Origin of the sequence: Marinobacter gudaonensis (genome assembly GCF_900115175.1) — a bacterium.
In the GTDB taxonomy this organism is placed as follows: Bacteria; Pseudomonadota; Gammaproteobacteria; order Pseudomonadales; family Oleiphilaceae; genus Marinobacter; species Marinobacter gudaonensis.
In genome coordinates this window covers 228,024-343,366 of record NZ_FOYV01000001.1, presented here as the reverse complement: position 1 = coordinate 343,366, position 115,343 = coordinate 228,024, and the positions used below count along the sequence as shown (strand labels likewise).

96 protein-coding genes, 3 tRNA genes and 1 riboswitch (2 of these 100 cut by a window edge) are annotated in these 115,343 nt (G+C 58.7%); of the genes, 44 read left to right on the top strand and 55 right to left on the bottom strand.

All coding sequences use genetic code 11. The features are described from left to right. Positions 1 to 68, top strand: partial view of a chemotaxis protein CheB gene (locus tag BM344_RS01575; protein ID WP_091985228.1) — the 3' end only. The gene continues 2,461 nt to the left of window position 1, outside the view; 68 of the gene's 2,529 nt are visible here — the last part of the coding sequence; its start codon lies beyond the left edge, outside the window; it ends in the stop codon at positions 66 to 68. 15 nt (positions 69 to 83) lie between these two features. Here BM344_RS01575 and BM344_RS01570 read toward each other — a convergent pair whose 3' ends face one another. Further along, complete coding sequence (locus BM344_RS01570) at positions 84 to 1,229, bottom strand: histone deacetylase family protein (RefSeq protein WP_091985227.1); 1,146 nt, start codon at positions 1,227 to 1,229, stop codon at positions 84 to 86. 631 nt (positions 1,230 to 1,860) lie between these two features. On the opposite strand from BM344_RS01570, the gene BM344_RS01565 reads away from it, so the two are divergent. Next, positions 1,861 to 2,619 (top strand): matrixin family metalloprotease, encoded by a 759-nt coding sequence (locus tag BM344_RS01565; protein WP_091985225.1) that lies wholly within the window; start codon positions 1,861 to 1,863, stop codon positions 2,617 to 2,619. Between the two features lie 6 nt (positions 2,620 to 2,625). On the opposite strand, the gene BM344_RS01560 is transcribed toward BM344_RS01565, so the two are convergent. Then, positions 2,626 to 3,285, bottom strand: coding sequence for a porin family protein (locus BM344_RS01560; protein WP_208603364.1), 660 nt, complete (start codon positions 3,283 to 3,285; stop codon positions 2,626 to 2,628). 78 nt (positions 3,286 to 3,363) lie between these two features. Next, entirely contained in the window at positions 3,364 to 4,653 is a 1,290-nt protein-coding gene (locus tag BM344_RS01555; RefSeq protein WP_091985222.1) for a cation:proton antiporter, read from the bottom strand. Between the two features lie 230 nt (positions 4,654 to 4,883). On the opposite strand from BM344_RS01555, the gene BM344_RS01550 reads away from it, so the two are divergent. Both BM344_RS01550 and BM344_RS01545 read left to right on the top strand, forming a co-directional pair. Then, the gene (locus BM344_RS01550) at positions 4,884 to 5,087 is read left to right on the top strand and encodes a CsbD family protein (RefSeq protein ID WP_091985220.1); all 204 of its coding nucleotides are present in this window, start codon (positions 4,884 to 4,886) and stop codon (positions 5,085 to 5,087) included. Positions 5,088 to 5,525: 438 nt separating this feature from the next. Next, positions 5,526 to 5,864: a hypothetical protein gene (locus tag BM344_RS01545; RefSeq protein WP_091985218.1), complete on the top strand. Its 339-nt coding sequence runs from the start codon at positions 5,526 to 5,528 to the stop codon at positions 5,862 to 5,864. Between the two features lie 192 nt (positions 5,865 to 6,056). On the opposite strand, the gene BM344_RS01540 is transcribed toward BM344_RS01545, so the two are convergent. Continuing rightward, positions 6,057 to 6,524 carry an MgtC/SapB family protein gene (locus BM344_RS01540; RefSeq protein WP_091985216.1) on the bottom strand — a complete coding sequence of 156 codons (468 nt, stop codon included), beginning with the start codon at positions 6,522 to 6,524 and terminating at the stop codon, positions 6,057 to 6,059. Between the two features lie 325 nt (positions 6,525 to 6,849). On the opposite strand from BM344_RS01540, the gene BM344_RS01535 reads away from it, so the two are divergent. Together BM344_RS01535 and BM344_RS01530 are read left to right on the top strand one after the other, a co-directional pair. Next, a complete protein-coding gene (locus tag BM344_RS01535; protein ID WP_208603363.1) occupies positions 6,850 to 9,201 on the top strand; it encodes a catalase in 2,352 nt (783 codons plus the stop codon). 3 nt (positions 9,202 to 9,204) lie between these two features. Next, the gene (locus tag BM344_RS01530; protein ID WP_091985214.1) at positions 9,205 to 10,083 is read left to right on the top strand and encodes an alpha/beta fold hydrolase; all 879 of its coding nucleotides are present in this window, start codon (positions 9,205 to 9,207) and stop codon (positions 10,081 to 10,083) included. A 23-nt stretch (positions 10,084 to 10,106) separates the two neighbouring features. Here BM344_RS01530 and BM344_RS01525 read toward each other — a convergent pair whose 3' ends face one another. Together BM344_RS01525 and BM344_RS01520 are read right to left on the bottom strand one after the other, a co-directional pair. Then, positions 10,107 to 11,186, bottom strand: a complete 1,080-nt coding sequence (locus BM344_RS01525; RefSeq protein WP_091985212.1) for an endonuclease/exonuclease/phosphatase family protein — start codon at positions 11,184 to 11,186, stop codon at positions 10,107 to 10,109. Positions 11,187 to 11,287: 101 nt separating this feature from the next. Then, positions 11,288 to 11,794, bottom strand: coding sequence for a PRC-barrel domain-containing protein (locus BM344_RS01520; RefSeq protein ID WP_091985209.1), 507 nt, complete (start codon positions 11,792 to 11,794; stop codon positions 11,288 to 11,290). A gap of 470 nt (positions 11,795 to 12,264) precedes the next feature. Between BM344_RS01520 and BM344_RS01515 the strand changes: the two genes are divergently transcribed. After that, a complete protein-coding gene (locus BM344_RS01515) occupies positions 12,265 to 12,588 on the top strand; it encodes a DUF883 family protein (RefSeq protein WP_208603362.1) in 324 nt (107 codons plus the stop codon). 2 nt (positions 12,589 to 12,590) lie between these two features. Further along, positions 12,591 to 13,079: a hypothetical protein gene (locus tag BM344_RS01510; protein ID WP_091985207.1), complete on the top strand. Its 489-nt coding sequence runs from the start codon at positions 12,591 to 12,593 to the stop codon at positions 13,077 to 13,079. A 15-nt stretch (positions 13,080 to 13,094) separates the two neighbouring features. Here the strand turns inward: BM344_RS01510 and BM344_RS01505 are convergent, their stop codons facing one another. The 4 genes from BM344_RS01505 to BM344_RS01495 all read right to left on the bottom strand — a co-directional run bounded on the left by BM344_RS01505 (position 13,095) and on the right by BM344_RS01495 (position 15,731). Next, positions 13,095 to 14,162, bottom strand: a complete 1,068-nt coding sequence (locus BM344_RS01505; protein ID WP_091985205.1) for an AI-2E family transporter — start codon at positions 14,160 to 14,162, stop codon at positions 13,095 to 13,097. A 107-nt stretch (positions 14,163 to 14,269) separates the two neighbouring features. Then, positions 14,270 to 14,431, bottom strand: coding sequence for a hypothetical protein (locus BM344_RS17530; protein WP_167363198.1), 162 nt, complete (start codon positions 14,429 to 14,431; stop codon positions 14,270 to 14,272). A 73-nt stretch (positions 14,432 to 14,504) separates the two neighbouring features. After that, the gene (locus tag BM344_RS01500; RefSeq protein WP_091985203.1) at positions 14,505 to 15,056 is read right to left on the bottom strand and encodes a PRC-barrel domain-containing protein; all 552 of its coding nucleotides are present in this window, start codon (positions 15,054 to 15,056) and stop codon (positions 14,505 to 14,507) included. A 306-nt stretch (positions 15,057 to 15,362) separates the two neighbouring features. Further along, positions 15,363 to 15,731, bottom strand: a complete 369-nt coding sequence (locus BM344_RS01495; RefSeq protein WP_091985200.1) for a hypothetical protein — start codon at positions 15,729 to 15,731, stop codon at positions 15,363 to 15,365. A gap of 595 nt (positions 15,732 to 16,326) precedes the next feature. Here BM344_RS01495 and BM344_RS01490 point away from each other — a divergent pair. After that, complete coding sequence (locus BM344_RS01490; protein WP_091985198.1) at positions 16,327 to 17,574, top strand: ABC transporter substrate-binding protein; 1,248 nt, start codon at positions 16,327 to 16,329, stop codon at positions 17,572 to 17,574. Between the two features lie 86 nt (positions 17,575 to 17,660). Here BM344_RS01490 and BM344_RS01485 read toward each other — a convergent pair whose 3' ends face one another. From BM344_RS01485 to BM344_RS01470, 4 genes are all read right to left on the bottom strand, one after another. Then, complete coding sequence (locus tag BM344_RS01485) at positions 17,661 to 18,071, bottom strand: ACT domain-containing protein (protein ID WP_091985196.1); 411 nt, start codon at positions 18,069 to 18,071, stop codon at positions 17,661 to 17,663. Positions 18,072 to 18,207: 136 nt separating this feature from the next. After that, positions 18,208 to 19,602, bottom strand: a complete 1,395-nt coding sequence (locus tag BM344_RS01480; RefSeq protein ID WP_091985193.1) for an efflux transporter outer membrane subunit — start codon at positions 19,600 to 19,602, stop codon at positions 18,208 to 18,210. Further along, positions 19,595 to 22,798: an efflux RND transporter permease subunit gene (locus tag BM344_RS01475; RefSeq protein WP_091985192.1), complete on the bottom strand. Its 3,204-nt coding sequence runs from the start codon at positions 22,796 to 22,798 to the stop codon at positions 19,595 to 19,597. Before BM344_RS01475 ends, BM344_RS01480 begins: the two co-directional genes overlap by 8 nt. Beyond that, positions 22,795 to 23,985, bottom strand: coding sequence for an efflux RND transporter periplasmic adaptor subunit (locus BM344_RS01470; protein WP_091985189.1), 1,191 nt, complete (start codon positions 23,983 to 23,985; stop codon positions 22,795 to 22,797). The genes BM344_RS01475 and BM344_RS01470 overlap by 4 nt, the downstream gene beginning before the upstream one ends. Before the next feature lie 320 nt (positions 23,986 to 24,305). On the opposite strand from BM344_RS01470, the gene BM344_RS01465 reads away from it, so the two are divergent. Next, positions 24,306 to 25,265, top strand: coding sequence for an AraC family transcriptional regulator (locus tag BM344_RS01465; RefSeq protein ID WP_091985187.1), 960 nt, complete (start codon positions 24,306 to 24,308; stop codon positions 25,263 to 25,265). Positions 25,266 to 25,285: 20 nt separating this feature from the next. Here BM344_RS01465 and BM344_RS01460 read toward each other — a convergent pair whose 3' ends face one another. After that, positions 25,286 to 26,740, bottom strand: a complete 1,455-nt coding sequence (locus BM344_RS01460) for a malate:quinone oxidoreductase (protein WP_091985185.1) — start codon at positions 26,738 to 26,740, stop codon at positions 25,286 to 25,288. Positions 26,741 to 27,071: 331 nt separating this feature from the next. Between BM344_RS01460 and BM344_RS01455 the strand changes: the two genes are divergently transcribed. The 6 genes from BM344_RS01455 (at position 27,072) to BM344_RS01430 (ending at position 35,903) form a co-directional block, all read left to right on the top strand. Then, positions 27,072 to 28,256 (top strand): thiamine pyrophosphate-dependent dehydrogenase E1 component subunit alpha, encoded by a 1,185-nt coding sequence (locus BM344_RS01455; RefSeq protein ID WP_091985182.1) that lies wholly within the window; start codon positions 27,072 to 27,074, stop codon positions 28,254 to 28,256. Position 28,257: 1 nt separating this feature from the next. Next, positions 28,258 to 29,235, top strand: coding sequence for an alpha-ketoacid dehydrogenase subunit beta (locus BM344_RS01450; protein ID WP_091985180.1), 978 nt, complete (start codon positions 28,258 to 28,260; stop codon positions 29,233 to 29,235). Positions 29,236 to 29,261: 26 nt separating this feature from the next. Further along, a complete protein-coding gene (locus BM344_RS01445) occupies positions 29,262 to 30,863 on the top strand; it encodes a dihydrolipoyllysine-residue acetyltransferase (protein WP_091985177.1) in 1,602 nt (533 codons plus the stop codon). 9 nt (positions 30,864 to 30,872) lie between these two features. Continuing rightward, positions 30,873 to 32,717 carry a protein kinase domain-containing protein gene (locus BM344_RS01440; RefSeq protein WP_091985175.1) on the top strand — a complete coding sequence of 615 codons (1,845 nt, stop codon included), beginning with the start codon at positions 30,873 to 30,875 and terminating at the stop codon, positions 32,715 to 32,717. Positions 32,718 to 32,860: 143 nt separating this feature from the next. Then, a complete protein-coding gene (locus BM344_RS01435; RefSeq protein ID WP_228143521.1) occupies positions 32,861 to 34,864 on the top strand; it encodes a methyl-accepting chemotaxis protein in 2,004 nt (667 codons plus the stop codon). A gap of 127 nt (positions 34,865 to 34,991) precedes the next feature. After that, complete coding sequence (locus tag BM344_RS01430; protein WP_091985173.1) at positions 34,992 to 35,903, top strand: peptidoglycan-binding domain-containing protein; 912 nt, start codon at positions 34,992 to 34,994, stop codon at positions 35,901 to 35,903. 11 nt (positions 35,904 to 35,914) lie between these two features. Here BM344_RS01430 and BM344_RS17475 read toward each other — a convergent pair whose 3' ends face one another. Together BM344_RS17475 and BM344_RS01425 are read right to left on the bottom strand one after the other, a co-directional pair. Next, positions 35,915 to 36,067 carry a DUF1127 domain-containing protein gene (locus BM344_RS17475; protein ID WP_139229615.1) on the bottom strand — a complete coding sequence of 51 codons (153 nt, stop codon included), beginning with the start codon at positions 36,065 to 36,067 and terminating at the stop codon, positions 35,915 to 35,917. A 168-nt stretch (positions 36,068 to 36,235) separates the two neighbouring features. Continuing rightward, on the bottom strand, positions 36,236 to 36,487 hold the full coding sequence (locus tag BM344_RS01425; RefSeq protein ID WP_091985170.1) for a YdcH family protein: 252 nt from the start codon (positions 36,485 to 36,487) through the stop codon (positions 36,236 to 36,238). A gap of 177 nt (positions 36,488 to 36,664) precedes the next feature. On the opposite strand from BM344_RS01425, the gene BM344_RS01420 reads away from it, so the two are divergent. After that, positions 36,665 to 37,633: a beta-ketoacyl-ACP synthase III gene (locus BM344_RS01420; protein WP_091985167.1), complete on the top strand. Its 969-nt coding sequence runs from the start codon at positions 36,665 to 36,667 to the stop codon at positions 37,631 to 37,633. Here the strand turns inward: BM344_RS01420 and BM344_RS01415 are convergent. The 3 genes from BM344_RS01415 to BM344_RS01405 all read right to left on the bottom strand — a co-directional run bounded on the left by BM344_RS01415 (position 37,630) and on the right by BM344_RS01405 (position 43,557). Continuing rightward, entirely contained in the window at positions 37,630 to 39,261 is a 1,632-nt protein-coding gene (locus BM344_RS01415) for a CHASE domain-containing protein (RefSeq protein WP_091985165.1), read from the bottom strand. The two genes, BM344_RS01420 and BM344_RS01415, sit on opposite strands and share 4 nt — an antisense overlap. A gap of 178 nt (positions 39,262 to 39,439) precedes the next feature. Beyond that, entirely contained in the window at positions 39,440 to 41,932 is a 2,493-nt protein-coding gene (locus tag BM344_RS01410) for a YbcC family protein (RefSeq protein ID WP_228143520.1), read from the bottom strand. After that, entirely contained in the window at positions 41,929 to 43,557 is a 1,629-nt protein-coding gene (locus BM344_RS01405; protein WP_091985163.1) for an NADH-quinone oxidoreductase subunit L, read from the bottom strand. The genes BM344_RS01410 and BM344_RS01405 overlap by 4 nt, the downstream gene beginning before the upstream one ends. Before the next feature lie 98 nt (positions 43,558 to 43,655). Here BM344_RS01405 and BM344_RS01400 point away from each other — a divergent pair, with 98 nt between their 5' ends. The 4 genes from BM344_RS01400 (at position 43,656) to BM344_RS01385 (ending at position 47,901) form a co-directional block, all read left to right on the top strand. Further along, positions 43,656 to 44,567, top strand: coding sequence for a LysR family transcriptional regulator (locus BM344_RS01400; protein WP_091985160.1), 912 nt, complete (start codon positions 43,656 to 43,658; stop codon positions 44,565 to 44,567). A 90-nt stretch (positions 44,568 to 44,657) separates the two neighbouring features. Then, complete coding sequence (locus BM344_RS01395) at positions 44,658 to 46,145, top strand: flavin-containing monooxygenase (RefSeq protein ID WP_091985158.1); 1,488 nt, start codon at positions 44,658 to 44,660, stop codon at positions 46,143 to 46,145. A gap of 79 nt (positions 46,146 to 46,224) precedes the next feature. Then, positions 46,225 to 46,902, top strand: coding sequence for a FadR/GntR family transcriptional regulator (locus BM344_RS01390; RefSeq protein ID WP_091985156.1), 678 nt, complete (start codon positions 46,225 to 46,227; stop codon positions 46,900 to 46,902). 3 nt (positions 46,903 to 46,905) lie between these two features. Then, positions 46,906 to 47,901, top strand: a complete 996-nt coding sequence (locus BM344_RS01385) for a bile acid:sodium symporter family protein (RefSeq protein WP_091985153.1) — start codon at positions 46,906 to 46,908, stop codon at positions 47,899 to 47,901. Positions 47,902 to 47,946: 45 nt separating this feature from the next. Here BM344_RS01385 and BM344_RS01380 read toward each other — a convergent pair whose 3' ends face one another. After that, positions 47,947 to 48,630 (bottom strand): molecular chaperone DnaJ, encoded by a 684-nt coding sequence (locus BM344_RS01380; RefSeq protein WP_091985151.1) that lies wholly within the window; start codon positions 48,628 to 48,630, stop codon positions 47,947 to 47,949. A 206-nt stretch (positions 48,631 to 48,836) separates the two neighbouring features. On the opposite strand from BM344_RS01380, the gene BM344_RS01375 reads away from it, so the two are divergent. The 3 genes from BM344_RS01375 to BM344_RS01365 are packed head-to-tail and all read left to right on the top strand — an operon-like array spanning position 48,837 to position 53,888. Continuing rightward, the gene (locus BM344_RS01375) at positions 48,837 to 50,936 is read left to right on the top strand and encodes a TonB-dependent receptor plug domain-containing protein (RefSeq protein ID WP_228143519.1); all 2,100 of its coding nucleotides are present in this window, start codon (positions 48,837 to 48,839) and stop codon (positions 50,934 to 50,936) included. Between the two features lie 50 nt (positions 50,937 to 50,986). Next, a complete protein-coding gene (locus tag BM344_RS01370) occupies positions 50,987 to 51,952 on the top strand; it encodes an ABC transporter substrate-binding protein (protein ID WP_228143518.1) in 966 nt (321 codons plus the stop codon). After that, the gene (locus tag BM344_RS01365) at positions 51,945 to 53,888 is read left to right on the top strand and encodes an ATP-binding protein (RefSeq protein WP_091985146.1); all 1,944 of its coding nucleotides are present in this window, start codon (positions 51,945 to 51,947) and stop codon (positions 53,886 to 53,888) included. Before BM344_RS01370 ends, BM344_RS01365 begins: the two co-directional genes overlap by 8 nt. A 42-nt stretch (positions 53,889 to 53,930) precedes the next feature. On the opposite strand, the gene gorA is transcribed toward BM344_RS01365, so the two are convergent. The 11 genes from gorA to gspE form a co-directional block, all read right to left on the bottom strand. Next, a complete protein-coding gene (gene gorA / locus BM344_RS01360) occupies positions 53,931 to 55,307 on the bottom strand; it encodes a glutathione-disulfide reductase (RefSeq protein WP_228143517.1) in 1,377 nt (458 codons plus the stop codon). 14 nt (positions 55,308 to 55,321) lie between these two features. Continuing rightward, positions 55,322 to 55,993, bottom strand: a complete 672-nt coding sequence (locus tag BM344_RS01355; protein WP_091985143.1) for a GNAT family N-acetyltransferase — start codon at positions 55,991 to 55,993, stop codon at positions 55,322 to 55,324. Positions 55,994 to 56,061: 68 nt separating this feature from the next. Next, positions 56,062 to 56,592 (bottom strand): type II secretion system protein GspM, encoded by a 531-nt coding sequence (gspM, locus tag BM344_RS01350; protein ID WP_091985141.1) that lies wholly within the window; start codon positions 56,590 to 56,592, stop codon positions 56,062 to 56,064. A gap of 4 nt (positions 56,593 to 56,596) precedes the next feature. Further along, complete coding sequence (gene gspL, locus BM344_RS01345; protein ID WP_091985138.1) at positions 56,597 to 57,901, bottom strand: type II secretion system protein GspL; 1,305 nt, start codon at positions 57,899 to 57,901, stop codon at positions 56,597 to 56,599. Between the two features lie 2 nt (positions 57,902 to 57,903). Next, positions 57,904 to 58,896 (bottom strand): type II secretion system minor pseudopilin GspK, encoded by a 993-nt coding sequence (gspK, locus tag BM344_RS01340; RefSeq protein ID WP_091985136.1) that lies wholly within the window; start codon positions 58,894 to 58,896, stop codon positions 57,904 to 57,906. Between the two features lie 3 nt (positions 58,897 to 58,899). Further along, positions 58,900 to 59,673 (bottom strand): type II secretion system minor pseudopilin GspJ, encoded by a 774-nt coding sequence (gene gspJ / locus BM344_RS01335; RefSeq protein WP_091985134.1) that lies wholly within the window; start codon positions 59,671 to 59,673, stop codon positions 58,900 to 58,902. Next, positions 59,673 to 60,047, bottom strand: coding sequence for a type II secretion system minor pseudopilin GspI (gene gspI / locus BM344_RS01330; RefSeq protein ID WP_091985131.1), 375 nt, complete (start codon positions 60,045 to 60,047; stop codon positions 59,673 to 59,675). Before gspI ends, gspJ begins: the two co-directional genes overlap by 1 nt. Then, positions 60,044 to 60,574: a type II secretion system minor pseudopilin GspH gene (gene gspH, locus BM344_RS01325; RefSeq protein ID WP_091990657.1), complete on the bottom strand. Its 531-nt coding sequence runs from the start codon at positions 60,572 to 60,574 to the stop codon at positions 60,044 to 60,046. The genes gspI and gspH overlap by 4 nt, the downstream gene beginning before the upstream one ends. A gap of 6 nt (positions 60,575 to 60,580) precedes the next feature. Then, positions 60,581 to 61,033 carry a type II secretion system major pseudopilin GspG gene (gene gspG / locus BM344_RS01320; RefSeq protein ID WP_091990654.1) on the bottom strand — a complete coding sequence of 151 codons (453 nt, stop codon included), beginning with the start codon at positions 61,031 to 61,033 and terminating at the stop codon, positions 60,581 to 60,583. 77 nt (positions 61,034 to 61,110) lie between these two features. Next, positions 61,111 to 62,322 carry a type II secretion system inner membrane protein GspF gene (gene gspF, locus BM344_RS01315; protein WP_091985129.1) on the bottom strand — a complete coding sequence of 404 codons (1,212 nt, stop codon included), beginning with the start codon at positions 62,320 to 62,322 and terminating at the stop codon, positions 61,111 to 61,113. A 3-nt stretch (positions 62,323 to 62,325) separates the two neighbouring features. Next, positions 62,326 to 63,834 (bottom strand): type II secretion system ATPase GspE, encoded by a 1,509-nt coding sequence (gene gspE, locus BM344_RS01310; protein WP_091985128.1) that lies wholly within the window; start codon positions 63,832 to 63,834, stop codon positions 62,326 to 62,328. A 166-nt stretch (positions 63,835 to 64,000) separates the two neighbouring features. Here gspE and BM344_RS01305 point away from each other — a divergent pair, with 166 nt between their 5' ends. The 5 genes from BM344_RS01305 to BM344_RS01285 all read left to right on the top strand — a co-directional run bounded on the left by BM344_RS01305 (position 64,001) and on the right by BM344_RS01285 (position 70,250). Continuing rightward, the gene (locus BM344_RS01305; protein ID WP_091985125.1) at positions 64,001 to 64,651 is read left to right on the top strand and encodes a type II secretion system protein N; all 651 of its coding nucleotides are present in this window, start codon (positions 64,001 to 64,003) and stop codon (positions 64,649 to 64,651) included. Between the two features lie 8 nt (positions 64,652 to 64,659). Continuing rightward, entirely contained in the window at positions 64,660 to 65,322 is a 663-nt protein-coding gene (locus tag BM344_RS01300) for a transglutaminase-like cysteine peptidase (RefSeq protein ID WP_091985123.1), read from the top strand. Positions 65,323 to 65,459: 137 nt separating this feature from the next. Next, complete coding sequence (locus tag BM344_RS01295; protein WP_091985121.1) at positions 65,460 to 67,094, top strand: FAD-binding oxidoreductase; 1,635 nt, start codon at positions 65,460 to 65,462, stop codon at positions 67,092 to 67,094. Then, positions 67,091 to 68,701: a glycerol-3-phosphate dehydrogenase/oxidase gene (locus BM344_RS01290; protein WP_228143515.1), complete on the top strand. Its 1,611-nt coding sequence runs from the start codon at positions 67,091 to 67,093 to the stop codon at positions 68,699 to 68,701. The genes BM344_RS01295 and BM344_RS01290 overlap by 4 nt, the downstream gene beginning before the upstream one ends. Then, positions 68,691 to 70,250, top strand: a complete 1,560-nt coding sequence (locus BM344_RS01285) for an FGGY-family carbohydrate kinase (RefSeq protein WP_091985119.1) — start codon at positions 68,691 to 68,693, stop codon at positions 70,248 to 70,250. The genes BM344_RS01290 and BM344_RS01285 overlap by 11 nt, the downstream gene beginning before the upstream one ends. A 49-nt stretch (positions 70,251 to 70,299) precedes the next feature. Here BM344_RS01285 and BM344_RS01280 read toward each other — a convergent pair whose 3' ends face one another. After that, positions 70,300 to 71,517: a D-amino acid dehydrogenase gene (locus BM344_RS01280; protein WP_091985116.1), complete on the bottom strand. Its 1,218-nt coding sequence runs from the start codon at positions 71,515 to 71,517 to the stop codon at positions 70,300 to 70,302. Between the two features lie 169 nt (positions 71,518 to 71,686). Beyond that, positions 71,687 to 71,806, bottom strand: a riboswitch (glycine riboswitch). Positions 71,807 to 71,910: 104 nt separating this feature from the next. Between BM344_RS01280 and BM344_RS01275 the strand changes: the two genes are divergently transcribed. From BM344_RS01275 to BM344_RS01265, 3 genes are all read left to right on the top strand, one after another. Continuing rightward, positions 71,911 to 73,392, top strand: coding sequence for a patatin-like phospholipase family protein (locus tag BM344_RS01275; protein ID WP_091990649.1), 1,482 nt, complete (start codon positions 71,911 to 71,913; stop codon positions 73,390 to 73,392). 101 nt (positions 73,393 to 73,493) lie between these two features. Continuing rightward, positions 73,494 to 73,901: a helix-turn-helix domain-containing protein gene (locus BM344_RS01270; RefSeq protein ID WP_091985114.1), complete on the top strand. Its 408-nt coding sequence runs from the start codon at positions 73,494 to 73,496 to the stop codon at positions 73,899 to 73,901. Then, on the top strand, positions 73,898 to 74,596 hold the full coding sequence (locus BM344_RS01265; RefSeq protein WP_091985111.1) for an RES family NAD+ phosphorylase: 699 nt from the start codon (positions 73,898 to 73,900) through the stop codon (positions 74,594 to 74,596). Before BM344_RS01270 ends, BM344_RS01265 begins: the two co-directional genes overlap by 4 nt. 13 nt (positions 74,597 to 74,609) lie before the next feature. On the opposite strand, the gene BM344_RS17640 is transcribed toward BM344_RS01265, so the two are convergent. The 13 genes from BM344_RS17640 to BM344_RS01205 form a co-directional block, all read right to left on the bottom strand. Then, on the bottom strand, positions 74,610 to 75,227 hold the full coding sequence (locus BM344_RS17640) for an HNH endonuclease domain-containing protein (RefSeq protein ID WP_228143514.1): 618 nt from the start codon (positions 75,225 to 75,227) through the stop codon (positions 74,610 to 74,612). Between the two features lie 17 nt (positions 75,228 to 75,244). After that, positions 75,245 to 76,288, bottom strand: a complete 1,044-nt coding sequence (locus tag BM344_RS17635) for a class I SAM-dependent methyltransferase (RefSeq protein WP_228143513.1) — start codon at positions 76,286 to 76,288, stop codon at positions 75,245 to 75,247. An 88-nt stretch (positions 76,289 to 76,376) separates the two neighbouring features. Then, positions 76,377 to 79,220, bottom strand: a complete 2,844-nt coding sequence (locus BM344_RS01255; RefSeq protein ID WP_091985110.1) for an ATP-binding protein — start codon at positions 79,218 to 79,220, stop codon at positions 76,377 to 76,379. A gap of 2 nt (positions 79,221 to 79,222) precedes the next feature. Further along, positions 79,223 to 81,640, bottom strand: a complete 2,418-nt coding sequence (locus tag BM344_RS01250) for a DUF2357 domain-containing protein (protein ID WP_091985107.1) — start codon at positions 81,638 to 81,640, stop codon at positions 79,223 to 79,225. A gap of 8 nt (positions 81,641 to 81,648) precedes the next feature. Next, the gene (locus BM344_RS01245; protein WP_091985105.1) at positions 81,649 to 84,135 is read right to left on the bottom strand and encodes an McrB family protein; all 2,487 of its coding nucleotides are present in this window, start codon (positions 84,133 to 84,135) and stop codon (positions 81,649 to 81,651) included. Positions 84,136 to 84,150: 15 nt separating this feature from the next. After that, a complete protein-coding gene (locus BM344_RS01240) occupies positions 84,151 to 87,054 on the bottom strand; it encodes a DUF1156 domain-containing protein (RefSeq protein ID WP_091985102.1) in 2,904 nt (967 codons plus the stop codon). Further along, positions 87,051 to 87,791: a retron system putative HNH endonuclease gene (locus BM344_RS01235; protein WP_091985099.1), complete on the bottom strand. Its 741-nt coding sequence runs from the start codon at positions 87,789 to 87,791 to the stop codon at positions 87,051 to 87,053. Before BM344_RS01235 ends, BM344_RS01240 begins: the two co-directional genes overlap by 4 nt. Next, on the bottom strand, positions 87,788 to 89,092 hold the full coding sequence (locus BM344_RS01230; protein ID WP_091985097.1) for an AAA family ATPase: 1,305 nt from the start codon (positions 89,090 to 89,092) through the stop codon (positions 87,788 to 87,790). The genes BM344_RS01235 and BM344_RS01230 overlap by 4 nt, the downstream gene beginning before the upstream one ends. Continuing rightward, positions 89,089 to 92,655, bottom strand: coding sequence for a helicase-related protein (locus tag BM344_RS01225; RefSeq protein ID WP_091985094.1), 3,567 nt, complete (start codon positions 92,653 to 92,655; stop codon positions 89,089 to 89,091). The genes BM344_RS01230 and BM344_RS01225 overlap by 4 nt, the downstream gene beginning before the upstream one ends. A 198-nt stretch (positions 92,656 to 92,853) precedes the next feature. Next, positions 92,854 to 95,724 (bottom strand): formate dehydrogenase subunit alpha, encoded by a 2,871-nt coding sequence (gene fdhF / locus BM344_RS01220; protein WP_091985092.1) that lies wholly within the window; start codon positions 95,722 to 95,724, stop codon positions 92,854 to 92,856. Positions 95,725 to 95,733: 9 nt separating this feature from the next. After that, positions 95,734 to 97,449, bottom strand: a complete 1,716-nt coding sequence (locus BM344_RS01215; RefSeq protein WP_091985089.1) for an NAD(P)H-dependent oxidoreductase subunit E — start codon at positions 97,447 to 97,449, stop codon at positions 95,734 to 95,736. Between the two features lie 180 nt (positions 97,450 to 97,629). Next, a tRNA-Cys gene (locus BM344_RS01210) sits at positions 97,630 to 97,703 on the bottom strand. Positions 97,704 to 97,763: 60 nt separating this feature from the next. Beyond that, a tRNA-Gly gene (locus BM344_RS01205) sits at positions 97,764 to 97,839 on the bottom strand. A 165-nt stretch (positions 97,840 to 98,004) separates the two neighbouring features. Between BM344_RS01205 and BM344_RS01200 the strand changes: the two genes are divergently transcribed. Genes BM344_RS01200 through BM344_RS01185 form a run of 4 tightly spaced genes read left to right on the top strand, consistent with a single transcriptional unit; the run spans position 98,005 to position 101,604 of the window. Continuing rightward, on the top strand, positions 98,005 to 99,180 hold the full coding sequence (locus BM344_RS01200) for an MlaE family ABC transporter permease (RefSeq protein WP_091985087.1): 1,176 nt from the start codon (positions 98,005 to 98,007) through the stop codon (positions 99,178 to 99,180). A 23-nt stretch (positions 99,181 to 99,203) separates the two neighbouring features. Beyond that, entirely contained in the window at positions 99,204 to 100,025 is an 822-nt protein-coding gene (locus BM344_RS01195; RefSeq protein WP_091985084.1) for an ABC transporter ATP-binding protein, read from the top strand. Positions 100,026 to 100,027: 2 nt separating this feature from the next. Further along, on the top strand, positions 100,028 to 100,966 hold the full coding sequence (locus BM344_RS01190) for an MlaD family protein (protein ID WP_091985082.1): 939 nt from the start codon (positions 100,028 to 100,030) through the stop codon (positions 100,964 to 100,966). Continuing rightward, entirely contained in the window at positions 100,963 to 101,604 is a 642-nt protein-coding gene (locus BM344_RS01185; RefSeq protein WP_091985079.1) for an ABC-type transport auxiliary lipoprotein family protein, read from the top strand. The genes BM344_RS01190 and BM344_RS01185 overlap by 4 nt, the downstream gene beginning before the upstream one ends. Here BM344_RS01185 and pgsA read toward each other — a convergent pair. From pgsA to BM344_RS01160, 5 genes are all read right to left on the bottom strand, one after another. Then, a complete protein-coding gene (pgsA, locus tag BM344_RS01180; protein WP_091985077.1) occupies positions 101,549 to 102,115 on the bottom strand; it encodes a CDP-diacylglycerol--glycerol-3-phosphate 3-phosphatidyltransferase in 567 nt (188 codons plus the stop codon). The genes BM344_RS01185 and pgsA overlap by 56 nt on opposite strands. 7 nt (positions 102,116 to 102,122) lie before the next feature. After that, the gene (uvrC, locus tag BM344_RS01175; RefSeq protein ID WP_091985074.1) at positions 102,123 to 103,985 is read right to left on the bottom strand and encodes an excinuclease ABC subunit UvrC; all 1,863 of its coding nucleotides are present in this window, start codon (positions 103,983 to 103,985) and stop codon (positions 102,123 to 102,125) included. Beyond that, the gene (gene uvrY / locus BM344_RS01170; protein WP_091985072.1) at positions 103,969 to 104,628 is read right to left on the bottom strand and encodes a UvrY/SirA/GacA family response regulator transcription factor; all 660 of its coding nucleotides are present in this window, start codon (positions 104,626 to 104,628) and stop codon (positions 103,969 to 103,971) included. The genes uvrC and uvrY overlap by 17 nt, the downstream gene beginning before the upstream one ends. 99 nt (positions 104,629 to 104,727) lie before the next feature. Next, positions 104,728 to 104,979: a YheU family protein gene (locus tag BM344_RS01165; protein ID WP_091985069.1), complete on the bottom strand. Its 252-nt coding sequence runs from the start codon at positions 104,977 to 104,979 to the stop codon at positions 104,728 to 104,730. Between the two features lie 96 nt (positions 104,980 to 105,075). Next, positions 105,076 to 106,686 carry a methyl-accepting chemotaxis protein gene (locus BM344_RS01160; protein WP_091985068.1) on the bottom strand — a complete coding sequence of 537 codons (1,611 nt, stop codon included), beginning with the start codon at positions 106,684 to 106,686 and terminating at the stop codon, positions 105,076 to 105,078. Positions 106,687 to 106,854: 168 nt separating this feature from the next. On the opposite strand from BM344_RS01160, the gene BM344_RS01155 reads away from it, so the two are divergent. Continuing rightward, positions 106,855 to 107,559: an AzlC family ABC transporter permease gene (locus tag BM344_RS01155; protein ID WP_091985066.1), complete on the top strand. Its 705-nt coding sequence runs from the start codon at positions 106,855 to 106,857 to the stop codon at positions 107,557 to 107,559. Next, a complete protein-coding gene (locus tag BM344_RS01150; RefSeq protein ID WP_091985063.1) occupies positions 107,552 to 107,881 on the top strand; it encodes a branched-chain amino acid transporter permease in 330 nt (109 codons plus the stop codon). Before BM344_RS01155 ends, BM344_RS01150 begins: the two co-directional genes overlap by 8 nt. A gap of 1 nt (position 107,882) precedes the next feature. Here BM344_RS01150 and BM344_RS01145 read toward each other — a convergent pair whose 3' ends face one another. Then, positions 107,883 to 108,290 carry a DUF1330 domain-containing protein gene (locus BM344_RS01145; RefSeq protein ID WP_091985060.1) on the bottom strand — a complete coding sequence of 136 codons (408 nt, stop codon included), beginning with the start codon at positions 108,288 to 108,290 and terminating at the stop codon, positions 107,883 to 107,885. Between the two features lie 160 nt (positions 108,291 to 108,450). On the opposite strand from BM344_RS01145, the gene BM344_RS01140 reads away from it, so the two are divergent. The 3 genes from BM344_RS01140 (at position 108,451) to BM344_RS01130 (ending at position 112,347) form a co-directional block, all read left to right on the top strand. Continuing rightward, entirely contained in the window at positions 108,451 to 108,912 is a 462-nt protein-coding gene (locus BM344_RS01140; RefSeq protein WP_091985058.1) for a (2Fe-2S)-binding protein, read from the top strand. Further along, positions 108,909 to 111,245 carry a xanthine dehydrogenase family protein molybdopterin-binding subunit gene (locus tag BM344_RS01135; protein WP_091985056.1) on the top strand — a complete coding sequence of 779 codons (2,337 nt, stop codon included), beginning with the start codon at positions 108,909 to 108,911 and terminating at the stop codon, positions 111,243 to 111,245. The genes BM344_RS01140 and BM344_RS01135 overlap by 4 nt, the downstream gene beginning before the upstream one ends. Positions 111,246 to 111,399: 154 nt before the next feature. Further along, positions 111,400 to 112,347: an AEC family transporter gene (locus BM344_RS01130; RefSeq protein ID WP_091985054.1), complete on the top strand. Its 948-nt coding sequence runs from the start codon at positions 111,400 to 111,402 to the stop codon at positions 112,345 to 112,347. Here BM344_RS01130 and BM344_RS01125 read toward each other — a convergent pair. Continuing rightward, positions 112,344 to 113,117: a fructosamine kinase family protein gene (locus BM344_RS01125; RefSeq protein ID WP_091985051.1), complete on the bottom strand. Its 774-nt coding sequence runs from the start codon at positions 113,115 to 113,117 to the stop codon at positions 112,344 to 112,346. The two genes, BM344_RS01130 and BM344_RS01125, sit on opposite strands and share 4 nt — an antisense overlap. A 130-nt stretch (positions 113,118 to 113,247) precedes the next feature. Between BM344_RS01125 and BM344_RS01120 the strand changes: the two genes are divergently transcribed. Further along, on the top strand, positions 113,248 to 113,523 hold the full coding sequence (locus BM344_RS01120) for an acylphosphatase (RefSeq protein WP_091985049.1): 276 nt from the start codon (positions 113,248 to 113,250) through the stop codon (positions 113,521 to 113,523). Here the strand turns inward: BM344_RS01120 and BM344_RS01115 are convergent. Next, a complete protein-coding gene (locus tag BM344_RS01115) occupies positions 113,520 to 114,113 on the bottom strand; it encodes a GNAT family N-acetyltransferase (protein ID WP_091985046.1) in 594 nt (197 codons plus the stop codon). The genes BM344_RS01120 and BM344_RS01115 overlap by 4 nt on opposite strands. A 28-nt stretch (positions 114,114 to 114,141) precedes the next feature. On the opposite strand from BM344_RS01115, the gene BM344_RS01110 reads away from it, so the two are divergent. Then, positions 114,142 to 114,744 (top strand): DUF938 domain-containing protein, encoded by a 603-nt coding sequence (locus BM344_RS01110; protein WP_091985044.1) that lies wholly within the window; start codon positions 114,142 to 114,144, stop codon positions 114,742 to 114,744. A gap of 82 nt (positions 114,745 to 114,826) precedes the next feature. Here the strand turns inward: BM344_RS01110 and BM344_RS01105 are convergent. Continuing rightward, positions 114,827 to 114,917, bottom strand: a tRNA-Ser gene (locus BM344_RS01105). A 216-nt stretch (positions 114,918 to 115,133) separates the two neighbouring features. Here BM344_RS01105 and BM344_RS01100 point away from each other — a divergent pair. Further along, on the top strand, positions 115,134 to 115,343 hold the 5' end (the start) of the coding sequence (locus tag BM344_RS01100; protein WP_091985041.1) for an isochorismatase family protein. Its footprint extends 321 nt past the window's final position; the window shows 210 of its 531 coding nt (coding positions 1-210); its start codon is at positions 115,134 to 115,136; its stop codon lies beyond the right edge, outside the window.

Sequence of the window (115,343 nt, the reverse complement as noted above, 5' to 3'; positions counted from 1 at the left end):
TAACAGAGGCGAAAGCGCTGGAATCGAGCTTGCGAGAAGACGCTGCGCTGTCGCCTCAATCGAAGTAGATTTCTCTGCCCCAATCAACCGCTTTTCGAGATTGACGCCACCTGATTCATGTTCGCATTCTCAGAGCGCACTTTGGCATTGCTCGACAGGCCTTGCCCTTTTTTATGGGTGCCCTGAAAGTCAACTGGCCGATTACCCGCAAGCACCCTCACAACTGCATGAGCACTATCTGCCAGGGCCTGGGCGTTGTAGCCACCCTCAAGCAAAAGCACCAGGCGGCCGTCGCATAGCTCATCTGCCAAGTCAATCATACGTTGAGTAAGCATCGCAAACCCCGATTCATTCATGGTGCAGGTCATGTCGAGGTAATGGCAATCAAAGCCTGAGGACACAAGCAGAATATCAGGCTGAAATTTCCTCGCCGCAGGTTCTACCACCTCATCGAACACCCGTAACAGTGCCGCATTGTCGATACCCAGAGGCATCGGAACGTTGATTTGAGAGCCAATTCCCGCCCCTTCCCCCCTTTCACTCTCCAAACCGCTGCCCGGATAGAAGGGCGCCGCACAGTGGCTATCAATTACCAGCACGGAAGGATCGGAATAGAAGATTTCCTGCGTGCCGTTACCGTGGTGCATATCCCAGTCCCAGATCATCACTCTCTGATAGCCAAGGCTTTCACGCGCGTGGGCAGCGGTTACGGCGAGGTTGTTATATAGACAAAAGCCCGAGGCATGGTCGGAATGGGCATGATGGCCTGGCGGCCGCAGCACACAGAATGCCCGACGGGCCTCGCCCGCCGTGATGGCCTCGACTGCACTGATTCCCGCGCCAGCAGCGAGGCAAGCCGCCTCCACACTGCCTGGCGATACCGCTGTGGTGTCTTTGGACAGCCAGCAGGAGTCACCCCTCAACGACTCGATATGACTGACATAGGTCTTGTCATGAACACGCTCAAGTTGAGACGTGGTGACCGCCGTCGGCAGCATCCAGCGCACCCCTTCAATGGGTTCCAGCATCAGCCGGTCAACGATCGCCGTCAGCCGTTCCGGGCGCTCCGGATGACTGTAGGTTTCGAGGTTGCTGCCGGGATATTGCAGGTTAATCATTGCCTTAACCGCCTCTGTCCAGGCGGGGTGGCTGGGATCCCAACCGTGTGGATTGTGGCCGAGCATCCGCGTGTCATAGTAGACCAATACTGTTGCTGCCATTGCTTTCATAGCTCTAGAGCCTCCCTCATGGACGCTTTCCGTTACGAACCGGAATTTTCGCAAACGCTTTGTTTGTGGGAGCCTATTCGATATGAGCTAAATCTTCGGTACGCCAATGCACATAGCAGTTGAATCATTCCAACCTTTCGTTGCAGGAATTCTCAACAGTCTTACCTGCCGCCAAACCGCTCGCCTTGGTGGTTTAGCGAACAGACCACTTGCTACTGCGAAGGTAGATTGGAACCTCATCCTGAATTCGGCGTAAGGCCGCCGTTCAGAACGCCCTCGGCAATGACGCTGGTGCGGAACTTGCCCCGATGAGGCTCAAGGAAATTCCGATGAAACAAGGTCAATCAATGTTTGTTTATGGAGGGGCAATACTGGCAATAGCGTTGAGCTCAGTGGGTGTTCTTGCCCAATGGTCCTCCGAAAAGGAAGTTGCCCCGGTGCCGGATAGGAACGCCGCCCCGAGTCATCAGAACCTGGAAGACCGGAGGCCCAGCCCTCCTACAAACTTCAGAGTGGAGTAATCAACCTGATCGACATAGCCATGCCTGCAGAGCTGAACAATCAGCTCTTCTAAACATTCGCTTACCAAATAACCACCGACATTTCCCGCCGTTGCCCTTAATCTCTTGTCATGAACCGTCTTTCGATACTGAGCGACCGCTTCTCGCGGCGCAGTCATCTCCTGACAGTCGCCGTCTGTGCGCTCCTGTCACTGCCCTTGCTTGCCTCAGAACAACAGGATGGCTACCGGCTGCTTGAGCTTGAAGGCTATCTGGTTAAATGGGGCGAGCAGCAATTAGGCACGGGTGCAAAGATCAGCTACGCCTTCGCGGATGAAACCCTCGAGTTTGATAACGCCCGCAATTGTGGCGTTCTGGCGCCTATGAGGGCGCTATCCAGCCAAAATCTGAGCTTTGAGATGTTGGTAAAGGAAACCGCCGCCGCGTTCCGGGTTTGGGAGCGTGCAGCTGACCTTTCGTTCCACCGGGTTGCCAATGCCCGAGACGCTGACATAATCCTTGGCGCCCAGGGCGAGCCGCATCGGCGAGCATTCGCCAACGTCACCTTCGCACCCAGGGAGAAAGACGGTGTGCGCGCCATCGACCAGTCGCTGGTCTGCCTGAACCCGGAACAGAAATGGAAAATCGGCTTTGATGGCGACATGGAGACCTACGATATTCGCTATACGCTGATTCATGAAATCGGCCACGCCATCGGCCTGGACCACCCCGGTCCCTCCGGACAGGTCATGGGTTTTCGCTACACCGAGAACTTCCCCGAGCTGCAGCCAGGCGATCTGCGCGGCATTCGACATCTCTATGGAATTCGGGCCAGCGACCGTCAACTAGTCACCGGCACCGACCCCGATCTTACCGAATCAGCACTGTAACCTTGTTCAGAAGTTATAACCCAGACCCACTGTATAGGCCCAGATGCCGTCATCCTGGAACGCGTCCGTGGCATCGTCGGTGTCGCTGAACAGGAACTGGTACTCGGCGCGCGCCAGGAAATAGGTCTTGGTCTGCACGTAGTATTTTAACCCGGCTTCAAGGCCGGCAAAGGCGCTATCCTTGACACCATCACCATAAATGCCGCCGAGACTCGCGCCGACAAAGGGGCGGGCCCGATCATCAAGGAACTGATAGTCGAGGTAGCCCCGAGTTGAACCGTTCCAGAAATCATCAGTGACGCCCTCGCCTTCAATATCGGCATAATTGACACTCTGGCGGACACCGGCCACTACGTTGTCCTGCAGATACCAGCCCAGATCACCGGTCACACCGAAGCTTCCGCTGTTAAAATCCCGGTCGTTGCTGCCTGTTCCGGACAGGGAGAATTCACGGTCGCCCTCGCGCGGGCCAAATTCATTGGATTGCGCGGATACCGCCAGGGGCATGGCACCTAGAAGGCAGAAAGTAATCGCCGCAGTCTTGATTCTGATCATGACAAGCTCCTTGCTCACATTGTTCAGATGGCATTTCCATAATGCGTCAATAGATGTCTGACGCGGGTCGTGGTACAGCGAATCATCGTGAGTAATGTTACGTCGGTTCATTGCTGGCCCACCTCCCCAGAATCAGGGTTGGACCATTGTGCTGTCTGTTCGAGAGCACACACAGCGTGTGAAAGAGGTTCATGGCCCCCACCATCGGGTCATCATCGGTTTCACAGTCAACCCGTGGACGACGATAGAAAGCACGACGACTACCAGCGTAATGTGGATAAGCTCGACAGCCATTTCTTCCGGCAGGCCGAAAACAACGGCGAACATCAGATAGTAGAGAGAACCGATTCCCCGCACCCCGAACCAGCCCACCAGCATCTGCAGTCGCCAAGATGCGCCAGAGCCAAGCAAACCCAGGAATACGCTGACCGGCCGAACCACCAGAAAAAGGAATAACCCCAGGCTTACAGCCCGGAGGCTCCAGGAGTCGGTAAATAACATGCCACCCAGCAAGACCACCAATACCAGCTCGGACAAACGCTCAAGGGGCTCCTTGAACCTCAACGAACCTTCCGATACCTCGCTGGGACCATGAGGTTTGATTTCGCGCGACTGATGGGAAGAGGCTGATGACGCACCCCGGCGCTGGTTAGATTTCTCATCCCGGGCCAGGCTTATTTCGGATTGCCGCAGGGAAATGGCGGTCACAAAAACACCCAGAAACCCCCAGGCATCGATCAGCAGGCATACGCCATAGGTCAGGCCAATTAGTCCAAGACCAAGAAAATCGTCCAGTAACGGGACCGTCCTTTCGAGGGATCGCTGCCATCGCACAAGCTGGGCCACCAACCGACCCGTCACGAGCCCGACCACAATGGCCGCCGCCGTTGACCACAAGACGTCCTTAAGAACCCATCCTTCGAGCAGTTCGTCACTAACCGGGGAACCGAGTAACAACAGCCCCAACATTACGAAAGGAAAGGCGCTGCCATCATTCATTCCCGCTTCACTCGTCAGAGTAAACCGCAAGGGATCCGTATCCCCCATGTGGCGGACCTGGACATGGGTTGCCAGTACAGGGTCGGTGGGCGCCAGTATGCCGCCTAACAAAATCGCCGCCCCCAAAGGAAGTCCAAGGAGGTAGTAACCAAAGGCTGCCGTCAGCACGACACTGATGGTCATGGAGATAAATGCCAGACGCAAAGGTACGCGCCATGCACTCCAACTGAACGGCACTGGCATCTTCGTACCGGCAATAAACAACGACAATAACACCGCAAGCTCCGCAAACACTTCCAACAAATGCGCCTGTTTCAGCGGGTTAAAATGAAATACACCGATAACCGAGGGGCCGAGAAGCACGCCCACACTGAGATAGACCATGGACGGTGTCAGATTCAGGCGCTGAAGCACCGGCGGGCGCGTCCCCATAAGAATCAGCAGAGTTCCGATCGCGACAAACCAGACGGCGTTGGTCAAATGACTACCTCAAGCTCATAAGGGTTCAAAAGGTTATTCCTACGACCAATTTGCCAGAGAAGCAGACCGGCCTCTGTACGCTATCCCACTTGAACACATCTGTGTTTGTTAACGCACAGACCGTGACCCGGTTTCAACGCACGATGAAACAACGGTGGCACAGGCTCTGTCTAAAAATGGGCCGCCGTTAAATGAACTCATTGTCTGGCCAGAGGGCCAAAGGAGCTGATATGAACAAGGACACCATCGAAGGCAACTGGAAAGAACTGAAGGGCAAAATGAAGGAGCAGTGGGGCAAGCTGACCGATGACCGCCTCGACGAGATTGCTGGCCGACGCGAACAGCTAGCCGGCGAGATTCAGCAAGCTTATGGCGTCACCAGAGACGAAGCGGACAAGCAAATCAAAGACTTCGAACAACTCTCCAAACGCTGATAGACCCGGACCCTAGGTTAACTTAGCTGCCTGCAGGCTTTTTTCGCAGGCAGCATTTCAATGAACAAACATACGTATCGGCATTTTTCTTCCCCTCTGTGTGCCAGCGTACAGACCCGACAACGCGGATACCTCAATCTAACCCCGATGTGGCAATGGATTAGCCTGAACAGGACGTTGCATCATTCGTCGCAGGGAACGCGGCGCAACTAACATTACGGGTTCTAGAAAAGGTCATCACTTATGAACAATATCGTTTATATCGTTGGTGCAGTCGTTATCGTTCTGGCAATTCTCTCCTTCCTGGGTTTTCGCTGAGCCGAGGCGGATTGAGAGGGGCACAAGTCAACGGTTAAAACCGGGACTCGCTTGGCCCCTGATAACAGGTCCGCACGGAGCATCTCAAAGGTGCACTGTGCGCTATCAGGGAGAGGGATCATGTTCTACGCAGGCTTTATGCTTTATGCGGGGATCGTGGTAACTGCTCTAATTGTAGGCTTTTTAACACTCAGGGCAGTTACCTCCAGAAACTGTTTCATGAAGGCGGCGCTGTATCATTATTTCCTGAATTCCAACGAAGCCAAAGGCGAAACTCACGCAAAAGATGTTTCATTGCCTTCGACAGCATATGATTTGGCAATCAGAAAGTTTCAGAAGATGAACGCCAGTCTTGACGACTACAATTTCTGCTTTGAAATTCTCAACCATCAGATGCGGATTTTTGGGAGTAGAAGGGCGATGCTTCAAGCTGCGCGACGCCGTCATTTCCCGAAGTAGTGTAGCAATCTGAAAGGTCCCATCCCTTCGACCACGGACTATTGCCAGCGCTGATGCTGTCAGCGTCGTAGTTGAGCCCTCAAATGGATATACGGATGTCGGTGGCGAGTTGACGGCCATCGTCACGGCGCCCTCATTTGACGGTTTACCACCCAGCTTAACCGTCGGTAATTTGGTTGTGCTTGTAGAGCTTCAGTCAGGTGTTTTTCTCTCGGGACCCTTCAACATTTTCGCGGATTTCACCAGCCTCAGCGTGAAGAAAGTAATCACACTGAGAACTAAAGCAATTTCTAGTCTGCCCGTGGCTACCGATATACCAATTGCGCCGGTTAGCCACAGACTCGCCGCGGTTGCCGTACCGGAAACGTAGCTTTCACCCTTTACAACATTCTTGAGAATGGCACCGCCGCCAATGAATCCGATGCCCGTGATGATGCCCTCCATAACCCGTGCTTCTGCACCCGAAGAGTCCAGAACCTGAAGTCCCACCAACATGTAGGCACAGGCGGCAACCGCAACCAGGGGAAAGGTACGCAGCCCCGCGGAGCGTTCATGCCTTTCGCGATCCCAGCCAATTGGCAGCGCCAGAATGTAGGCATAGAGCAGGTCCCGTATGTGGAAGACAACGATGTTCCAGTCCAAATCAGGTATCAGCTCCATGTATTTCTACTCCCGATGACTTATTTAACAACTGAGTCGGCTTCCTGAATCAGCTGGTGACGGTCTCTGGCAAGCATTCCGCTTGCGTTCGCCAATCCAAGCACCATGTTCAGCGGCGGGCCAGGCTTTCGACGGTTCCTGGTCGCCATACTGTCACCTCCATTCGTGGCAAAACGGCGTGTGTTTGATTCAGGTTCTCCCGGCGATGATCGCTTCGTCGGTGCGCTACCACACGAATGACAAGCGTTGGTTAGCGAACAGACACGGCCCCATCGGTTTCATGAGAATCAGTTGATGATCAGCTCTCACCTTTCGGAGAAGCAACATGACAAATGAAAAGAAAGCCGCACGCTCGTCCCGCGCAAAAGATCAGGTTAACGATGGTGTGCTAAGAACCAACGACATCGTCGCGAAGTTGGCGGGCGCAAGCGACGACTTCGCCGCCACAATACCCCATAACAGCACCAAGAATCTTGAGCACGGTCATGACAACGCCTTGGCGCCACCGATCGGAGAGTCCTCAAAACCGGGCTTTGACAAGGTAACGGCCAGTACCATCACGGAACAGCCAGGCACCGCTAAGACCGGTGGCCCAGCTCAGATTGGAATCAACGCCAACATCGCACCTCTCGATCAGTTTAAGGTTGACCCCAGTGGCCAGCGTCTGACGACCAATCAGGGCGTTCCGGTTGGCGACAACCAGAACACTCTTAAGGCGGGATTGCGCGGCCCATCGTTGCTGGAAGATTTCATTCTGCGGGAGAAGATCACCCATTTTGACCATGAGCGCATTCCCGAGCGGGTCGTTCATGCCCGGGGTTCCGCAGCGCACGGGTATTTCGAAGCCTACGACGCGCTGGACAAGTACACCTGTGCCGCACCCTTTTCCGAGAAAGGCAAGACAACGCCGGTCTTCGTGCGCTTCTCGACCGTTGCCGGTGAACGCGGTTCGAAAGACACCGCGCGGGACGCCCGCGGCTTTGCGGTGAAATTCTATACCGATGAAGGCAACTGGGATCTGGTGGGCAACAACATACCGGTGTTCTTCATCCAGGATGCGATGAAGTTTCCCGATCTGGTCCATGCGGTAAAACCGGAGCCCCATCATGGCATGCCACAGGCCGCTTCGGCCCATGACACCTTCTGGGATTTCGTGTCACTGATGCCCGAATCCACCCACATGCTGATGTGGGTCATGTCGGACCGGGGCATTCCCCGCAGCTACCGGATGATGCAGGGCTTTGGTGTTCACACGTTTCGCCTCGTCAATAACCTGGGCCAATCGGTATTCTGCAAATTCCACTGGAAACCACTGCAGGGAACCCACTCACTGGTCTGGGATGAAGCCGTAAAAATATCAGGTGCGGACCCGGACTATCATCGGCGGGACCTGTGGGAAGCCATCGAATCCGGCGAGTTTCCGGAGTGGGAACTGGGATTGCAGATCTTCACCGAGGATCAGGCCGACAGCTTCAGCTTCGATGTACTCGATTCCACCAAACTAATCCCGGAGGAACTGATCCCGCTTACGCCGGTCGGGCGAATGGTGCTCAACCGTAACCCGGACAATTTCTTCGCAGAAACAGAGCAGGTAGCCTTCTGCACGGCCCACGTGATCCCGGGTATCAATTTTTCCAACGACCCGCTACTCGCCGGTCGTATTCACTCCTATTCGGATACCCAGATTACGCGGCTCGGCGGTCCCAATTTCCACGAGATACCCATCAATGCCCCAGTGGCAGCCGTGCAGAACAACCAGCGTGATGGTTTACACCGACAGGCCGTGCACCGTGGCCGTGTTGCTTATGAGCCCAATTCGCTGGCCGGTGGATGCCCGTTTCAGGCCGGAACCGAAGGGTTTGTGTCTTTCCCCGATTCCAACGCCCAGGACAAGGTTCGCGGCAAGCCGGAAAAATTCGCCGAACACTACGCTCAGGCTACGCTTTTCTATAACAGCCAGACAGCGGTTGAGCAGGCCCATATTGTCGACGGATTCCGATTCGAGCTCAGTAAGGTGGCTGTGCCCGCCATCCGTGAACGCATGCTGTCCTCACTCGTGAACGTGTCGGGGGATCTGGCCGAAAGGGTCGCCGCCGGTCTGGGTATGCAAGTCCCCGAAGCCATGCCAAAAGCGATGGATAATCCTCAGGCTCCGGAGATCACTGAATCCCGGGCGCTTTCGCTAACCGCGCTGCCGGGGCTCTGCGGCGTCCGAACCCGGCAGATTGCCGTGCTGGTTGAAGAGGGCGTGATCCATGCCTCACTGGCGAGTCTTCACAGTGCCCTGGTCCATGCTGGCGCCGTGGTGCACTTTATTGGCCCGAGGGTTGGCAATTTCGCCACCGATTCAGGGGCCATGGTGGAAGCAGACAAATCCATGGAGAACGCCCCCGGCTTCCTGTTTGATGCACTGATACTGCCCGACGGCAATCCAGCGGTCCAGGCATTGGTGGATAACCCCGAAACCATGGAGTTCGTGAAAGACCACTTTCTGCATTGCAAAACAATACTTGCGCTTGGCGACGGCCACAGACTGTTGGAAATGGCGGGCATCGAGGCTGATGCCGAAAAGGACCCGGGTATTCTTCTGGCTCAGAGCGCTGACGCCAATGCCATCGCCCCCAGGTTCATCGATGCGGTTGCCGCCCATCGCCATTCATCTCGCGAAGCTGGTTAATCTATGAACAAGGTTCTTCAACCCACATCCATCTACCCCTCGGCACAGCATCGCTATGCGGATGTGGGTGGTGTTAATTTACACTGGCTTGATGTCGGGAATTCGGACGTCAACCCTCCACTCATTCTCCTCCATGGTCTTAATGACTGTTACAGCACTTGGGAGCAGATCAGCACAGACATGTCGAGGGACCGTCGTGTGCTCATTCCCGACCTGCCGGGGCATGGCTACTCTGGACGTCCGGACGCTAGCTATGAACTACAATGGCATGCCTCAATCATGGCGCAATGGCTCGACCTACTCGATATTCAGCAGGCAGACTTCGTTGGTCATTCATTTGGTGGTGGGGTGGCGCAGATGCTGGTTCGGGAGTGTCGCCACCGCATCCGCAAGCTGGCCCTTCTATCATCCGGAGGGCTTGGCCGTGAGGTGGCTATCGAACTGCGACTGGCGTCGATTCCCTGGCTTATCGAGAAGTTTGGGCAACCGTTCATGTCGAAGGGAACCCTCCTAGCGCTCTGGCACCTGGACAATTCCTTGCGCAGAGATCACATCGCTGAATTGAGCAGAATCAATTCACAGCGGGGTTCCGCTCGCGCCTTTGCCCGGACCGTCGCCGACGTGATCAACTGGCGAGGCCAGACCCGGAATTTTTTTCAACATGCCCATGAAATTCCGGATATGCCACCCGTAGGACTGTTCTGGGGAGACCTCGACAGGATTATTCCGGTCGAACACGCTCGCGCAATGGTTAAAGCGGTTGACGGCACCCTCCTAGAAATCTTCAAAGGTTGTGGCCATTTTCCGCACCACGAATGCCCTCAATCTGTCGCTCGGGCTTTGCAGAAATTTTTCAACACCACTGAATCGCTTGCTGTCTGACCCTGAGGAGCCTTCCAATGATTTTAATCATGGGTGGCGTAGAGCCATGCCTCTTGCCTCCCCTCTTCAATTTTTTCCTCAACCTGTCGACTCTCTGACGGACTTGTATCCGGTTCCTCCTGCTCGGCTTCTGCGCCGGCTTCCAGGTTCAGTTGGATATACACAGGAAAATGGTCTGACCCCCAGGCAGGGCCTCGCTCCATTCGAACGAGCTTGAAATGGTCGGAATGAAAAACGTGATCAAGCGGCCAGCGCAGAAGCAGATTCTTCGCGTTGAAGGTGTTATACATTCCTCGCCCGACACGAGGGTCGAGCAGACCGCTGGTTTTCTGGAACAGACTGGTGGTGCGGGACCAGGCCACATCGTTGAAGTCCCCGGCAACAATGGTGGGGTTACCCCGTTTTGCGACCTCCCGACCAACGATGAGCAGCTCGGCATCCCTGCCGGTTGTCTCGGTGGCATAAACGGGGTTGGGTGGGTCAGGATGAACGAAATGCAGACAGACAGGATCGCCCGATCGCAATATCACTCTCATATGCATTGACGGAATGCTGTCTTTCAGAAGAAACCGGATCTCGGTATCCGCCAGTTTCAGTCGACTGAACACCAGCATGCCATAAGTATTGTCCAGCGGGTTTTTCAGCGTGTAAGGATAGCTCTCTTCCAGCGACTGCAGGGCCTCTTGCCACCACCAATCTGTTTCTATGGTAAGAATCACATCAGGATCGTACATACGCACGACTTCAAGGAATGATTCTGCGTTTCGGTTCTCCATTAGTACGTTTGCCACAAGCAAGCTGAGGCTCTTCTTGTCTGAGCACGACTGTGCAGGACACACCTGCTTTCGCTTCAATCGTGTGTGGGGAAAGATTTTCACAACCTGATAGCCCATCGCCAGCAGTAACAGACCTAGCAAAGCGACGTCATAAAATTCTGAGAAGTCGAGAAAGAACAGACAGGCGCCTGTGAGTACGATACTTGCAACCAAGATCTGCACTCTCGGGAAGTCAAGAATGCGAATCCACCATTGATTGAGTCGTAGCAACGGTAATGCGGTCATCAGCACGACGGACAGCGCCAATATAATTAGGGCAGTTTTCATCAGCTAGAAGTTCATAACCGTGGCACCATTGCATTGGGCAAATGGCAGAGGCTTACGCCCCTGCCATTGCTTTTTTAACCACTACTCGGTGAAACCGGGATTTAGTTCTGCACTTTATACTCTGGCGCAGACTTCAGCTCTTCACGAGTCTGATTAATCCTCAGTTCCCGATCATCGGCAGTGCCTGATTTGGTGACCCGCTCCCAGCTAATGGCGACGTTTTTCTCGCCCATGCCGAGGAACCCACCGACGCCAACGACAATCGCGACTACCCTACCGTCCTGGTCAATAATCAGATCGCTGATCGCGCCTACTTCGTCGCCACCGGTGGTTTTAACATCGGCACCAATCAGATCTGTCGCCTGCATGCCCTGGGCAGGCACAGCGCTCATGTAGTTCTCACCTTTCATGCCTGAGTGGCCAGGCTCCTTTTGACCAAACTGAAGCTTGGTATCGGAAGACTTGCCGGACTCATAGTCCCGTTCGGTCGCCTGGCTTTCACCGCTGGCGCTCGAACTGGATGATTCCTGAGCTAGCAGAGCGCCAGAACCCAGAGTCAGGGCCGGTGCAACCATTGCGTAAAATGCTAAAGCATGTAACTTTTTCATAGGATTCTCCCTGGAATCGGATGTGCAAGTCGGACAACATGTCCTTGTTCGCTGCCTCATCAGGGCTTCCTTCCCCAGCGTCATTGCGGGGAAGGCAACTGAATACTGCTAGTGACTTCAAGTTCAGGATGAGCTTTTACAATACTCCGGAGGATCCAGTCAGTCGGTTCGGTGACGCACTAAGTAATATCCTCGGACGCCCCAGGCATGCCCTGGAAAAGACCTGTTAGCTTCTGCTAGAAAAGTCCTACCGAGCCTGCTTTCAAAGCAGCGCAACAATTCATCAACGCCCTGCTTCCTTACCAGTAAACGGGATACACATAGTTTCAGTGCGAAACTGCGAGGTTCTGCTACGCTCAATACAGCTCTACCGATGGGCTGACGATACGTTTTATATTCGGTACATGGACATCCTGGTCTTTAGAAGTGCCCAGTTTGTGGTAGATCTAATGGTTAAGGAGAGCGGCATAATGGAAGCTAAATCCACTCAGGATGAATACAAACAGGTCAGAGAGGACTTGAAGCAGCTTCGTGAGGATATGGCGAATCTGACGCGAACTTTTTCTGAGGGCCAGAAGAGCAATATCAGCAATCTGCGGGATGAGATCCGTAAGGAAAGTCGTGAAGCGTTTGATCAGGTCAGGCAGAAAGGCAATGACGCGCTGAATCGCGCGAAGGACGCCGGCGACAAAGCGGTGCATGATGTCGAGCACAAGATTGAGGAACGTCCGTTTCTCAGCGTCGTTATCATGTTTCTGGTGGGTGTTCTGGTGGGCAAGCTACTTGACCGCTGATCATGTTTGAGTCGGCTCAGGTCAGGGGCGCGGTTCGCAAGGCTGTCGCTGCTATGACGGCTTTTATGCTTGCGATGGTCTTGCTCATTGCCCTGTTGATTACAGGCCTCTACCTGTTGGTCCAGGCTGCCATTATGGGGCTTGCACCAATCATTGGAGAGGCCGCGTCCATGGCCGTGGTCGGATTCGCATGTGTGCTGCTCTTGGCCATCTTCTTCTGGCGAATGATGAATACGGGGTCTTCTCCAAAACGACGCGAAGGTAAAGGTGCTGGTGCGGCCTCGACGCTTGATGAGCTTCGTGAACTGATTCGGGAAAATCCGCTGGAATCGGCTTTTACGGCATTTGCCGTCGGGATCGCTCAGCAAAGTGACCCCCGCCTCAGAGAACTGCTTCTGCAAGGTGGCATGGAATTGATGAAGCGAACGGGATCTAACGAGGAACGCACATCATCGGATCGGAAACCACCGGGCGGCGCTGCTCAAGCCTGAACGGTGCTCACTCGGTTATTTGCCCAACAGTTCGCCCATCGCCCGCAGGTTCACAACATGATCACACAATGACTTGATGATCATCAGTAGAGGTGTGGCGATAATTAATCCCGCCGGGCCCCAAATCCAACCCCAGAACAGAAGGCTGATAAAAATCGCGACCGCATTGAGACTGGACATATAGCTGGTGAGCCAGGGCGTCAGCATATTGCCCTGTACGCTGGTGATGATTAGTGAAGTGCTGGCCACGATAATAGCCATTTGCAGTTCGCCGAACTGGAGGAAAGCAGCGCCGCCGCTAACCAAAAACACCAAAATCGGACCCACGTAGGGAATAGCGCTCGCCACTCCGGCGACCACACCCCACAGTGCCGCCTGCTCCACCCCCAGCGCCAGAAACGCCAACCAGGTTACTACCCCAACAAAGACAGCGCTGATCACCATGACGAACAGGAAGCGGCGAATCTGATGGTGAAGGTCGTCCAGAATTCTGGCGGCTTTACGCATACGCGCAAAAGACGGCCCGGAGATTTTTACCACCTTGCGCCTGTAAAGCGAACCCACGGACAGCAGAAAGTACACCATGAGCAACACAGAAAAGCACTGGGTGATCAGCACCAGAGCGGCAGGTGAGCTTTTGACCACGTACTCCTGGATGTCCATCGGCTTTTCAATCACGCGCACCGGTGTCACCCCGTCATCCGCGGACATTGGCTTTTGCCCATCCGGCTTGGCGGAAGCTTCAATTTCCTTTGCGGCGGTCTGCGCTTTTTCCATGATGCCCTCTTCCCTGGGAGCACGCGCCTCTTTGCGCTGGAATTCCTTGATGGCAACCGGGATTTTGTCCAGCATGGCCATGGTTTCTTGCTTCAGAGGAAAGCTTGCGGCGGCGAGCGCGCTGACGAATGCCATGAGTATCAGGGCAGCGCTCAGGGGTCTGGGAATTCGGATGCGATCGAACAGCGATACCACCGGGTCCAGGGAGTAGCTGATGAGCACCGCAATAACGAGCGGTAGCAGAACGGACTGTGCCCAATCGATAAAGAATATAGTGGCGATACTGGTCAGGATGACCAGCGCCATACTACGGATATTGACGGCCTCAATCAGAGCGGTCTTCGACGGAGTGTCGTCTTTCGGTTGCGGACCCGTCTCCAGTTTAAATGCTCCTATTCGACAAAATATCACCACTAGCCATCTGTTTTATCTTCGATGGCATCGCCCGCGTCTTCGATCGAATCATCAATTTCTTCGCCAGCTTCTTCTAAAGGCCCCTGCTCTTCGCAAGCGGACAGGGTGATTGTGAGACCGCTCACAAACAAGGCGGCCAACATGGTTTTGTAAAGGTTCATAGTACTTTTCCTTTTTCGATGAAGTTTCGGCAATCACGTCACCTTTGCCAGCGCCCTTATCGGGTGCGGGATGTTACTTCTGCTCTTTGTAATCAGGCGCAGACTTCAGTTCCTCTCGGGTCTGGTCAATACGCAGTTGCTGCTCATCAGCAGCGCCTGACCTGGTGACATTGTCCCAGCTGATGGCGACATTCTTTTCACCCATGCCTAGAAAACCCCCGACGCCGACAACGACAGCGACGATTTGACCGTCCTGGCCAATAAGTAGGTCGTTTACCGACCCCACGTTCTCATCACGGGCGGTTTTTACTTCAGTACCAATCAGTTTGCTCGCGCGTGTTCCATAAGGCGGGACGGAAGTCACATAGCCTCGGTTTTCCATTCCAGGCTGGTCGCCCGACTTTTGATGAGTTAGCCCGGCAGCCCCACCATTGTTGTATTTGGACTTGGTGACGGTCCTGTCTTGCCCAATCCCCTGCTTTTCGGGGGCAGCGTCGTACCCCATGCTCTGCTCTCCAAGATCTTGAACCTCGCTATTGCCCTGCGTGGCGAGTAAAGCACCTGAACCCAGAGTTATGGCCGGCGTGATCAGTGCATAAAATGCGAGTGAGTGTAACTTTTTCATAGGATTCTCCTGGAATCACATGTGCGTGTCAGATGGGATACCCTTGCCAGCAGCCTTATCAAGTAGTCCTTCTCAGGGAAGGAAACTGAGATACAACGGCATATCAAATTCAGTATCAGGGTCTAACTTACTCGAAGGGATGTGGTCGGTCGGTTCGCTAACGCGCTTAAGAAAAGCAAAGGTGTCGCAGCGCAAAGGAAATGGCTAGTGTTTAAAGGAACTGCTATCCGATATTCGTTAAAGCCATAAAACACGCATAAAAAAGGCCGCCTTAAGGCGGCCTCTCAACAACTGAACCCGGCCTGCTCAGGCAGAGGCAGTTGTAGTCTCTTTGGCAGCAGGCTTTTGCTCTTCCAAAGACTCTTTAACGGCGTCGGCAGCTTCAGCAACTTCGTCAGCGCCTTCAACAACTTCTTTCTCAAGCTTGGCAACCAGATCAGCAGCGAAGCTACCGAAACGGGTGTTCAGAGCGCGCAGTTGCTCGAACAGGCTCTCGCTGTAGTCGTAGTAACGGGTGCGAAGAGTTGTAACGCTGTACTCACGAACATCATTTTCAAATTTTTCAGCGTATTCGAACGGCTTGGAAGCCAGCTTTTTCTGCTGCTCTTCAGCTGCGTTGATACCCTTCTCTACGATTTCCTGAAGCTGTTCTTGATATGTCTTAAGCTTACCCATGATCTTTCCTTTAAGGTTTTAATGCATGTTTTCGAAATTGAAATCTGCATCGTTCGGCTCACTTTTTGTGGCCGCTGTTTCAATCGATATATGCACCATATGCTCAAGAATTAGAATGATCACACTAACTGCAAAAAGATTCTGAGCTTTTCAGGTTCACTGAACGAGCATCCGGTTCGTTACCAACGGAGAGGTCATTAGGCGTTCCCAAGGACGGCTTTAAAATGGCTGTGGACTTCCCATCGTGGGGCAGTAAAAAGTTCGCTTTTGTTTAGTTGCGTCCCTGCTGAGAAGGCTTGCTGCTTACCTCCAATCTATCCATTCCAAGGAAACTATTCCAAACTCCGAGTCGGACGCCAAATTTAGCACTTTGTGTGGAAACCGAAATGAGCGCCCTATTCTCGAATCTACATTAAGGTTGTTTAGCATTTTGTGTGGATGTTGGCAGGTAAGCCACTGATATACCGTGGCGGAAATTTAGTACTATGTGTGGTCGTCCACATAAAATTGGCTGATCCTCACGCTACCTCCTATTCTCTAATCATGGCTGGAAGCCTCAGCTGCACCCGATTACGTCCACGAATGGGCACTACACATGAATTTCAGGGATGCACTACTTTTCGTCTGTTTGTTTTTCGGCGCCGCGAGCCTTCTCTCTGCTCAGGAAATTCGTGTCAGTCTCCAACTCCAGCCAAACCAGCGCGATAAATTCGAAGAAATCTTCCAGCAATTTCAGTTCGAAACTGGGATCAAGGTCCTGTCTGTTGTCGAAACAGATCTTGGTTACAAACGAAAAGTGCCCGTCTGGTTAATCGAAGGGAAAAATACACCGGATGTCATGTTCTGGAGTGCGTCGCAACGCCTGTATCTATATGCAGAGAAAGGTTTGATTCTGCCCATCACCGAGCTTTGGAACACGGAAAATTACGACGAACAGTTCTTACACTTTAAGCCGGGCGTCACATTTAATGGACAAGTCTACGCGATTCCATTTGCCTACTATCACTGGGGCCTTTTCTTCAGGAAATCCATGATTGAAGAGTTCGGCGGTGCGCCTGAGGATTGGGAGTCCTTTATTGCGATACTAAGCAGAATGAAGGAAGCTGGCATTACTCCGATTGGGATCGGAACCCGCCAGAATTGGCCTGCCGCAGCCTGGTTTGATTACATCAATCTTCGTATGAATGGCCTGGATTTTCATCTGGAGCTGCTCAGTGGCAACGTTTCCTTTCACGATGGACGAGTACAGAAGGTCTTGATTGAGTGGAAAAGGTTAATCGATAACGATTTTTTCAATGAAGGCCATGAAAATTATGACTGGGACGGCGTGCTTCCGTTTTTTTATCGTAAAAAGATTGGCTTTATGTTGCTGGGCAACTTTGTGGCCAGCAGATGGCCAATCAAAGACCCACTCTTTCAAGACATCGGTTTTATGCCCTTTCCCAGCATCAATAAGAACATCCCCATCTACGAAGATGCACCAACCGATGTGTTTATGATCCCCAAAAGCACAACGAAAGTAGACGAAGCAAAAGCCTTTCTACGATTCATCGCACGTGCGGATGTTCCAACAATGCTTAATAAAGATCTGGGTTACCTTCCACCAAACAAGGAAAGTACTGTCGGCAAGGACCGGTTTGTAAGGGAGGGTGCCGAATTGATAAACGGAGCGGCGGGACTTGCTCAATACTTTGACCGGGATACGTCCCCTGCTTTCGATCACCTGGCAACCCCTTTACTGGCTGACTACCTCAGTACCGGAAACATAGAGGCCGTAACAGAAGGTCTGGAAGCTGCCAGAATCATGATCTTCGGTTTTGCACCAGCCGAAGCGAGCCGCTGAGGACGGACACATTACGCCCTCCTCTCACTCGTTTCTGCGGTCGCCTGCACCTCTGCGATACCTGGCGTGCAGCCTGGCCAGACGACTTAACCTTCCGGGTTTTCAGCCAGTTCCTTGAGCGCCCGCAGGGCCTCATCTGTGCGGTCATTCGGCACGAACATATGGTCGTGGTAAAAACCGGCGATCACATTGGTTGTAATGCCCCGCTCGGCCAGCAGGCTGGTGACTACGGAGGTGAGCCCGAGTGCCTCAAGGCTGGAGTGTCCTTCCAGGGTGATTCGGCGAAAAACCCGGTAATAATCCAAACCCTCATCCTTCGCCTGTTCAAGCGGAATCACCAGTGTGAGTCCCTCCAGTTCGGCAATGCTTACTATAGGCCTGAGATGTTCCAGTTCGCCGTACCGCGCTTTCGGTACGGTGCAGTACACATAAGACACCGGGTCCAGCTTCGGTGAAAGCTGACGGATCAGATTCTGGAGGAATTCGGTTCGCATCATGTTTACTGCCCTCTGGCCCCATGGCTTGGCTTCCCTTAAAAGGTAGCATGTTCAGCCTTTATAAGGAGAAATACGTTATTGAATGCGAATTCGGTTTAACAGGAGGCTGCCCCGGAGGGCAGCCTGTCGGCGGCGACTACCCCGGCTGGCCAGCCAGTGAGCGATAAACATCCACCATGGACAGAACTACCGCGGTGCGGCTGCGTACCACTTCATCACGAACGGCGGTAAACGACTGCTCGGCATCGAGCACTTCGAAGAAACCCACCAGGCCTTCCCGGTAACGCTCCCTGGCAAGCTCAACGGCCCGCTCAGCGTGGTCCATCGCCAGGGCCAACCGCTCTTCCCTTTGCTGGGCTCGTTGATACCGCACCAGCCGTGTCTCGGTTTCTTCCAGCGCTTCGAGTACGGTTTGCTGGTAGTTGGCCAACGCCTCCCGGCTTCCGGCACCCGCTGCCTCGATGCGGGCACGCACCCTGCCCTGGTTCAGGAAGGTCCAGTCGATGCCCAGCGCCACCCGTCGGGTTTCCGCAGGGCCTGTAAACAGGTCGCTGGCATCGGCAGCCACCGAGCCAAGCAGGCCACTCAGGGTAAACCTGGGGAACAGATCGGCGGTAGCGACACCAATGCGGGCGGTGGCTGCGGCCAGGCGGCGTTCCGCAGCGGCAACATCTGGGCGCCGTCGCAGGACCTCGCCGGGGCTGTCCACGGGTATTACTGGCAGAGCTTCCGGCAACCGCCCCGGCCCCGACAACAGATCCACGAGCGCGGTGGGCGGCTGGCCGGTGAGTACCGCCACTCGGTGCATGGCGGCCCCTATGCCGGCCTGTAAGGTAGCCAGTTCAGCGCGGGTCTGCTCCAACTGGGCACTGGCCCGGACCTGATCAAACTCGGTGCCCCGCCCCGCGCTCACCCTGGCAGTTACAATGTCGAGGGATTCTCGCTGCAACGCCACGCTCTGCAAAGCAACCTGATACTGCTGCTGAAGTCCCCGAAGTTCAAAGTAATTGCTGGCGAGCTGTCCGACCAACGCTACCTGAGCCGCCGCGAGGTCTTCGCCCGAGGCCTGTAATTCAGCACGCTGGGCTTCCGTGGCCCGCCTCAGGCGCCCGAACAGGTCCAGCTCCCAGGTGGCGGCAATACCGGCCTGGAAACGCTGGACTCGCTCAGGGCCACCACCCGGAGGCGTCTGTTCGATATCCGCAAGATACTGCTCGGAGGCCTCGGCATTCACTGAGAGCTCCGGCCATTGCTCCCATTCCGCACCGTACAACAGCGCCGCCGAACGCTGATATCGGGCCGCTGCGGCCTCCAGCGTGTGGTTCGCGGCCAGGGTCTGGTCAATCAGCCGTTCCAGTATAGGGTCTTCGAACCCTTGCCAGAAAAGCTGCTGGTCATGCTCTCCGGCAACCATCGCCTGGCCTTCGGAGTAGGCTTTTGGCTCCGGTGTGGCAGGGGCCTGGTAATCCGGACCTACGGCACAGCCGGTCAACACCAGCAGGGTAACGGCTATGGCAAGTATGTTAGGCATGGCTACCTCCTGGCAGAGATGCGTCGTCGGGCTCATCGTCGCAGATCAGTGTTGAGCTGTGGTGACTCTTCAGGCGGTAACTGCCGGAGAGCTTGCGCAGGGCCACATAGAACACCGGCGTCAGGAACAGCCCGAACAATGTTACGCCTACCATGCCGGCAAATACCGCTGTGCCCAGGGCCTGGCGAACCTCGGCGCCGGCACCGGTGGCCAGTACCAACGGCACCACCGCGGCTGTGAAGGTAATGGAGGTCATGATGATCGGCCGCAGGCGTAACCGGCAGGCCTCCAGCGCAGCCTCCACCACACCACGGCCTTGCAGCTCCAGCTCCCGGGCGAACTCGACAATCAATATGGCGTTCTTACAGGCCAGGCCAATCAGCACCACAAGCCCTACCTGAACAAAGATGTTGTTGTCGCCACCGCCAAACCACACGCCAATGAGGGCCGACAACATACACATGGGCACGATGAGGATGACAGCCAGGGGCAAGGTCCAGCTCTCATACAGCGCGGCCAGTACCAGGAACACGAGCAGTATTGCGAGCGGAAATACCACCAGAGCGGCATTGCTCTGGTTCGCCTGCTGGTAACTGAGGTCGGTCCACTCGAAATCCATGCCCGCTGGCAGAACCTGGCCTGCGAGCGCCCCCAGCGTGTCCATGGCCTGGGCGGACGACAATACCCGCGGGTCTGCCTCGCCGGCGATGTCCGCCGCCGGGTAGCCGTTGTATCTCAGCACAGGGTCCGGGCCGAAGCTCTGGCGAATCTCTACCATGGAGCCAATGGGCACCATTTCGCCCTCGGCATTGCGGGTCTTCAACCGGGCAATATCCTCCACGCTGTCGCGGTACGGGGCATCCGCCTGGGCAATGACCTGCCAGGTACGGCCGAAGCGGTTGAAGTCGTTCACGTACGTGGAGCCAAGGTAGGTTTGCAGAGTATCGAACAGCTCTGTGAGGGGAACACCCTGGGCCTTGGCCTTGAGCCTGTCGACTTCGGCATCCAGCTGCGGCACGTTGGCCTGGTAGCTGCTGATTGGGTAACCCATGCCCGGTGTCTGGGCGATGGCGCCCTGGAACTGGTTAACGGCATCCTGCAAAGCGCCATAGCCCAGGTTTGCCCGATCCTCTATGAACAACTGGTAGCCCGAGCCATTGCCCAGGCCGAGGATGGGGGGAGGCATGAACGAGAAGGCAAAGCCGTCCTTCAGCCCGCTGATCTTCTGGTTGATCTGGGCGTTGATCTCCCCGGCACTGAGGCTGCGCTCTTCAAAGGGCTTCAGGGGGAAGAACACCACACCGGTATTCGAGGTGTTGGTGAACTGCAGCGCGTTCAGCCCCGGAAAGGCGACCGCGTTGGCGACGCCTTCGGTCTCCATGGCGATATCGGTCACCTGCTGCAGCAACTGATCGGTGCGCTCAAGGGAGGCGCCTTCGGGCAGCTTCACGCCGGCGATCAGGTACAGCTTGTCCTGGATCGGGATGAAACCCGGCGGTACAACCTTGAACATCATCCCGGTGCCGGCCAGCAACAGCGCATACACCACGAATACCGAGCCCCGGCGGCGCAGGGAGCGGGATACGCCACCCTGGTATTTCTCGGCGCTGGCATTGAAGAACCGGTTGAACGGGTGGAATACCCAGCCAAACAGAGCATCAATCACCCGTTGCAGCCGGTCCTTGGGTGCTTCGTGGTGTTTGAGCAACATGGCCGCCAGTGCCGGAGACAGGGTCAGGGAGTTGATGGTGGAGATTACCGTGGATATGGCGATGGTAACCGCAAACTGGCGGTAAAACTGGCCCGTCACACCAGACAGAAACGCCATCGGGATGAACACGGCACACAACACCAGGCCAATGGCGATGATGGGGCCTGAAACTTCCTTCATGGCCTGATGGGCGGCCGCCAGGGGCGTTCTGCCCTCTTCAATGTTGCGCTCCACGTTCTCCACCACCACGATGGCATCATCCACTACGATGCCGATGGCCAGCACCAGGCCGAACAGCGTGAGGGTGTTGATGGAGTAGCCCAGCAGGTACAGCGCACCGAACGTGCCAATCACCGATACCGGCACCGCCAGAAGCGGAATGATCGAGGCCCGCCAGGTTTGCAGGAACAACGTGACTACCAGAACAACCAGCAACACTGCTTCCAACAGCGTGGCGACCACCGACTTGATGGAATCACTGACGAAAATGGTGGTGTCGTAGACGGCTTCGTACTTGACGTCATTCGGGAACCGGGTGGCCAGTTCATCCATGGTGGCGATCACTTCATCCCGGATCTCAAGCGCGTTCGCTTCCGGGGCCTGGAATATACCAATGGCAACGGCATCCTTGCCATCCAGCTGGGAGCGCAGGGTGTAATTACCCGCACCCATCTCAAGGCGGGCAACGTCATTGAGGCGCAGGAGCTCGCCGTTGTCGCCCCGCTTGAGCACGATGTTGCCAAACTCCTCCACGGTCTCCAGCCGGCCGCGGGCGTTGATCAGGGTCAGGAAATCACTGTCCGGCACGGGTTCCGCGCCAATCTGGCCGGCCGACACCTGCACGTTCTGCTCCCGCATCGCACGTACCACGTCGCCGGCAGTCAGCCCCCTGGCCGCGATTCGCTCCGGATCAAGCCAGGCGCGCATGGCGTAGTCGCCACCGCCGAAGATCTGCGCATCCCCTACTCCCTGAATCCGGGCCAGACGATCACGTACATGCAGGCGCGCATAGTTGCGCAAATACAGCGTGTCATAGGTGCCGCCCGGTGAGGTCAGGTGAACCACCATCAGGAAGGTCGGCGACTGCTTCTGGGTAGTCACACCCTGCCGCCTCACCTCCTCCGGCAACCGGGCCAGCGCCTGGCTCACGCGGTTCTGCACTCGTACGGTGGCGTCTTCGGCATTGGTGCCCGGTCGGAAGGTTACGGTCATCTGCAGTACGCCGTCCGAACCCGCTACCGATTTGAAGTACATCATGTCCTCAACACCGCTGATGGCTTCCTCCAGCGGCGTTGCTACCGTTTCCGCGATTTCTTTCGGGTTTGCACCGGGATACACGGTGCGCACAACCACCGAAGGCGGGACCACTTCCGGATACTCACTCACCGGGAGGTTGGGAATGGAGATCAGGCCAATGGCAAAAATGATGATCGAGAGGACCGCCGCGAATATGGGCCGGTCAACAAAGAAACGGGAGAAATTCATTCTGCCAGCTCCTGAGCCGACGCTACGGCGTTCTCAGTGGGTGCCGGTTCCTTCATGGCGATCAGCTGGGGCCGCACTTCCATACCCGCACCGAAAACCTTCTGCACGCCATTGATAATGACCCGTTCACCGGCGGACAGCCCGTCGTGAATTACCAACAGGTCGCCGACCTGGCGGCCAGTGTCCACGTGCTTTGGCGTCGCCCGATTGTTGGCATCCACCACATACACATAACGACGGTCCTGATCAGCCAACACCGCTTTGCGCTGAACCAGCAGTGCCTTGTCGATCCGGAGCACCGGCATTTCAACACGGGCAAACTGGCCCGGCCGGATCAGCCCGTCCGGATTGGCAAGCACAGCCCGGTGCTGCAAGGTACCGGTGCCCGGATTCACCTGGTTGTCGATGAAATCCAGCGTGCCCAGGTAAGGGTGATCGGTTTCGTTATCCAGGGCGATGCGCACGTTGGGCCGGCCACCATCGGCCAGAAGTTCCTGGCTGTTGATGCCCGCCTTCTCGTCAGCGTCAAAGTAGACGTGCAGCGGGTCGACAGACACCACTGTGGTAAGAAGGCTCTGGTCGGCGTTGGCAAGGTTGCCACGGGTAATCAGGGCACGTCCCGCCCGTCCGCTGACCGGCGCCGTCACCCGGGTGTATTGCAGGTCCAGCTCGGCGGTATCCAGTGCCGCACGGGCGGCCTGAACACGTGCCCGGGCGCTCATCAGGGCGGCATTACGCTGGTCGTATTCTTCCCGGGAAATGGCACGGCTCGCCAACAACGACTCTGCCCGACCGGCCTCGCTGCGGGCCAATTCAAGCTGACTTTCCGCCAGGGCGAGGTCGGCGCGAGCGGCCTCCAGTCGTGCCTGGTAGGGTCGCTGATCAATCTGGAACAGCAGATCACCGGCCTTTACCATCTCGCCCTCTTCAAAAGCCACCTCGGTGATATAGCCGCTCACCCGGGGCCGCAACTCGACCGTTTCCGGCGACGCCACCCGGCCAGTAAAGGACTCCCAAAGAGTAACTCCTTCTTGCACTACCTCCGCTACATCAACCTCCGGCGGTGGAGGCATGGCCGATGCCACGTCGCTTTTTACCTCGCAGCCACTCAACAGTAACGCCAGGATAACGGCCAGGCCTGCCAAGGGACCCTTGATTGGGTATTTTCTTGCAATCGGACTTTCCATGGTTCCTCGCTCCAGTATTCGGGATCGCCTTGTGGGCATTACCCGTTCCAAGTAATCGGTGGGATTGCTTGTCTAGTCGGTTGGGGGCCTCCGGATTCGACAGGGAGTATTCCCAACAGACCAGAAACGATAGAGAATCTGAGATCAAAGACGGTATCGGGTTACTGCGGAAAGCTTGCCTGATTCTGCGGAGCCCTTTGGGTCTCTCAGGTTTCGCTTGCCGAATTCTGCGAGGTCATTGCCTGATCCTGCAGAAAGGCCTGGTTCAGGCAGCCGGTGAGGATTCGCAGGGATATACTGCCGCAAAAGGAGAAGCTTTGATGACCGCCGTGATTCCAGAGATTTCCGGAAATCTCACACTCAACCTGCAGCAACAGCTGGCCCGGGTAGCCAGCAAATGGACACCAGAACAGGGGGTTCAGGGATCCGCCGTTGAGGGGCTGGAGCTGATTCGGTGCGATCATCCGTCCAGCTGCGGTTCCAGTGTCTACGAACCATCCCTGTGCTTTGTTATTCAGGGCACCAAGACCATCGAGCTTGGCGACCGCGAGATTACCTACCAACCTCTCACCTACCTGGCCAGCTCGGTGCACTTGCCGGTGCTGGGCAGAATTGTGGATGCCTCGACTGAGCACCCTTACCTGGCGGCCAAGCTCAAGGTCGACAGACAGGAGGTGGCGGAGCTGATTATCGAGCTGGGAGACAAGGCCCCTCCCCTGAATTCCAACGAATCCTGCCCGGAAGTTCAGTGTGGTCTTTGTGTTTCGTCGATGGACGAGCGGATGCAGGGGGCACTCTACCGGCTTCTGCAACTTCTGGACTCACCCGACGACATTCCCATCCTCGCGCCACTGGCCCGGCGGGAAATCATCTATCGGGCACTGGTGGGCGATATGGGCTCCAGGATGCGCAAATTCGCCGCTACCGACACCCAGGCACACCGGATATCCACGGTGATTACGGCGCTCAAGGATCACTACGCGGAGCCGCTCCGAATCAGCCAACTGGCGGAGGCCGCCAACATGAGCGAGTCCACCCTGTACCACAGCTTCAAGCAGGTCACGCGAATGTCGCCGCTGCAATTCCAGAAGAAGCTGCGCCTGCACGAGGCCCGCCGGCTTATGCTGACCGAAGGGCTCGAAGCCGCTACTGCCAGTTATCGCGTCGGTTACGAGAGCCCGTCACACTTCAGCCGCGAATACAGCCGGATGTTTGGCGCGCCGCCGAAAGCAGACGTTTCGCTACTGCGCGGCGAGAGGGAAACCGCGGATTCTGTTTAGCGGTTTCCTCTCAGCGCATTTTATTCAGGCGTAATTCCAAGCCTTGCATTCACCAGATCGCGGATTTCGCGGTAGCGGTCGGCGTCGTGGCTGAGGGTCTGCAGGTTGTCCTCTGGGAACATTTCCTTTTTCTTTTCCTGCGCTTCCGGCTTGCCGAACAGATCCGGCATCAACTGTTCCAGGCAGCGCAGCATTACCTCCGGCGACACCGAAGCCCCCGGAGAGGCCCCCAGCAAAGTACCGTAGGTCTTGTCTCTGCTGACCAGAATCTCGGTGCCCATCTGCAGGTCGCCGTCGCGGATAATCTGTACCCGCTGGCCTGCCTCGACCGGCTTCCAGTCGAACTTCTTGCTCATGCCGGGCGCAAAGCTTTCCAGCTCCTCGAACATGCTTTTCTCGCCCTTGAAGGTCTCCGACACCAGGTATTTCACGAGCGGGAAGTGCTCGATGGCGACGTTCAACAGGCTGGGGATGTCGTGCAGGCGCATGGACTTCAGGTAGTCCAGAAAACCTCTTCCACGCTCCAGAACGGGCTTGAAGGAAGCGAACGGCCCAAACAGCAGGTAATACTGGCCATCGGCCACCCGCAGGTCCAGATGGGGCACAGACATGGGCGGGGCCCCCACTTTGGCTTTGCCGTAGGTTTTCGCCCGGTACTGCTCTGCCTGCTCGGCGGTGATCGGCGCCTGCAGGAAACGGCCGCCCACCGGGAAGCCGGTAAAACGCCGCGCAAACGGCAGGTGGCTTTTCTTCAAGATGGGGAACGCACCACCACCTGCCCCAACGAAAAGAACGTCGGCTTTGTGCCGGACCGGTGAACCGCGACGCTCGGTCTCGATCAGCCAGCTACCCGACGGGCTCCGGTGCACTCGCTTCACGTGCGTGCCGTATTCGATCTTCACGCCCAGCGTTTTCACGGCGTATTCCGCCATCTGTTCGGTCAGTGCGCCGAAGTTCACGTCCGTGCCGGTTTCAATCACCGTGGCGGCCATTTTGTCCGAACGCGGACGCTCTTCCATGGTGAACGGGATCCAGCTCTTGATCTCGTCGAAATCCTCAGAGAAGCGCATCTGCTCGAAAAAGTGGTGGGCCGACATCTCCTTGTAACGCAGTTTGAGCTCCGGAATTGAGGGCTCAGACACGATAGTGCAGTGCTTGGTGCGATTGATGAAGGTTTTTGGTTCCTTGATCGCGCCCTTCTCCACCAGATAGGCCCAGAACTGTTTGGCCACGTTGAACTGGGCGTGGATCTTGAGAGCCTTCTCAACCGAGATAACCTCTTCATCCACCGGGGTGTAATTCAGTTCGCAGTTGGCCTCATGGCCAGTGCCCGCGTTATTGAATACCCACGAGTTGCCCGCCCCTGGGCCATCCAGCCGTTCAAGGATGGTCACATCCAGCTCGGGCGCCAGTTCCTTCGCCAGTACGGCAAAAGTGGTGCCCATAATCCCTGCGCCAATGATCGTTACGTTCATACAGAAAGTCTCACCCGTTCCAATGTGTTCCAATCCCGTTGCGGATGCTGAATTTATCACGCTTCCGACATCTGGCGGAAATTAACGGGATCTGTAGGCGGTTACGGTCGCAAGGCAATTCTGTATCAAAATCCATACTGCGGTTTCGGTATACCCCGATCTCGCCATTAACGAATCTGCGCGGCGGCCTACCCTAAAAGCGCAGTTTACGTTAAGGTAACCCTGTTCCGAAGCATCACACCAGATTCTTCAGGACTGTCTACACTGACATTTAACGACATGCCCACAAGGCGTGTTTTGTTCCTCAGGCCATTACCCCAGGAAGAGGATTATGACAACAACAAAGTCAAAAGTTGCGTACTCCCCGGTATTTACCGACGGTGCGGAATTCCGTATTCCCACGTTCAAACTGCTCAAGCAAGACGGCAAGCTCTATAAGGGGGCCAAGGCTCCTGATCTGGACAAAGACAAGGCCCTTCGAATCTACCGGGCCATGCTCACCACCCGGATCCTTGATGAGCGCATGCTGGCCGCCCAGCGCCAGGGCCGCTTGAGCTTCTACATGCAGTGCACCGGCGAGGAAGCCGCCGTGATCGGCAGCGCCGCAGCACTGGATGATGGCGACATGATCATGGCCCAGTACCGTGAACAGGGCGCCCTCGCCTATCGGGGCTTCACCATCGACGAGTTCATGAACCAGCTGTTCGGCAACGAGCAGGATTACGGCAAGGGCCGGCAGATGCCGGTGCACTACGGTTCGAAAAAGCTCAACTACATGACCATTTCCTCGCCACTGGCCACCCAGATTCCCCAGGCCACCGGCTACGCCTATGGCCAGAAAATGGCCGGCGACGGCCATTGCACCATCACCTATTTTGGTGAAGGCGCGGCTTCCGAGGGCGATTTCCACGCGGCTCTGAACATGGCGGCGGTGCATCGCGTACCGGTGATTTTCCTGTGCCGGAACAACGGATACGCCATTTCCACCCCTGCCGCCGAGCAGTTTGCCGCCGACGGCGTGGCACCCCGGGCCTACGGCTACAAGATGGACGTAATCCGGGTAGACGGCAACGACGTGCTGGCCATGTACGAAGCCACCCGTGCCGCCCGCGCCATGGCGGTCGAGCACAACCGCCCGGTCCTGATCGAGGCCATGAGTTATCGACTGGCCGCCCACTCCTCGTCCGACGACCCGTCCGGCTATCGCAGCAAGGACGAGGAGGCCGTGTGGCGTGAGAAAGACCCGATCCTGCGCATGCGCCTGTGGCTGGAAAGCAAGAAATGGTGGAGCGAGGATGAAGAAAAGCAGCTCCAGGAATCCATGCGCCGGGAGGTACTGGAAACCATGAAGCGAGCCCAGAAGCGACCGCCTCCCCCACTCGAATCGCTGGTGACCGATGTCTACGACGAGGTGCCAGCCTCACTCGCCGAACAGTTCGACAAGCTCAAGGCCCACATTCGTCGTTATCCGGACGAATACCCGAAGAGTGCCGAACACGCCAAGGGAGGAGCATGATATGAGCAAGATGAACATGCTCCAGGCCATCAACAACGCCCTGGATACGGCCATGGCGGCCGACGAGCGGGTGCTGTGTTTTGGTGAGGACGTCGGCGTATTCGGCGGCGTGTTCCGGGCCACCAGCAACCTCCAGCAGAAGTACGGCAAGGCCCGCTGCTTCAACACGCCCCTGGTGGAACAGGGCATCATCGGCTTTGCCAACGGCCTCGCGGCCCAGGGGTCGGTGCCGGTGGCGGAGATTCAGTTCGCCGACTACATCTTCCCGGCCTTCGACCAGATCGTGAACGAATCGGCGAAGTACCGGTACCGCTCTGGCAACCTGTTCAACGTGGGCGGCCTGACCATCCGGGCTCCTTACGGCGGCGGCATTGCCGGCGGTCTGTACCACTCGCAGTCACCGGAAGCCTATTTTGCCCACACCCCGGGCCTGAAAATTGTGGTGCCACGCAATCCGCACCAGGCCAAGGGCCTGCTGCTAGCGGCCATCCACGACCCCAACCCGGTGCTGTTCTTCGAGCCCAAGCGTCTCTACCGTGCCTCGGTCGGCGAAGTGCCTGATGAAGACTACCGCCTGCCCCTGAGCGAAGCGGAAATTACCAAGGAAGGCACCGATGTGACGGTGCTTGGCTGGGGTGCCCAGATGGAAGTGATCGACCAGGCCGTGGAGCGGGCGGAGAAAGAAGGCATTTCCTGCGAGGTGATCGACCTGCGGACCATTCTGCCCTGGGACGTGGAAACCGTGGCCAATTCTGTGTTCAAGACCGGGCGCCTGGTGGTGACCCACGAGGCACCCCTGACCGGCGGATTTGCCGGCGAAATCGCCGCCACTATCCAGGAGCGCTGTTTCCTGTATCTGGAATCCCCCATCGCGCGGGTAACCGGGATGGACACCCCCTTCCCGCTGGTGCTGGAAAAGGAGCACCTGCCCAATCACCTGAAGGTCTACGAGGCCATCAGGGCGAGCGTGGAATTCTAGGCTGATATCAGGACAGGAGAGCTGCAATGAGTGATTTTATACTGCCCGATATCGGCGAAGGTATCGTGGAATGTGAACTGGTCAAATGGCTGGTCAGCGAGGGCGACATCATCGAGGAAGACCAGCCTGTGGCAGAGGTAATGACCGATAAGGCCCTGGTGGAAATCCCCGCTCCCTACAAGGGCCGTGTCACCCGCCTCTACCACAAGGAAGGCGACATCGCGAAAGTGCACGCGCCGCTGTTCGAGTTGGTAGAGGAAGGCGAGCCTGCTGAATCCAACGAAGCGGCGAGCACAGAGCAACCGACAGACGTTGAGAGGGCCGAACCGGCTCCCAAACCCGCAAGCTCGGGCAATTCCAGCGATGACGCCACCGAAGACTTCATTTTGCCCGATATTGGCGAGGGCATTGTGGAGTGCGAAGTGGTGGAATGGCGCGTCGCCGAAGGTGACGACATTGAAGAAGACCAGCCCGTGGTCGACGTTATGACCGACAAGGCTATGGTAGAGATTACTGCCCCCAAGGCCGGCCGCATCACCAAGCTCTACCACGAGCAGCAGGCCATGGCCCGGGTTCACTCCCCTCTGTTTGCCTTCATTCCCCGCGAGCGCGAGGAGTCAGGCGAGGCGTCAGCGCCCCGGAAGGCCGAATCGCAGCCGCAACCGGATACTGCAACGCCACCGTCCAGAGCAGTCAATGGCACCCATCGCCAGCGGATTCCGGCCAGTCCGGCGGTTCGGCGCCTGGTGCGTGAGCATGAGCTGAACCTGGCAGACATTGCCGGGTCCGGTAAAGACGGCCGGGTACTGAAGGCGGATGTGCTGGCCCACCTGGAGCAACCCAAGTCGAAAGACTCAGGGAAAGCCACTGCCGACAAGGCGCAACCGGCGGCTACCGGGTCGCTTCGCCCGCAAGGCGAAGCAGAGGTGCGCGTCGAGCCCATCAAGGGCATGCAGGCGGCCATGGTACGGAGCATGACCCAATCGGCCAGCACCATTCCCCACTTTATCTACAGTGAGGACATCGACGTAACCGACCTGCTGGCCCTGCGGGAAAAGCTCAAACCCGACGCCGAAGCCCGGGGTTCAAGGCTCACACTGATGCCCTTTGTGATGAAGGCCATGGCGCTGGCCATCCAGGAATTCCCCGTGCTCAACAGCCGCATCAACGCGGATGTCTCGGAGATCCACTACCTGCCCCACTGCAACATCGGCATGGCCGTGGACGGCAAGGCAGGCCTGGTGGTGCCGAACGTGAAGAACGTGGAACAGCGGACCCTGCTGGGTATCGCCGACGAAGTCTCCCGGCTCACCGAGGCGGCACGGTCCGGTCGGGTCAGCCAGGAGGACCTGAAGGGCGGCACCATCACGATCTCCAACATCGGCGCGCTGGGCGGCACCTACGCGGCCCCCATCATTAACGCACCGGAGGTGGCGATTGTAGCCCTGGGCCGAACCCAGAAGCTGCCGCGGTTCGATGCCAATGGCCAGGTGGTGGAACGGGCGATCATGACGGTCAGCTGGGCCGGGGACCACCGCATCATCGATGGCGGCACCATTGCCCGCTTCTGCAACCGCTGGAAGGGCTACCTGGAAGCGCCGCAGACGATGCTGCTGCATATGGGCTAACGGTTGGTCATGGTGCAGCAGAAACCTCTTCAGCAGTTCTACATACCGGAAGAGCAGTCGATCTACCTGCTCAGCCATGACGATGCCAAAAAGCTCAAGGACTGGGTGGCGCTCTGCGCCGCCCAGCTCCGCCAGCTCGGCTACCGCGATATCGAACTGATTGGCAAGGGTGCCTACGGATTCGTATTCGCGGGTCGCCTGCCTACACCCAGCTCCCAGGGCCCGGAGCATGTGTTCAAGTTCACCCGGATCAACCTGCCCCAACACCTCCAGGACCGCCTGGAAGACGAAGCCTACATTCTTGAGCAGGTCCGACACCCCCGGGTTCCCCGGTTAATCTCCTACCAGCGTGCCAATAACCAGCCCATCCTGGTGATGGAGCGGGCTGCAGGTCTGAATCTGGAAGAAGTATCCCTGCAGGAAGGACGTCTCAAACCTCGGCTGATCATTCGTATTGCCGACCAGATTGCCGATATCCTGCGCTGCCTGCGGCGCGAGAACGGCCCGGCCGGGCGCCCGATCGTGCATGGCGATATCAAACCCTCCAACCTCGTATTTGATGACCGCACCGAAAACGTTGCCCTGATCGACTGGGGCTCCTCGGTGTTCGCCCAACTCGACGCTAACCAGCAGTTCATCACCGCGAACGTGATGGAGCTGATGTCCGACAACCTGCAGCAGACCAATGCCCGGCTCGGGGATGTGTATTTCATCGGCGAGGAGCAACTCAACGGCGGCCTGTCGTCTCCACGATTCGACGAACAGGGCGCCGCCGGCACCCTCTATGCCCTGGCCTCGGCCCAGTCATGCCGCTTTGGCCACCGGGCGATTCCCGCCACCTCCCTGGGCTTGCCCATGGAGTTCGCGCGCATGCTCGATGGCATGCTCTCGCCGGATCCCGAAACCCGTCGCAGGGCCGGAGACTACTACCTGCGGGAAATGCCGCGCATGGCTCGCACGGTCATGATCGATCTGCGGGAACCGCCAGTGCCGCCCCAGGTGCCGGTGTGGGTCCGCGCGTCTGACCAGGAGATCGACACCGTGGTCTACAGCTCCCGCAAATCCTTCCTGCGGGAGGAAGGCGCCCCGGAAACCCTGAGCGATGTGAACGACGTGCAGCTCGATCGTTACTACAAGAACTTCATGCAGGGCATGGGCGAAACCGAAAAGGCCTTTCTGGCCGCCGTCAGTCGCCTCGGCCGCTACCCGGTAGAAGGCGGGCTCGCGGTACGCTGGGAAACCGACGGCATCTACATAGACACCTCCCTGAACCTGCACGACCCGGCCCTGAAATCCGCCTTTGTTCAGGCGGTCAATAACATGGTGTATCTGGCCCAGGCGATTTACCGCAAGGGCATTTTCAAGAGCTGCCTGTTCAATGCCCGCAACACCCTGCACGTTGACCGGGACGACCCCAGCCAGCCCTTCCGCATAGAGCCGGATCTCAAGCTGCACTACGAAGTGAGCGCCGCTCCCGAGGTGGAAGATGAATCCCGCGTGCACTCCTACTTCGAGGACGGCCCGGACCCGGAGGAGTTCCTGGTACTGCCAGATACCATCATCCAGGCCCTGGAGGCCCTGAACGATATCCATCACACCGGCATGATCATCTTCGAGGCGCTGCCCCGGCACCTGAAGATCCACAGCCACTACCGGCTGCTGGACCCGGATCGGGAGGCGGAATTCAGCCAGCTGCTGGATGAGATCCTGTCCGCCGTGGAGCAGATCACCGGTCTGGGGGTGTCCGGGTATATGAAGATGCCCTACAAGGACACCCGTTTCTTCCCCCACATCGAGCGCCTGCCCGATAGGTACTATCCGCGCAACCCCAGAGCCGACGTGGCGCCCTCCTGAACACCTGGGAGAAAGACACTTTCTGTGGAAACAGTGCAATACTCAAAACAGCCGATGCGCCGGAATAAGAACTCGAACGTAAAGCTTCAGGTTTTGTTGGCGCTGCCGATATCCGTGAAAACAACTTCAGAAAGGATCACACTTTGGCCTCCTCTGCCTTCGCATCCATTGAGCGCAAACTGGGTGTTCCCGGAAAGCTGCTGATTGCCCCCGTTTTCATCCTGCTGCTGTTTGCCGCGGTCACGTTTTTCAGTGTCTATGAGTTCCAGGAACTGGACCGGCGAATGAATACCGTCGCCCGGGATCTGGCGCCCGATACCGCCATCGGCACGGAGTCCGTTATCAGCGTCTACCGGATGCGTCTGCGGGTGTTCGATTACTACTCGTCAGGCCACGAGGAGGCCCTCACCCACTTTGACGAACTGGAGCAGGAATTTAATGGCGTGATGACCCGGGCCCAGGAGCAGATCGCCGATCCGGCGGCTGCCGAGCTCGTCGATCGCATCGAATCGACCACACGGGAATACATCAATGCGTTTCGGAACGAGCTGGTTCCGGCCAAGCGTCAGGTGCTGGCGATTGTTCGCGACGAGCTCAACCAGCATGGTCCTAATGCCACTCAGGCGCTGCGCATGGCGCTTAACGGCGTGGCCAACCGCGAGCCGGAAAGCGACCTCCGTGCTGGCCTCGAGCAACTCCTCAACGACGCTTTGGTGATGCGTTTAACCGCCCAGCGGTACCTGGCGAGCGGCGAAAAGGACGCCCAGGATGCACTGGGCTGGGCGATCGAGGATCTCGCAGACGCCCTGGAACTGCTGGATACCGAGAACGGCCCCGAATTTGTCCAGGTCTATCTGGATACCGTGGTTGAAGAGCTGGCCAACTACCAGGCTGCAGTGCAAAGGATGCTCGAGCAGCAGAACATCGTGGTAACCGTGAAGCGGGACAAACTGGATGTGCTGGGCCCTGAAATTGCGAGTATGGCCCGGGAGCTGGAAGGCAGCATCTTCGCCGCCCTTGAAGTTGAAGCCGACGCCGCAGGCGAGGAAACAGACCTGGCCCTGAGGTTCACACTGATTGCGTTTGGTGTTTCCCTGGTGCTTGGGCTGGTGGTGGCAGTCCTGATGAGCCGGATGATGGGAGCCAGCGTGAAGCGGGCGAAAACTGAAATTCTTGGCTACCTGGATGACATCGCCAAGAACAATGGTGACCTCTCCACCCGCCTGACCCCCGGCCGGCCGGATGAGATCGGCGATTTCATTGGCGCGGTCAATGCCTTCCTGGAGACCCTGGAACAGACGATATCCCGGATTGTCAGCGCATCACGCCGTTTGACCTCCGAATCGGAGTCACTTTCCGGGATTACCGAGCGCACAACGGCCAACTCCGAGCAGCAGCGGGACCAGATCACCCAGGTGTCGGCGGCCATGCAGGAGATGGTATCCACCTCCGAGGAAATCGCCTCGAATACCAGTGACACGGACGAATCCGCTCGCCGGGCGGCCTCGCTCGCGGACACCGGCCAGGAAACCGTCAGCACCGCCATTCGCTCCGTCACCAATCTGGCACAACAGGTGGAGGAAGGCTCCAAACGTATTCAACAACTGGAGAATGAGTCCGCCGAAATTGGCAAGGTGCTGGCCGTTATTCAGGGCATTGCTGAGCAGACCAACCTGCTGGCCCTTAACGCTGCCATCGAAGCGGCCCGGGCGGGAGAAGCCGGGCGCGGGTTTGCCGTGGTGGCGGACGAAGTGCGTGGACTGGCCAGACGGGTGCAGGAGTCCACTGTTGACATCGAACGCATCGTATCCCAACTGCAGAGCGGGGCCGCGGGTGCCGTGGTGGATATGAGCCGCGCCAAGCAGATGGCGAGTGAGGCCAGCGAGGAAGCGGGCAAGTCGGGCAAGGCCCTGGCAGATATACTGTCGGCCGTTAACAACATTGTTGAAATGACCACCCAGATTGCCAGTGCCACCGAACAGCAGCGAGCCACCGCCGCTGAAATGACCCAGAACGTCGAGGTCAGCAGCAACGCCATTGAAGAGCTGGCTGGAGACATTGGCCAGGTCAACCAGTCCAGCCGCTCCCTGGCAGAGATGGCTGACGACCTCAACACATTAGTGAAGCGTTTCCGCGTGAAGGAGTAACGTGGGCAGTAATCGTTGCAGATGTTAACCACGTCATGGGCGGGTTCCCGAAATACTGATACGTTGGGCTGTCGGTTACAGAATGTAACCATCCAGGACAGCCTTGGACACGTTGGAGGGACCCACCATGACCCACACCCGCAAAATCTCACACACCCACTCAGGCCGCTGCACAGCTGCAATTCTGGCCACCACCCTGCTCTTCTGCCAGGCCCCGTTCAGTGTCGCTCAGGCCGGCCAGACCGAGCAGGTAATCTTCTCTGCAGAAAACGCACTCTATGGCGCCGGGTATGACATCGGGCGTGCCGACGGCTGGTTCGACAATGACCTGCGCGGCGCCGTGCGTGCCTATCAGAAGGCCAACGCGCTGACGGTCAGCGGTAAGCTCGACAACGCCACTCTCTCCGCCCTTGGTATCAAAGCTACCTCCGTGCAAACCGTCTCAGGCAACGCCTTGAGCAGCCGAGCCCAGTCCCTCAAAGCGCTTGAGTTGCCATCGCCGGCGACAATGCCGGTCGCTCGGCCTGAAGCGCGAAAGACGGTTGTAGAAAAAACGGTCGCCCGGAAGCCGGTCGTCGAAACGACCGTTGTTGAAGAGGCGGTCGTTGAGGAGACGGTTGTGGAGAAAGCGACGGTCGCCGACGTGGAAAAAGAAAAGATCAGTGAAAGCACGAATTCGGTTCAGGCAGCCGAAAATCTCTCTGCCAAAGTTTCGGAAAAACAGATAGCTAAAGCCGAAACCTCGACTCAATCTGAAGAGGAAGTTCGGAAGCCAGTTGCAGAACAATCAAATGAGGTAACACCGGCAACCGTGGCGTCCAGCGAAACGACCACGGCTGCACCGGTAGAGCAGCCCCAGGCGGCTGTCGAGCCCGCCCGAGGCGTCGAGCATTCGCAACCCGACCCGGCCAAACCGGAGGAAAAGGTGGCTGTGGCAGAACCTTCAGAAAAGCAGGCCCCTGCTGAGCCCCGCCGGGCAAGCTCCGGAGGCGGCTTTTTCACTGCCCTGTTCGATTTCTTCTTCGGTTGGCTGGTGTAAACCTTTCCGACTCAGAACTTCCAGAACGGGGTGCTCAGCTTCCGCTCAACAATCTCGGGCGAAAAACCCACATCATTCAACAGACGCGGATCCATGGTCGCTACCAGGTGGACGAAGCTACGCTTCATCCGCCAACCTTTGTAAAGAGAAGCGGCTCTTTTCATGTGAATACTCCTGATCAGTGTAAGACGTTCGGTCTCAAAAACGGGACCCTGTTTAATTAGCGTCCTATTTTATACTTGCCCAGGAGTGTTCTGAATACTTGGAAACCCCTATGAACAGGGGCTTCCAGCGCATTTCAGTGAAATTTTGATGACGGGTTTGTTACCCGTTCATGAAGACTTGCCGTTTGAAATCAGAGTCTGATACAGGTCGTCCTTGAGTTGGGCGCGTTTCTGTTTCAAGCGGTGCAGCTTGTCGTCGCCAATGGGCGCATCCCGCTTCTCCAGCCCCTCTATTTCGTGGTCCAGGTCTGTGTATTCCCGGAGCTTCTCGTTGAACCTGAGGTCGGTGGTCTTGAGTTCTTCGATGAGGCCTTTGTACTGGGGAAATTCTAGGTGAAGCTCGTGGCTGGAAATGCCCATTTTCCGTGTCTCCTTTTTGTCCGGAGTGTGTGCGCAAACATGATCATTCCGATCACTTTCAGCATAGTCGAGCCTGCCAGTTTCTGGGCTTCTTTGACAAATCGCTAATTACGCACGACGTTTCATGGGTATAGCATGGTCTTACGTTCATCCAGTTACCTCTCGGGACACTCGCGAATGACCTTTGCACGAATTACCGGCACCGGCTCCTATCTGCCAGACAACGTTGTGACCAATAAAGACCTCGAGAAGATGGTCGACACCACGGATCAGTGGATTCGCGAGCGTACCGGTATTGAACGCAGGCACATCGCCGTTGAGGGCCAGACCACCGTTGATCTGGCCGAGCAGGCGTCCAGAAACGCCATTGAGGCGGCTGGAATCGATCCCACCGACATCGACCTGATCGTGTTTGCCACGTCCACACCGGACAAGATTTTCCCGAGCTCCGCCTGCATTCTCCAGGCTCGCCTGGGGATTCACGGCTGTCCGGCGTTCGATATCCAGGCGGTATGCAGCGGCTTTGTCTACGCCCTGGCCACCGCAGAGAAGTTCATCAAAACCGGAAGCAGCAAAAAGGCGCTGGTGATTGGCGCCGAGGTGTTTTCCCGCATTATCAACTGGGAAGACCGGGGTACCTGTGTCCTGTTCGGCGACGGTGCCGGCGCGGTGATTCTGGAGGCCGATGAGGAAACCGGCATTCTTTCTACCCATATTCACGCCGATGGCCAATACGAGGAGCTTCTGCACGTTCCCTGTGGCATTGCCGACGGTTACGAACAGGTCAAGGCCGGTCGGGCGTTTGTCGAGATGAAGGGCAACGAGGTGTTCAAGGTAGCCGTCAATACGCTCGGCAAGATCGTCGACGAAACCCTCGCCGCCAACCAGATGAAGAAATCCGATATCGACTGGCTGGTGCCGCACCAGGCCAACCTGCGAATTATTTCAGCGACCGCACGCAAGCTGAACATGTCCATGGACCAGGTAGTGGTTACGGTGAACGAGCATGGCAATACCTCTGCTGCGTCCATCCCCCTGGCACTGGACGCTGCGGTACGGGACGGACGCATCAAACGCAACGAAGTGGTATTGCTGGAAGCCTTCGGCGGCGGCTTCACCTGGGGTTCCGCACTGCTGCGCTACTAACGCTTGGCGTAGACACCCGTGAACGGGCCGCACACCTGGTTTCGCCCGGACTCCTTGGCCCGATAGAGAGCGTCATCAGCCTCATCAACCAGCAACGCTGGGCCAGTGCTCGGTTGATCCCCTTGCTCTCCCGAAGCCTCTGGCTTCAGCGACCGCTGTTCAGGAGACAGCTGGCTTGCGGAGAACCCGCCAGGCGCCAGCATCGCCACCCCAACGCTGATGGTGACCGATTCAGCAACCGAGGAGAGCCGATGGGGAATCCCACGCGCCTCAACCGCTTGACGACAGGCCTCGGCGATCGTCTCCGGCTGGGGCGTATCGGGCAGGATAATTGCGAACTCCTCACCACCATATCGTGTAACCAGGTCGGCGGGACGCTTGACCACCTCCCGCAGAATTCCTCCGACATCGCGCAAGCAGGCGTCGCCAGCTGGGTGCCCATATTCGTCGTTGTACTCTTTGAAGAAATCGATGTCGACCATCACCAGCGACAGGGTTGTCTTTTCCCGCAGCGCCCGTCGATATTCCTTGTGAAGCACCGCATCAAACTGCCTGCGATTGGCCAATCCAGTCAGGGCATCGGTGAGCGAGATGCGCTCCAGTTCAGCCTTGGCAACGCGCAGTTGAGCGTTCTTTCTGGCACCGGACAGGAAGTAACCCACGAGCACCACGACCAGCACCGTACCCGACGCGCTTACAAACACCGGCAGTAGGCCGCGACGGGCCTCGATATAGGACCGGGAGGGGACAGCTTCAACCGACCACCGGCGACCCGCAATCGAGATGGACTCTACGGTGTAGCGGAGATCGGGCTGCCAGGACAGGTGCTCCGGATTACGGGAGCGGTACAGCATTAGTTTCTGACTGCCGGTGATGTCCAGCACTTCAAACAGCAGGTCTTCGGTGAGCTCCAGCCCCACGGCCTGCCCCACTAGCTCACCTACCCGGAAGACACCGTTGATAAACCCATAATGCCGACGGGTATCAACCCCGGCACCCTGGTCTGCGGAAAGTGAATAAAGCGGAGCGAATACCAGGAAGCCTCTCTGGTTCTCCGGTTCCTGAACCAGCCGGATTCCCGCCGTTGCAACCATTTCACCAGATTCCCGGGCTTCCATCAGCGCCTCCCTGCGAGAGGCTTCACTGGCCAGGTCAAATCCGAGCGCGGCGCGATTCTGCCCCAGTGGCTCTATGTACTGCACCGGCACATACCAGGCCCTGTCCGTCAGGCCAACCAAGCCGTCAGGGCTCGCCTCTGTCATCGCGAATTCGGCGAAGGCTTCTTCCTGTCGGCGGACAAATTCATCCAGTTCACTGCGTTTGACGAAAGGTGCCCAGGCAAAGGCCTGGATAGCTGGCGAACGCTCCAGGATTTCACGGGTCAGACGATTGAATCTCTCGGCCGTCATCTCTGGCATCACGGCCACCGCCGACTTGAGGGCAAAGAGAATTTCAAGATTCAGCAGAGCTTCTCGCTCAAGGCTGGCGGAAAGCTGATCAATTTCGGCCTTGAATTCCAGTTCGATGGCCCTGGTTTCTTCTTTGTACAGCAAGCGCCCCAATCCGAGGCTGAGTGTAACGCCAACAATCAGTGCGGCGATCGCATACAACAACGCCCTTTGTTTCATAAACTGCAACTTACACAAGACACACCCTGCTTCCGCTGACTAAGGATTCGGGCGACCACGGGTGCCGGACACCACGCTGATCCTTCCTTACTTCGTATACGTTCACGCAACACACCGGGATGTCAGCGTTTGTAACTGGCCCTGGCAAGCAGAAAGGGGGCGAGAGGATGGCGCACCGTCAGGCCACACGATGCCATGCGCCATTTTGGTAACGCTCGATGCCATGCTCCGCCATGCGATGGACGAATACCCAGGCGTTCTCAACCAGCGCTGCAACGTCTGGCTGCCGACCTACGGCAGCTTCAATGCGATCGGCGGGCGCATCAATAACCACGGTCAGGCGCAGGGGCTCGTGGCGCCAGCAAGTGCCGTCATGAACGGATTGCAGCGGCAACCCTATCCTGAGATCCGAACCATTACCTTCAACCACGCCCACATGGCCGCCAACAACGGAGTGCAGGAGCTTGTTCCCGGCACCGTAGACGTCCGGTACCGTTACCGACCCGAAATATTGCAGGTTGATCCAGTTGGCGACCAGAAGGGGGGCCGCCAGAAGGCTCTCGAGGCTCTGGCCGTCTTCGTCTGAGAGGGGATCGTAGTCATGCAGGAACACCCTCCCCGCCAGGTCACAACCGCGCGTGCGACTGCGCTTCGCAAAGATTATGGCAGCATTGCCTGCCAGGCCCCATTCCGGTCGAACCTCCGACCAGTCCCGCGTTCGCGTTTCCATGGCTTCGGTCAGACTGTCCGATTCCCCGTTTTCCTGGCCTTCGCCCAGCCTGAGGGATTCCGCGCGCTCATTGCGAGCCCGCGCACCGGCCTGCCTGAAGCCGTCCTCAAGGTCCGCCAGTTTTTGAAGGTGGGTATGAGGCACCTGGTCTCGATCAGCGAAGGTCACCCGGTCGGTCACGGTACAGTGCTCCGCAGCCACCGCCCAGGTGTGATCCGGAATGCGTATGCCCTGCTCCGACAGGCCAGCCCGGACCATCGGATCATTGAACAGCTTCGCCGCCAACCGCGCACTGACGCCGCCACTCTGGCCTCCACAGGCGCCGCATTCAAGTCCTGCCTGGTGGGGGTTGTTGTCGGTATGACTTCCGTGGCCCACGAAAACCAGCAAGGGTGCAAACCCATCCGTCAGTGACATGCCGCGTAGCATATTGGCGACCAGCGCCGTTTTTTCCGGGTCCATTAACGGGTCCCCGCCAAGTTCATGAACCAGCAGTGTTTCCTGGTCATCCGTCTTCGGTCTGGTACGGCCCCGTTTGAGCGTGTCCTTGATCAGCTTCCACGCCCAGGCGAGCCCGGTCGTCTCCACCAGCGTGAACGTCGAGAGACTGCTGTATTTGGCCTTGCGCACGGTTTCCCGGGTAATCTCACGCTGGTCTCTGGCACGGTTCTCCGCAAGATCCGCACGCAGATTTCCCCGGGTGTCAATCAGGCGATAAGGAGCCGGTAAAAGCCCGGGGAGCCGACGAACCGGCTCAAAAGGCCCATGCCTCTGGTGCGCAACCGGCATGCCAAAAAAGCCGGCAAACCCGAGGGTCTGTACTCGCGGCATCACCGCTTCAAGGTGTCGGCGCATCACTTCCGAACGCACATCGATACAGAACACGGCCTGCGCATCGGGAATAGCCGGCGGAGGCGCCGGTGCCCAGCTATTGTTGGGGCCGTTCTTCAGCGTACTGAACAGCGCCTTCTGATACCCAAACTCCAGTGCCCGCTGCCAAACCCACCGCGGGCGCCTGTCCTGCCGGTGCATGCCATGGCGGCTTCGCGACCGCTCCAGCTGGTTTTTCTGGACGACCGATGCAAACCGAAGAGCGGCGGCCTCCCACACCAGCATCACCGCCAGCAGCTCACCCAGTCGGTCGGAGTGACGCCCTTCAAGGGCGCCCCGCCAATCCAGTCCCCGGCACCAGGAGGCCCAGCCGTTTACCCGGAGTAACAGGCTGTGGCACAAAGCCAGAAGCTCGTCGTCAGACAGCCCGAGGGCTGCGGTCGCCTGGCTAACCGCTCGATCCCGGTTATCCGGAACCGCCCTGAAAAACGCTCTCACACCGGCCAGCCCCGTGGTGAAATCCAAGGCAAGGTCCTGCCGGACGGAATCAAGCCAGAACCCGAACAGCCCGGCGGACTCGCCAGAGACGTGCTCCTCGGCCGACCACCGGGCCTGACGTTGATCGAAGAAGGCCCCGCACACGCGGGCCACCTGATCACTGACAATCTGCACGAGCGGTTCTGCGGTGCCGTCACCCGCGAACGTATCCAGAATGCTGACCGTGACACTTGCCTGGGCATTCTCATGCTTGTGGGACTCTCGGGCTGAGGCGCGGTCCAGCCACTCGAGGTACCATGAGGGATCCCGACGCTCACCGCTTTCGGCAACACTGGCGGCCAGGTCCTCCGGCTGAATCCTGCCCTGCTGCCAGGCCTCCCGATAGAACGCCACCGGCATGAGAAGACTGAAACCGCCGCGCTCCTGAAAACTATCGTCCGCCTGTTCCGCTGGCAGGTCTCGCATTCCCCAGAAGGGGTTTACAGCGATCCACTGGTCCAGCGGCCACACCGGTGCAATCAGCTCGCAGGCTTCACGGAACGGGCGTTGCCAGGACTGGTCGCAGTTCGAATGCTCCGGTATCGAGTCCGCAACACCGCTCATGGCGCTCATGACTCTTCCTCAAGCCGGAACGGATGATGCGGCACCCGCTTGAACACCTGCGGCACCCGGAGCGCCTCGGCAGCGAGCAGATGCGTGAAACGGTCGAAAGGCAGCGCCAGATAGAGCCCGTGGCGAAAATGTACCGACAGCGCCTGAGTGACCCGGAGTTGCCCGCCAAACGCAATACACAGAGCGCACAGCGCCAACAGCAGCACCATGACAGCGCCTGTCACATAGCCCGCCAGAGGAATCGAGAAGCCGCTCTGTTCCGGCACCGCCGGTCCCAGCAACAGATGCAGCATTGCGTAGAGCGGCACCAGGGCCAGAGCCATGGCAGCCCCCGTGAATTTCACGCCGTTCGTAGCGCCGGCCGGTATGCCCATGGCTGAAGCGGCAACTGCCAACACCAGCAGCAGACCAAAAACCAGGTTGTACTCAACAATCCAGGGTGCCCACCAGAGGATAACGGCGGCCACCAAACCGGTGCCCACGCCAAAAGAAACGCGGTGCCCGGCTGGCAACTCGGGCAATTTCCTCGCAGAGGAAACCACCACGGTGCGCCCGGACGCCAGGAAGGAGTGGGCCTTGTACAGGGAATGCGCGAGCAGGTGCAGTAGCGCCAGCGTGTAGGCACCCATGCCGATCTCAAACAACATAAATCCCATCTGCGCGCAGGTAGACCACGCCAGCGCGTGTTTGACAGAAAACTGGGTCATCATCGTCAGCACCGCCACCACGGCAGTGAAACCGCCCACCACAAGCAGAATCATGTGGCCGGCGGTAAAACCGTCGAATACCGGGAACAGACGCAGCCACAGGAAGCCCCCCAGGTTGATCACGCCCGCGTGGAGCAACGCCGACACCGGGGTGGGCGCTTCCATCACCCGGATCAGCCAGCCGTGAAAGGGAATCTGCGCACATTTGAGGGCCGCCGCCAGGGCCAGCGCAACAGAGGCCACCGTCAACGCCGTGGAGCCACCGGCCCGGGCCGCTTCGCTCTGCACCATATTCTGCACCATATCCGGCAGAAGGAAGGTGTCGTACTGCAGGTAGAGGGCAATAACGCCGGTGATCACCAGCGCGTCCCCCACCCGACTGACAATGAACTTTTGTACCGCAGCCACGCGCGCTTCCGGGCGATCCGGATACAGGGTCAACAGGTGATGCAGCGCCAGGCTGACGCCAATCCAGGCACCGGCAAGGATCAGTAGATGATTGGTGAGCACCAGCACCAACACCGAACCGACCGTAACCAGGAACCAGGGCAGAAAACGCTCCCGTCCGGGATCCTGGCGGAGGTAGTTATCCGCGTAGCGCAAGATGACCCAACCAACGAAGGCCACCATGAGAGCCATCCACACGGCCACGCCGTCCGGGTAAACACCGAACCGTGCAGCCAGCGCGCCCAGCTCGGCACTGCCAAACAGCCACGAGTCCAACATGAGCATTGCCGCAACCGCCAGCGTCGACGCCATAGACGCCAGCATCAGCCAGCCGGCCAGCCGCCAATAGCGGTCAAGCTGTAGAGGGTTCTGCAGCCAACCGGTCAGTGCCGCCAGCACGAACAGGCTCACAGGAAAAAGCAGCCAGAGGGCGAGCGCTACCAGAGATGACAGTTCGGCGATCGGGTTCATGATGGTAAACCTCCTGAACCGCTACTTTGCCTGCGTTCTTCATATATAAAAAATGGTTTATAATTATCACTTCATTCTATTTTTTAGAACGGTTAGCCATGAAGCTGAACTACCATCACCTCTACTACTTCTGGAGTGTCGCGCGAACCGGGCACCTCACCCGCGCGGCCGATGCGCTCCATATCTCCCAATCGGCGCTGTCGGGCCAGATCAGAAAGCTTGAGGAAAGCCTCGGGCATGACCTGTTTATCCGTGAGGGACGACGCCTGAAGCTCTCGGAGGCCGGACGTCTTGCGTTTTCCTACGCCGAAGAGATCTTCCGACAGGGCGAAGAGCTGTCCGCCCTGTTTGATTCCGGGGTGCGACCAAATCGCGAGGTGCTCAGGATCGGCGCGGTGGCCACGCTGTCACGAAATTTCCAGGAAGGCTTTCTGCAACCCTTGCTGGACCGGGAAGATCTGGAACTCAGCCTTCAGAGCAGCCACATTGACGAGCTGCTCCGTCGACTGTCCGCACATCGTCTGGACCTGATCCTCTCCAATCAGGCCGTCCAGGGTAGCGAACAGAACCCATGGCGTTCCCGGCTTATTGCCAAGCAGCCGGTCAGCATCATCGGGCCCTCGGGCATACAGGTTGAAGGCGAGTTCGCCGACGTTGTGCGCGGCAGAAGCCTCATTGTGCCTGGCCCGGACAACAACATACGCCAGGCCTTCGACCAGCTCTGCGAGTATCACCGGCTGCGGCCAAATATCGCGGCGGAGGTGGACGACATGGCCATGATGCGACTTCTGACCCGGGACACCGGACACTTCGCCATCATGCCCCCCGTGGTCGTTCGGGACGAGCTGAGAAGCGGTGCCCTTGAGGACTATGGCGCCCTGCCCGGCGTGTTCGAGGAGTTCTACGCCATCAGCATACGCCGGCAGTTCCAGACAGCCGCACTGCGGGAGCTTCTGGCCCAGCCCGCCGAGAACTTCCTGAATCAGGACTCGGTTGATCTTTCTTACTAACGGCGCTGTCAGAAAAAGTCATCCATCAGTGTCTCCCGGCTCCGTATACTGGGCCCAATCCATGACAACAACAAAACCGGATACTCCAGGATGAGCCAACACAACCCTTCCCAGCCCGCCATCGTCATTATCGGTACCGGTTTCGGTGGCCTGGGCATGGCCATCACGCTCAAACAGGCCGGCTACAACAACCTGACGATCCTTGAGAAGGCTGAAGACGTGGGCGGTACCTGGCGCGATAACACCTATCCGGGCGCGGCCTGCGATGTGCAGTCGCATTTCTATTCCTTCTCCTTTGAGCCCAAGCACGACTGGTCCCGCAAGTTCGGGCTGCAGCAGGAAATCCTCGGGTACATGCACCGCTGCGTGGAGAGGTACCAGTTGGGCGATCACCTTCGGTTCAATGCCGAGGTCGCCTCCGCACGCTTCGACGATCAGAGCAATCTCTGGACCCTTACCCTGGCGAGCGGGGAGCAACTTCTCGCCGACGTGGTGATCACCGCAACGGGCCAGCTCAACCAGCCGGCATGGCCGAAGCTGGAAGGACTGGAACGCTTTCAGGGCCGGATGTTTCATTCCGCTCGCTGGGACCACGATTACGACCTGACGAACAAACGGGTAGCGGTAATTGGCACCGGGGCCAGTGCCATCCAGTTCGTGCCGGAAATTGCACCTGAGGTAAAGCAGCTCAACCTGTTCCAGCGTTCGGCGGCCTGGGTGCTACCCAAGCCCGACCGGCCGTTCAAAGCATGGGAACAGACGCTGTTTCGGAAAGTGCCAGCCTGGGACCGACTATATCGCTACCTGATCTACTGGAAGAACGAGAGTCGGGCCCTGGCGTTCACGCGGTTCAACGGGTTGCTGGAAGTGTTTGCCAATCAGGCCAGGCGGGAAGTCCGAAAACACGTGACCGACCCGGAGAAGCTGGCGCACATCATTCCCGACTACCAGATCGGCTGTAAGCGCATTTTGATATCCAATGACTGGTACCCGGCCATCAACCGGCCCAATGTGGATCTGGTGACGGACCCAATCAAAGCGATTGACGAGCAAGGTGTGCTGACCCGCAGCGGCAGGCACTACCCGGTGGATGCCATTATCTGTGGCACCGGGTTCCGGGCCTCAGAGTTTCTCTCACCCATTGAGGTCATCGGTCGGGGCGGCAAAACCCTCAACGAGGCCTGGCAAGCCGGAGCGTCGGCCTTCAAAGGCATGACCGTCAGCGGCTTTCCCAACCTGTTCATGCTCTATGGCCCGAACACCAACCTGGCCCACAACTCCATCGTCTACATGCTGGAATCCCAGTTTCGCTACATCCGCACGTGCATCAACGCATTGCAGAAGTACCCCGGCGCCGCCATGGATGTCCGCCAGGATCGTCAGGACCGATTCACCCGGGTAATCCAGCAAGGCCTGCAGCACTCGGTCTGGAGCTCCGGTTGCACCTCCTGGTACCTGGACGAAAACGGCCACAACAGCATCAACTGGCCCGGTTTTACCTTCACATACCGCCTTTCAACCCGGCGAGTGGATACCGCCGACTATCAGTTCATCAATCCATTGCACAACAACCACTGAGCCGGACACGGCCAGAGCTATTGCGGTTTCTTGCAATTCATAGGATGATTGGTTAATCCGATAGAGGGATGATAGGCCAATGTTGCAAAGAATTCGTAAGGGATCTCTGGTGGAGACCGCCATAGAGAGCCTGAGAGGCGCCATTGAAGACCGAGTCTGGTCAGTCGGCGACCGCCTGCCAGTTGAATCGGAGCTCTCGGAATCGTTGGGAGTGAGCCGCAACACCGTTCGCGAGGCGGTCCGGGTGTTGGTGCACGTGGGCATGCTGGAGACCCGCCAGGGTGATGGCACGTACGTGCGCGCAACGCGGGATGCCGGCGAAACCTTGCGGCGTATCGCCCGCACCCAGCTGGCCGACCAGTTGGAGGTACGCATCATGCTTGAAACCGAAGCGGCAAAGCTGGCGGCCTCGCGCCGCACCGACGAGGATCTGCGCAGGATGACCAATGCGCTCGATGCCCGCGCCAAGGCCGGCGCTGTACTGCCCTTGCGTATCCGACATGACGAAGCCTTCCACCACGCTCTGGTGGCGGCGTCTCATAATTCCGCACTGGTGGAGCTGTACGACTACTTCTCGCATGCGGTAAGCCTCACCATCGAGCAAACAGAAACCGACTCGGACCTGCCAGAACCCTCGCAAGAGGACCACGAGCTGTTGCTGGCCGCCGTTCGACGCCGCGATACGGGCAAGGCCGAACAGCTTGCCCGGCAGTTGCTCGCTCCCAGCCTCAGGGCCCTTCAGCGTCTGGAAACGTAATCCATGAAGTTCCGTATCGACACCTTTACCCTGCTTTTGCTCGGTGCCATTGTTCTGGCGACGTTCCTGCCTGCCACCGGACAGGCGGGTGATTTGCTGGCCAAAGCGGGTACCGTAGCCGTTGCCCTGCTCTTCTTCTTTCATGGCGCGGCACTTTCCCGGGATCAGATCATCGCCGGTGCGACCCACTGGCGCTTGCACATCCTCATTACCGCACTGACGTTCGTCTTCTTTCCCCTTGTCGCCCTGCCCATCAACGAGCTGAGCAACATCGCGCCGGCGTGGATGCCAAAGGATCTCGGGCTCGGCTTTTTGTACCTCGGTGTGCTGCCGTCGGCGGTGTCTTCCTCCATTGCCTATACCGCCATGGCGCGAGGCAACGTGCCGGCCGCCATCTGCAGCGCGGCTGCGTCCAACGTGTTCGGCATGATGCTGACCCCGTTTCTGCTCCTGCTCCTGGTCAGCACTTCCGGCGGCGGGGACTTTTCCATCGCAGAGGCACTGAAGGACATTGTGATGCAGCTGCTGCTCCCCTTTGCGGTCGGGCATGCCATGCGTCCCTGGCTCGGCGGATTCCTGTCCCGCAACGAACACCTCATGGCCCGCTACGATCAGTGCGTTATCTGGCTGATTGTTTACTCGGCGTTTTCCCACTCGGTGGAGAGCGGACTCTGGCAGAACCTGCCCGTGCAGGCCATTGTTCTGGCGATCCTGCTTTGCCTTGGCCTGCTGCTTCTGTTCATGGTGCTGGCGCGGTTTCTGGTACGACGCTTCGGCTTCAGCCTGGAGGATGAGGCGGCGGTGGTATTCTGCGGCTCCAAGAAAAGCCTGGCTTCAGGCCTGCCGATGGCCAAGGTGCTGTTCTCCGGCCACCCGGGCTTCGGCATGATCGTGCTTCCGATCATGTGCTACAACCAGATTCAGGTGATTGTGGGGGCGATTCTCGCGCAGAAATACCGGGAAAAGATCGAGCGGGCCAACGCGGAAAAGACCGGTTGACCGGCGTGCGGGTTGACGAGCTGGCGAGCTGAAGGAAGGGAGGCCTCAGCCGCCTCCCATACCGCCAAACAGCGAGGCCAGAATGACCAGGCCGACAATCCAGCCGATCACGGCCGGCCAGAAGTTCACCATCTGGGGCGGCTGTTCCGGCAACTCTTCGGACTCCTCACCCTCGGCGCCCTCCCCACCAAGGCGCCCGTCCAGCGGGTGCGGTGCCTGCTCCGGGCTGAACCAGCCAAACCACTCCCCAAGGAAGTGAGCAACGGGCGATGGGAAGGACCCGTTTTCAGCCATGGGCCTGAGCTGTGGCTCAAGCTGCCGACCGATTTCCGCGCGCAGTGCAGGCTCGTCCGCCGGTGGCTCGCACAGAATGGCCTTCCAGATGCCGGCGTCCTTGCTGCGGGTTGCATCATTAAGTAGCGCTTTGATCTGTATGACGACCTCTCGCACCACCTGCCCTTCATTGGCATCGAGCGGACGGTTTGAGGACTCTGCAGCCGGCTCTGGCGCGGCAGAAGACACTGGCGTGCCGGTTTCCGGCAGCTCCGGAGTTGCCTCGCTTCGGGTTTCCGGCGCGGGCTCGGGGGCTTCGCCAACCGCCTCGCGGAACGCCTGGTCCAGTCGCCGGGCCTCCTCGTCGGAGGCGAATTTGAGCTGCTGCTCGTACGCATCCTGGATTTTCCGGCGGTCGCCGGTAGGGTCAATTCCGAGGATCTCCCAACAATTCATACAACCTGAACTCCAAGCCTGACATTCATTACATTTTGGAGAGACAAAACGCCTGTAGTCCCTTACGATAGTCCCGAAAAGACAAAACACTCGATAAGACTTTCACCCGGCTACGGGTCCCCAGACAACTGAACTTGGCAAAGTATAAAACGTCCACCATGCATCATTCTAAAAAAATATTGTCGGTGCGTAGCCACGGTTCGAACATGACCGTTTTCGGCGCCGCGCTCGCTCTCACCCTTTTTCCACTCGCTGGGCATGGACAGCCTGACTCACCCGACCTGACCGCTGGTTTGCTGGCATTACACGGAGAGCAGACCGAAATTCCCGAAGTGCTCACAACCACACGTCTGCGCCAGTCCAAGCTTCGGGTCCCCGGTACCACCACCATCATCACCGGGGACATGATCCGCGAACTCGGAATCCGGAACCTTCAGGAAGCCCTCCGGCTGGTGCCCGGCATGGTCGTGGGCCACTGGGGTAGCACCAACCCGGTGGCAACGTACCACGGCACCTCCCAATACGAACAGCGTCGGCTTCAGGTCCAGATTGACGGTCGCACCGCGTACCGGATCAGCCTTGCGGATGTTGACTGGCTCTCGATGCCGGTAGCTATCGAAAACATCGAGCGCATCGAGGTAAGCCGTGGCCCCAATTCAGCGGCCTACGGGATCAACGCCTTCCTCGGCAGCATCAACATCATCACCCGCTCGCCCCAGGATACCGCGGGGGTCGAAGCGTTTGCATCCGCCGGGTCCCGGGGCTATCTGCGAACCTTTACCTCCGTTGGCGACGCAGACAACGATAAAAGCTGGCGACTTTCTTACGAGAAGCGCAAATCCAACGGTTTTGACAATCAGGTAGACGGTGGCGAAGAGATTCCGTTCCACGACGGCCACGATATTAACAACTTCAATTTCGACAGCGTGGTACGGGTAGACCGACAGCATTCCGTCGAGTTTCGCGCCGGCGCACTTGAAGGCGTGAACGAGGAGGATCTGGAAAAATCCGGCAAGCTCGGGGCGACCACCAACCCCGACATCCTGATGGACGACTACTATTTGCACGTCCGCTTCAACGGAGCAACCTCCGAGCGCCATTTCTACCATGTCCAGGCCAGCTACCAGAACCAGCGCCAGAGACAGCGTTGGTCGGTATCGATTCCCGCGGCCAATATAAATGCGCTGCTGCCACCGGAGTTCCCACCGTTCCCAGAGAACCAGGGTCCTTTCATAGCGGATCTGAATGAAGACATCGAAGAGACCCGTCAGGAAATCGAGATCCAGGACACCCTGATTTTCAGCGACCAGCTGAAACTCGTTTCCGGCGTGGGTTATCGAAAAGACACCTTCGATTCTGAAACTTTTTTCAATGGTGAAGGTAACAACTACCAGTCCCGGATTTTCGCCAATACCGAGTATTCGCCGTACCGATGGCTCACGTTTAACCTGGGCGGCAACTGGGAGCAGACCACGACCACCAACGAGGACTATTTCTCTCCACGGGCCGCTGCCAACTTCATCTTCAACAACAACCATGCGCTACGTTTCGTCTTCTCAAGAGCGGTGAGAACACCCGACGCCTTCGAGCAGGAACCGGACTGGTCCTACCGCCCGAGCAACGTTCGCCCGCCGTTCGAAGCCCTTGAAGGCCAACGCATACTGGTGGAAGACCTGCTGGATCCAACCACCTCCACCTACGGCCAGGAACTGGAGGAGGAGTGGATTACATCGAGGGAAATTAGCTACTTCGGACAGTTCCACCTTGATCGTGCACTGCTGTCGGTGGAGATTAGGTACTTCAACGACTACTTTCGGGACATGATAAGCGGCGTAATCAACGAAGAGGAATGGTACATCGCCAACAACGTGGCTTTGGAGCAGGAAGGCGCGGAGCTGGAAGCGTCCCTGGACTTTTCCGGCACCCGTCTGAGGGCCACGTATGCTTACCTCGAACAGGACGGTCGGTACACGGGTGACCCGAACGCTCTGCCAGAAAGAGCACAGCGGCGCGCTGTCGATCTTCTGGGTCGACTCTCTGCCAGAGATTCGGGCAGTTTTGCCTGGATACAGGATCTGCCCGCCGGGTTCATGGGCTCGACCGCTTTTTATTGGACCAACGAAGTTCGTAATACCCGATTTGAGCGCGCCGATTTCCGGCTCGCCCGTCGAGTAGACAGAACCGACTATAGTTATGTTCTGGCTTTTGTCATGCAGCATTACCTCAATCCCAAGCCATGGATCAGCCCGGACAACCGGATTGAGGATCACAACCAGTTCTTCGTTGAGGCTGGAATCCGTTTCTGAGTCTAACAGGGACAACGTGAACCCCGGACGGTATGGAACGTAGTTATAGCATGGAAGTGCGACAAACTGATCAGCGCTCGTTACGCCTCCTTCCGGTGGCGCACCGTGCACTAGCGTTTCTTTTTCTGGCGCTGCTGGTACCGATGGCAGCGGCCCAGGAACCGTCCGTACAGACGGTCTACTTCGCAGGCTCGGGCAACGCCGCCCTTGACCAGCACCTGGTCCAATTGCTGGAACAGGAGCTTCCTGCTGATACCACGCTAGAAAAAGTGTCTGACGACCACCTGCCGGCCATCACCTCCCGGCCCATTGTGACCGTCGGGCCCGCGGCCTTCACACGCGTGCGCCAGGCCAGCCGTTCGGCTCCCATACTGGCGACCCTGGTAGACAGGGAATTCATCAGCTCGTTTGCCGAGCGCGCTCCGGGCCAGATCTCAGCGGTTTATTATGATATTCCGCTGATTCGCCAGGCTCTGACCGGCAAGGCCATACTGCCCCAGGCGACCAAGATTGCCCTCTTGGCCACCGCCGATTCCGTGGAACTGTACGAACCACTGATCGATGAACTCCCTCGCTTCGGGCTGGAGGCCCGGGTATTTCTGGTAGAGCGTCCTGATCGCCTTATCCCCACACTGGTAAGGGCCCTGGGGTATGGTGACTTTCTACTGGCAGCGCCTGACAGTGCCATTTACAACCCGCGCACCATCAAACATATCCTGCTGACAGCCTATCGCCGCAATCAGATTGTCATCGGACCGTCGCAGGCTTATGTCAAGGCCGGCGCGTTGGCGTCAAGCTATGCACCATTTCCTGAAATGGCTCGCCTGACCGGCGACTACCTGGCCGAGTTCTTTGAGTCCGGCGCCTTTCCGGAACCCACTTATCCGGAGCAGTACCGGGTAGAGATCAACGAGCAGGTGGCCAGGTCCATGAACATTCCCTTGCCGGGCCGGGGCGAGATCGCCGAGCGGGTAAACGCCCAGTTGGCGAATGAGGGGGAGACGGCGGATGACTAGAAGGTCGGCTCAGCAACGCCCGCTTTCCCGTAAGCTCCTGCTGCTTGGCGCCCTGCCGGCGGTGGTTATGTTCATCGTGTTGATGGTGTTCTTCACCTCGGCCCGATTGGCCGACGCTCGCAAGGACCTGGCGGAAAGCGGTCAGCTCCTGGCTGACAGCCTGGCCCCGGCCCTGGAATACGCGGTCGTGTCCGGGAACACCGAAGCCCTGGAACAGATCCTGTCCCAGTCGTTGCGACGCAGCAAAACAGACTGGATTCGTGTAACCGATGTGATGGGTGAGCAGCTCGGTTTTGTTTCCAATGGCCCGGTAAACCTGGAGGCCAAACACCAGGATTATTATGTGTACGAGTCCGAAATCCTGCAGCAGCCGCTGGAGATGGGCTCGGGCCGCACTGCGGAATGGTTTGAGCCGGATTATGGCTTTGGTGGTGGCTCATTGAGGGTCGGCACCGTGGAGGTGGGCGTTGACGTCGATGTGCTGACCAACCGGCGCCATGACATTCTGTGGACCTCCATTGCGGTCGGGATCTCCCTGCTGATCTTCACCATACTGATCATCAATCATTACCTGGGAACGATCCTGGCACCCATCCGGGATCTCGCCGGCCGCATAGGCAAACTTACCAGCGGTGATTACCGGGAACGCCCCTTGAATACCCACCAGACCTCCCGGGAAGTGGTCGAGATCGAGAAGCAGCTTAACCAGTTGGCCAGCCACCTCGTCGACCTGAAAACAGCCAGGGATCAAACCGTGGCGGCCTCTGAACACGCGCGCGAAAAGGCCGAGGCGGCCAACCAGGCAAAGTCCGAGTTTCTGGCCACCATGAGCCACGAATTACGGACCCCGCTCAACGGCGTACTCGGGATGGTCGACCTGATCCAGGAAGAGCCCCTCACCCATCGCCAGCGCGACTATCTGAATACCGCCAGACAGTCCACGGAAGACCTGCTCACCGTAATCGGTGACATCCTGGACTATTCCCGGGTCGACAGCGGCACCCTGCAGCTCGAGAATCAGGAATTCGACCTGAAACAGTTGATCTCCAACTGCACCGCCACGTTCCGCTACATGTCCGAACAGCAGGGCCTGGCACTCAATCTCACGTTTTACGGAGACTGGCCGGACAACCCAAGGGTGATCGGGGACCCGGCGCGCCTCAGGCAGGTGCTGGCCTGCCTGATCGACAATGCCATCAAGTTTACCGGGGATGGGTTCATTAACATCCAGGCAGGCTCCTTCCCCCTTGAGGAAAACTGCGTAATCCTCAACTGCACGGTGAGCGACTCCGGCTCAGGCATACCCTCGGAGCGCCTGCCGGACATCTTCAACTCCTTCGAGCAACTGGATGGCGGCAACAGCCGACTGTACGGCGGCACCGGCCTCGGCCTGTCGCTGGTGCAGCGTCTGGTGGAACTGATGGGCGGCCACATTCAGGTGGAAACGGATCTGGGCAAAGGCTCCTCCTTCCGCTTTGAGCTGCCGTTCGAGCTTGCCAACCCGGGCGTCCGTTCCGCTCCCGCTTCACCGGTCGCACGGGAACCGGCCGACAAGGTCAGCCACGCTTTGGTGGTGGAAGACAACCCGGTCAACCAGCGGGTGGCGACGGCCATGCTCACGCGGCTGGGATTCCAGACGGACTCTGCCAATAACGGCAAGGAAGCACTGGAGAAAGTGACCAACAATCACACCGGTTACGACATTATCCTGATGGACTGTCAGATGCCGGTGATGGACGGGTACGAGGCCACCCGCTACATCCGTGAGTGGGAGAAGAGCAACGGCCAGACAGGAACACCCATCATCGCCCTGACCGCCGACGTCCTTCCCGGAACGGAGAGAACCTGTCTCGAGTGCGGCATGAATGACTACATCGCCAAACCGGTGCGCAAAGAGAATCTGCGGGAAACCCTGAGCCGCTGGATCCAGCTGTAGCAGAAGCCGGCGCCCAGAGGGACGGACGCCGGAGCCCGGGCCCTAACTCGCTACCGGTTCCCGCATGGTAACGAACTCTTCGGCGGAGGTGGGGTGAATGCCCAGGGTGGCGTCGAACTGGGCCTTGGTGGCCCCGGCCTTGATGGCCACGGCCAGCCCCTGGGTAATCTCTCCGGCATCCGGCCCCACCATATGGGCGCCCAGAACGCGGTCGGTCTGGTCATCCACCACCAGCTTCATCAGGCATCGCTCATCCCGGCCACTCAGCGTGTGCTTCATGGGCCTGAATTCCGAACGGTAGATCCGTAGTCTGTGGCCCGCCTCCCTCGCCTCTTCCTCGGTGAGGCCAACGGTGCCGATATTGGGCTGGCAGAAGACCGCCGTTGGTATGGCCGAGTAATCCATCTCACCCTGGCCGTCACCAAACAGCCGGCGGGAAAGCACCATGGCCTGGGCCAGTGCCACCGGAGTCAGTTGCGGCGTACCAATCACATCACCCAGAGCGGTAATGGAGGGAACGGCGGTCTGGAAGTGTTTGTCCACCACCACATGCCCCGAGCCGCTGAGCTGAACACCGAGATCGGTAAGCCCGAGGCCATCCACCAGCGCCCGACGCCCGGTGGCCGCCATCACCAGCCCCGTTTCAAGGGTTTCGCCGTTATTGAGATGTACCCGGTAATGGGCGTTTTCCGCTTCCACGGACTCAATCGTCACGCCAAATCTCAGGTTAATGCCTTTCTTGCGCATTTCCTGCTCGGTAAAGCGACGGATATCGCCGTCAAAACCTCTGAGGAACAGATCGCCCCGATACAGCAGTGTGGTTTCAACACCCAGCCCGGCCAGGATACCGGCAAACTCCACGGCGATATAACCGCCACCCCACACCACGGCATGCTTGGGCAGTTGCGGCAGATAGAACATCTCGTTGGAGGTCAGGATGCATTCCTTCCCGGGAACGTCCGGCACCACCGGCCAGCTGCCGGTCGCCACGGTGATGTGCTTCGCCTTGTAGGTATGGTCACCGACCACCACGGTGTTGGCATCCCTCAGGGTCGCGGTACCCTGGATGATGGTCACGCCGGCGTTCTCCAGAAGGCGGCCGTAGATGCCATTGAGCCGTTCGATCTCGGCGTTCTTGTTGGCGACCAGTTTGGGCCAGTCAAAGCGGACATCGCCCAGGGGAACCTGCCAGCCATAACCGGCGGCGTCCTCCAGGTCTTCATGCACGTGGGCGCCGTAGACGAACAGCTTTTTGGGTACGCATCCGACATTGACACAGGTACCGCCGAGATACCGGGATTCCACCACGGCCACTTTGGCGCCACGCTGGGCAGACATGCGGGCAAGCCGAACCCCGCCGGAGCCGGCTCCAATGACGATCAGATCAAATTCCTGCTGGTCAGACACAGCAACTCCCATTACCAAATGAAACGTCAGTTCTGGCCGGGCGCGGCCGATTTGCTTTCCGGTTGAACTTCACGGAACAGCACATGATCTTCAAAATCCCCAAGCTGGATCTTGCCCAGGCTTCGGAAACCCTCGGATTCGTAAAACGGCAGGTAGCGGCTGTTGCCGGTGTCCAGCACAAGACCACTGCCCCGGGGATTCTCCGAACAAAGGCGTTCGACGGTTTTCAGCAACAGCCGGCCATAGCCGCGATTCTGATACGCCGGATTCACGCCCATCAGGGGCAACTGGTGAGCCAGGGGTTGCGGCAACAGATCGCGAATCTTCTGGTGATAATCCAGGTAGCGGCGGGTGGCGGCAAACCCCGTGGTCAGCACCATCCGGATGCGCCAGCTGAACTGGTCAGCCAGGTTCATCCGCAGTTCCGGATCACCAATGAAGGCGACCGCAACCAGGGTGTCGTTCACCATCACTCCCACCGCGTCCTGCCGCAACTCGTAGTACAGGTCGATCAGTTCCCGGATCGTGGCCCTGACCCGCTGCTCATAGCCCGGCCGGCGATGGTCAAACAGGTACTGGAACGTCGGTTCATTCCGGTAGGCATGATAGAGAATGGACCGGGCCTCGTTAGCCGCGGTTTCATCCAGCCGAACAATGACAGGCTCAGGCTGATTCCTGTTGTCGCTACCGTTGGTCATGGCGTCCTACTCCTGTTGCAGTTCCGGAAACCGGCCCGGAGTTATTCTTGTTAAATCCGCGCACTGGATCAGATCGTCAGCGTTAAACGAACAGATACCCGCCCCGGTTCATTGGCCCGGTCCATGGCAGCCTGGTCTATAACCACGCCATGATCCGCGCTCAGCCTTTCCAGCCACGCGGCCACCTCGGCAAACGGCGCGTTTTCCAGCCAGACCCGAATGGCGTCTTCGCCACTGGGCTCAAACCGTTGCAGGGAAAGCCCCGCTTCGCCCGCCGAGCGCGTAACCAGCGCCATCAGGGCCCGGCCATCCGCCGGCTTGTCTACGGATGCCGCCTGCGTATCACTGCCAGCGCCACCCAGGCGCCGGATGGTCTGCTCGTTGGCTTGCATCCAGGCCAGCAGTTCCCCGGCGTTCTCCCGGGCGCTGACCGCTTGTTCCTGAAACTCGGCCGCCGGCTGCCATACCGCAAAATAGAGAATGGCCAGAAACACTGCCACCGCGAGCGCCCCGAGCGCCTGCTGGTCGCGTCTCGGCAACTGGTCATACTGGGCAATCAGTTTGCCAACGGCGGGCTGATCCTTGAGTCGAGAAAACATGGGTTCAACCTCCAGAAACCGTCAAACGGCCGCGGGCACCGCTGGCTTCGTTTACCACCGAGCCAATCTGCGCTTCCAGCCCCTGGCTTGCCAGGCCGTTGCGCAGGGCACTCAGCCGATCATAGCTGTCGGCCCGAACATCAACAATCAACTCGCCCCGGGACCGGCTGTAGTTGACCGAATTGAAGTTCACAGACCGGGTACCGGGCAGTTGGGCGTATTGCTGGCCGGTGTATTTCATGAGGGTGATAAAGCCCATGTCGGGCCCGCTGGTGCCAGCCACCCGAAGCTGACCTTCAATCACCCGCTGCACGTTCCCGGCATGGGTGCGACGATCGTTCGGAAAGGCATCCCGGTATATGGCCATGGCTTCCGCCCGTAGCTGGTCCGCCTGGTTCTGGTAGTAGATCCCCATACCCACATTGAGAGCGACCTGAACCCCGAACCACACGGCAGCAACGGCGATCAGGGGTTTCCAGGGGCGAAGCGGACTTGCCCGATCAGAATTGGCGGCAAACACCCCCTGGCACAGATTAATCGGCTCGCACAGGTGATGATGGTAGGCATGAGCCAGCAACTCCAGCGGCATGAGTTCGAGGGTTTCGGTACGAAGAGCGAGGCGGCCGGAGGCGCCCAATTCGGAAATGGCCGACTGCTGAACCTCCAGCTCCTCTTCGGTGCCGTACAGGGTAACGGGAATCTCGGCGACCACCTCCTCGGCCGACGGTGCTGCCAGGGTGTGGGCAAACATGCCCAGATTGGCCGACTGCATGCTGAGCCATTCGCCCCGGTCGCTGATCATCATCGCCGCCTCGCCATCCAGGCAGATGGACCAGCCGCCCTCGGTTCTGGGCAACAATGCCGCATCCGGGAAAATGGCGTCGAGGCGCACGTGGTCCCAGTCGCTGAACAGCTGCACCCACTGCGCCATCTGCTCCCGATCAATCGCCGCCACCCGATAACCGGCGTCTGTGTGTTTCCCGAGCGCCAGATGAACGGAATCGATGTCCTGGGCAATCTGCTCCTCCACCGCATAGGGCAGCGCCTGCCGGATAAACCGGCTCTGCCTGGCCGGAATGTCGGCCAGGCAATAAAGAGCTTCCTCACCCGGAATCAGGCCAATCAGCAGCACATTGTCGAGCGCGTTCTGCGCCAGCGTCTGCTCGATTCGATCGCGGCTGTCACCGCTGCCCCGGGCCTGGGAGTCACCACTGGCATCGTGCAATACCCAGTTGAACAGCTGGGCATCCGGATCCTGATCAACGTCCGCGAACGGTGGAATCGGGCGAACATAAAGGCGGTAAGACATGGTTATCCTTCTGAAACTGTATAGGGCTCTTTGGTGATCCTGTTCTTCTGCCCGGTGTCCCGATGCACTGTCCGCACTTCACCTTCCGGGGTCCGGAATACGGTGCTGACCATATTCACAACGCGGTTATCGTAGGTAATCCGCGAGACAACTTCAAAAAACCGTGTCTGCAGCCCAAGGCCAACCGACTTCAGCCCGAGCCCGGCAAACTCGGGAAGCGCCAGAAAGTCCTGCAGGTTTTCAAACCGCTCTTCCTCACGCCTCTCAAGGATAGCCGCGGCCTGCGCATCCGTCAGCTCCTCGTGCAGGGACCGGATCACCATGGCGGTGGCGGTGTTCACGTTGATACCGGCACCACTCACCGGCAGGGCCGCCACATGGGGCTGTAAGGCCTGGTAGATCTCCTCGGTCATGCCCTCAATCAGACGCAGCTCCGAAACACTGGTAAAAGGCTGGTTAGCCGCCCGGTAGCCCGGATCCGCCAGCAGGTACTGGCCATCTTCCGCACCGTAGGCCGTGACCGTCTGGTCGTCGGGGTCGATCCAGTCAATCAACGCATCCACCGACACCGCCGTGATGCCCAGCGCCCCGAACAACTGCACGAACCGCTGGCGCGCCACCGGATCCACCTGTCCGTTCGGGCCCACCAGGTCGTTCAGGTTCAGGCGCCCACCAAGATCGTCAATCTGGACTTCCGCCACACCATTGTCATCCAGCGGCAGTACCGCCGCGTTGGCCGCCCAGAACTCGTCCAGGCTGTCCACCATGGCGTTGTTTTCCTTGTCTTCCTCGAAGTCGCGGGTGAGGAGCTGCCGAGCAAACGCTTCCGCCCCCAAGGCAATGCTCAGGCCTTGTTGCTGTGCCAGGTAATGGCCAGCCTTGAATACCCGCAAGCTCTGCTGCTGGGTCATGCCCGAGGCCAGCATCACCACCAGGGCCATGGCCAGCAGCACCATGATCAGGGCAACGCCCCGCTGACGTCCGAAATCCGCCATAGGCTACTGGCCTCCCTGCGCCGGAGCTTCGGTGGGCTCGCCGCCCTGCTCCGCGGTGTTCGGTTCCTCGGTCTGCTCGGCCTCACTGGCCGCCTGATTGGCCTGGTTCACCGCGCCCTGGGCCACGGTCGGATCGAAATCGGGCAAGGCGAACGTTCGTACCAGGGTGCCGAACCGCTCATGCTCCAGGGTCAGTTCAATACCCAGAGGCAAAGGCGCGTCCGGCCGACTCCCCGGTGTCATGGACGCCATCACCTCGTCGGTGGGCCACTGATCCTGCCAGTTGCGATCGCTGTCCAGAAAGCGGATATCGACCCGATTCACCTTGTCCAGGAGCAGCACATCCCGGCCCTCCGGCTCCTGGGCCTGATCCACCTGGGACCAGTAATGGCGACGCAGTTCGCTGCCGGTATACTCCCAGCCCACCCGCTGTAGACCACTTCGACGAATACCCAGCGGATTACGCCAGCCCTGGCGAGTCAACAACAGAACGTATTCCTCCTGGCGGCTTGAAAACGCCGGCTGAAAGTCCCCGTAGAGGTCTCGAGCCGGGCGATTCACCACCTGGATAATATCCCGCTCCAGCAACAGCATGGCCCTCTGAAGGCCCGAGAACTGCTCGGCCAGGGCGTCCACCCGGTCGCGGGAAGTGACCACGCCGGTGATCACCTGCCACACACCAAGGCCAATCACCGCGGTAATGGTCACCGCAATCAACACTTCCAGAAGGGTAAAGCCCCGGGAGTTATACGGAAACGAGGCATCAACCTGGCGCATCACGGCACACCCACAAACGCGGAAAGCGTATGCAGCGGCACGGGCTCCTGGGACTCTTCCCGGTATTTGGCGACGCTCACCTCAATCCTGCGCATCTTGGCATCGGCGGTGGCCAGTATCGCCGTGGTGACCTGCCAACGGTAGGGACCAAACTCCGTATCCCGGGAATTTTCCGAGATACCCGGCAGCGTTTCCTGCAGCCGCAACTCGTTGATCCGGTTATCGGCCAGCCACCCCGCCAGGGTTTTATCCCGCACCCGTTCGTAACTGGCAATGTACTGGCTGCCCACCTGCGCCGCTGCGGTGGCAATCAGGCCGAACACCAGCAGCGCCACCAGCACCTCGATAAGGGTGAATCCCGCTTGCCGATTCACGCGTCGCCCCCGTCGTCTCCGGGTTTGCGCCACTCCATGGGCGACACACCATCCGAGGCCAGCACATGGGTGGTCTCAGCGCTCGAGCCCAGGGTGAACTCCAGTTCGAAGGGCGTGGTTTCGCCGCTGGAAAAAAACACCACGTCAGGACGCAGCCGGTCTTCGGCCGAGGCCAGCCTGGGTGCGTCGTTTTCGATGAATTCAGTCACCGTCACCCATTCCGGAAGGTCCCGGGCCCGGAACATGCGCTCGCCGGAGGCTTTCCAGTCGCCAGTCTGATCCTCGAACGCCACAAACTGATACTCGCCTTCTTCCAGCCTGAGGCCCAGCTCCTGGTTGTTCAACACCGCCTGCTCGGAAGCGGTCTGCATCAGCAGGAACAGCTCGCGGACCTCATTTTCGAGTTCCCGCTGCTGGGAACTTCCGGCCATGGTGAACACCGCAAGCGCCGCCAGCAGGCCGATCACGACCAGCACCACCAGGATTTCAATCAGGGTGAAGCCGGTTTGGCGGGCTCGGGCCAGCACCCTCACCTAGCCCTTGGTGTTCCAGACGCTGATATCAGCGGCATCGCCCTCGCCGCCTTCCTGTCCGTCCGAGCCGTAGGAATACAGGTCATAGGGGCCCTCAGTGCCCGGGCTCACGTACTGGTATTCATTGCCCCAGGGATCCTCCGGTACGCTCTTGAGGTAGCCGTCCGGGTTCCAGTTCTTCGGCTCCGGGCTGCCACTGGGTCTGGATACCAGAGCCTCCAGGCCCTGCTGGGTGGACGGGTAATGGCTGTTGTCCAGGCGGTAGAGATCAAGGGCGTTGGCAATGTTGCTCAGCTGGGTTTCGGCCACGGTTACCTTGGCCTGGTCGCTGCGGCCCATGATGTTCGGGGCCACGATGGCCACCAGCAAGCCCAGGATGACCATGACTACCATGATCTCGATGAGGGTAAAGCCGCCGCTACGGCTGCCTGGATTGGGGTTCTTCATCGTCATTGTTTCACTCGTCATTGGCATGGATTCCATTCGTTCTGGAGACCTCGTCTGACACGCCTGCCCTGAAGCAAAACCGGTCAGCCTACGAGGTTACTCATATTCAGTATTGGCAGCATGATCGCCAGCACAATAATCAATACCACAACACCCATGACCAGCAGCATCATAGGCTCGAACAGGCCCACGATCGCTGCAATCTTGGACTGCAGGGTGTTTTCCTGCATCCGGGCGGTGCGTTCCAGCATGCTGTCCAGTTCGCCACTGGCCTCACCGCTGGCAATCATGTGCAACATCATGGGCGGGAAATACCCGGTCTGGTCCAGGGACCGGTGCAGCGATCCGCCCTCACTCACCTTGCGCGCCGCATCCCGCAACTCCTGGCGCAGATAGTCATTGGACAGCACCTCGCCGGCAATGCGCATGGCCTCCACCAGGGGCACGCCGCTGGTGGTGAGGATGCTCAGGGTACTGGCGTAGCGGGCGGTGTTCACGCCCCGCACCATCCCGGAAAACAGTGGCAGGTGCAGCAACCGCTTGTGGAACCGCAGCCGGAAACCGGGTTTGGTCAGGAAATACCGGAACACCATCAGCCCCAACACCAGCAGGATAAAGAGGTAGACACCGTAATCGGCCAGAAAATCCGATACCGCCAGCATGGCAACAGTCAATGTTGGCAAATCCTGCCCCTGCTTGAGAAACACCTCAATGATATCCGGCACCACATAGGTCAGCAGGAACACCACGATAGCAATGGCCACCACGCTGAGAATAATGGGGTAAATCGCGGCCAGCTGGATTTTCTGGCGCGCTTCCTGACGGCTCTCGGTGTAATCCGCCAGCCGATTGAGAACCAGGTCCAGATGGCCGGCATGTTCACCCGCCGCCACGGTAGAGCGGTACAGACGCGGAAACGCCCGGGGAAATTCACCCAGGCTGTCCGCCAGGGTGTAGCCTTCCATAACCTTGGCGCGAATGGCGATCAGCATGCTGCGTATGCGTGGACTGGTGGACTGCTGGGAGGCGGCCGAGAGCGCCTGCTCAATGGGAATACCGGACTGGATCAGAGTGGCCAGCTGGCGGGTAACCAGGGCCAGGTCGGCGGCGTTGAGAGAGCCACGCCCGCTCAGGGGGCTGCTACGGCGCTGCTTTTCCGCGGCGGGCTCCACTGCCAGCGGCGTCAGGCCCCGATCCCGTAGCTGCTGGCGAACGGCGCGGGGGGCGTCCGCCTCCAGCACACCGTGTTTCTGCTTGCCCCGGGCATCCAGCGCCTTGTATTCGTATGCCGGCATGGTTTACTGGCCCCGGTGCGTCACGCGGAGCACTTCCTCCACGGTGGTAACGCCGTCCAGTATCTTCTGCACGCCATCCGCGTGGATACTCGGGCCGCGGGTTCGGGCCACATGCTCAAGATCCAGCTCGCCCGCGCGCTTGTGGATCAACGAACTGATCTCCTCCGACACCTCAACCACCTCGTAGATACCGATACGCCCACGGTAGCCCAGCTGGTTGCAGTGGGAGCAGCCCTTGGCTCGGTAGATGGTAGGCGGGTTGGCAGGATCCAGCTGCAGGAATTCGCAGTGCTCTTCGGAGGGTGTGTAGGGCTCCCGGCAGTCCTTGCACAGCACCCGCACCAGGCGCTGGGCGACAATGCCCACCAGACTCGAGCTGATCAGGAACGGCTCGATGCCCATGTCCATCAGCCGGGTTATGGCGCCGACAGCGGTATTGGTGTGCAGCGTGGAGAGCACCAGGTGGCCGGTCAGACTGGCCTGCACGGCGATTTCCGCGGTTTCCAGATCCCGAATCTCACCGATCATCACCACGTCCGGGTCCTGACGCAAGATGGCGCGCAAACCGCGGGCGAAGGTCATGTCCACCTTGGTGTTGACCTGGGTCTGGCCAATGCCTGGCAGGTTGTATTCGATCGGATCTTCGACCGTGAGGATGTTCCGGCTACGGTCATTGATCTCCTGCAGTGAGGCGTACAGGGTGGTGGATTTACCCGAACCGGTGGGGCCGGTTACCAGTAGAATGCCGTAGGGTCGATGGATCAGCCGCCGCAAGACTTTCAGATCCGGCCCAGCCATACCCAGGGATTCCAGACGAATGGCGCCCGCCTGCTTGTCCAGCAGACGCAAAACCACCCGCTCACCGCTGGAAGACGGCATGGTCGACACCCGGATATCCACTTCCCGGCCGGCCACCCGCAGCGCAATGCGGCCATCCTGGGGTACCCGCTTCTCGGCAATGTCGAGCTTTGCCATTACCTTGATCCGGGACACCAGCAACGGCGCCAACGCCCGCTTGGGCTCCACCACCTCCCGCAGCACGCCATCGACCCGGAACCGCACCACCAGGCGCTTTTCATAGGTTTCGATATGAACGTCCGAGGCGCTGGTTTTCACGGCCTCCGTAAGGATGGCGTTGATCAAACGAATGATCGGCGCATCGTCCTCCTGCTCCAGCAGATCCTCGGTTTCCGGCACCGAGTCCGCCAGGGAGGCCAGGTCCATGTCATCGCCGATGCCCTCCACCATCTGCATGGCCTCGGCGGAATCATTCTGGTAGGCGGAATTCAGGGCTTGATCGAAACGGTCAGGATCAATGGTGGCGAAGCGGGCACGGCCACCGCTGATGCGATTGGCCTCCGCCAGCGCCGAGTGGGACGCGCCAGGGCGCACCAGAATCACCGGATCGCCATTGTCTGAGCGGGTCAGGATCACGCCGTTGCGTTTGGCAAAGGTGAACGGAAGACGGCCCAGAGGAGCATCCTGCGCCTGAAATTCGGTGTCTGTGTTCAAGGTCGTCCTCGTGGGTGAAACCCTTTTCGATTCAATCAATTCAGGAAGGCTACCACAGGATATGGACCCGCTGAATAACTCTATACACTATACTGCCACTAAACCATGGCAGTCTGATAACCTGTGGGCTTTTTCACGGCTCACCAACTTGCATTCAGGAAGATCAATGCTCCTAGACAATCAACGGCTTCCCCTGGTTCTGGCATTGGTGGCGGGGGCCGCCATGGTGGCGCTGACCGGCTGGCAGGGCTACCAGTTCTGGCAAACGGTGAGTCAGCAGAGCCAATATGGCACGGTGGAACCGCTGGTTGCCGGTGCCTCCCGAGTACAGGAACCACCCAAGGTAGAACTCGCTACCCTCAGCCTCTTCGGTTCCGCCAACACCGGGGGCACACCTCAGGAAATCGACACGGAAAACCTCCCGGAGACCAATCTGCGTCTGTCTTTACGGGGTGTTCTGGCGGCCCAGGGTGACTTCCCAGGGAGCGCCCTGATTGAAGACGACAAAGGCAATACCGAGGCCTACCTGGTGGGTGACGAACTACCCGGCAATGCCACCCTGCGCTCCGTGCACCCCAACCGGGTCATCATTGCCCGCTCCGGAAAACTCGAAAACCTCTATTTCCCGGAAGTCGAAGACCGCAGCGGCATGTCCTTTGCCGCGGAGCCGGATGACGAGCCTGCCACAACGGCCGAGCCGACAGAGGCTCAGAACACAGCCCGAAGCCCGGCCAACGCCGCCAGCGACGAGCAGCGTCGGGAGGAAATCCGCCGGCGCCTGGAACAGCTCCGGGAACGCCTCCGGACCAATAACTGAGGCCACCCATGGAGACGGCAGCCTGCCATATTCGCCGCCGCTCCAGCCTCTTGCCTGCCCTTGTACTTGCCGTTTCGGTTGTTGGCGCCTTCGAACTCAGCTCGCGCCTCATGGCGTATGTTCAGGAAGAATTCGGGGCAGAAGCCCACCAGCGACTGCAAAACTGGCAGCGGCTGCACAATCTGGCAGCCAACGCGCCGATCGACCGGCAGCTCCGGCTGGTCAACTCCTTCTTCAACCGGGTGAACTTTGTCAGCGATATCCGCCATTGGGGCGAAGAAGACTACTGGGCCACGCCGGTGGAACTGCTGACCACCAACGGCGGCGACTGCGAGGATTTTTCCATCGCCAAATACCTGACCCTCAAATCCATGGGTGTGCCGGATGATCAAATGCGCATCGTCTATGTCAAAGCCCTCGAGCTGAACCAGGCACACATGGTTCTGGCATGGTATCCCGAGCCGGACGCCGATCCGCTGATCCTCGACAACCTTATAAACGACATCAAACCTGCTTCTCAACGCACTGATCTTGAACCTGTTTACAGCTTTAACGGTGAGGGGCTATGGCTCAACAAATCGGGTGGAGATCGTACTCGCATCGGTGAGGCGGCCAAGCTGTCCCGCTGGCAGGATCTGAACAGTCGACTGACGGAATCCCTTCGCCAGTAACGGATAGAATAGCGACAAGGCACTCGTTTGCGGCGGCGCTGTCGGCAAATGACACTGCCCCTGTCGCGAACCGACACCCGATTCATCACCGAACCGATTAGACTGCCGGGCATTGCTTTTCACTCAGGGAGAACCACATGCGACGCTGGAACGGCTGGGGCGATGACAGCTTTAATCTGGAGATGCCCGACCAGGGCCAGGCATTTCTGGCAGGACGGGTGGGTGCCGGCCACCCATTGCAAGACGCTACGCTCGAAAGCGTTTGCGCCCAGGTACCGGCCAGCCGCCTGTCGGTTCCGGCGGAACTCGCGCCCCTTATCGACACTGCAGCCGAAACCCGGGTACGCCATGCCCGGGGCCAGAGCCTGGCGGATTGGCTGGCCATGCGCAGCGGCGATTTCGGCGTGTTTCCCGACGGTGTGGCGCAGCCCCAGAACAGCGACGACGTGCAGAGCCTGCTGACCTGGGCGGCCGCCGAGAAGATCCATGTGATCCCCTACGGCGGCGGCACCAGCGTGGCCGGGCACATCAACCCGGAGGACCGGGGCCGTCCCATACTCACCATCGCCCTCGGCCAGATGAACCGCCTGCTGGACCTGGACCCGGAGAGCCAGATCGCCACCTTCGGCGCGGGCACCCCGGGCCCGCTGGTGGAATCGCAACTGCGAGCCCACGGCTTCACCCTCGGGCACTTTCCGCAATCCTTTGAACTCTCCACCGTGGGCGGCTGGGTGGCCTCCCGCTCCAGTGGCCAGCAGTCCCTGCGCTATGGACGCATCGAGCAGCTGTTCGCGGGCGGGCGCATTGAAACACTTCAGGGCACCCTGGAGATCCCGACATTCCCGGCCTCAAGCGCGGGGCCCGACGTTCGGGAGATGATCCTGGGCTCCGAGGGCCGGATCGGCGTGATCACGGAAGTGAAAGTGCGGGTAACACCGCTGCCGGAGAAGGAGCGCTTCCACGTGGTGTTCTTCCCCGACTGGGACAGCGCCCGCACGGCCAGCCGCAAGCTCGTACAAAACCGCATTCCGCTTTCGATGCTGCGCCTGAGCAACGCGGTAGAAACCGAGACTCAGCTGGCCCTCGCCGGCCACCCCACCCTGATCGGCCTGCTGGAGCGGTTCCTCTCGGCCCGCGGAGCCGGCGACGGCAAATGCATGATGACCTTTGGGGTGACCGGCAGTTCCCGCCAGTGTCGCCACGCCCTGCAGGAGGCCCGCGCCGTGTGCAAGTCGCACAGGGGCGTGTACACCGGCACCCGCCTGGGCGACAAGTGGGCCGCCAAGCGCTTTACCATGCCTTACCTGCGCGAAGCCCTGTGGCAGATGGGCTACGCCGTGGATACCCTGGAAACCGCCACCGACTGGGACAACGTGGACAACCTGCTGGGCCGCATTGAAGCCAACCTCCTCGACGGCCTGGCCGAGCGGCAGGAACGCACCCACGTGTTCACGCACCTGTCCCATTTCTACGGCCAGGGCTGCAGCGTCTACACCACCTACGTGTTCCGGGTAGCGGAGAGCTACGAGGAGACCCTGGACCGCTGGCGCACGCTGAAGGAAAGCACCTCCCGCGTGATCGCCCACAACGGCGGCACCATCAGCCATCAGCACGGCGTGGGCAAGGACCACGCGCCCTACTTGCCCGTGGAGAAAGGCGAGCTGGGCATGCTGGCCATTCGCTCCCTGTGCAATGCGTTCGACCCGGGCGCGCTGTTGAACCCGGGTACGCTCATCGACACGGAAACCGGAACCCGGGGGCGGACAAAGTGACCGGTACCAGTACACGCGAAGCGACCCTGGCCAAGCTCAGGGGCGACAAGCAGACATTCGACCTGGTGGTGATCGGCGGCGGCATTACCGGCGCCGGAGTAGCCCGGGAAGCCGCGGGCAGCGGCCTGCGTACCCTGTTGGTGGAGCAGAAGGATTTCTCCTGGGGCACCTCCAGCCGCTCCTCCAAGATGGTACACGGTGGCCTGCGCTACCTCGGCAGCGGGCACCTGGGCCTGACCCGGGACGCCGTGCGCGAGCGCGAGCGACTGATGGCCGAAGCGCCCGGGCTGATCGAACCGCTGCGGTTCATCATGCCCCATTTCCGGGGCCAGTTCCCCGGCCCACGCCTGTTCCAGGGCCTGCTGCGGGTGTACGACGCCATTGCCCGCAACCGCAGCCGGCACTTGCTCAAGCCCGCCGAGACCCTGTTCTGGGTGCCCGGCCTCACCGATCATCAACTGGCCGGGGCCAGCGGCTTTACCGATGCCGTCACGGACGATTCGCGGCTGGTGCTGCGCCTGATTGGCGAGGCCCGACGGGACGGAGCCCTGTGCCTGAACTACACCCGGGCTTTGTCCATCACGCGGGATCAGGGCCAGGTAACCGGGGTAACCTTGCTACCAGCCGGAACCGATGAACCCATCGACGTCTCCGCGCCCCTTGTCATCAACGCCACCGGCGCCTGGGCCGATCAGCTCCAGTCAAAGGACCCGGCGGAAAAAGCCATGACCATCCGCCCCCTGCGGGGCAGCCATCTGGTGCTGCCCTGGCGTTGCCTGCCGGTGTCCTGCTCGGTGTCGCTGTTCCACCCCCGTGACAAGCGGCCGGTGTTCGCCTTCCCCTGGCAGGGCACCACGGTGCTCGGCACCACCGACCTGGACCACGAAGGCGACCTGAACCAGGAGCCGGTGATTTCACCAGACGAAGTGCGCTACCTGCTCGAAATTGCCGGGCGCCTGTTCCCGGGCAGCGCCGTTAACGAGGCGGATATCCTCTCCACCTGGGCCGGCGTTCGGCCGGTGGTCACCGACGGCACCGGCAAGGATCCTTCCAAGGAAAATCGGGAACACGCGATCCAGAGCGACCGGGGCCTGGTGAGCATCGCCGGCGGCAAACTCACCACCTTCCGGATAATCGCCCGGGAGGCCCTGAAACTGGGCCTGGGTGACGATACCGGGGAGCGCATACGCCCCGACGCCGAACCGGTGTTCCACGTGCCGCCGGCCCTGGCACGCCCGGAAGGACTCGGCCATCAGACCTGGCAACGACTCCAGGGCGTCTACGGCCAGGACCTCGCCTCCGTACTCGAAGCCGGCCCCTTGGCGCCGGTCACACCGAGCGGACCCAGCGATCTGCTCTGGGCGGAACTCTGCTGGGCCTGCCAGGCAGAGGATATTCAGCACCTGGACGACCTGATGCTGCGCCGCACCCGCCTGGGCCTCATCCTGCCTGACGGTGGCACCGCACTCCTGCCCGCCATCCGGCAACACTGCCAGAGTCTCCTGGGCTGGACCGACGAAACCTGGCAACAGGAACAAGCCCGCTATCTGGCCATCTACCGCAGCGCCTACTCCCTGCCCGGCCGGGAGGCACCCCGTGGCGACTGAACCGCTGATCCTCGCCATCGATAACGGCACCCAGAGCGTGCGCGCCCTGCTCTTCGACCGCCAGGGCAACCTGGTGGGCAAGGGCAAGCAGGACATCGAGCCCTACTTTTCCCGGCAACCGGGCTGGGCGGAGCAGCACCCGACGTATTTCTGGGACCAGCTCGGGCAGGCCTGCCGGCTACTCTGGGATTCCACCGACGCCCGCCCCGACCAGGTCGCCGGTGTCACCGTCACCACCCAGCGCGGCACTGTGATCAACCTCGATGCCAACGGTGAGCCCCTGCGCCCGGCCATCATCTGGCTGGACCAGCGCCACGCCCGGGTGGACGGCCCCGTGAAAGGTCCCTGGGGCTGGCTGTTCAAGCTGGCAAGGCTGGAGGACACCATCCACCGCTTCCGGGAAAACACCCAGGCCAACTGGATCGCCCAGAACGAGCCTGAGATCTGGGCAAAGACCCGGCACTTCCTGCTGCTCTCCGGCTACCTAAATTACCGCCTGACGGGCGAATTCCGGGATTCCACCGGCAGCCAGGTGGGCTACATCCCGTTCGATTACAAGAAACACCGCTGGGCCGGGCGCCGCGACTTCAAATGGCAGACCATGCCGGTGAAACGAGACATGCTCCCGGAGCTGGTGCCACCCGGGGGCACCCTGGGGCACCTGACCCCAGAGGCGGCCGAGCATCTGGGCCTCCCGTCAGGCGTGCCGGTGATCGCCGCCGCTTCCGACAAAGCCTGCGAGATCCTCGGTTCCGGCGGCCTGTCTCCGCACATCGGCTGCATGAGCTACGGCACCACCGCCACCATCAACACCACCAGCCAGCGTTACGTGGAGCCCATCCGGCTGATGCCGCCCTATCCTTCGGCCGTGCCCGGTCGGTATGCCACCGAGGTGATGATTTACCGGGGCTTCTGGATGGTGAGCTGGTTCAAGCGCGAGTTCGGGCTGCGGGAACAGAAGATTGCGGAAGAACGGGGCATCGAGCCAGAGGCGCTGTTCGATGAACTGGTGCAGGCGGTGCCGCCGGGTTCCATGGGCCTGATGCTGCAACCCTACTGGTCACCGGGCGTGCGCCAGCCGGGGCCGGAGGCGAAAGGTTCGATCATCGGCTTCGGCGACGTGCACACCCGCTCGCACATCTATCGGGCCATTCTGGAGGGGCTGGCCTACGCCCTGCGCGAGGGCAAGGAAAGAATCGAGAAACGCAGCGGCGTGAAGATCACCAAACTGCGGGTGGCAGGCGGCGGTTCCCAGAGCGATGCCGCCATGCAGCTGACCGCCGACGTGTTCGGGCTAACGGCCGAGCGCCCTCACACCTACGAGACCTCCGGCCTGGGCGCGGCCATCGACGCCGCCGTAGGCCTGGGTTTGCATCCGGATTTTGATACGGCGGTAAAGGCCATGACCCGGGTCGGCGACGTGTTCGAGCCCAACCGTGAGACCAGCGCGCTGTATCAGCGACTTTATTCGGAGGTGTATCTGAAGATGTACCCGCAGTTGCAGCCGCTGTACCAGACCATTCGGGAGATCACCGGGTATCCGCGCTAAAGCGCAGACACCCGGCGAAGCTTCAGGGAGAGAGCAATCGGAGGCAGGCTCAGTCCTTGCCAACCACCGTCTCGGCCAGCATCTGCGCGGTGATGGCAGAGAGTGTCCAGCCCAGGTGACCATGACCGGTGTTGTAGAACACCGTCGGCAGCTTGCCGCGGCCCACGCGGGGCATCATGTTCGGCAGCATCGGGCGCAGGCCGGCCCAGGGCACCACGCGACGGGTGCACACGCCCGGGAAACACTGCTCCACCCAGCGAATCAGCGGCTGGATACGATCGTCCCGGATATCCCGGTTGTAGCCGCTGAACTCTGCGGTACCGGCCACCCGGAACCGGCCGTCGCCCAGGCGGCTGGTCACGATCTTGGTGGCGTCGTCCAGCAGACTCACGGTGGGCGCCGCCTTCTGGGAGGCCTCGTCGTCCAGCTGCACGGTGATGGAATAGCCTTTCACCGGGTAGATATTCACCCGGTCGCCCAGCTTGCTGGCCAGGGAACGGCTGCCAACGCCGGCACAGATCACCACGCCATCAAAGGTATCGCGGGTCTGTTCCGTGCCATCGTGGGAGGTCACCCAGGCGTTACGGGCGTCGGCGCTCAGTTCGGTCACGGTGTGGCCGTAACAGGTCTTCACGCCAAGGCGCACGATGGCATCGGCCAGGCCGTTGGTGAACTTGTGGATGTCGCCGGTGGAGTCGCTCTCGGTGTAGAAGCCCCCGTAGTAGGTGCCCGCCAGAGTCGGCTCGATGGATTTCATTTCCTCCGGCGTAACGGGGCGACGCTCAAGGCCACCGGCGGCCAGCAGCTTGGACACGTGGGCGGCATGGTCAAAGCCGGCTTTGTCCCGGTAGATGTGCAGGATGCCCTGCTTCTTCAGGTCGAAATCAATACCTTCCTCTTCCGCCCAGGCAAACAGGTGGTCGCGGGCCGCAATGGCCAGGCGGGCGGTTTCGGTGGTGTTCTTCTCGTACTGGGGAATGGCGGCAATAAACTCGGCAAACCAGCTCAGCTTGTGCCAGGAAGGCTTGGGGTTCACCAGCAGCGGCGCGTCCCGGCGCGACATCCACTTGATGCCCTTCATCACCGTTTGCCAGTTGTTCCACACCTCCGCGTTGGAGGCCGACAGCTGGCCGCCGTTGGCGAAGGAGGTTTCCATGGCCGCATAGCGGTGTTTTTCATAGACGGTAACGTCCAGGCCACGCTTGGCCAGGGTGTACGCCGTGGTAATACCGGTAATGCCACCGCCAATAACAGCGATTCGCTTCATAACAGACTCCGTGGGGCGCCAAGGGTTACCTCACTGCCCTCATGGCAGCAAGCACCCCTTCCGTCACGGGACCTGAGAGATTCACGGCGGGCTCAATTCGTTGAGCGACAGCCGCTTGCTCCTTCGGTGTGCCGACGGACGCAAACTGTCGGCAGCTCTTCGGAAAGTAGTCATGTCAGCGGTCCTTTTGCCTGAGAGTTTCCGGGGCAGTTGCTCCTTCGGCGCCGGTACCATCGCTCATGGATTTTGAACCCATGGAAAGTGGACCGATCTCTCCCGCAGACATGTGTGATCTGCACAAAATGCAATCAACAGGCGCAAATTTAGCAAATAACAGCCATTCATGAAACTGTCTCAATGCAAAGCCCGGCGTGGATCGGCTATGGTGAGGCTATGAATCAAAAAACGGAACCAACCTCAAAGCACAACGCCCGCACCCGCAAGCAACTCCAGAAAGAGCTGGAGCAGGCCCAGGACTACGAGCAGTGGCTGGCCGCCGCCACCGCCCTGGACGATCTGGACGGCAAGCTGGCCTGGCGCGAGCAGGCAGAGACCGGCATGCTGCACGAGAGCCTGATGCGCCAGCACATGGCCAGCATGCAACAGTGCCGGGCGAACACCGACACCCGCCGGCTGATCCGGGTGTTGCAGGAGAGCCTCTACCGCCACCTTGGCGAGCTCTCCAACCCCGAGCTCTACAGTGTCGCCCGCAGCGGCACCAACCGCCTGGTGCAGGAGTTCCTCAGCGAGGTGGAAACCTCCATGGAGTTCATCTGCAGCCACCCCATCCCGGAGGTGAGCACCGCCAGAAAACTGGAGATGTTCCGCGATGCCGAACGGGTCTACGGCCGCCCTGCCCTGATGCTCAGTGGCGGCGCCGCTTTCGGCATTTATCACCTCGGCGTTGCCCGGGCGCTCTGGCGCCAGAACCTGCTGCCAGACGTCATCGCCGGCTCCAGCATGGGCGCCGTGGTTGCGGCCGCCATCTGCACCCGGAACAACCAGGAAGTCACCGAGTTCTTCGAGCACCCCGAACACATCCACCTGCAGGCGTTCCGCTGGCTGGGCATCCGCGACGGGCTACGCGAAGGCCATGCCATGGATCCGCGCCAGCTGCAGGAACACCTGCTCGCGAACCTGGGCAGCGTCAGCTTCAAGGAAGCCCACGACCACAGCGGCCGCACCCTGAATATCTCGGTCTCGCCGACCCGCACCCAGCAGAAGCCGAGACTGCTCAACTGGCTCTCCTCACCGGAGGTACTGGTGGATTCCGCCGTGATGGCCTCCTGCGCGGTGCCGGGCATCTTCCCGCCGGTAACCCTTCAGGCCCGGGATGCCAGCGGTGGCCCGAACAGCAGCGTGCCTTACATGCCCACCGAACGGTGGATTGATGGCAGCGTACACGGCGACCTGCCGCTGATGCGCATGGCCCGCCTGCACAACGTGAACAAAACCATCGTAAGCCAGGCCAACCCCCACGTAGTGCCGTTCATCACCCACCACGATGAAAGCGGGCTCAAAGCCTGGGCCAAACAGGCTGCCGTTTCCCTGGCCCACGGCCAACTGGCCACGGCCCTGAAACTCACCCGCCAGAGTCCGACACCCGGGCTCATCCGCCCGCTGATCGAACAGGCCCACGCCATGGCCAGCCAGCAGTACCTGGGCGACATCAACATCCACTTCCCGCTACGGCCTTCGCTTTACCGCAAAGTGCTGGCCAACCCGAGCACCGAGGACCTGGACATGTTCATCCAGCTCGGCGAACAGGCCACCTGGCCAAGACTGGCGATGATCAAAGACCAGACCCGCATCAGCCGGGCATTTGATCGATGCATTCGCGGCCTGGAAAAGGTACTGGAGAAAGAATCCGCCTGACGCCCCGACCACGCTGCCCGGCCGTCAACCGAATCTTAGTGTGCATATTTATACACAAACGCGTATAATTAGCATATGTACACATGCCGGGAGACCTAACCATGGCAGAGCCACTGAGAAAACTGCCTGAAACCGTCGACAACGACGCCCTTCGCGGCCACGTTGCCCTGAAAGGCTTTTTCAACATCTGCCGGGAATGGGGCTGCACCCAGGAGGAGATGATGCAGATGCTCGGCGGCATCTCCCGGAGCACGCTCTCCAAGTACCAGAAGCTGCCTTACGTGCGGCTTTCCCGGGACACCCTGGAGCGCATCAGCTACATCCTCGGCATCTACAAGTCCCTGCGGGTGATGTACCCGACCGCCGAGCGCGCCAACCGCCGGATCCGCCTGGCCACCACCGAGGTGCCCTTCTCCGGCGCCTCCGCCCTGGAATTCATGACCCGCGGCTCCATGAAGCACCTGATGCTGGCCCGGCGCTACTTCGATGCCAAGCGGGGCTGGGCGTGAGACCCACCCCGCCGCTGGTGCTGCCCGAGTGGAAAGCCCACCGAATCATTCCCAGCCACTACCCGCCCATCGACCTGTTCGAGCGCATCTACGACACCGCCGAAGAACTGGACATCGCCTTTGAAATCGAGGCCATGACCAACGACCGCCTGCTCGACCAGGCCGGCAACCTGCAGCTCGTGCCCACCGAAGACCGCCTCATCGGCCCCGGCGCCAGCCCGGTGATGGCCGCCTTCACCCACCTGGGCTTTGGCAGCCGGTTCACCAACGGCGATTTCGGCGTGTACTACGCCGCCGATTCACTGGAAACAGCCATCGCCGAGACCGTCTACCACAAAGAACTGGAAATGGCCGCCGCCAACGAAGAATCCATCGAACTCACCATGCGCTGCTACGTGGGCGACATCGCCAGACCCATGCACGACATCCGCGCCAGCGACTTCGCCGACCTGCACGACCCAAACGACTACTCCGCCAGCCAGGCCTTCGGCGCCAAATACCGCTCCAAAGGATCCGACGGCCTGCTCTACCACTCGGTGCGAAGACCCGGACACGAGTGCATTGCCGCGTTTCGGCCGGTGGCCCTTCATGCGCCGGTTCAGGGTGGGCATTTGAGGTATTTCTGGGATGGGCAGAAGCGGAGGATTACGCATTGGGCTCGGATTTCGGATGCGCATGAGGTTGGGTTTGGTTGAGGCGGGAGGCGATCTATACGCCCAACCATTCCGCCAATCGGAGGTTGGTCTTCAACCTTAATCGCTGCTGAAGCATCCCTTCAAAAACTCCTTCCACGGTGCGTTTCTGCCCGAGTAATGGAAGTGAGGCTTCGGCCTCGGAGAAGAATTGTTCTTCGCGAGATGTACCCAGAATGGCCTGTTCCCACCAACTTACCACCCGCGGATGCGCCTCTTTGAGAAGCAAATCACCGGGCAGTTTTTCCGACTTGGAAGCATTCGCCCGATGAGTCGCTGGCATCAGGTTCCAAAGGTCGTTGTTGTTCCAGCGAGACCATGGAAAACAGTGGTCAACATCAAACCCCGTCGCTCTGAGATTTTTGGCCGTCCAGACGCACTCTACACTGCCTGTTTCAAGCTGCTGACTGATCATCTGACGGACAGCTGACGTATCTCGACGACCTTCAACCCACTGCAAACCACGATGATAGTCATCAATGCGATAACGCAGATCCCAGCTACCCATCAAATCAATCCATTCATTAACAATCGCAGGCTCAATCCAACACGCGTAACGACTGAATGCATCCCAGAGAAATGAAGGAACGCGGAAGGTACCGAACCGGGAAAGCGTTGCTTTGTCCAGGCGCACAGATTCCTTCCTGATCGTCATCCTTGCGGATTCGCCTTCAAAGATCGGGCGGTTACCACCCGGCCAGGTTGTGAAGTGCGCGGGGTTATCGAGAATGTTACGACAGGCGGCGCGAATAGCGCGAAGGACCACCGGCGCAATTTCGGCCGACAGCGACATTCCCACCCTGAGTCGAGTGGTGTGAAACTCTGAAGCTTGAAGAAATCCTCAGTGGCAAAGCCGTAGCCTTTGCTTCCCGGCGCTTGCCTCAGTTGATGGCGGAGAACTAATGGGTGGTACAGCATAATCCAGAACAGACCGACCGCTCCGAGCGGAAGATCAACCCAATCATCGGTTCGCTTGATCGCCAAGCCGGGCGCACCGTCAGCAATCCGGACAAGGGTTCGCAGCAAACCCAACTTGTAGGTCGAGGACTTATTATCATTAACGATGATGTGACGGACTGTCGGCAACGCGCCTGTGCCATCGTCCGCCAATCGAAAAGCCAGAGTCTCCCAGGAAACCTCGTCCCTCTGGAGCTCATCCTTCTTGCGCTCGACTGGTAACGGAAGCGGGATCAGTACTCGGCGTTTGGCAAAACTCTCTAGCTCTTCCCTACTGACATCGTAAAAAAGCCGTTCGCCATCACCGGGCCCATGCCGGAGCGTAATCACCAGCATTCCACCGGGCGCCAAAAGCTCAGTCAGGATTCGAAAAGCACGTTCACGATCGGATGGGGAGATATGCATCCAGACGGCGGAAACAAGAATGAGATCGAAGCGGTAGCTCAGCTTTCGGATCTTGCCTAGATCGGGTAATTGATCGTCTACCCAGTGAATGCTCTGACTGCGAGTAGCATCCCGAGCCATATCTCGTAAGCCAACTGCGGGCTCTACCGCGACAACGTCCCAGCTGCGCTCTGCAAGGGCGCTGGCATCGCGACCGCTGCCTGCGCCGACATCGAGAGCAAGGCCTGATTTCTCGCCAAGAAAGAAGAGCCAGTCTCGATGAACCTGTTCGAACGTAAGCGACTGGTACTGATCATAGAAGGACTTCGCTTTCTGGCTGTATACGTTCGTCACGAGTGGACATCCAAAGAATGGGGCAGACTCGGTTCCCTTCTAACATCGATGTCGCCCCCCCAAATGTAAATAACAAACTAGAGCACACTCAGTCTTCATCAAACTCTGAGGTAGTGAATTTCAACACATTGCAGTTCTCTTTAATCGTCCGCTGCAAAGACTCGTCAAAGCCATCCCTTTTCTTTGCCTCGATCTCCACGGAGATCGTGACGTCCACGCCAAGCTGAGCCGTGAACTGCTGAACCACCTCATCCATTATGGTTGCGAAGTCCATCTTCGCTTTGACTGGATCGAGCTCCGCAGTGCCGTAGAAATGAGTTTTCGCAATTCCAGCAACCGTGGATTGCCCCGCTGACGTATCACCACCTGGCGGCACCCTCACCGGCTCAGTTTTTTGTGTGGGCAGATCCACCGTATACCCGCTTCCGCCCGATTCATGAGCCCCTAAGGAGTGTTGATCTTGCTCTTGACGAAGCTTTTCAGCATAGGACGCGGCAGCTTCACGCTCGATCAACACTGAAGATTCATCCAAAGCAACGATCGAGCCTTTACCAAAGCTGAAACCAAGGTAACGATCCCCCTCTTTACCAGCCGCAAAGCCGAAGTAGTCTTCGGTCTCAGTCCCCTGACTGATGGCATTCTTAAAAACCTGGTCATTTACCAACCGGGGTAAATACAGGTAATGGCAGGTATCGCGCCAAACCTTGGGGGCACTGACCTCAGTCACACCATTTTTCAGGTACCAATCGTTCAATACCTTACGAAGATGAATGGGTGACCACTCGTAGACCAGCCATTCTTCCTCCCGGAGTTTTTCTTCGATGCTCTGAATCAGGTTGGGGGCGGTAGGTGGAACCGAGACCACCTCCCAGTTCAGCTCTGGGCGCCCTTTCACAAAGTCTTCTACTGGAGCAATCAACCACTTCCAGGTTTCCCGAATTAGTTGAGCGAGAGACTGTTCGGCGCCATCCCTATTGCGTTTTGCTTGTTTGAGGTGGGATAAGTCCTGGTTCAGGTTACCGTCTTCAATATCCGAGACGATAGAACGCCAAGCTAGATAGATCCGTCCCTGCTCCTTCAAGCGATTGACCACATCAAAATCCGGCGCCAGAAAAATGAGACGGTTCTGTTTCTGCCGAGGCTGATCTCCCCGGTTACGCAGAATTTTTTCCGCTTCACCATAGGCTTGGTTCGATTCCGAGCGGCTAAAACCTGCACCGGGACGAAGCACAACCAGGCGCGGACCAGAACCGTAGTCGTCAGGAATATCACCGTGCTCGGTAAACACGTGAATGCCAGCGAAATGGTGATTTTTCCCAAACGCTCGGTTCACCCGTTCTTTCAGCAATGGCATCAGCTCATCCCGAGTGCTGATGTTTTGCTTACGAGTCTCCATCTCCCGACGCAAATTAGGCTTGGTGTCCAACCACAACCTGTCTTGATCAGCGTACAAGTAGTGCAACCTATCCCGCAGGCGCTTGAGCACATCTTCGAACACGCCAATAGTCTGCCCAGGCTGAACGCAGCCCAACAAAATTCGCTCAGTCTGAATACCGCGAATCATTTGGTCTTGGGTCGAAGGCGCGCTCCCTAAAAAAATCGTGCGAGCGGCGCGTCGGGCTGCTTGCACACTGCCAAACAAAGTATGGCTGTCAATGTCAGCAGGAACAGAACGAGGCCCATCCACCTCCTTTTCAATGACAGGCTCCCAACCCTGAGGCAGATAATGAATACTCTTATTGCGAACATTTGCGTCCGCCAGCGGTAAGGAACCCGGCATGATCAACGCGTCACGGTTCCCACTTTCCCACAACCGGTGAATGACGATCGCCATATACTGCAGAACACCCCGAGTACGCTGGAACTTGTCCAACGTCGACCAATCCTCGTACAAACGATCAAATATTTCGGGGTGAATTGGATAGGAAGAGCACAGTCGCTCGAAGTATTCGTTAGATTGTGTCTCAACGGGGAATTTATCAGCATGCTGCCGATAGAAGTCCGAAAATTGCCGAGCGATACCCTCAACTTCGGCACGTGCACCTGCGTCTTCAAACAATCGGCGGCGAACAATTTCAAACGCCTCACTCGAACCCACCGGCTTCCAAACCGACTCGACTCGCGCGAAGTATTTTTCCAGAGAGTTCAGTGCCAGCTGCCCCATATGACCGCCGGCCTCCAGCTCTGACTCAGGCAACGACGCCAGCAAAATGGCGTTAGGCACTGCCTTCATTGCCTCAGTTAACGCCTGGAAGAAGGTCAGATTTGAATCAAAAGTGCCTGCTCGGTAGCTTTTTCCAAGCTCAAATTGACGCAAGAAGGCAACAAGCTCATCAATAAGCACGACACAGGGTGCCGCTCGAGTCAGCAGATCCACTAAAAGATCTTTCCCAGGAGAGGTGCCCTGCTCGTCTGAGGCGCGAACCATTTCCAGCCCTTCATCGCCCAATAGCTGCCAGGCAATCTCGGCCCAGAGCGTCGTTACCTTCTGACCATCTTTTTTAACACTCTCCTGACTGGGAGCTAACGCAATACCATCGATGACCGCAATTTTGGCTGTGGGCAGTGATTGAACGCCGGCTTCGTCCAGCAAGTCAGGAATGCCCTGCAAATCGCTGGCCGGAACCTGACGACTGGCAAGGTGGTAAACCGCCAACATGGTATGCGTTTTACCACCACCAAACGCAGTTTGGAGTTGCACGACCGGGTCGCCACCGTTACCTGCTAGCCGCTGAGCTACTGATACAAGCAACAACCGCATACCTTCGGTAATGTAGGTCCGAGAGAAGAACTTCTCCGCGTTCTGATACTCCTCCGGCGCGGTGCCCTTTGCCACCTGACTAATATCAGCGGCAAACTCGGACTGTTTGAAAGTGCCATGCAGCACGTCCTTGTGGGGCCGGGCAATTTCTGTCCAGGGCTTGAGCGACATATCTACGACTCCAAATCTGTATCTATGGGTATAAATTCCAGCTCACTGACATCCTCGCCAGCGGCATTCACCATGGTTTTTGTGCGCCTGATCTGCACCTTTGGATAACGGGTTTTCAACCGTTTCCATTCAATGTAATGATCCCAACTGCCAATAAACTGCAGCTCGGGCTCTTGTTCCTGCAGCGCCAACTCAAAGCCAAGCCGGGTAATCAAATATCGACTCTGGCGGTGTCCGCTCATTTGGGCACCCGCATTCAGGTTGACCGAGTGCACTGGGCCTAAGCGATACACATAGTGCGGTAACTCGGGTTTTCTCGGCGGCCATGTCGTTCCGGTCTCGGCTAATTCCTTTCCCAACCGAACCTCAACGCGCTCAACTTCCGCCCAGCCAACGATATGCCTCTGGGCTTGATCATACAGCGCAACAACACTGATTTGTTCCAAGGGCCATTTCGATTCAGACGGTCTCGGGATATAAAAACAGCGTTGCTCAAAGTGGTAATCCAACCGCGCCTGCCGATTGTTCTTCGGCACCATGCCAACCAATACCCACTGCCTACTAGCCTCTTTTTTGCGACGGTAAATCCGATTGTCGTAATGCACGCGAGACTGAGTAATCACCTCACCCGGTTGTTCGAACAGGCTTTCCAGATAATCACAAAATAACTGGTTTTCCCGATGCCGACCAGGCTGCAACGGAACCGCACCAATGTTGACGTTCGCGATACTCTGGTAAAAGGGGTGCTGCTTGAAATCCTGCTCATCACCTGGATATGGGAATAAAATCACGCCACCGATGCTTTTATTCGCCACCCGAACCGAATCATCAAAACCTTCTTGCCATAAAATGGCGTCTCGATAACGATGCAGCTGAGCAATCGTGTCTAGCGGTGGACCGCAAGCAACCGGAGAATCCGGATACTGCTCAGACTCTCGATCAAATCGATACTTGGCATCCAGCACTACTTTGAAAAACTTCCTATCGCCCTTGGTATCGAAACCCAGACGTGAGAACTCGATAAATTGATCCGGTTTCTGATCAAACGTGTGGGTGTACTTTTGCCGCCCAAACGTTCGGTTGAAGTACATGGAAATATCATCACCGGTACTTTTTTGCACAAAGTGCACAGCCGACTTCTTGCCCTTTTTCAAATTCACACGCAGCCGGTGATGCTCTAGCTTGACGATATCATTACTCACCAGATCATATTTTGGGTTGTCCCTGAGCAACTTAACGGTTTTCAGGAAGCACCAATATTCGTACAAGGTGGCGATGTCTTTGTAATCCATCTGAAAGACATCATTCTCAGCCAGAGCCAACCCCTTCCTAAGAAGCAGGAATCGGTGATAGAACTCCTTGTAACCTGGAGCCATCGTCAAGGTGGTGGAGAAAAAGCTCTGATGCTGAAATGGTCCCACCGCCCCCAACACCGAACCCTGCAATCTCCTCCGCAGCCGCGCTTTGCGAGTCTCAAGCTCCGCCAGTTCCACTTGGACTCGTTTGGGCGAAACCTTCGATTGCTGCCTCAGATAGCGCATGGTGCGCTCAATCTGACGAATAATCTCTGCCAGCGCCCAGGCCACAAATCGGTTCTCAACGGTGTCGTAACTGATTTGCTTGTGCTCTTCCGGAAGATGAGAGAGTTGAACCCCGGGGGCCACCCTTAAACCACCACCCCGACTGTACCGGTCCGGTCGCCGGGTAGCAGCTCGAATTCCGCGTGGGGTGGCCTTCTTTATTCGATGGATAGGCTTAACCCGATGCTCTCGACGCAACTCGGATTTTGGCGTTCTCAAAAGCGTCGCCAAACTAACTTCCAAGCTATCAAACAACACCCGAAACAGACTCAACCACTCGGACACCATTTGCCGATAAGTTACCCGAGGGCTAGTTGAGGCAAAGGTTTTGGTAAACGCATCAAACGCCAAGGAATAAAGCACCTCGGTGATCTCATCCAGCATGGCAGGGAAGTCATCCTTGTAGTCCAATTTCTGAGGAAACACTTCCACCCCAAGACTGAACAACACTTTCCCCCGCGCATCGACCACTTCAAAGCGAGTGCGGCCAACGGCGTTTTCTAAACTGAACGAACCCATCAGCCTCGGCTTTCCCGCTAATGAGCGATACCTAACTTGAGTTTGAGGAACACGGTTCACCCACAAAGCCAAAGGCGCCTCAAAATGGCAATCGTCACCCGGCTCAAACAACCACTCCAGCCGTTGCCACTCAAAAAACAGGGGGCTATCGACAGGCCCAGGCAACTCAGACTCTGAAGGGTTCAACCGCAAATGCTGAGCGTCAAACCAAGCCACGACAGGCGTTTTAAGTTGCGCCTGAATGGCACGCGGCAAAGCCACCTCACTGAGCGTGAGCTGGCAAACGCTGCCATCCGTGTGATCAAAGCAAAGCAGCGGCATAACGCGAGTTACAACCAGTACGATGTGAAGCCATCGTCATTGAAACGTTGCAACATAAAGAGAAGCTTCTTAACGCTTCTTGGATAAGGCGTTGCCTCTGAATCAACCAGACTTTCAACTTCTGCCAGCTCTGCGGTTTCTGGAATGGTATGTCCCGAAAAGAGACTGATCAAACCGATCAATGCCTTGAGCATCGCGGTAGAGCTACCTTGAATTCTAGGCAGCACTTTTTGCATCAGCTGAAAGTCCAACGCTGCCTCGCGAGCAAACCCCTTCAGTTGGCCCAACTGTTCCTGTTTATGCAGTGTTAAGTAGAACGCTATCTCATCACGGACTCGATAACCGAAGTGAAGGCCCGCCGGCTCCAGGATCCGGTTCACCTCTTTCAGCAAATCTAGCGAGTCAGAAAGTTCCGCTTTTTGCTCAACCGTGAGATCGACCGAATTTAGAAAAGGTGCCAGCAATGCATCCGCATAAACACCACTAACGGGCTGCGCTTCAGCAGGCTCCGGTGCCCACTCCAAATCGATGTCATTCATCTCAATGGCATTGGCCCGATCGAGTACCTTTCGACTGAACGGATGCGTGGTCTCATCCATGTTCACAGTACCCACCAGCATCAGGTTTTGAGGCAGGTACACGGGGCGGCCCCCATTCACATCCGCTCGATTAACCAGGGGTTCGGTCACTATTTGCCCCTGGCTATCCCGCATGCGGGTCTCCATAAAGCTCAGCACCTCGGCGAAATAGTGCTCAACCCTCGCCAGGTTCATCTCATCCAGAATCACGAAGTAGAGGTCGTCTGGATGTGCCATCGCTCGCTCGATTACTTTGAGCAACGGCTGGCTCTCATAATCACCCTGGATATTGGTATAGCCCAGCAGATCCGAGCTATCAGCCCAATCCGGACGCACGGCAATCAATTCACAGTGGTCGGGATCACCATAACCCAGGGCCTTGGCGAACTGCCTAACCAATTGAGTTTTCCCTGTGCCCGAAATACCCGCCAGAAGCGCCAAAGGCTTGGTGCGCAAACATAGATAGAAGTTGGCGACTTCAGGCAAGCTGTAGTGAAAGCCCTGGCTGGCCATAAACGCTTGCACACGCGGCAGCCAATCAACTGCAGGGATCTCGGTACTATGGACGGGTAAAGGCTCTCCCTCACCGCCATTACCAGGTAAATCATCGTCGGGTTCCACCTTTGGTAACCAACGTTGAATCTCTTCTGGCAATTTCACCGATTGATCCATTAAGACGATCGCAAGCGCTTCCCAAGTAAACTCAAATAAATAGCCCTGGTTGCCAAAACCATCGCGGTTAAATGGCCCTCGGACATCACTCAACGCCCGCTGCAGTCGCTGCCAACATTTTTTGATGGCAGTTGAGTCAATCGCTGGCTTAAAAACGATGAGGGGCTCCACATCCACTAAATGCCCATCGCCTCGCCACTCATCCGAAAATTCCTCCGGCTGTGGCACCACTTTGGGAGACGAAATTGCACGAGAAATTGCCTGGATGGCGCTGTCCGCGTGATGGATGATGATGTCGCCCGGCCGAATATCTTTAACAGCGGACCAATGCGCAAACTCACGACCACCCTTCCCAGACAGTGGCGCCCACAAATATTTCAGAGCGCGTTTCGGGCTAAACGTTTTCCCCTGCATGACATACCAGAGCCGAGGCTCCGGCTCGTTACCCTGTTCTTCCTCTTGTGGTAAGTGCTGGGACACAGCCTCGTAGCAGGTTTGCAGTTGCAAGGCGATCTCTTCATCAGCCGCAAACAATTCAAGCAGCAAATTAATCCGCTCCAAATTATTGCGTGCAGACTGAGGGCTGACATCCGGCCCGGCTATATAGGTGTGCTCACCGCTACCAAGAGTCTTCCAACTCCAACCCGGCGGTGTGTGTTGAATCTTACGCACATCAATGCACACGAACGCCTCGTAGTGTTGGCTTACCTCAAACTGTTCACCTTGGTGAGAGAAGCTGCTGATATCCTTTGCTTCATCATAGGTAGCCTGGATACGCGTATCCTGCACAAACCCAAACAGGACCTGTGAAGCCGCACTGTTCACAATGAAAACAGGATCGCCGGATTTCAGTTTCGAAAATTTGTCGCGGTTCCAATAAAACCGGTTCTGATTGGCAGAAAATAACCGCCGGTAATTGCCCTGGACCGTCTCAGGCTTTTTGACCTCATAGATCATCACCGGCAGATCTGTGTCGCCCAGGTTGCGGGGCTTCTTGGCGACAACAAAGTCCAGAGCCTCAAGGGCCTCGATAAAGGGTTTATACAGCTGCTCCTCGACTTTCTGTGCCGGAAGCGATTGCGCTTTCGTGTATTCCAGCGCTTTCGCCATCAGCGCCTTGGGGTCAAAGCGCCTTCCTTGATAGAGACACGAGTAGCGCTCACCCTCCGCGATCTCCTTGCCCATTTCATGAATGGTTTTCACCACATCATCACGGGTCAGCAACTGCAACGTCTGCTCAATCATGTCGTGGCATCACCTTTAAAGGTCAAATCCTTGTTGCTCGCCTTTGTGACCCACATCGTGAGACGCCGCCACAATTGCGTGCCAAGAACCGATCAACTCGTTGTAGGCGCGGGCCTCTTCGGCCCACTTCTTGCGCTCGCATAGGGTATAGAGGTGGTAGGCCAGTTGGCGGATGGCTTCGCCTTTTTCCGGCATTTTGGCCAGCAGTTCACCGGCAGCCGACTCACCGCTGTTGTTGAGGCGACGGATCATCTGGTGGCAGGCTTCCCAGATCGGTGTGCGGTCGTCTTTGCTCGGATCCCAGTCGGATTCGTATTCAGACCATTTCAGCAGCCTTACTTTTCCGCTACCGGATTCGGCCACGCCGGCAGCTTTCACGCCATCCACACTCGTTCCCTTGGCGCGAGCCAGCGTATCGGCCTCGCCAAACTGGCCGGCACTCCAGCCGTATTGCTCAAACCAGCTGGAGCAGAACTGTGTATCGGCATCGAAGCTGCCGGAGTCCGGGCTGAGATACTCGGTAATCGCACGGTTAATCAGCACCAGAGCATCGTGAACGCTCATGCGGCTGCCGTCTTGGTTCAGGACTGCTTGGTACTTGGAGTAGATGGCCATGCCGGGACCTATGGCAGCCTGGGCCAGATCCACCGGGGCTATGGGGGTTTGACCAGTCTGGCCGCCGATCATGGTTTCCAGCGCTTCCGGCATTTCTTCGCGCAGTTGACGCTGGAAATCGCGGCGAGAAATAGACTCCGCGTTGGTTTCACGTTTGCGGCAGACCAGGACGATGGAGGAGGCTAGTGCGTTACTGCCAATACCGATGCTGCGACCTTCGCGTTCAGTTCGTACTGGCCATGTACCATCAATGGAAAAACCAGCCTGAATGACGGCTTCAAGAAAAGTTACCCAGCCGGTACTGGTAGTGCTGCCTTCTTTGGTTTCCGACTGCTTGAATGCGTAATAAATAGAAACCGGAAACGCTGGATGAGATTTCTCTGCCATATTGTGAATAGCGCGCGTCATGCCATCCATAAAGAAGGTTTCAGCTTTTTCCTTGCTGCCATGACGGTAAGGGGTGGCGACCAGCTCTTCCGCTTTGGGAACCGCCATGGTCGCGAACAATGTTGGGTAAATTTTTCGCAATGCTCTGCGCATCCAGACATAGAAAAAGTCGGACAAATCAGCATAACCAATATTGTCGTAATAGGGTGGGTCAGATGAAATGACCTTGTTGAGGCTGATTGACTGCGTGGCAGCATCACTTTGCTGAGCGCCGCCAGAGGCTGTGGCTGGTAAAAGGTCCACTACCTTAAATACCCAGTTAATACTACCAATGAAGTTGCCCGTTGAGTCAGACAAGGGATTTACTTCTGCAAAATCCCAGACCATTGGAATGGCCTGTCGTGCGAAGGTACTTCGAATCGTATCCCGCTGTGATGTCCAGCTAGCAATTGTTGATCCCGAATCAGCAACCTTATCCACTGCGAAGCCCAAATAAACTGCTACAGCCTCCCCATAGGCCGTCGCCCCAGAACCGCCTCGGGCTAGGCCTTGACCATCATCCGGCAGGCCGGCGGCTTTGGCGTCGGCAACGGCTTTTTCACGGGCCTCCTCCACCAGATCGGAGAAGGTGGCTAAGGCTACTAGTTGGCGGGGGGTGAAGAGGTTGCCCCACTCTCTCAGCCCATATGGAACACAAGTGCCGCCCGTCAGCCTCGCGGGTACATCTCCCGAAGGCGCCCAATATGGTTCGGCCTGATTCGCGACAGACTCCATTTCACTGGTTGGAGAAAGATAGACACGGCCACGCTTTCCTTCTGCAACGACAGCCATCAGGCGTTGCTTCATGCGACCGGCTTGACCCTCAGCCTTAATGTACTTCCCATCAATTGGCGAACCAGATACTAGACAGTTGAAATTAGCACCCCGCCCGCCGGCTTTGGTGCCATCCTTCGCCTCTTGCGGTGGATTGCCGACTTTAATTTCAAATTGATACTTGTCACCCTCAACGACAGGCACAACATAAGCCTCTTTACCCTTTTTGCTGGATATCACAAAGCTGGAGGCGAGAGGCACCTCTACATGGCTAAAAGCCGGGTTGGGGCTTTTCACGGTTCTGGCCCAAAGCCAGGCAATCACTGTCAGCTCTTCCCCTTCGTAGGCTTTCAAGTCTGGGCGCTCGACGACCATTTCTTGGGTAATCTTGTACTTTGGATAAAGGTGGCCAATCCGCTTAAAGGCTTCCTCGCGCACCCACTTGCCATAACGCCGCACGTCTTCAGCCAGGCCTTTGGCACTGGCCCAGTCTTCCATCATGCTTTGCTGCTTCTCACCTTCTGGCAGCGGGCCAACGGGTGTTTGCCCGGCAAACTTGGGCGGAATTTCGATCATCGCCTTGTTGATCATTACTGCAACGGGGTTCAAGTCGCTGGCGTAGCTTTCCAGTCCCAACCGCTGGGCTTCTAGCGGAATGGCTCCGCCCCCGGCAAAGGGATCGTGAAAGGCTGGAAGTTTCTCCGGATTGAACAGCTCCGACGCCTGTGGATAATTACGATTGAGGTGGCAGGTTTCGCGCCAGCTCTCCCAAATGGCTTCACGAGCGCGGTTCAGCACTTCTTCGTTGTTGGTATTTTCCCATTTCACCAGGTCGCGGATGATCTGGAATAGCTTCTCCCGCTTAATCTCCGCTTCTTTCTTGTTTACCCCATAACCCAGCTCGCGCTGGTAGCCGGGATCGTTCACCAGTTGGGCAAACAGCACTGCCCTTGCAGCGGCCAAGGGTCGACGCGCCCACCACAGATGCAAAGTGCTGGGGTGGCCGTGGCGGATGGATTTTTCCCGGGCAGCTGCCATGTTGATGTCATCCAATGGCAGCGCCACCTCAATGAGTTTTTTGGGCGTCTTAATCTGTGTTGTCATACTAATTCCGGTGCATCTTGTTGGAGAACATCCTCGGCAATACGTCCGAAAAACTGTCGCGTCATGCTGAAGAACGGACTGAGTCGCTGAGCAATGGGCACGAGATCTATCGCAGCCAGGCTATGTAGGTCCATCTCATTGCTGAGGTGCTCATCGAACAATGTGTCTAACTCCTCCCACCATTTACTGCGCTCTGCCAGTAAAAACGGGCTGTTCAAGTTGAGCAGGTCAATGGTGTAACGTGCACGCGCGCTGTCTCGTTCGTTCAGGTATTGTGCAGGGATAATGCGACCATCTGAAAGGTATGAAAAAAACCGGGCGCAATCGTTTTGTTGGGGTGAAACAAAGAGTTGCATATTGACCGAGCGCTGCTTGCCAGGAGCATGACCACCAAACAATTCACTAGCCAGACCAGCCTCATTCTGCTCATCTTTGAACGCTCTAATTCGGTCGGCATCCAGCGCACTGGCTGCCAGATTGGTGTAGTCGAAAGTGCGCCTGGGGCTTTGACTTTTATTCTCGACATGCTCGATGTGATACCCCAGCCCATGTTCATCCGCACGCAGCTCGCTGTAACAGCAAAGTTGATACTGTTCGTCTAGTAAGTAACTCATAACCTGCCGTTTATGATTAAAGTTGCTCCAACGGCGAGTGGCTTCTTCACTAGTTTGTGGCGGGGTTCGGTTTGCTTGGTTCAGCTGATAGCTACCATTTCCCTGCTTGGTGACATGCCTCATCCTTTGAGAGCCTTTTGACGTTTAATGCTGCGTTGAAGGCGCTGTAGTTGAGGGTGATGCTCCCCCAATGTGCTTTGTAGTTGTTCCATTAGCTGCAATGCTAATGAATCTTCGTATAGCCCTTGGTCAACCAACTCTGTCAAGCGCTTTAAATCCTGTTTCTCTTTCACGGGAGGTTGTGGGTCAACAAACATGACACCCTGCAGTACTGTGTTGCTCGGCTCGCCGTAAGTTCTGGCCAACGGCTCCTCTGCTCTCGCTTCACCTGCCTTATTACTTTGGATAACTCGAATATTTTCCCGCCGAATCGTACTCATTACCTGTGGGCTATGGGTTGTGACAACAAACTGAATGAGAGGAAAAGCATCACGAAGTGTTTGGATAACTGTTTGTTGCCACTCCGGATGCAGATGCATATCTACTTCGTCAATGAATGCAATTCCAGTTGTTTGCTCCTGAGCCTTCTCACCCATTTGTGGGTTTAGCTTGGCACAACGCCACGCCATATCAGCTACTAGAGATACCATGGCACGCACGCCATCGCTGAGAAGCGAAACGGGCAATACGCCCATTTCTGAGTGAGTCATAGCCAACTCTTCATGTTGAACGCTGTAATGGAAGTCGCTCCAACCTTCATTGCTGAGGACTTTGTCGACAGTGTTTTGGATACCCTCAATTTGATGAGCTAGCGTATAACCTTCGTAAGCTTCCATACTTTTATGTTGGAGAACTGCGAAGGTAGCTTTTGTCATCCACTGCTGAACTTGGGTAAAGCTGGAGGCGGAGCTGAAGCAGTCCTCATATCCCAACGTCCGACTTTCACTTAATACTGCCTTGCGGCTCATATTCTTATGCGCATTCCAAAGGCGACCTGAACCGTAATACGCCATCAGAGGAAGGGGCACAGGCTCCAGAGCCTGAACCCGTTTCATCAGTTGCCTACCGAGTTTCGTTAGTTCTCCAGCGTGTTTGATCGTAGTTCTGCCCTTAGCTCCATGAAGCTCTCTGACAACTGGGGCAATCATATTAGATAGCGTCGCTTCAAGGCTTACAGGGAAAGCCTGTTCATTGTCAGAGTGGCCGGAAAGCCTTTGGTAACGTGCGTCGGTTTGCGCAATATGTTTCGCTTTCCCGAGATCAAAGGCACCGACGAAAGTGCCCAGTGCAATCGTAGCGGCATCTAACACCGAGGTTTTACCTTGACCATTTCTTGCAGCCAATACTGTCAGTTCAGGATGAAAGCTTATATCCAGGCTTTTAAATCGCCGGAAGTTTCTCAGTTTCAGCGTTTCAAGCTTCATAAACCTGGCTCCTGGAGCTCTGCCTTTGACAAAAGGTGCTTCAATTCGTAGTTCACCGAAGGTACTCCGAAATCTGGTTCGGTGCTGAACGGATTCTTAACGTAGTAAGGGCCATCGTATTCTTCTCCATCTACCAAAACGATCGCCAGCCAGAATTTTTCAGCCTGGTTCAAAGCGTAGAGGATTTCATTGCGACTGACCGTAATAACATCTTGCCCTTTGGCTCTACCCTTCACTTCGATATGTCTGTCTTGTGGCAAAGAACCATCCGGATTAGCCTGAGGGCGAGAAGTAATATCCCAACCACACTTGTCGGCACAGACATCCTTCACGGTATGGCCCAAAGCCTGCTCTCGATCGATAACTGCCTGCATGGCCACCTGCTCAATATGCGCTCTGGCTTGAGCATCGGCAGTGAACGTCGTCTCGCCCTTGCGTATAGCCAGTAACCCCTGAGGTATCACCAGGGCACCGCCGATCACCACCGGGGTGCTGGAGACCACATTTTTCATGGCTTGCAGCTCGCGCTTGCGTTGCTCGAGCCTGGCAGTTAACTCTTCTGCCCTTCTCCGAAAGTTTTCCGGTTGTATGCGCGGCTGCTTTCCTGCGGCAACCTGTTCGTCCAGCTTGATCGCCTGACCGGACAAATAATTGATCTCTTTGACCAGTCGCTCATGGACGGCGGCGTGGATTTTATCAGCAGTGCGCTCCCGGCGAGTTTTTACCTCTTGGTAGTGTTCGGGTACCAAGTGCTGAGTGGCATGGTTGAGCGCCAGGGATTCAAGGTTACCAGTGATCCACGGGGCGTTCAGCACGTCTTGAACCAATTGGTGGTCGTCAGCAGCAATCGGCTGCAAGTCCAAATGAGGTGCCCAGCCCGCATGGGAGCTGTTGCCTTGCTGGTCGATCTCAACGAATTGCAGCCGTCGGGAGGCGATGCCTGGTTTACCATCAGCGCTGGCGCTTTCACCCTCGCGAATCGTGTGATCGACCATAAATAAGATTTTCGGCTCGATGCCGTCATCGTTTGGGTCTACCAGAACAGCGCCTTGCTTGAGCTTGCTTCGGTGAGCCGAAAGTACCAGATCGGTGGTCGCGGCCATCAGAGGATGATTGGGGTGAATCAAATCCGCCATGGGTTTGCCGGGAACACGAACCATCTGTTTCTCGAAGCAAATTCGCTCATATTTCTTCAGCACCGGTGTGCGACTCTCACCGATGATCCGATCCCGTTCTCGAATCGCCGCGGGCACATGCCGGACTTCGTAGCGCCCCGATTCTCGAGCACGCATTTCTCCACTTAGGGTTTGAAACGCTTCGGTGAAAAACGCCCGAATGAAGTACGGCTGAAGCTTGCGGGCTTCGGCCTTTTCCATCTCTTCCTTAACGGCGTACAAGTCCTCCAGCGACATGTGCTGTTCAACCAGAGCGTTGCGTTTAAGGATATCGCGTAGGTGTTCCGTATCCAGTGCGCCGTCAATAACCTGATTGAGCTTAGCTTTGATTTCAGGCGACTCTCCGTACCGGATGGCTTCAACCAGCAGGTCTTTAAGAGATTGGTTCTCGAAAGCTTCACCAAGAATGTCGAAAACTTTGCCGCCCAAGGCTTTTTTCTCAACTTCAAGCTTGTCGAACAGCTTCTGGAACACCTCGCCTTCCCGGGTTTCGTTGGCCACCAGATTCCACAAATGGCAAACCTCTGTCTGGCCAATCCGGTGGATGCGACCAAAACGCTGTTCCAGTCGGTTTGGGTTCCAAGGCAAATCGTAATTCACCATCAGGTTGGCATTCTGCAGGTTGACGCCCTCACCTGCCGCATCGGTCGCCACCAGCACCAGAACTTCAGGGTTATTTCGGAATTCTTCCTGGGCTTTGCGACGTTCATCCCGATTAGTGCCGCCATGAATCGTCAGAACGGCCTCCGGATTGCCTAGCATTCCGGAAATGCGCTGAACCAAGTAATTAAGCGTGTCTTTGTGCTCGGTAAAGATGATCAACTTACGACGGCTGCCACCCTCGGTGTACATCTCAGGCCGATCTTGCAAGAGGTGGGAGAGCTCCTCCCATTTTTTATCATTACCTGACTGCACGACGGTCATGGCTTGAAATTCCAAGCCCTGCAAGCTCACGATCTCGGCCTCGAGCTCCGGAATGGTTTCAGCAGCTGTGGCCTGGTCCACGACTTGTTCCGAGAACAGCTCGTACTCCTCGGCACTGAGTTCGTCGTCATCCAGTTCGTCGATGTTGTCGGGAATGTCGAGCTTCTTGGTGACTTTGTATTCGCCGAGGGTTTCCGCGATACCATTTTTATTCGCCTGCTTTACGGCCTCACCACGCGCAACCAGTTTCATTTCTTCAAGGCGCGACTCAAGACGTTTCCGTCGACGCTTGAGGGACTGGTAAATGGCTTCTGGACTGGAAGCGAGACGGCGCTGCAGTTGGGTCAATGCGAAACCAACGGTGCCCTTACGCTTGCCCTCCAAATTGTCCGCCCGGTTCATCTCGTTGCGGACATAGTTTGTCACTTCCGCATAAAGCTCGGCTTCAGCATCAGACAACTCGTAGTTGGCTGTGTAGGCTCTGCGCTCTGGGAACAGAGGTGTGCCATCGAACTTCAGAAGCTCTTCTTTCACCATCCGACGCATCATGTCGGACACATCGACTTTGTGGGCGCCTTCCCGGAACTTTCCGTAGAAGCGATCGCCATCAAGCAACGAGAGCCAGATCTGAAAATCCTCTTCCTTGCCGTTGTGCGGTGTGGCTGTCATCAGCAAAAAATGCCGGGTAATCGAGCCTAACAACTCACCCAGCTGGAAGCGTTTGGTTTTGTTGACCTTGTTGCCGAAATAATTGGCGGAGAGCTTGTGGGCCTCGTCCACGATGATGAGATCCCACTCGGTATTTTTTAGTTTTTCTTGGAAATCTTCATTGCGTGAGAGCTGGTCCAACCGACAGATCAGCAGGTTGGATTCGTCAAAGTAGTTGCCAGAGGCACTCTGCTCTTGTCTGTCGCGGCTAAAGATGTCGAACTGGACGCCGAATTTCTCCAGCAACTCGTCTTGCCACTGCTCGGTGAGCCCGCCGGGAGACACGATGAGAATGCGCTTAGCATCCGCCCGCATTAGGAGTTCACGAATCAACAAGCCAGCCATGATGGTCTTGCCGGCACCGGGGTCGTCCGCCAAAACGAAGCGCAACGGCTGGCGAGGCAACATAGACTCATACACAGCCGAGATTTGGTGGGGAAGCGGCTCTACATTGGAGGTATGAACTGCCATCATCGGGTCGAACAGCGCCGCCTGAGTAATACGATAGGCCTCCAGGCCCAGCTTGAAGTCGGCCCCGGGGGCATCAAACGCCCAGGGGCGACCAGCCTCAGCCAGCTCCAACCGCGTTTCGTCGGAGCGGAACAGCATCTGTTCGTTCAGGCGGCCTTGGCTGTCTTTGTAGTAGACCGTCAGGGCATGATCACCTACTGATTCGGTTTGTACAATGCGGACAACGTCGTCACCCTGAATGCCTCGGATCTGGGCGTCTTTTTTTATGTCTTCCAGTTTGATCATCCGCTTTCCTTACGAGCATTAGTTTGCGATCACATAGCCCCGATAACTAAAATCCCCAAAAGGCTTGAGCGGCCTTTTCTGGCTGAACCGGAACTTATGTAGTCGACTTATCATTACCGCGCTAGCCATCAAATTGCTTTGCAACACCCATCTTTCACCGCGCAACGCGCCTGGCGAAGTCGTTTTGCAGGGATAATATCAGTTTAGAGGCAAATCTGGTCTGATCCGACAAGCCGCATACTTAAACTCCGGAATCTTCCCAAACGGATCCAGCGCCGGATTGGTCAGCACATTGGCTGCGGCCTCCACGAACGCAAACGGCACAAACACCATCCCCTCTGGCATGGTCTGGTCCGCACGGGCGACCAGGGTGATGGCGCCCCGTCGGGTTTCAATCCGGACGCCCTCACCCGGCGCTATTCCCAGGCGCTCTAGCTCGGCTGGCGCAAGGTAGGCGGCGGCGTCAGGTTCGCGCTCGTCGAGTACGCGGCTTCGGCGGGTCATGGAGCCGGTGTGCCAGTGTTCCAGCAGGCGGCCGGTGGTGAGTACGGTGGGATAGGCCCGGTCCACTGGCTCGTCCGGCGGCAGGGGGCTGGCTGGCGAGAAGTGGGCGCGGCCGCCGGCTCTTGGGAAGGCATCGGCGAAGACCACGTCGTGGCCTGGCGCATTATCGGCGGAACAGGGATAGGTGACCGAGCCCTCGCGCTCCAGGCGCGCCCAGGTGATGTGATTCAGGGAGTGCATGCCCTGTTTCATTTCCGCGAAGACCTGTTCGGGGCCTGTGTAATCCCATTCCAGGCCGAACCGCCGGGCGATTTCCTGGATGATCCACCAGTCCGGCTTTGCCTCGCCCGGCGGCGCCAGGGCGGCGCGTCCCATTTGTACCTGGCGGTTGGTATTGGTAACGGTGCCGGTTTTCTCGGACCAGGCGGCGGCCGGCAGGATCACATCGGCAAACTGGGCGGTCTCGGTCACAAAGAGGTCCTGCACCACCAGGTGTTCCAGGGCTGCGAGCGCTGCCCGGGCATGGGTCAGGTCCGGGTCGGACATGGCGGGGTTTTCGCCGAGGATGTACATGCCTTTGATGGTGCCGGCGCGGATGGCGTCCATGATTTCCACCACGGTGAGCCCTGGTTCCGGGTCGAGTTTGGTGTTCCAGAGTTCTTCGAAGGCGGCCCGCAGCTGGCGATCGCCAACGGGCTGGTAGTCCGGCAGCACCATGGGGATCAGGCCGGCATCGGAGGCGCCCTGTACGTTGTTCTGTCCCCTTAACGGATGCAGGCCGGTGCCAGGCCGGCCGGTGTGGCCGCAGGCCAGGGCCAGGGAGATCAGGCAACGGGCGTTGTCGGTGCCGTGCACGTGTTGGGAAATGCCCATGCCCCAGAAGATCATGGCACGGTCTGCCTGGGAGTAGGCGCGGGCCACTTCGCGGATGGTATCGGGCGCCACGCCGCAGACGGGGCTCATCACCTCCGGGGTCATGCCCTCCACGCTGGCCTTCAGCTTCTCGAAGCCCTCGGTGTGGGCGTCGATGTAGCCCTGGTTGTAGAGGCCTTCGCGGATGATCACGTTCAGCATGGCGTTGAAGAGGGCCACGTCGCCGCCGGGTGAGAACCGCACGCTGCGCCAGGCGTAGGCGTCCAGGGACTGGCCCCGGGGGTCGATGATAATCAGCTTGGTGCCGTTCCTCGCCGCCTGTTTGAAGTAGGTGGCCGCTACCGGGTGGTTTACCGCCGGGTTACAGCCGGTGAGGATCACCACATCCGCCTGCAGCGCCTGCATGAAGGAGGCGGTGACAGCGCCCGAGCCCAGGCATTCCATCAGGGCGGCCACGGAACTGGCGTGGCACAGCCGGGTGCAATGGTCCACGTGGTTGGAGCCAAAGCCGGTGCGAATCAGTTTCTGGAACAGCCAGGCCTCTTCGTTGGAGCATTTGGCGCTGCCGAAACCGGCGAGCGCGCTTGGGCCGTGGCGGTCTTTGAGTTGGGTCAGGCCTTTGGCTGCCAGCTCCAGGGCCTCTTCCCAGCTGGCTTCCCGGAAATGGGTGAGCGGATGGGCGGGATCGAAGGCCGGGTCGAGGCCCTTGGGCACGCCCTCGCGCCGGATCAGGGGCCGTGTCAGCCGCGCCGGGTGCGACGGATAATCGAAGCCGAAGCGGCCTTTCACGCAGAGCCGTCCCTGGTTGGAAGGTCCGTTACGGCCTTCCACGAAGAGAATGCGGCTGTTATGCGCTCCTGCCTCGCCAAGCTCGTCTTTCACGTGATAGGTGAGCTGGCAGCCGACGCCGCAATACGGGCATACGGAATCCACGGTGCGGTCCGCCACGGCGGAATCGCCCCGGCCCTGTTGGTCGATCAGGGTAGCCGGCATCAGCGCCCCGGTCGGGCAGGCCTGAACACACTCGCCGCAGGCCACGCAGGTGCTCTCGCCCATGGGGTCATCGAAGTCGAACACCACTTTCGCCGCAGCCCCGCGATGGGCCAGGCCGATCACGTCGTTCCCCTGCACTTCCCGGCAGGCACGCTCGCACAGCCCGCAGGTGATGCAGGCATCCAGATTGACGTTCATGGCCGAATGGGTGGCGTCCTGGCCGTGGGCGTGGGGCAGCGAGTCGGGGCGTGGCTGCACATGATGGACGGTGGGTTCGGTTCTCTCGGAACGAGGCGGAATGCTGCAGCGAACCTCGGCGGCATCGATGGCCAGCTCTTCTGCCGTGACCCACAGGTGGCTTGAACGATCGGGGCTGTTGTCCCGGGCCGGCTGGTCCGCCAGCAGCAGTTCCAGTACCCCTTTGCGGGCGGCCTGAACCCGGTCGGACCCGGCGCTTCGCACCACCATGCCCGGCGTCGCCTCGCGAATGCAGCTGGCCACCAGCACCCGCTCGCCTTCCACTTCCACCATGCACGCGCGGCAGTTGCCATCGGCGCGGTAGCCGGGCGCATCCTTGAAGCACAGGTGCGGGATGGTCTCGCCGGCCCGTTTGGCCACCTGCCAGAGGGTTTCGCCCGGGAAAGCGCGGACCTCAATGCCGTCGAGGGTCAGGGTGAAGCCGTTGTCCTTGTTACTCATGCCGCCTCCCTACCCTTTGGCGATCAGGTTGTGCCCGGCCAGCTCGCCGCGGAAATCCCGCAGCAGGCTCAGAACCGGGTTCGGCGCGGCCTGGCCCAGGCCGCAGATGGAGGCATCGGCCATCACGCCGGCCAGCTGGCGAAGGGTTGCCTCATCCCAGGTGTCCCGCTCCAGCAGGGTGAGCATCTTCTCGGTGCCCACCCGGCACGGGGTGCACTGGCCGCAGGATTCATCGGCAAAGAACGCCAGCAGATTGGACGCGGCAGCTGCCAGGTTGTCCTGGTCAGAGAGCACGATGATGGCGGCAGAGCCGATAAAACAACCGTGTTCCTGAAGCGTGTCGAAATCCAGCGGAATATCCGCCTTGCTGGCCGGCAGTATGCCGCCCGAAGCGCCCCCGGGCAGATACGCCAGCAGTCGGTGCCCCTGGGCCATGCCGCCGCAGTATTCCTCGACCAGCTCGCTGAGGGTAATGCCCGCCGGCGCCACGTGAACGCCCGGTTTCGCCACCCGCCCGGATACCGAGAAACTCCTCAGCCCCTTCCGACCATGGCGCCCCTGGCCGGCGAACCAGTCGGCGCCCTCGGTATGAATGCGCGGAATCCAGTACACCGTCTCCACGTTGTTCACCAGCGTGGGCCGGTCGAACAAACCTTTTTGCGCCACGAACGGTGGCCGATGCCTGGGTTTGCCGGGTTTGCCCTCAAGGGATTCGATGAGGGCAGACTCCTCGCCGCAGATGTAGGCACCGGCGCCCCGGCGCAGAACCACGTACCCGGGAGCCACGAGGCCGACGGCTTCCAGTTCGCCGATGGCCTCTCTCAATACAGTCAGCAGGCCTGGGTACTCATCGCGCAGGTAGATGTACAGTGCGTCGGCCTCCACCGCCCAGGCGCTCACCAGGGCGCCTTCCAGAAAGCCGTGGGGCTCGCGTTCAAGGTAGTAGCGGTCCTTGAAGGTACCCGGCTCGCCTTCGTCGGCGTTGATCACCGCATACCGGGGGCCGGGCTCGGCCCGCACCGCCTGCCATTTGCGGAAGGTGGGGAAGCCGGCGCCACCAAGCCCCCGCAGACCGGAGTGTTCGAGCTCTTCCAGAAGCTGCTCAACACTAACCCGCCCTTCCCGGCAATCGGTCAGCAGCTGGTAGCCACCGCAGGCCTGGTAATCCGCCAGGCGCTGCCATTGGATTGGAGCCGGCCGGGTGTTGCCCTGGTGGATGGCTTCATTCACGTTTTCGGGCGTGGCGTTGCCCACGTGGTGATGCCCCACCGCCACCACAGGCGCGGTGTCGCAGCGGCCCATGCAGGGTGCGCTGACCACCCTTACCTGAGCTGGATTGGCGCCCTGGCTGAGCGCCTGGTGCAAAGCTTCGGCACCGGCCAACTGGCACGAGAGTGAATCGCAGACTCTTACCGTGATTTCGGGCGGCGGGGTTTGCTCATCGTGAACCACGTCGAAATGGGCGTAGAAGGTGGCGGTTTCATAGATGGCCGCCATGGGCAGGTTCATGTAGGCCGCCAGGGCCCGGAGCCAGGCCATGGAGAGGTGGCCCTTCGCGTCCTGCAACTGGTGCAAATGCTCGATCAGAAGATCGCGACGGCGCAGGCTTGCGTCGAGACGTTCGTCGCCGATTAGGTCCCGCAGTTCGGAAAGTATGGCCGGCTCCAGTTGCCGGCCCCGCGGTGATCCCCGCCGGGCGTTGCCGGTTTTTGCGTTGGTTGTCATTGTTATTGGCCAGGCTCCATGCTGCCGAGTCCGCCAGTTTGGCTGGCGCGATACTCCACAACCTATTGAAGCACATCAGGCCGTGTTGCCGACAGGGCGGCGCTATTCGCCAATGATCGAAGAGACAACGGTTGTGAGAACCATTGAGCCTGGCGATAGGGACGTCTTAAAGGAGAAAATTGGAGGCGCGGGTCGGAATCGAACCGGCGTACACGGAGTTGCAGTCCGCTGCATAACCACTCTGCCACCGCGCCGGGAAAGATCGAAGGAATCGGATCTTTGTGCTCTCAGGTGGGCATTGAGAGACTTGAAATTGGAGCGGGAAACGAGATTCGAACTCGCGACCCCAACCTTGGCAAGGTTGTGCTCTACCAACTGAGCTATTCCCGCTCTACGCTGCCGGGGCATTGCCTCGTCAACGGCTGCGTATTCTACGGATTACCGTTCGGTCGTCAACCGTTTTTAACAAGTTTTTGTTTTACCGGACTTTGTGGCCAGAAACTGGCCATGGCGGCTCGCAGTCTCTAAGCTGTTCAATGCCGAGCAAATTTACTCATGGAACGACAGCACGTGCCCAGCGCCTCGCCATCCGAGCAGTCTCAAACCAGTGCCTCATCACCCGGCTCCATCACTCTGGATGCAGGCCAGCTTGCCGTTGCTGGTGACTGGTTGCTGACCCATTACCGCGCCCTCTCCCGGCAGGCGACGAACCTGGCTTCCTCGGATTTCAAGAACGTGCACATTGATCTCTCCGGGCTTCGGCGGATCGACACCGCCGGGGCAACACAACTGGCCAACCTGATCGGCCCGGACCGGCTCCTGGCCGAGGCATCCGGCAATCACACGCTGCCAAGAGAGAAGTCCGCCCTTATCACGGCCGTGTGCGAGGCGCTGAAAGACCAGCCGGAAGCCCGGCTGGCTGAGCCTTCCCTGGTGATGAGCGTGGTGGTCGGAACCGGCCAGAAGGTGGAAAGCATTGCCCAGCTGATCTGGACTCTTACCGGGTTTATCGGGCAGACCCTTGCCACCCTGGGCTGGACTCTCGTTCGCCCCCAGCGGTGGCGGATCACCCCGTTCGTGGCGTCGGTACACGACACTGGCCTGAATGCGCTGCCCATCGTGGCGCTGCTGACCTTTCTGGTGGGCGCGGTGGTGGCGTTTCTTGGCGCTACCGTGCTGGAGGATTTTGGCGCCACCATTTACACGGTCAACCTGGTGGCTTTCTCGTTCCTGCGGGAATTTGGCGTATTGCTGGCCGCCATCCTGCTCGCCGGCCGAACCGCCAGTTCGTTCACCGCCCATATCGGCGCCATGAAGGTGAACGAGGAGCTCGACGCCATTCGCACCCTGGGACTGAACCCCATCGAACTGCTGGTGCTGCCACGGGTACTGGCCATGGTGGTAAGCCTGCCGATTCTCACCTTCGTGGGCATGATTGCCGGCATGGTGGGCGGTGCCATGGTGTGTGCCCTGGTGCTGGATATCTCGCCCACCCAGTTCATGGCGATTGTGGAGCGGGACATTGCCCTGCGCCATTTCCTGGTGGGGCTGGTGAAGGCACCCGTCTTTGCCTTTCTGATTGCCGTGATTGGCTGCCTGGAGGGCTTCAAGGTGGCGGGCAGCGCCCAGTCGGTGGGCGAGCACACGACTTCAAGCGTGGTGCAGTCGATCTTCATGGTGATCCTGCTGGACTCCATTGCTGCGCTATTCTTTATGGAAATGGGCTGGTAACCATGGCAGGCGACGGATCGGCAATGAATGGCCATAAACCCGCAGAACCCGTGATTGAGGTTCGCCAACTCAGCAACCGGTTTGGCGACCATGTGGTGCATGAGGATCTCGATCTGGATCTGCTGCGTGGTGAAATCCTCGGAGTTGTGGGCGGCTCCGGTACCGGTAAGACGGTGCTGCTGAGGAGCATTGTTGGCCTGCATACGCCCTCCGCCGGGCACATTCGCGTGTTCGGGGAGGATCTCACTGAGTTGCCATCTGCCAAGCGGTCGGACATTGAGCAGCGTTTTGGCGTGTTGTTCCAGGGCGGCGCCCTGTTCACCTCACTCAACCTGCAGGAAAACATTGCCGTTCCCCTCATTGAGCACGCGGGCCTGAAGCGGCCCGAAGCGGAACAGCTGGCCCGGATGAAGCTGGGGCTGACAGGCCTTCCGCCAGAGGCCGCGACCAAATACCCCTCTGAGCTGTCCGGCGGCATGGTCAAACGGGCCAGCCTGGCTCGGGCCCTCGCCCTGGATCCCGAAATCCTGTTCCTGGACGAGCCCACGGCGGGCCTCGACCCGATTGGCGCCGCCGCCTTTGACCGGTTGATTGTTACCCTTCGGGACGCCCTGGGTCTCACCGTGTTCCTGGTTACCCACGATCTGGATACCCTGTACGCGGCCTGTGACCGGGTTGCGGTTCTGTCACAGCGCCGGGTGTTGGTGGCTGATAGACTGGATGTGGTCGCCGCCACCGATGACGACTGGGTTCAGGATTACTTCAATGGGCCCAGGGGGCGGGCGGCCAGCCAGGCGTTCAGTGCCCATAACACTCATCCCACTCACCGGAACCGGGAGCAGTAACTGTGGAACCGAGGGCTCACCATTTTATCATCGGGCTGTTTACGCTCGTTGCCTTCGCAGCAGCGCTTGGTTTTTCTCTCTGGCTGGCGAAATCCTCCGCCGACCGGGAGTGGGCCTACTACGAAATTGTCTTCAGCCAGCCGGTGAGCGGGCTTTCCGAGGGTAACCCGGTGCTCTACAGCGGCGTGCAGATTGGCGATGTTGTGGAAATGCGGCTGGATTCGGACAACCCGGGCCATGTACGGGTACTGGTGCGCGTGGACGAATCTGTGCCCATCCGCAAGAACACCCGGGCCGGCCTGGTGCTGGCCAACATTACCGGCAGCATGAACGTGCAGTTCAGCGGCGGCAGCCCAGACCAACCGGCACTGCGGGGCGCCCGGGATAATCCGCCGACGATCGTGGCAGAGCCCTCTGCCTTCCATAACCTGCTGGCCAACGGCGAGCAACTGGTGGTGAAAGCCGATGAGCTCCTCACCAGGGCCACGGAGCTGCTTTCCGAAGACAACATCCGTAATACCGCGGCCATCCTTGAGAATACCCGGGTGGCCACCGACGCGCTGCTCGCCCGCCGGGACCAGTTATCCGCACTGCTCGAGCAGTTCGATGCCGCTGCGGTTCGGGCCGAGGAAGCGGCCATCAAGGTATCCCGCGTTTCCGACAACGCCTACGAGCTGCTGACCACCGACGGCAAACAGGTTCTGCAGTCCATGGATCGCACCCTGGTGGTTCTGCACAGCACCCTGGCACGGGTGGACGAGCTGACCAAAGACAACGCGGGAGCCATGGCGTCCGGGCTTCAGGGTATGGGCGAACTGGCGCCAGCCCTCCGGGAGCTGCGGGCCACCCTGCGCACGCTGAACCATTTCACCCGAAAGCTTGAGCAGGACCCCACCGGCACCCTGTTCGGCAACGACACCATCAAGGAGCTGCCGCAGTGACAACAAGGTTTTTCGGCGCCATTGTCATTACCCTGGGGATAGCGACGGCTGCCGGCTGCACGGTATTCCCCAATCCGGAACCGCCCCGGGTGATGGATCTGGCGTGGTCCAACACGGAACGCGCCCCGGCCAGCGGCATCCCTTTCGTTCTGAGGGTAGACACACCTTACGCGTCGGAGCCCTTCAACAGCACACGGATACTGGCCAAGCCCAGCGACTGGGAGTTTCAGTCCTATCCGGATGTACGCTGGCGGGACACCGTCCCGATGATGCTCCGGGACGCCATGATTGTGTCACTGCGCCGCCATGCCGGCTTTGCGGATGTCATTGCAGAAACCAGCCCGGCGGAAGCGAACCTCACATTGGTCAGCGAGCTGTCGGCGTTTCACGCCGAGGAACCCGGCGGATACCCGAGGGTGAACTTGCGGTTACACGCGCAGGTGATCGACGCAGGCTCACGGCAGAGCCTTTGTCGGCAAACGTTCACCGTCGAGCAGGACGCCGAGGGGCCGGCGATTGAACAGGTGGTTCAGGCCTTTGGTGATGCCGGGCAGTCACTGACCGCCCGGATGATCGATTGGCTCAGCGGTTGCGGCTATCCGCCTGCGCCGGAAACAGTTCGGGCCAGGCAGCCCTGATGTACAACCCCATGGACCAGAGGGTGAGAATCGCAGCAATGTAGAGCAGCACCAGCGCCACATCTGCCCAGAGATTGCCCGGCGGAAACGCCAACAGGCCCACAATGGCTGCCATTTGCGCGGTGGTCTTGATCTTGCCGATATAGGACACGGCCACGCTGGCCCGGCTGCCGATTTCCGCCATCCATTCCCGCAGAGCAGAGATCACGATTTCCCGCCCGATAATCACTGTGGCGGGAATGGTCAGCAGAATCGCTGCGTGTTCCTCGATCAGCACCGCCAGGGCAACCGCCACCATGAGCTTGTCGGCCACCGGGTCCAGGAAGGCCCCGAACGGGGTGCTCTGGTCCAGCTTGCGGGCCAGATAGCCGTCGAGCCAGTCCGTAGCCGCCGCGAGGCCAAAGATGGATGCGCTCACGAGGTAACTCCATCCCACCGGCAGGTAAAAGATCACCACGAACACCGGGATCATGATGATGCGGGAAAGGGTGAGGATGTTTGGTAGATTCATGCTGTCCTTACTCGTCGTGCAACGCGGCGTAAATGCTCTCCGCCAGTGATTTGCTGATGCCCGGAACCTTGGCCATCTCGTCCACCCCGGCCTTGCGAATTTCCTGAATGCCGCCGAAATAACGGATCAGATCCCTGCGCTTCTTGGGTCCGACGCCTTCAATGCCTTCCAGTGTAGACTGCCGGCGCTTTTTGTCCCGCCGGGCCCGGTGCCCGGTGATCGCGAACCGATGGGATTCGTCCCGTATGTGTTGGATCAGGTGCAAGGCCGGCGAATCGGCGGGCACCCGGAACACGTCGCCGGTCATGGCGTCGATGAGCTGCTCCATGCCCGCCCGGCGGGTCACACCCTTGGCCACACCGATCAGGGGAATATCAGAAATCTCTAGCTCATCAAAGACTTCCCGGGCAATGTTCAATTGCCCCTTACCACCATCGATAAACACCAGGTCTGGTCGCTTGCCCTCGCCCGCCACCATGCGTTTGTAGCGGCGGGTCAGCACCTGGCGCATGGCACCGTAGTCGTCCCCGGCGGTCACGCCTTCGATATTGTACAGGCGGTAGTCGCTTTTCAGGGGGCCATTCTCGTCGAAAACCACGCAGGATGCGACCGTATTCTCGCCGTGGCTGTGGCTGATGTCGAAGCACTCCATGCGCGACGGCGTTTCCGCCAGTTCCAGCAGGTCCCGGAGGGCCAGCAGGCGGCGATACACGGTTTCCTTGCTAGCGAGGTGCGTGAGCAGCGTCTGGCGGGCATTGGTCATGGCCAGCTCCAGCCAGCGGCGGCGCTCGCCCCGTACGTTGCCGCGAATGCGGGTTTCCCGGTTGGCGGACTCGCTGAGCGCCTGGGCCAGCAGCTCCTGCCCTTCAACCGCCACCGGCACCAGGATATCCCGGGGAATCTCACGGCGGGTGTTGCCACCGAAATAATACTGGCCCAGAAACGCGCTCAGCAGCTCGCCCTCGGTCTGCTCGATGGAGTACCTCGGAAAATAATCCTTGGTGCCCAGTACCCGACCGCCGCGCACAATGATCACCACGATGCACACCACACCCGCGTCCTGGGCGATGGCGATCACGTCCGCATCGCCGCCCTCGCCTTCGATGGATTGCTGTTCCTGCACGTGCCGCAGGTGGTTGATCTGGTCCCGATAGGCGGCGGCCTTTTCAAACTCGAGGTTTTTCGAGGCCGTTTCCATGGCGTTCATCAGGTCGTGGAGGATGGCCGGGTTCTTGCCCTCAAGGAACATGGTGGCGTGGCGGATGTCCTCCTGGTATTCCTCGGGCGTGACATAGCCCACGCACGGGGCCGTGCACCGATTGATCTGGTACTGCAGGCAGGGCCGGGTTCGGTTCCTGAAAAAGCTTTCAGTACAGTTTCTTATGCGGAATATCTTCTGCAGAACATTAAGACTTTCCTTGACTGCACCGGAGCTTGGAAATGGCCCGAACCAGGTGCCTCCGCCCTTCTTGGTGCGGCCCCTGCGGAATGTCAGCGACGGATAATCACTGTGGGAGGACAGGTAGATGTAGGGATAGGATTTATCGTCCCGCAGCAGGATGTTGTAAGGCGGGCGCAGGGATTTGATCAGGTTCTGTTCGAGCAGCAGCGCTTCGGTTTCGCTGCCGGTGATGGTGACCTCAATGGACGCAATCTTGCCAACCAGGGCTTCGGTCTTGGGGGCCAGGCCGGTCTTGCGGAAGTAGCTGCCCACCCGCTTTTTCAGGTTGCGGGCCTTGCCCACGTAGAGTACCGAGCCGCCTTCGTCGTACATTCGGTACACACCGGGCCGCTCGGTCAACTGCTTCAGGAAGCTCTGGCTGTCAAACTCCCCGCTGGTCTTGTGCTCCGGGTCAGACCTTGTCGGCATCAAGCAACCCGAGCCGCACTGCCATCAGGGCGAGTTCCACATCGCTGGAGATCTCCAGCTTCTCGAAAATCCGGTAGCGGTAGCTGTTCACCGTCTTGGGGCTGAGGCACAGCTTGTCGGAGATGTCCTGCACCTTCTGGCAGTCCACCACCATCATGGCAATCTGCATTTCCCGCTCGGACAACCGCTCGAACAGCGACAGCTCGCCGTCTTCGTCCCGGTCGCCGCCCAGTTGCTTGAGGGCCATCTTCTGGGCGATTTCAGGGCTGATGTAGCGCTGGCCGGAGTGGGCCATACGGATGGCCCGCACCATTTCCTTGATGTCGGCGCCCTTGGTGATATAGGCCGAGGCGCCGCTCTGCATCACGCGGGTCGGGTACGGGTCGTCGGCACAGGCGGTTACCACGATCACCCGGATGGAATCGTCGGTACGCAGGATGCGGCGGGTCGCCTCGAGGCCGCCGATACCCGGCATCCGGATGTCCATAAGCACGATGTCCGGACGCTTCTGGCGCACGAAATCGATGGCATCCTCACCAGATGACGCCTGCCCGATAACGTCGATGTCGGGGTTGTCAGCCAGCATCCGGGTAATACCGGAGCGCACCAGCTCATGGTCGTCTACAACCAGTACCCTGATCAAAATTCACCTCGTGCACGGCTTTCGGGGAAACAGCGAGATTGTAACGTGTCGTTCCGGCTGCGGGTAGGTGCCAGATCAAATACTGTGGCGATATGCCGCCTAAGCTGGCACACCCAGGCCCGCAGTGTTCTCCACCGGATCAAACCATACCACCAGCTCGCCACGGCGTACCGCCGCCATCACCCGGTCTACCTCGGCCATGGGGCTTTCGGTGTCGTTCAGTCCGTGGTAACGGGTGCAGTACTCCTCCACCAGGCCCAGGAGCTGGTCTTCGGTCAGCAATTCGGTATCAACAACGAATTTTTCCTGGCGGGGATCCTGCTCGGGCTGGTGCTCGGTACTGCTGGTCATAGGGCCTCCTCGTGTACCCGCCCATGGTAAGGGCTTTGCGGGCGAGGTAGAAGCCCCGAGACTGAGAGTGGCTCGTTCCGTGACCAGACGCGGTGCTCAGGCTGCGGTACGAAAGCGGGCGATCAGTTGGCGCATGGACACCGATTCCTGGCGTAACGCCTCACTGATGCTGCGAGTTTGCTCAACACTCTGGATCAGAAAGTCAGAGCTTTCTTCCAGGGCGTCCGAACGGCGACCTACCCGTCCGATTTCTTCTCGCTGGAGGACAACGGCTGAGCTGATCTCGGTGCTCAGGTGTTCGAGGTTCACAAACTGGCCCTTGAGGCTCTCCAGGTGAGCCTTGAGCGCAACCAGATGCTCCTGGTTACTGTTTCCGGCGGCGCGTACGTCCTCAAGGAGCGAATCGACGGTAGCAACCCCCGTGACCAGCCCCTGAACCCATTGGCCGATATCCCGGGTGGATTCCGAGGTACGCCGCGACAGGGTCCGCACTTCGTCCGCAACCACGGCGAACCCGCGGCCATGCTCGCCTGCCCTGGCTGCCTCAATGGCGGCATTGAGAGCAAGCAGATTGGTTTGCTCGGCAATGTCGGCAATCACACCAATGACCTGTTCGATCTTGCCGGTGGATTCGTTAAGCGCCTGGATCGAGGCAGACACCCTGCCGATAACGTCCACTGTGTGTTCCGCGGCAGCTTCGCTGGTACCGAGGCGATGCTGGACCTCCTCGTTGGCGGCCACGGCACTGCTTACGGTATCGGCAGAGGCCTGGGTTGCACGTTCGATGGCCGAGGCCTGCTCCGATATGGCTGACATGGACTGACTCACATCGGATACCTGCCGGCGGGTTTGCTCGGAGGCCTCCTGAAGCCGTTCGGCTCCGCCATCGAGGGAGCCGGAGCGTTGGTCCAGGGCGCCGGCCGCTGCGCGAATATCACCGATGAAATGCTCAAACTTCTGCACCAGCCCACCCAGGGCGCGAGCCACACCGGCAACTTCGTCGTGCCCCTTGAGCACGGGTACCCGTGTCAGGTCCGAATTGCTCTCCATGGCCACCAGATCGAGTTCCATGCTCCTCAATCGCTGTATGACCGAGCGGCGTAGCCAAAGCGTCATCGCGATGACCAGCAATGTAAAGACTAGCGAGCCGCCAATCAGGAACACCTGCTGCCCGGAAAGGAACGTGAGCAGGTCTTCGGCGCCTGTGGACACCGCCTGACGGCTTTGCCTTTGGCGCTCGGCAATGGCCGCCAGCATGGGCTCCATGGCCGGGAAGAGATCGAAATCGACAACCTGGCCAACCCGGTAGTAACTCTTTTCCGCGATGCCGGCCTGCATGCGCTCCATCAACGCACGAACCCGATCGAAGTCCGCCTGGTGTTCTCCGGCCCAGCCTGCAAGGCCGCTATCCCCGGCCACCCGGCGCCAGTGTTCCGGCAACGATGAATCCAGTTCACCGAACGCCGTCTCAATCTCGTCCCAGAGCAACAGCTGCGCCTTGATCTTGTAGGCCAGATCCTGGAGCTGCCGGTGATCCTGCTCCAGGTCCGCCAGCAGCCAGGATTCGTTAAGGCTTGACTGAATCAGGGTTTTTGATGCCTCTTCGGCTTTCAGAATGATGCTCCAGGAAAGCGTCGCCAGCCCGGCAACCGCAAAGAGTGAGAGGAAGGCAAACACCAGGATTCGGGTTCTGACGGTACCGAACATGACAACTCCAGCGACGGGTGAATGCGCTGATGGTATGCCGGTTTTGTGACACTTTTATTGCTGAATACGCGTCAAACCCCTCCACTCCTTACCTGGAGGCATTGACCACCGCTTCAAATCCGACCGGCGATTCACTATGATCGCGCCTTTCACACCGTTTGGATGCTAATGAACCAGTCCGTCTTTCGCCTGACACTGCCAATCCTCTTCGGATACCTGCCCCTGGGTATGGCGTTCGGCGTGTTGTTTACCACGCAGCTGGATTACGCCTGGTGGGCAGCACCGCTGATGGGGCTGGTGATCTACGCCGGCGCCGGCCAGATTCTGGCGGTGAGCCTGCTGGCGGTGAACGCCGGGCTGCTGGAAGTGTTCGTGGCCATGTTTGTGCTCAATGCCCGCCACCTTTTCTACGGGCTGTCACTGCTGGGCCAGTTCCGAGGCGCGGGTTGGAGGAAGCTCTATCTTATCTTCGGGCTTACCGACGAGACCTATTCGCTTCTTACCAGTCGGCCGAGAGGCGCAGACCGGGCCCATGAACAGGAGGTGGATTTCCGGATTACGGCCTTCAATCAGGGCTACTGGGTTGTCGGGTGTGCCCTGGGGGCCCTGCTGGGAGACAACGTGGCGTTCGATAGCACAGGGATTGAGTTCGCGCTGGTGGCCCTGTTCATCGTGTTGACGCTGGAGCAGTACAAGGCCCTGGGGGATGGCTTTCCGGTTTGGCTGGGAGCGGCGGCAGCGGGCTTGGCCATGCTGTTACTTGCACCAACGCACCAGTTGATTGGCGCCATTACCCTGGTAACGGGAGCTCTGCTCATAGAGTACCGACGAACCCGGGGACAGGCAGCCCGACAGGAGTCCAACCATGGGTGATTCCCTTTACCTGGGGCTGTTTATTGCGGTGGCGGCAGCGGCGACGTTCGCCACACGGGTGATTCCTTTCCTGTTTTTCGAACGGCACACCGACCACCCCCTGGTTCGCCACCTTGGGCGCTATCTGCCGGCGGCAGTCATGGCACTGCTGGCCACCGTGTTCCTGCAACGATCCGCCAACTGGTCCGGCGCCTGGTATGGGTTCGACGCCCTGATTCCCGGCGCCCTGGTTGTGGTGGTGCACCTTTGGCGCCGCCATGCCCTGCTCTCCATTGCCGCGGGCACCGCCAGCTATATGCTGATCAAACAGGCGGGTTTCTGATTCAGCCCGCGCTACCCTCGATGTTCGCCACCAGTCTCGAATCCTTCAGCGCCGCGGTGCGATGCTTCACCACACCCTTGTACTCGCGGCTCTCAATCATGGCCATGAAGGCATCGATTGAGGGGTAACGTACCAGCAGAACTTGGTCCCAGGATTCATCGGGCGGCGCAATCAGTGAGCCGACACTCTTGCCAGACCAGATCACTTCGGCCCCCACTGCTTTCACGCAGGCTGCCGCCTCGGCCATGTAGAGTGAATAGGCTTCGCGCCCGGTCCGCTCCGGGGCCTCTTCCTGATAGTTGGCACGGTCGCGGAATCGCAGCAGGTTGAGCATAACCACAGGCTGATCCTTCGGTGTTTCCGCCAGCACCTTCCGGAGCTGCTCCTGAGTGGGATTAACGGCTTCCATCCTGTCCTCGCTGTCAAGTGGCTACGGGGCCTACTATAGCCTACCGCGGAGGCCGGAGAACAAGGGTTTTCATTACCTTTACTTCAGAGAGCACTTTTTGCGTTCTTTGACCGTACAGCTACAGTGAAAGGTCATAAATGCGCAAACAGAAGGGGACAACATGGCTACCCTCACCATCAACGGCGAGCAGTATGAGCTCGATGTGCCAGACAACATGCCACTGCTCTGGGTGATCCGCGATGTCGTGGGTCTCAAGGGCACCAAATTCGGCTGTGGTATCGCCCAGTGCGGTGCCTGCACGGTGCACATGAACGGTACCGCCATCCGCTCCTGCGTCACTCCGGTCTCGTCGGTCAGCGGTGAGATCACCACCATTGAGGCCATGGCCGAGGACGCAGTGGGCAGCAAGGTACAGCAGGCCTGGCTGGATCTCGGGGTTGCACAGTGCGGCTACTGCCAGGGCGGACAGATCATGAATGCCACGGCACTGCTCAAGCGCACACCCAAACCGGAGGCTCAGGAGATCATTGACGCCATGGCCGGCAACCTTTGCCGTTGTGGTACCTACAACCGCATTCTTGCGGCCATTGAGCGGGCATCGGATGCGGAGGTGAAGTCATGAGCCAATCAAACAGCACGCTAATGCTGGCGAACGTCAGTCGACGTGGGGTGCTCAAGGGGCTTGCCGCTGCCTCCGCACTGGTTGTGGCCGCGCGCTGGGATCTTGCCGGCGCCAGCGAAAAGGCCCAGTTCGGGGCCGGCGCCATGCCCGGCGGCTGGGTGGATAACCCCAATGTGTTCATCCACATCGCGCCCGACGGCATCGTCACGATTGTTAATAACCGGTCTGAAATGGGCCAGGGTATTCGTACCAGCCTGATCATGGTCGGCGCTGATGAGCTGGGCGCCGACTGGGAACACGTGCGGGTTCAACAGGCGGATGCCAACCAGGAGAAGTACGGCAACCAGAACACCGACGGCTCCCGCAGCATGCGCCACTGGTACGACCCCATGCGTCGTGCCGGGGCCGCCGCTCGCCAAATGCTGGAACAGGCGGCCGCCAATGAGTGGGGCGTTCCGGTTCATGAAGTAAAAACAACGGTACACAAGGTAGTGCACGAGCCATCCGGGCGGGAGCTAGGCTTTGGCGATCTGGCCAAGGCAGCGAGGGAACTGGAAGTGCCCGACCGCAATGCCCTGGTGCTGAAGGCGGACAACGAACTCCGCTTTATTGGCAAGGAATCCGGGCTGATCAATGGCGACCTCAAGTCTGCCTACCCCAAGGCCATTGACGGTGAGGATATAGTCACCGGCAAGGCCATCTATGGCGCGGATGTGGAGCTGGAAAACACGCTCTGTGCGGTGATTGCCCGGCCACCCGTCTATGGTGCCAGGATCAAGAGCCTGGACGACAGCGGTGCCCTGAAGGTTGCGGGCGTAAAGAAAGTCATGCGCATTGATGGCGCCAGCCAGCCAGCAGCGTTCAGCCCCCTTGGCGGTGTTGCCGTGGTGGCCACCAATACCTGGGCCGCCATGGAAGGCCGCAAGGCGCTCAAGATCGAGTGGGACAATGGGCCCGCCGGCGACAATGCCAGCTACACCTCGGAGGCCTATCGGAAGTCTCTGGAGGAAGCAGCGCAGTCACCGGGCAAAGTGGTCCGCCAGAACGGCGGTGACGTGGATGCGGCCCTGAAAGCGGCCGACAAGACCGTCTCTGCCACCTATTACATGCCCCACATGGCACAGGCCCCCATGGAGCCGCCCGTGGCCACGGTCCGTGTGGCCGATGGCAAGGCGGAGGTCTGGGCCCCGGTGCAGAACCCCCGCGCAACGCGGGAAGGCGTCGCCGGAAGGCTGGGTCTGGACAAGGAACAGGTAACGGTGCACGTGACCCTGCTCGGCGGCGGCTTTGGCCGCAAATCCAAGCCCGATTTCGTGACGGAAGCCGCGATCATCGCCAACGCCTTCAAGGGTCAGCCGGTGCGTTTGCAGTGGTCCCGGGAGGATGACGTCCACCATGCCTATTTCCACGCCGTATCGGTTGATCATCTGGATGCCGGTCTCGATGCCGATGGCAAGGCCACCAGCTGGCGACATCGCACGCTGTCACCCAGTATCGCCTCCCTGTTTGCGCCAGACCCGAAGCACATTCAGGAGTTCGAGCAGGGCATGGGCTTCAATACCATGCCGTTCGATGTGCCGGCCATACGCCTGGAGAACCCGCCAGCCCCCGCCCACGTTCGAATCGGCTGGTTCCGCTCGGTGTACAACCTGCCCCATGCCTGGGCGATACAGAGCTTCGCCCACGAAATGGCCATTGCGGCGGGTCGGGACCACCGGGACTACGTGCTCGAATTGCTGGGCCCGGATCGCGAGATCCAGAACCTGTCCGTCGGAGACGGGTGGAACTACGGCGAGAACCCGGACCTCTACCCGATCGATATTGGCCGTATGCGCCGCGTGATCGAGCGGGCCACCAGTGAGGCGGGCTGGGGCAAGCAAACCGGGAAAGGCCGCGGGCTTGGTCTTGCCTTCCACCACAGCTTCGTGTCCTACACCGCCATCGTCTTTGACGTGGAAGTGGACGACAAGGGCAACCTGACCATTCACCGGGCAGACATCGCCTTTGATTGCGGCCCCCAGGCCAACCCGGAACGGATTCGCTCCCAGCTCGAAGGCGCCTGCGTGATGGGTATTGGCATAGCCCTGCAATCCGAGGTTACGTTCAAGGACGGCGTGGCCCAGCAGGATAACTTCAACAATTACCTGATACCGCGAATGCCGGATGCGCCAAAGACCGTTCGGGTGCACCTGATCGACAACCCGGACGATGCCATGGGCGGGGTGGGTGAACCAGGCCTGCCGCCAGTCGCGCCGGCCCTTTGTAACGCGATCTACGCGGCCACGGGCAAACGCATCCGCCGGCTGCCCGTCGGCGACCAGTTGAAAGCCTGAAGCCCTCTCGAGGTCAGGGCCCCGCCAGGGGTCTTGACCCCTTTTACCCCGCCTCGACCACGACCTTGGTGGCATTCCCATAGCATCCTAGCTTTCCCACCGCGTATACTTTGGCTTCTTCTTTTTTCGCCTGTTTACCCTGTGGCCGGCCCTCATGACGCTGATTGAATTGTTCCTGCAAACCCTGGAAACCACCTTGCCGGTGTTTGCCATGGTCTTTATAGGGTTGGGCCTGCGCCGGATCGGGTGGATCGACAACGCCTTTGTGAATACCGCCTCGGCACTGGTGTTCAAGGCCACCCTGCCAACACTGGTTTTTCTCAGCATTATCCGGGCCGATCTGCAGACCGCCTTCAACCCGGGCCTGCTGGTGTACTACCTGGCCGCCACCCTGGCGAGCTTCGGCCTGACCTGGCTCTGGGCGCACTTCAGGATTACGAGGGAAGATCGCGGGGTCTACGTGCAGGGCGCCTTCCGGGGCAACTGCGGCATTGTCGGCCTGGCACTGGCCGCAAACCTGTACGGGGATTTTGGTCTGTCGGCCGGCGGAATCCTGCTCGGGCTGGTGATCATTTCCTACAACATGCTCTCTGTAATTGTGCTAGTGGCGTACCAGCCTGGCCAAAGCACGAACTGGCGCCGGATCTTTCACGACATCGTGCGCAACCCGCTGATCCTTGCTGTGTTTGTTGCCATTCCGGTCGCGGCCCTGGATATCACCCTGCCGGGCTGGGTGATGACCAGCGGCGATTATTTCGCCTCGCTCACCCTACCCCTGGCGTTGCTGTGCATCGGCGCCACGGTGTCGCTGAGTGCGATTCGGAGCGACAGCCGCACGGCGCTGGGATCCAGTCTGTTCAAGATGGTTTTCCTGCCCGCTCTGTGTACCGCCGGCGCCTGGCTCGCCGGCTTTCGGGGCCCGGAGCTTGGCCTGATGTTCCTGTTCTTCGCCAGCCCGACGGCGGCCGCGAGCTTTGTCATGGTTAAGGCCCTCGGCGGCAACGACCGGCTGGCCGCCAACATCATTGCCCTGACCACCCTGCTTGCCAGCCTTACCGTCACTCTTGGGGTGTTCGTGCTGCGCAGCGCCAGCCTGATCTAACACCGGCCGGTGGCGATCGCCTCAATCGTGGCGAAACCGTTCTGGCAGCCGGACAGGTAGCCTCCTCCGAACAGGTTGTAATGATTCAGGTAGTGATAGAGGTTGTAGACGTCCCGCTTTATCGCGTACTGCGTTGTTCGAGGATACTGCCGATCGTAGGCCCGATAGAATACGGCATCGAAGCCGCCGAACATCTCGGTCATGGCAATGTCCGCCTCCCGATCACCGCAGTAAACCGCAGGATCAATCAGCCAGGGCCCCCGGTCATCGAACAGCACGTTGCCGTTCCAGAGGTCGCCGTGTAGCTGGCTGGGGTGATCACACACGCTGTTCAACCAATCCATCAGGGCATCTCCATGGCGGGTTAACAGCTGTTTGAACCGGGAACGCTGGCCTGCATCCCTCACCCGCGACACCTGATATCCGAGACGATCCTTCACGAAGAATTCGCCCCAGTTGTCGCACCAGCGATTGGGCTGGGGGGCGAGGCCGATGTAGTTATCGCGGTTCCAGCCAAAGGCCTTCTGCACCTGCCTGTGGAGTCCGGCCAGCCCTTCCCCCAGAGCCTCCCAGGCCTGATCAGAGCCACGGGAGCCTCGGATCGCTGTCATTTCCAGCGCGGTTTCATCCACGCGGTAGACCTGCGGAACCTGCACGGCCGAAACACCGGCGCTCTTCAACCCGTCGGCAAGCGCGACCAGGCCTTCCGCCTCACACATCAGGGCATCCGGGTAACCTGAAGTATTTCGTTTGATGTGGGTCTGTGCCATCCCGATCTATGCTCCGCTTCAGCTATCCGCCAATCACAAGGGCGAGGTTCCGGGTGCGGTTGTTGAAGAGCTGCCGCCGGAACCGGTAGATTGAAAGAAGCCTGACACGACGGAACCAACGGAGGCAAACATGGACACACAACGCTGGCAGCTTCTGATATCCGGCAGGGTTCAGGGCGTCTACTACCGGGCATCGACAGAACAGAAAGCATCTGACCTGGGCCTGACCGGTTACGCCCGCAACCTTTCGGATGGCCGCGTGGAAGTGGTGGCGGAGGGCCCGGAGGACCGCCTGAGTGAACTCAAATCCTGGTGCAGCGACGGCCCGCCGGAGGCCCGCGTGGATGATATCGACGTAACCACCCAGCCCCCCACCGGGGAGTTCTCCGGTTTCAGCGTGCGTTAGTCGATACGCTTCAGCCAGAAGGTCATGGGCTTGTCGGTTTCATCGGGCTGGTCAATGTCTTTCCAGCGGTAGGTTGTGGAAAGCTCAGGCACCTTTCGATAACCGCGATTGTGCCAGAACGCATCCAGAGGCTCATAGCCGGCAGGCCGAAGCGGATGATCCGCTGGTCGCTCAACTGCGCAGAAGCAGCAATGGCTAAACCGCCCCTGCTCCCGGGCATGACCTTCCCGGTGGTCGAAAAAGGCCACACCAATGCCCTGGCCACGGTACTCCGGAAGCAGCACCGACTCCCCGAAATAGAAGATCTTTTCGGGCTCAAAGCCCTGCTCGATGAACGGCCCCTTGAAGTCGTCTGTCTCATGATCCATCGGTATGCCGGTAGCAGCGCCCACCACGGTTTCGCCGTCCAGCGCCAGCACGAACAGGCTGTCCGGCGAGCGGGCGTAGGTGTCCAGGTAGTTCCGCTCGTAGGCCATGTCGCCGTCGTAGAGATAGGGGAAGCTTCGGAACACCTCGATTCTCAGCCGTGCCAGGTCGTCCAGGTATGGGTTAATCTGGTCACCTGCAAGCCGGACCATGGTTACCGCCATTCATTACCCCCTGTTCAAAGGTTGGAACATGCACAAGGACAAACCGTTTTCCCAAGCCTGTGAAAACAATAAAGGGCCGATTCTCGAAAAACTCGCCGATCTTTTCAACCAGTCAGGTACGACCCTCGAAATCGGCACGGGCACCGGCCAGCACGCGGTGCACTTTGCCCTGCATTTGCCCCACCTGACCTGGCAACCCAGCGATCACCCCCAGAATGCGAGGCTGTGCCTGCCCTGGATCGAAGAGGCCGCCCTGGCCAACATCAACCCGCCGCTTGCGCTGGATGTGATCAAAGGCGATTGGTCGAACCTGCCCCCTATTCACGGCGTTTTTTCCGCCAATACCGCCCATATCATGGCGTGGGAGGAAGTGAAGGCCATGTTCCACGGGGTTGCGCGGATTCTGCCGACCGACGGACTCTTCTGCCTGTACGGGCCGTTTCGCTATAACGGGCAGCACACCAGTGAGAGTAATGAGCGGTTTGATCGGTCGCTCAGGATGCAGGCGGGGCATATGGGGATTCGGGATATGGAGAACTTGAAACAGTTGGGGGAAACCAATGGGCTCAGTTTGCAAGAGGATTTTGGGATGCCGGCGAATAATCGGTTGTTGGTTTGGCGTAAGGCCTGAGGCTTGGTCTGGTCTGCGAGGGTTCTTCTACCCTCCCGTTCGGCCAATAAAAAACCCCAGCATTTCTGCTGGGGTTTTGTATTGGCGGAGAGGGAGGGATTCGAACCCTCGATACGCTATTAACGTATACACACTTTCCAGGCGTGCGCCTTCAGCCACTCGGCCACCTCTCCAATAGACCAGCCAGGGCCAGTCCAATAAACTGTTTCAAATCAGCGATGTCGTCGCTCATTTGAGGGCGCAAACTTTAATGGTTTTGGGGGCGGTTGGCAACTCCCCCGGGTAAAATCATCGAAAAAAGTCTGCGCCTGTGGGTTTTCTGGTTACCGCCAGGCAGGATTCGAGGCTATCGTAAACAGAGGCCATTCAGGAAAACGGAGACACCCACAATGCTGATGAAAGCCGAACAATCGACGCTGCTGCTTATCGATGTTCAGGAAAAGCTCATGCCCGCCATTGCCCACGGCGAGGAAGTGATCGACCGGTGCGTCACCCTCGCCACCATTGCCGGGTTGATGGAGGTGCCGGTACTGGCCACGGAACAGATGCCAGACAAGCTAGGCACCAATGTTGAAGGTGTTCGCGAGTTGAGTGATCAG

Coding starts and splice junctions, on each gene's coding strand:
- BM344_RS01570 (WP_091985227.1), bottom strand. CDS start 1,229: ATGAAAGCAATGGCAGCAACAGTATTGGTCTACTATGACACGCGGATG.
- BM344_RS01565 (WP_091985225.1), top strand. CDS start 1,861: ATGAACCGTCTTTCGATACTGAGCGACCGCTTCTCGCGGCGCAGTCAT.
- BM344_RS01560 (WP_208603364.1), bottom strand. CDS start 3,285: ATGAACCGACGTAACATTACTCACGATGATTCGCTGTACCACGACCCG.
- BM344_RS01550 (WP_091985220.1), top strand. CDS start 4,884: ATGAACAAGGACACCATCGAAGGCAACTGGAAAGAACTGAAGGGCAAA.
- BM344_RS01545 (WP_091985218.1), top strand. CDS start 5,526: ATGTTCTACGCAGGCTTTATGCTTTATGCGGGGATCGTGGTAACTGCT.
- BM344_RS01540 (WP_091985216.1), bottom strand. CDS start 6,524: ATGGAGCTGATACCTGATTTGGACTGGAACATCGTTGTCTTCCACATA.
- BM344_RS01535 (WP_208603363.1), top strand. CDS start 6,850: ATGACAAATGAAAAGAAAGCCGCACGCTCGTCCCGCGCAAAAGATCAG.
- BM344_RS01530 (WP_091985214.1), top strand. CDS start 9,205: ATGAACAAGGTTCTTCAACCCACATCCATCTACCCCTCGGCACAGCAT.
- BM344_RS01525 (WP_091985212.1), bottom strand. CDS start 11,186: ATGAAAACTGCCCTAATTATATTGGCGCTGTCCGTCGTGCTGATGACC.
- BM344_RS01520 (WP_091985209.1), bottom strand. CDS start 11,794: ATGAAAAAGTTACATGCTTTAGCATTTTACGCAATGGTTGCACCGGCC.
- BM344_RS01515 (WP_208603362.1), top strand. CDS start 12,265: ATGGAAGCTAAATCCACTCAGGATGAATACAAACAGGTCAGAGAGGAC.
- BM344_RS01510 (WP_091985207.1), top strand. CDS start 12,591: ATGTTTGAGTCGGCTCAGGTCAGGGGCGCGGTTCGCAAGGCTGTCGCT.
- BM344_RS01505 (WP_091985205.1), bottom strand. CDS start 14,162: ATGGCGCTGGTCATCCTGACCAGTATCGCCACTATATTCTTTATCGAT.
- BM344_RS17530 (WP_167363198.1), bottom strand. CDS start 14,431: ATGAACCTTTACAAAACCATGTTGGCCGCCTTGTTTGTGAGCGGTCTC.
- BM344_RS01500 (WP_091985203.1), bottom strand. CDS start 15,056: ATGAAAAAGTTACACTCACTCGCATTTTATGCACTGATCACGCCGGCC.
- BM344_RS01495 (WP_091985200.1), bottom strand. CDS start 15,731: ATGGGTAAGCTTAAGACATATCAAGAACAGCTTCAGGAAATCGTAGAG.
- BM344_RS01490 (WP_091985198.1), top strand. CDS start 16,327: ATGAATTTCAGGGATGCACTACTTTTCGTCTGTTTGTTTTTCGGCGCC.
- BM344_RS01485 (WP_091985196.1), bottom strand. CDS start 18,071: ATGATGCGAACCGAATTCCTCCAGAATCTGATCCGTCAGCTTTCACCG.
- BM344_RS01480 (WP_091985193.1), bottom strand. CDS start 19,602: ATGCCTAACATACTTGCCATAGCCGTTACCCTGCTGGTGTTGACCGGC.
- BM344_RS01475 (WP_091985192.1), bottom strand. CDS start 22,798: ATGAATTTCTCCCGTTTCTTTGTTGACCGGCCCATATTCGCGGCGGTC.
- BM344_RS01470 (WP_091985189.1), bottom strand. CDS start 23,985: ATGGAAAGTCCGATTGCAAGAAAATACCCAATCAAGGGTCCCTTGGCA.
- BM344_RS01465 (WP_091985187.1), top strand. CDS start 24,306: ATGACCGCCGTGATTCCAGAGATTTCCGGAAATCTCACACTCAACCTG.
- BM344_RS01460 (WP_091985185.1), bottom strand. CDS start 26,740: ATGAACGTAACGATCATTGGCGCAGGGATTATGGGCACCACTTTTGCC.
- BM344_RS01455 (WP_091985182.1), top strand. CDS start 27,072: ATGACAACAACAAAGTCAAAAGTTGCGTACTCCCCGGTATTTACCGAC.
- BM344_RS01450 (WP_091985180.1), top strand. CDS start 28,258: ATGAGCAAGATGAACATGCTCCAGGCCATCAACAACGCCCTGGATACG.
- BM344_RS01445 (WP_091985177.1), top strand. CDS start 29,262: ATGAGTGATTTTATACTGCCCGATATCGGCGAAGGTATCGTGGAATGT.
- BM344_RS01440 (WP_091985175.1), top strand. CDS start 30,873: ATGGTGCAGCAGAAACCTCTTCAGCAGTTCTACATACCGGAAGAGCAG.
- BM344_RS01430 (WP_091985173.1), top strand. CDS start 34,992: ATGACCCACACCCGCAAAATCTCACACACCCACTCAGGCCGCTGCACA.
- BM344_RS17475 (WP_139229615.1), bottom strand. CDS start 36,067: ATGAAAAGAGCCGCTTCTCTTTACAAAGGTTGGCGGATGAAGCGTAGC.
- BM344_RS01425 (WP_091985170.1), bottom strand. CDS start 36,487: ATGGGCATTTCCAGCCACGAGCTTCACCTAGAATTTCCCCAGTACAAA.
- BM344_RS01420 (WP_091985167.1), top strand. CDS start 36,665: ATGACCTTTGCACGAATTACCGGCACCGGCTCCTATCTGCCAGACAAC.
- BM344_RS01415 (WP_091985165.1), bottom strand. CDS start 39,261: ATGAAACAAAGGGCGTTGTTGTATGCGATCGCCGCACTGATTGTTGGC.
- BM344_RS01410 (WP_228143520.1), bottom strand. CDS start 41,932: ATGAGCGCCATGAGCGGTGTTGCGGACTCGATACCGGAGCATTCGAAC.
- BM344_RS01405 (WP_091985163.1), bottom strand. CDS start 43,557: ATGAACCCGATCGCCGAACTGTCATCTCTGGTAGCGCTCGCCCTCTGG.
- BM344_RS01400 (WP_091985160.1), top strand. CDS start 43,656: ATGAAGCTGAACTACCATCACCTCTACTACTTCTGGAGTGTCGCGCGA.
- BM344_RS01395 (WP_091985158.1), top strand. CDS start 44,658: ATGAGCCAACACAACCCTTCCCAGCCCGCCATCGTCATTATCGGTACC.
- BM344_RS01390 (WP_091985156.1), top strand. CDS start 46,225: ATGTTGCAAAGAATTCGTAAGGGATCTCTGGTGGAGACCGCCATAGAG.
- BM344_RS01385 (WP_091985153.1), top strand. CDS start 46,906: ATGAAGTTCCGTATCGACACCTTTACCCTGCTTTTGCTCGGTGCCATT.
- BM344_RS01380 (WP_091985151.1), bottom strand. CDS start 48,630: ATGAATTGTTGGGAGATCCTCGGAATTGACCCTACCGGCGACCGCCGG.
- BM344_RS01375 (WP_228143519.1), top strand. CDS start 48,837: ATGACCGTTTTCGGCGCCGCGCTCGCTCTCACCCTTTTTCCACTCGCT.
- BM344_RS01370 (WP_228143518.1), top strand. CDS start 50,987: ATGGAAGTGCGACAAACTGATCAGCGCTCGTTACGCCTCCTTCCGGTG.
- BM344_RS01365 (WP_091985146.1), top strand. CDS start 51,945: ATGACTAGAAGGTCGGCTCAGCAACGCCCGCTTTCCCGTAAGCTCCTG.
- gorA (WP_228143517.1), bottom strand. CDS start 55,307: ATGGGAGTTGCTGTGTCTGACCAGCAGGAATTTGATCTGATCGTCATT.
- BM344_RS01355 (WP_091985143.1), bottom strand. CDS start 55,993: ATGACCAACGGTAGCGACAACAGGAATCAGCCTGAGCCTGTCATTGTT.
- gspM (WP_091985141.1), bottom strand. CDS start 56,592: ATGTTTTCTCGACTCAAGGATCAGCCCGCCGTTGGCAAACTGATTGCC.
- gspL (WP_091985138.1), bottom strand. CDS start 57,901: ATGTCTTACCGCCTTTATGTTCGCCCGATTCCACCGTTCGCGGACGTT.
- gspK (WP_091985136.1), bottom strand. CDS start 58,896: ATGGCGGATTTCGGACGTCAGCGGGGCGTTGCCCTGATCATGGTGCTG.
- gspJ (WP_091985134.1), bottom strand. CDS start 59,673: ATGCGCCAGGTTGATGCCTCGTTTCCGTATAACTCCCGGGGCTTTACC.
- gspG (WP_091990654.1), bottom strand. CDS start 61,033: ATGACGATGAAGAACCCCAATCCAGGCAGCCGTAGCGGCGGCTTTACC.
- gspF (WP_091985129.1), bottom strand. CDS start 62,322: ATGCCGGCATACGAATACAAGGCGCTGGATGCCCGGGGCAAGCAGAAA.
- BM344_RS01305 (WP_091985125.1), top strand. CDS start 64,001: ATGCTCCTAGACAATCAACGGCTTCCCCTGGTTCTGGCATTGGTGGCG.
- BM344_RS01300 (WP_091985123.1), top strand. CDS start 64,660: ATGGAGACGGCAGCCTGCCATATTCGCCGCCGCTCCAGCCTCTTGCCT.
- BM344_RS01295 (WP_091985121.1), top strand. CDS start 65,460: ATGCGACGCTGGAACGGCTGGGGCGATGACAGCTTTAATCTGGAGATG.
- BM344_RS01280 (WP_091985116.1), bottom strand. CDS start 71,517: ATGAAGCGAATCGCTGTTATTGGCGGTGGCATTACCGGTATTACCACG.
- BM344_RS01275 (WP_091990649.1), top strand. CDS start 71,911: ATGAATCAAAAAACGGAACCAACCTCAAAGCACAACGCCCGCACCCGC.
- BM344_RS01270 (WP_091985114.1), top strand. CDS start 73,494: ATGGCAGAGCCACTGAGAAAACTGCCTGAAACCGTCGACAACGACGCC.
- BM344_RS01255 (WP_091985110.1), bottom strand. CDS start 79,220: ATGTCGCTCAAGCCCTGGACAGAAATTGCCCGGCCCCACAAGGACGTG.
- BM344_RS01250 (WP_091985107.1), bottom strand. CDS start 81,640: ATGCCGCTGCTTTGCTTTGATCACACGGATGGCAGCGTTTGCCAGCTC.
- BM344_RS01245 (WP_091985105.1), bottom strand. CDS start 84,135: ATGATTGAGCAGACGTTGCAGTTGCTGACCCGTGATGATGTGGTGAAA.
- BM344_RS01240 (WP_091985102.1), bottom strand. CDS start 87,054: ATGACAACACAGATTAAGACGCCCAAAAAACTCATTGAGGTGGCGCTG.
- BM344_RS01235 (WP_091985099.1), bottom strand. CDS start 87,791: ATGAGGCATGTCACCAAGCAGGGAAATGGTAGCTATCAGCTGAACCAA.
- BM344_RS01230 (WP_091985097.1), bottom strand. CDS start 89,092: ATGAAGCTTGAAACGCTGAAACTGAGAAACTTCCGGCGATTTAAAAGC.
- BM344_RS01225 (WP_091985094.1), bottom strand. CDS start 92,655: ATGATCAAACTGGAAGACATAAAAAAAGACGCCCAGATCCGAGGCATT.
- fdhF (WP_091985092.1), bottom strand. CDS start 95,724: ATGAGTAACAAGGACAACGGCTTCACCCTGACCCTCGACGGCATTGAG.
- BM344_RS01215 (WP_091985089.1), bottom strand. CDS start 97,449: ATGACAACCAACGCAAAAACCGGCAACGCCCGGCGGGGATCACCGCGG.
- BM344_RS01200 (WP_091985087.1), top strand. CDS start 98,005: ATGGAACGACAGCACGTGCCCAGCGCCTCGCCATCCGAGCAGTCTCAA.
- BM344_RS01195 (WP_091985084.1), top strand. CDS start 99,204: ATGAATGGCCATAAACCCGCAGAACCCGTGATTGAGGTTCGCCAACTC.
- pgsA (WP_091985077.1), bottom strand. CDS start 102,115: ATGAATCTACCAAACATCCTCACCCTTTCCCGCATCATCATGATCCCG.
- uvrC (WP_091985074.1), bottom strand. CDS start 103,985: ATGCCGACAAGGTCTGACCCGGAGCACAAGACCAGCGGGGAGTTTGAC.
- BM344_RS01165 (WP_091985069.1), bottom strand. CDS start 104,979: ATGACCAGCAGTACCGAGCACCAGCCCGAGCAGGATCCCCGCCAGGAA.
- BM344_RS01160 (WP_091985068.1), bottom strand. CDS start 106,686: ATGTTCGGTACCGTCAGAACCCGAATCCTGGTGTTTGCCTTCCTCTCA.
- BM344_RS01155 (WP_091985066.1), top strand. CDS start 106,855: ATGAACCAGTCCGTCTTTCGCCTGACACTGCCAATCCTCTTCGGATAC.
- BM344_RS01150 (WP_091985063.1), top strand. CDS start 107,552: ATGGGTGATTCCCTTTACCTGGGGCTGTTTATTGCGGTGGCGGCAGCG.
- BM344_RS01145 (WP_091985060.1), bottom strand. CDS start 108,290: ATGGAAGCCGTTAATCCCACTCAGGAGCAGCTCCGGAAGGTGCTGGCG.
- BM344_RS01140 (WP_091985058.1), top strand. CDS start 108,451: ATGGCTACCCTCACCATCAACGGCGAGCAGTATGAGCTCGATGTGCCA.
- BM344_RS01135 (WP_091985056.1), top strand. CDS start 108,909: ATGAGCCAATCAAACAGCACGCTAATGCTGGCGAACGTCAGTCGACGT.
- BM344_RS01130 (WP_091985054.1), top strand. CDS start 111,400: ATGACGCTGATTGAATTGTTCCTGCAAACCCTGGAAACCACCTTGCCG.
- BM344_RS01125 (WP_091985051.1), bottom strand. CDS start 113,117: ATGGCACAGACCCACATCAAACGAAATACTTCAGGTTACCCGGATGCC.
- BM344_RS01120 (WP_091985049.1), top strand. CDS start 113,248: ATGGACACACAACGCTGGCAGCTTCTGATATCCGGCAGGGTTCAGGGC.
- BM344_RS01115 (WP_091985046.1), bottom strand. CDS start 114,113: ATGGCGGTAACCATGGTCCGGCTTGCAGGTGACCAGATTAACCCATAC.
- BM344_RS01110 (WP_091985044.1), top strand. CDS start 114,142: ATGCACAAGGACAAACCGTTTTCCCAAGCCTGTGAAAACAATAAAGGG.